Raw genomic sequence first — 114005 nt, forward strand, 5'->3', positions numbered from 1 at the left:
TGATCGCGGCCAGCTCCTCGGGGGCTGCGTTGCCCTTTTCGACGCGCAGCAGGGTGTCGGCGGTCTTGGACATGGGTGGCAGGTCTCCTTCGCTCTACTGCGGCGGGTTGCCGTGCTTGCGGGACGGCAGGTCGGCGTGCTTGCTGCGGAGCATCGCCAGTGCGCTGATCAGGGTTTCGCGGGTCTCCGCCGGGTCGATGACGTCGTCGACGAGACCGCGCTCGGCCGCGTAGTACGGGTGCATCAGCTCGGCCTTGTACTCCTTGACCATGCGCGCGCGCATCGCCTCGGGGTCCTCGGCCTCCGCGATCTGCTTGCGGAAGATGACGTTGGCGGCGCCTTCGGCACCCATGACCGCGATCTCGTTCGTCGGCCAGGCGTACGTGATGTCCGCGCCGATGGACTGCGAGTCCATGACGATGTACGCGCCGCCGTAGGCCTTGCGCAGGATCAGCGAGATCCGCGGGACGGTGGCGTTGCAGTACGCGTACAGCAGTTTGGCGCCGTGGCGGATGATGCCGCCGTGCTCCTGGTCGACGCCCGGCAGGAAGCCGGGCACGTCCAGCAGCGTGATGATCGGGATGTTGAAGGCGTCGCACATCTGGACGAAGCGCGCGGCCTTCTCGGAGGCCTCGATGTCGAGGACGCCGGCGAGGTGGGCGGGCTGGTTGGCGACGATGCCGACGACCTGGCCGTCGAGCCGGGCCAGTGCGCAGATGATGTTGCGGGCCCAGCGCTCGTGGATCTCCAGGAAGTCGCCTTCGTCGACGAGCTCCTCGATCACCTTGTGCATGTCGTACGGGCGGTTGCCGTCCGCGGGGACCAGGTCGAGCAGGACGTCCGAGCGCCGGTCGGCGGCGTCGGAGGTCTCGTGGACCGGCGGGTTCTCGCGGTTGTTGGAGGGCAGCATCGAGATGAGGTAGCGCACCTCGGAGATGCAGGTCTCCTCGTCGTCGTACGCGAAGTGCGCGACGCCGGAGGTCTCGGCGTGCACGTCGGCGCCGCCGAGGCCGTTCTGGGAGATCTCCTCACCGGTGACGGCGCGGACGACGTCGGGGCCGGTGATGAACATCTGCGAGGTCTCGCGGACCATGAACACGAAGTCCGTCAGCGCCGGGGAGTACGCGGCGCCGCCGGCGCACGGGCCCAGCATCACCGAGATCTGCGGGATGACACCCGAGGCCCTGGTGTTGCGCTGGAAGATGCCGCCGTAGCCGGCGAGCGCGGAGACGCCCTCCTGGATACGGGCGCCGGCGCCGTCGTTCAGCGAGACCAGCGGGGCACCGGCCGCGATGGCCATGTCCATGATCTTGTGGATCTTCGTGGCGTGGGCCTCGCCCAGGGCGCCGCCGAAGATGCGGAAGTCGTGTGCGTAGACGAAGACCGTGCGGCCCTCGACCGTGCCCCAGCCGGTGATGACACCGTCGGTGTAGGGCTTCTTGCTTTCGAGGCCGAAGCCGCTCGCACGGTGGCGGCGCAGCTGTTCGACCTCCTTGAAGGAACCCTCGTCGAGCAGCAGCGCGATGCGCTCGCGCGCGGTCAGCTTGCCCTTGGCGTGCTGCGCCTCGGTCGCCCGGTCACTGGGTCCACGCCGCGCCTGCTCGCGCAGGGAGTGCAGCTCGGCCACGCGCCCGCGGGCGTCCGTCGGCTCGCTCGGAGTCTGGTCCACAACGGTCATGTATCGACCTTACGAAGCGGTCGAAGAAAAACCTCCGTTGATTTCACACAGTCTCGGAAGTGTTCCGCTGTCCGGCCCGGACAGAACCGCCCCGCGATGCGCGGACACCACCAGGCCGGACCCCTCTCCTTTGTGGAAGTTCGACAAAACGGCGACACACCGCCCTGGGATGTTGAAATTTGAACGGAATAGGTCTAGCGTCGTTCTCGTTGAAAGTTCAACCAACACGGGGCGCAGCAGCCCCGCCACCACCAGGGAGCACATCATGGGTCTCTTCAACCGCCGCAGCCAGGACGCCACCGCCGCCGTCGCCACCCTCGACGTGGACCCGGCCCTCGCGGCCCTCACCGGCGAGTACGTCATCGACGCCGCCCACAGCAGCATCGGCTTCACCGTCCGCCACGCGATGGTGACCAACGTCCGCGGCGCCTTCACCGACTACTCGGGCGCCCTGCAGCTCGACGGCGGCGACCCGGCCCGCTCCGCCGCCACCATCGAGGTGAAGATCGCCTCCGTGGACACCGGCATCGCCGACCGCGACGGCCACCTGCGCAGCGGTGACTTCTTCGACGCAGAGGCCTTCCCGCTGATGACGTTCCGCTCCACCGAGGCGGCGCGGCTCGGCGGCGACGCGTACCGCATCACCGGCGAGCTGACCATCAAGGACGTCACCCGCCCGCTCTCCATCGACCTGGAGTTCAACGGCTCGGCCACCGACGTCTACGGCAACGAGCGCGTCGGCTTCGAGGGCTCCGCCGAGATCCTGCGCTCCGACTGGGGCCTGACCTGGAACGCGGCGCTGGAGGCCGGCGGTGTCATGGTCAGCGACAAGGTCAAGCTGACCTTCGACATCTCGGCCATCAAGCAGGCCTGAACCGCCTGACGCCGCCGGGTCCCGGGGGCGGTACCGAGGGGCACGGCCCCTAGAAGCCGCCCCCGCCGTCGAACCCGCCGCCGCCGTCGAACCCGCCCCCGCCGCCGAAGTCCCCTCCCCCGAAGTCGGAGGAGTTGAAGTCGGCGCCGGAGAAGTCCCCGCCGACGTAACCGCCACCCATGTCGGAGGCGTAGGCGGGACTCGACATCATCGAACCGAGCATCGTGCCCACGAGCAGCCCGGGCAGGATGCCGCCGCCGAAATATCCACCGGCCCACGGGCCGTACGCCGGGCCCGCGTCGTAGTACGGACGCGGGCCGTACTCCGTGTCGACCGTACGGACCGCCGGGTCCTCGCCGTCACGCAGCCGGACGGCGTCCGCCGCGCACACGGGGACGGTACGCGCCACCCCGCCGGCCGGCGACCACGCGGCGTCCTGCGTGCTCGGCCCGTGCCGCGGGTCGAAGAAGCAGGGCGAGCGGCGCTCGGGCAGCGGCTTCCCCTGACGGCGCGCGTCGAGGCGGGCCAGCGCGAACCGGCCGTCCTCCAGGGCCTGGGTGACCCCCTTGACCTCTTCCGGGTACTGGACCGAGGCCATGATGTCCTTGGCCTTCTCGTACGAGTCGAGGCCCTTTTCGTAGTCCCCGCGCATCGCGTCGTCCGCGCCGGGCTCACCCGGGTGGAAGTCCAGCCGGTCCAGCTCCTCGCCGAAGGCCGTGATGTCCTCGTCCACGACCACGCGCAGCTTCTCGATCGCCTCGCGCCGCGCCTCTTCCTTCTTCTTCCGGTTCCGGCGCACCAGCGCGTACGCACCGCCGCCGCCGATCACGGCCACCGCGCCGAGCGCGACCAGACCGCCGACCGGGACCCCGGCGTCGGCGCCCGTGTCGCCCCAGGAGGCCGGTGCCCGGCCCTTGACCTGCGTCAGCGCCTGGTCGACGAAGTTGTTGATCTCCGTGGTCGCATCCACGGGCCCGCCGGCCTTCACCGCGTCCGTCAGGTTGCGGACCGCGTTGGGGGGCATGACCGAACGGTCGGCGCCCGCGTTGAAGCCGTCGCCGAGCCGGATCGCGTACAGCCCGGTGATGCCGGTCTCGGCCCGGACCGTGCGCAGCACGCTGTCGGCGGGGAACTCGGAGCCGGCCGGCAGCACGGCGACGAACACCGGCTTCCCCGCGTCCTTGATCTTCTTCGCGAGGGCGTCCGCCCGGTCCTTCGGCAGCTGCGCCTCGGCCCGGGGGTCCACGTACACCGGGCCCTCCTTGAGGGCCTCGGCCACGGCGGCGGGTCCGGTGGCCGCCACCGCCTGCGGGGCGGCCACCAGCGCGGTCGCGGACAGGGCCAGCAGCAGGCCGCCGAGCAGTCGACCGGAACGTACGGGTATCAGCCTGGTCCTCATGCTCCAGACGCTACCGGAACCGCCCCTTTTCTGTGTGAGATGGACATAAAGCCCAGCGGCCCCCGCGGCACGTTCCCGGCGGCGGCCCGGCGGACTACTCGGCGGGTTCGACGCCCGCATGGAGGAGGCCGTACGTGAAGGCGTCCTCCAGGGCCTGCCAGGAAGCGGCGATCACGTTCTGGGCGACGCCCACCGTCGACCACTCGCGCGTGCCGTCCGTCGTGGCGATCAGGACGCGCGTCGTGGACTCCGTGCCGTGCTTGCCCTCCAGGATGCGGACCTTGTAGTCCACCAGCTCGAACTTGGCCAGCTGGGGGTAGAAGCGCTCCAGGGCCACCCGCAGCGCCCGGTCCAGGGCGTTGACGGGGCCGTTGCCCTCCGCCGTGGCGACGATCCGCTCGCCCTTGGCCCACAGCTTGACCGTGGCCTCGTTGGCGTGGGTGCCGTCGGGGCGGTCCTCGACGATGGCCCGCCAGGACTCCGTACGGAAGTACTTGCGGGCGCGGCCCTCGACCTCGGCGCGCAGCAGCAGCTCGAAGGAGGCGTCGGCGGCCTCGTACGTGTAGCCCGACAGCTCCCGTTCCTTGACCCGCTCCACGACCCGGGAGACCAGGGCCCGGTCCCCGCCGAGATCGACGCCGAGTTCCTTGCCCTTGAGCTCGATGGAGGCGCGGCCGGCCATGTCGGAGACCAGCATCCGCATGGTGTTGCCGACCCGCTCGGGATCGATGTGCTGGTAGAGGTCCGGGTCGACCTTGATGGCCGAGGCGTGCAGGCCCGCCTTGTGCGCGAAGGCCGAGACGCCGACGTACGGCTGGTGCGTGGAGGGCGTGAGGTTGACGACCTCGGCGATGGCGTGCGAGATGCGGGTCATCTCGGCGAGCGCGCCCTCGGGGAGGACCCTGCGGCCGTACTTGATCTCCAGCGCGGCGACAACCGGGAAGAGGTTGGCGTTGCCGACGCGCTCGCCGTAGCCGTTCGCGGTGCACTGGACGTGCGTGGCGCCCGCGTCGACGGCGGCCAGCGTGTTGGCGACGGCGCAGCCGGTGTCGTCCTGGGCGTGGATGCCCAGCCGGGCTCCGGTGTCGGCGAGCACGGTCGCGACGACCGCGGTCACCTGGGCGGGGAGCATGCCGCCGTTGGTGTCGCAGAGGATGACGACGTCGGCGCCGGCCTCGTGGGCGGTGCGTACGACCGACTTCGCGTACTCGGCGTTGGCCCGGTACCCGTCGAAGAAGTGCTCGCAGTCGACGAAGACGCGGCGGCCCTGGGCGACGAGGTGGGAGACGGTGTCGCGGACCATCTCCAGGTTCTCTTCGAGCGTGGTGCGCAGGGCGAGCTCGACGTGCCGGTCGTGGGACTTGGCGACCAGGGTGATCACCGGGGCGCCCGATTGGAGCAGGGCCCGTACCTGCGGGTCCTCGGCGGCCGAGCCGCCCGCCCGCCGGGTCGCGCCGAAGGCGACCAGCTTGGCGTGCTTGAAGTCGATCTCGGCGCGGGCGCGGGCGAAGAACTCCGTGTCCCGGGGGTTGGCGCCGGGCCAGCCGCCCTCGATGAAGCCCACTCCGAAGTCGTCCAGGTGCCGGGCGATCGCCAGCTTGTCGGCGACGGTGAGGTTGATGCCCTCACGCTGGGCGCCGTCGCGCAGGGTGGTGTCGAAGACGTGGAAGCTGTCCGCGTCGTCGGCGGGGTGCTGAGCCGCCGGCCCTGTCGCCTCTGTCGTCGTCATGCTGAGTGACTCCCTGTCGGATGAGTGGTTCCGGACTGCCCGCCCGAGAGCGGGCTGCCGCCACTGCCCCCAATCATCGCGCGCGGTCCGCTTCCGGCAGGAGTGGAGCCGGGAAACGAAAAGACCCCTCGCGGGTGCGAGAGGTCTGCGCGCGGGTCTGGGGCACTGTGGCCGCTTCCGCGAAGTTCTTCCGCGGTTCAGCGGCCACTGCGGACCGGCGCGCTGCTGTCCATAATCATGAGCTGAGCAGGCACGTCCGCAGTGTGTCACACCGTCTCACCGCGAGAGCACCGCGTCTCACGATACGAGAGCCTCGTCGAGGAATTCCGAGACGTGGGCCAGGATGTCCGCCCGCCCTATCCCGGGCAGGCCGACGGCGACCTGGATGCTGAACCCGTCGAGCAGGGCCCGCAGCCGCGCGCCGAAGCGGTCGGGGTCCACGGCCCGGAACTCCCCGCGCGAGATGCCCTCGGCCAGCAGGGCCACCAGGTCGCGGTGCCACGCTCCCTCGATGGCGGCCTGGCGCTCGCGTTCCTGCGGACCGGCGTTCTGCGAGCGGTTCCAGACCTCCAGCCACAGGGTCCAGTGCGGATCCCGGGCCTCCTCGGGCACATAGAGGTCCACGTACGCCTGGAGCCGCTCGCGCGCCGAGCCGCTGCGGCCCAGCAGTGCCCGGCGACGGGCGCCCAGGGCCGCCTCGCTCCACTCCAGCGTCTGCAGCAGGAGCTCGTCCTTGCTGCCGAAGTAGTAGAGGAGGTGGCCGCTGCTCATGCCGACCTGGCGGCCCAGCCCGGCCATGGTCAGGCCCTCCAGGCCGCGCTCGGCGATCGTGGCCATGGCGGCGACGAGTACGTCCTCGCGCGGCGGCGCGTTCTTCCGCACCGCACGTACTCCACCCGCCGCCATGGGCCACTCCTTCGTCGATCCGCCGCAGGTCAGACCTTCGGCTGCTGCTGGGTGATGCAGTGGATACCGCCACCCCCGGCGAAAATCGTACGTGCGTCAACCAGTGTCACGGTCCGCTCGGGGAACAGGCCGCGGAAGATCTCGGCGGCCTCCTCGTCGCGCGGGTCGTCGAAGGAGCACAGCACCACGCCGCCGTTGCACAGGTAGTGGTTGATGTAGGAGTAGTCCACCCACTCCCCGTCCTCCTCCAGCACGGTCGGCGCCGGGATCTCCACGACCTCCAGCCGCCGGCCCCGCGCATCGGTGGAGGCGCGCAGGATGGCGGCGATGGTCTTGCAGCGCTCGTGGTCGGGGTGGGCGGGGTCGGGCTGGGAGTGGACCATGACCACGCCGGGGCGGGCGAAGGCGGCCACGATGTCCACGTGGCCTTGCGTGCCGTAGGTGCCGTAGTCGCCGGCCAGGCCGTACGGAAGCCAGATCGCCTTGGTGGTGCCGAGGTGGGCGTGGACCTCCTCCTCGACCTGCCGGCGGGTCCAGCCGGGGTTGCGCCCCTCGCCCAGCTGCACGGTGTCGGTCAGGAGCACGGTGCCCTCGCCGTCCACGTGGATCGCACCGCCCTCGTTGACGAGGGGCGTGCTGTACGTACGGGTGCCGGCGAGGTCCGAGACGTGCCGGGCGACCTTGGAGTCGTGCTCCCAGCGGGCCCACTGCTGGGCGCCCCAGCCGTTGAAGGTCCAGTCCACGGCGGCCAGCTCGCCGGCCTCGTTGGTGACGAAGGTCGGGCCGATGTCGCGCATCCAGGCGTCGTCGAGCTCGCGCTCCACCAGCCGCACGTCCTCGCCGACGACGGCGCGGGCGCTCTCGGCGTCACCGGGCGAGACGACGAGGGTCACCGGCTCGTACGAGCGCACCGCGCGGGCGACGGCGCCCCAGGCTTCGCGGGCCTCGGCGAGCTCCCGCTCGTTGGTGAAGGTCGGGTTGGGGCTGGGCCAGGCCATCCAGGTGCGCTCGTGGGGCGTCCACTCGGCGGGCATCCGGAAGCCGTGGTCCGTGGGCTTTGCAGTCATGGCAGGGTCCTTAAGGGCTGTGCCGCCTACGAGCTGTGGCGGTTACAAGAAGTACAGGCGGTTGAGGGAGACCGAGTCGGCCGCTTCGGAGCGCAGCGGGTCGCCGTCGAGGGTGACGAGCCCGCTGCGCGCGTCCACGTCGACCGCGCCCACCCGGGAGTTGAGGAGGAGGTTCCCGGGGCCGATGCCGCGGGTGCCGCGGACGGCGACGCGGCGGCGTCGGGTGGGCATCTCGTCGCTGCCCAGCGCCGCCGCGGCTGCGGAGACGAAGGCGACGGAGATGTCGGCGGGGGTGGCTCCGTACGAGCCGAACTGCGGTCCGAGGACCAGCGGTTCGCAGGTGTCGGTGGCTGCGTTGGGGTCGCCGGTGACCCCGTACGCGGGGAAGCCGGACTTGAGGACCAGCTGCGGTTTGGCGCCGAAGAACGGGGGGCGCCACAGGACGATGTCGGCCAGCTTGCCGACCTCGATGGAGCCGATCTCGTGGGCCAGGCCGTGGGCGATGGCCGGGTTGATGGTCAGCTTGGCCATGTAGCGCAGGACGCGGGCGTTGTCGTCGCCCTCGCCGTCGCCTTCGAGGGGGCCGAGCTCGCCCTTCATCTTGGCGGCCATGGCGAAGGTGCGGCGGATGGTCTCGCCGGCGCGGCCCATGCCCTGGGCATCGGAGGAGGTGATGCCGATCGCGCCCAGGTCGTGCAGGACGTCCTCGGCGCCCATGGTGCCCGCACGGATGCGGTCGCGGGCCATGGCGGCGTCGCCGGGGAGGTCCGGCTTGAGGTCGTGGACGGAGACGATCATGCCGTAGTGCTCGGCGACCGCGTCCCGGCCGAAGGGCAGGGTGGGGTTGGTGGAGGAGCCGATGACGTTCGGCACGCCCGCCATCTTCAGCACGTTGGGGACGTGTCCGCCGCCGCAGCCCTCGATGTGGAAGGCGTGGATGGTGCGGCCGTCCAGGACGCGCAGGGTGTCCTCGACGGACAGGCACTCGTTGAGACCGTCGCTGTGCAGGGCGACCTGTACGTCGTGCTCCTCGGCCACCCGCAGCGCGGTGTCCAGGGCGCGGGTGTGGGCGCCCATGTCCTCGTGGACCTTGAAGCCGCTGGCGCCCCCTTCGGCCAGGGCCTCGACCAGGGGCGCGGCGTCCGAGGAGGAGCCGCGGGCGAGGAAGCCGATGTTGACGGGCCAGGCGTCGAAGGCGTTGAAAGCGTGGCGCAGCGCCCACGGGGAGTTGACGCCGACGCCCCAGACCGGGCCGAACTCCTGGCCGATGATCGTGGTGACGCCAGCGGCGAGCGAGGCCTCCATCACCCTCGGGGAGAGCAGGTGGACGTGGGTGTCGACGGCGCCGGCGGTGGCGATCAGGCCCTCGCCGGACACGATGCTCGTGCCGGTGCCGACCACGACGTCCACCCCGTCGAGGGTGTCCGGGTTGCCGGCCCGGCCGATGGCGTGGATGCGGCCCTCGCGGATGCCGATCGAGACCTTGCGGATGCCGAGGACGGCGTCGATGACCAGCACGTTGCTGATCACGACGTCGCAGGTCTCCCGGACGGCCGCGGCCTTCAGGTGCAGTCCGTCGCGGGCGGTCTTGCCGAAGCCGGCCAGGAACTCGTCGCCCGGCTTCTGGGCGTCGTGCTCGACCCGGACGGTGAGCCCGGAGTCGCCGAGCCGGACCCGGTCGCCGACGCGGGGGCCGAAGACGGAGGCGTACTCGTGGGGGTCGATGTGCCGGCTGCCCGGCGCACAGTGGTCGCTGTGCCTGGTCTGCTTGCTCACGCCTGCTCTCCGTCTGCCGATTCGTCGCTTCCCGTGCCCAGGTAGCCGCAGGCCGCGGCGCGGCGCAGGGCCTCGTCCTTGGCCCCGGGGGCGTCCAGGGGCCCGTCGACCAGTCCGGCGAAGCCGATCGCGATGCGGTCGCCGCCGATGGGGACGAGGCCGACCTCGGCCTCACCGTGCGGGTCGAACCGTACGGACGAGCCCGCGGGCACGCACAGCCGCATGCCGTAGGCCGCGGCGCGGTCGAAGTCGAGGCGGGGGTTCGCCTCGAAGAAGTGGAAGTGGGAGGTCACGCTCACCGGCACGGGGGCCGTGTTGCGCACGTGCAGGTGCAGCGCCGGCTCCGGCTGCGGGGCGCCGGGGCCCGGTACGACGGCGCCCGGGGCGTTATCGCCGAGCGGCACCGCGCCCCGGATCGGGGCCGGGACCACCGCGAGGCGGGAGCCGTCGTCGAAGACGGCCTCCACGTGCACCTCGGTGACCACGTCGGCCACGCCGGGCAGCACATCGGCCGGGCCGAGCACGCTGCGGGCCTCCTCGATGGCCTCCGCGAGCCGCTTGCCGTCACGCGCGGCCTCGCAGACCGTGTCCGCGACGAGCGCGGTGGCCTCCGGGACGTTGAGCCTCAGTCCGCGGGCCCTCCGGGCCCTGGCCAGTTCCGCCGCGCTGCGCAGCAGCAGCCGGTCGCGCTCCGTAGGGGTCAGCCGCACGCCGATCCACCACCTTTTGAGTCGATGGGTTAGAGCATCACTCTAACTCTTCATTTCTCGGCAATGAAGCATTGACCTGGGACCAGCGGTTAGGTCACATTGAGTGTCGTTCAAACACATGCGAACCACCCCCCGCCCTGCCAAGGGAGTCCCCCCATGCCCATCGAACAGCGCGGAGTCGACACCATCCCCGAGGAGGAGCGGACGAGCGGTCCCCGTGACCTGATCTCGATCCTGCTCGGCTCCAATCTCTGCCTCGGCGTGATCGTGTTCGGCTGGCTGCCCCCGTCCTTCGGACTGGGTCTGTGGCCCTCGGTCACCGCCATCGTGACCGGCACGCTCGTCGGCATCGCCTTCACCGCGCCGCTGGCGCTGGTGTCCCTGCGCACGGCGACCAACCTCTCCACCTCCAGCGGCGCCCAGTTCGGCGTGCGCGGCCGGCTCGTCGGCTCGGTGGTCGGCCTGCTGCTCGCACTCGGCTACACCGCGCTCACCCTGTGGATCGGCGGCGACGTCATGGTCGGCGTCCTGTCCCGGCTGACGGGTCTGCCGGACACCGGCGTGACGCGGGCCGTGATGTACGGGGTACTGGCCGCCTGTACCGTCGTCGGGGCCGTCTTCGGCTACCGGCTGCTGCTGCGCATGAGCAAGGTTCTCTCCATCGGCATGGTGGTGCTGCTCGCCGTCGGCCTGTTCGCGTACGCCCCCGACTTCACCACCGCCGCCCCGCCGCAGACCTCGTACCTGCTCGGCTCCTTCTGGCCGACCTGGCTGCTCGCCGCCGTCGCCGCCGGGCTCAGCGGACCCGTCGCCTTCATCACCCTGCTCGGCGACTACACCCGCTACATCTCCCCCCGCAGGCACGGCTCCCGCAAGGTGTTCTGGTCCACGGCCCTCGGCCTGCTGATCGGCCTGCTGATCCCGCAGCTGTTCGGCACCTACACCGCGCTCGCCGCCAGGGCCGGCGCCGACTACGCCGGGCCCCTCGTCGAGGCCGCGCCGTTCTGGTACCTGCTCCCGCTGCTCGCCGCCGCCGCGGCCGGCTCGGTGGGCAACGCCGGGCTGATGCTCTACTCCATGGGCCTCGACCTCGACGCCATCGTGCCCAGGGCCACCCGCGCCAAGGCCACGCTGGTCGCGGCCGCCGTGGCCACCGCGTTCGTCTTCATCGGCTCCTTCGAGTGGGACGTGCAGTCAGCGATGACCTCGTTCGTGCTGCTGCTGACGGCGATCGGCACCCCCTGGGCCGTGATCACGCTGATCGGCTACGTCCGCTGCCGCGGGCAGTACGACCCCGACGCGCTCCAGGTCTTCAACCGCCGCTCGGTGGGCGGGATCTACTGGTACCGCGCCGGCTGGAACGTGGCCGCCACCGTCTCCTGGGCCGTGGGCGCCGGAGTCGGCCTGCTCGCGGTGACCACCCCCTTCTACGAGGGCCCGCTGCTCGCCCTGACCGGCGGCGTGGACTGCTCCTTCGTCCTCTCCGGCCTGGCCGGCGGCCTCGTCTACACGGCCCTGACGTTGCGGACCGCGGGTGCGGCCGGCACCGCGGCCGCGGGCAAGGTGGCGGTCGCCGTCGACTGACGGCGGACGCCGGGACCGGTGCACGGCGCGGGCCCCGGGGGGACGTCCCCCGGGGCCCGCGCGACCGTCGCCGCCGTGCGCTAGCGGCAGTTGTTCGCGGTCGTCGCCTGGGTGGCCGCGGTGTCCAGCGCCTGCACCTGCGGCTGGAGCTGAGTGATCGCGTCCTTGCCCGTGGTGTCGCCCGGCAGGTCCTCGTAGGCCTTCTTGAGGTTCTCCGCGGCCGTCGTCACGGCGTCCTTCTCCGCCGACTTCAGGGCCGAGGTGTTCTCCTTGACCTTGTTCCAGTCGTTCTGGACGGCGTCGTACGCCGACTTCAGCTGGTCCTTGGTGGCCGTGGCCGGGCTCAGCGCCTTGAGCGCGGCATTGTCCGACTTCAGCTGGACCAGGCTGGTGCACAGCGCCGCACTGGCCGACGAGGCTGCCTCCGCCGGCGTCGTGTCGTCATCGCTGGAGCATGCCGAGGCGCCGAGTACCACGGCCGCGCACAGCAGGCTGGAGGCAACGAACCGCTTCATGGGAATCCGCCTTCCCGCCGGCCGTGGCGGCCGGCGCACGAGAGATTCACGCCGCTGGGGGGCGCAGCGTGCCGCCCGGAGCCGTTGTCCGGCGCCGCAAGGGCGGGCGCGATCAACGTCGCACGCCCGTACGCCCACCGCATCTCCGAACGGGCCGGACCCGCGCGCCGCGACGGAGCGCCGGGCGGGCCGAAAGGGGCCGCGGACACGGGCGCGGGCGGGCGCCGCGCCCCGGGCGGGCGATGGTGCGAAGCACCTTCGGCGGACCCGCGTACGGGTGGCCCGTACGGGTGAGGCGACCCGCCCGCACCGGCCGGCGAGCCGGGCCCCGGACCACACGAAGAGGCCCCGGCCTCCCGGCCGGGACCTCTCCTTCGCGGCGCTCTTCGTGACGCTCTTCGCGGCGGGCGCGCCGCCGACTAGCCGAGCGGGTGCATCCAGCCGTGGGTGTCGGCGGTGCGGCCGGTCTGGAGCTCCAGCAGCGCCTTGCGGAGCTTCATGGTGACCTCGCCGGGCTCGCCGGTGCCCTGGGTCCAGTTGGCGCGCTCGGACTTGACCGAGCCGACCGGGGTGATGACGGCGGCGGTGCCGCAGGCGAACACCTCGGTCAGGGTGCCGTTCTCGTTGTCGCGCTTCCAGTCCTCGGTGGAGATGCGTCCCTCCTCGGCGGTGTAGCCGAGGTCGCGGGCGATGGTGAGGAGGGAGTCGCGGGTGATGCCCGGCAGGAGCGAGCCGGTCAGCTCCGGGGTGACGATGCGGTCGCCGTAGACGAAGTACAGGTTCATGCCCCCCATCTCCTCGATCCAGCGGTGCTCGACGGCGTCGAGCCAGACCACCTGGTCGCAGCCGTGCTCGGCGGCCTGGGCCTGGGCGACGAGCGAGGCCGCGTAGTTGCCGCCGGTCTTGGCCGCGCCCGTACCGCCCTTGACGGCGCGGACGTACTCCTCGGAGAGCCAGACGGAGACCGGCTTGACGCCGCCGGGGAAGTACGCGCCGGCGGGCGAGGCGATGACCATGAAGAGGAACTCGTTGGCCGGACGGACGCCGAGGCCGACCTCGGACGCGAACATGAACGGCCGCAGGTACAGGGAGGCCTCGCCGGACTCCGGCACCCAGGCCCGGTCCTGCTTGATGAGCGCGTCGCAGGCTTCGATGAAGAGGTCGGCGGGCAGTTCGGGCATCGCCATGCGGCGGGCGGAGGCCTGGAAGCGCTCGGCGTTGGCCCGCGGGCGGAACGTGGCGACGGTGCCGTCGGGCTGCTTGTAGGCCTTGAGACCCTCGAAGATCGTCTGCGCGTAGTGCAGGGTCATGTTCGCCGGGTCGATCGACAGCGGCGCGTACGGGACCAGCTCTGCATCGTGCCAGCCGCGGCCCTCGGTCCACTTGATCGTCACCATGTGGTCGGTGAAGTGGCGGCCGAAGCCGGGGCTGGCCAGGATCGCCTCGCGCTCCGCATCGGACAGCGGGTTCGAGGAGGGCTTGAGCTCGATCGTGGGCGTCGTCATGAGTGCTTGTCCTTCACCGGTTTTGTAGGGCGGACCGCGCTCACGGCGTACCAGGACGTCCGAGCTTCTCCGCATTCCGCGGTCTCGCGTTCGATTATCGCTCGCGAGGTGCCTGCGGAGAAGCGGGGTGAAGCGGAGTGAATGCGGCCCAGGGGAGATGGTGGCACCCGGGGCCGCACAGGAAAAGCCGCCGGGTGCGTCGTACGCGCGACCCGGCGGCTTCCTGAGGTGGAGCTGCCGGGTCAGCCGGCTACTCGGGCGGCGAGCGCGTCGCCGATCTGCTCGGTGGAGCGGAAGGTGCCGTCGCGCTCCGCGAGGTCGGCCGAGACCGCGTCCTCGATGCGGACGGCCCGGTCCTCGTGGCCGAGGTGGCGCAGCAGGAGGGCGACCGAGAGGATCGTCGCGGTCGGGTCGGCCTTGCCGGTGCCGGCGATGTCCGGGGCCGAGCCGTGGACGGGCTCGAACATGGACGGGAAGGCGCCGGTCGGGTTGATGTTCCCGGAGGCGGCGAGGCCGATTCCGCCGGTCACGGCCGCGGCCAGGTCGGTGAGGATGTCGCCGAAGAGGTTGTCCGTGACGATGACGTCGAAGCGCTCGGGCTGCGTGACGAAGAAGATCGTCGCGGCGTCGACGTGCAGGTAGTCGGTGGTGACCTCGGGGTACTCCTGGCCGACCTTGTCGAAGATGTTCTTCCACATGTGGCCCGCGTACACGAGGACGTTGTTCTTGTGGACCAGCGTCAGCTTCTTGCGGGGGCGGGAGTTGGCCCGCTCGTACGCGTCGCGGACGACGCGCTCCACGCCGTACGCCGTATTGATGCTGACCTCGGTGGCCACCTCGGCGGGCGTACCGGTGCGCAGGCTGCCGCCGTTGCCGGTGTACGGGCCCTCGGTGCCCTCGCGGACCACCACGAAGTCGATCTCCGGACGGCCGGCCAGCGGGGTGGCCGTGTTCGGGAAGAGCTTCGACGGGCGCAGGTTGATGAAGTGGTCGAAGGCGAAGCGGAGCTTCAGCAGCAGGCCGCGCTCCAGCACGCCGGACGGGACCGACGGGTCGCCGATGGCGCCCAGCAGGATCGCGTCGTGGTGCTTGAGGGCCTCCAGCTCCGCGTCCGGGAGGGTCTCACCGGTGCGGTGCCAGCGCTGCGCGCCGAGGTCGTACTCCTTGGTCTCCAGCTTCACGTCCTGGGGCAGGACCGCGGTAAGGACCTTGAGGCCCTGAGCCACGACTTCCTGGCCGATGCCATCACCGGGGATCACTGCGAGATTGATGCTGGTCGACATGTCGGAACCGTACTCCCGGTCCCAGCCCTCGGTCATATTGCGTCCACCATGTGGACCCATACGGCCGAGGGCCGGCGTGCTCGGCGGGGGGGGGTGCTCAGTGGCCGGTCGAGCCGCCGTTGTCCCGGCGGTCCAGGGCGCGCTGGAGGGCGGCCGCGGCGTTCTTGCGGTCGGCGTCGGCCGTGGAGGAGTGGCGGACGCGGCGGGCTGCGGTGGATGCGGTCATGGTGATCGACTCCTTGAGATCACGGCGTGGCGGGGCCACGGATGAGGGGTTCCTTCAAGGCGCCGGAAGAGGCGGGGAGCGGTGCGCGGCAGGGGTTGCCTGCCCAAGGGCGCGCGCTCTCGACCGCCATTCGCCGGATCGGCGAGACGTTCGGCTCCTACAAAGCTAGGGCAGCTCCCGTTGTATGTCTCCGCAATTAGTCGGGCTTCCTACTATCTGAGACGGGCAACCCCCCGAAAGGGCCCTCCGCGAAGCTCCGATTCAGGCCTTCTCAGAGCGAAGTTCCCTGATCAGAGCCCGTACGGCCAGAGTCGAGGCGGATTCCGGCGTGGTGACGTATCCCACGCGTCTCACGGGCCCCGAAGGGCCCAGACCGGTGATGTCCACGGCGTCCGTGGCCTCGCGCAGCGACAGCTCGGGCAGGATCGCCATGCCGAGCCCGCGCCCGACCATGGTCAGCACCATCGCGTCGTCCTCCGCCTTGACGGTGGCGCGCGGGATCCAGTCCTGGGCCCGCCACCAGTCGCGGGTGTACGAGCCGCAGTTCTCGTCCCAGTCCAGCAGGGGCAGCGCCCTCGGGTCCGGATGTCCGGCCGGGTGGACCAGGGCGTACGCCTCCTCCCGGAGCACCCCGGTCAGCAGTCCCTGCGCGCCCGCCTCCGCGGGTGCGGGTCCGGTCCCGTTCAGCGTCGCGATGCCGAGGTCGGCGCGGCCCGCCGCCACCTCCCCCGCCGGGGTGGGCGAGGCCCCGCCGCGCCCGCGCTCGAAGAGGACCGCGCCGACCTTCGCCTCGCTGCCGCGCACCGAGTGCGAGACGGCCGACTGGGTGAGGCCCAGCCGGACGGCCGCGGCGGAGAAGCCGCCGGTCTCGGCGACGGCGACCAGGACCCGGAGTTCGTGCGGAGCGAGCTCGGCCACTGCGGCTCTCACCTCGTTCTATGAGCGGTGTTCATGGATGTGCTGCTTCCATGAGCGCAACCCCCTGCCCGGGCCGGTGATTCCTTCCTAGCGTCCTCACCATGACCACGAACCACACCGCCCGCGCCGTCCACCAGATCGCCCGCCCCTCCGGTTTCCCCGTCGCGGCCGACTTCGCTTACGTCGAGACCCCCGTCCCCTCCCCCGCTCCGGGCACCGCCCTGGTGCAGAACCTGCTGCTCTCGGTGGATCCGTACCACCGCGGGATGATGGACGGCGACGAGGGCGGCTTCGCGCTGAACACCCCGCTGGAGGGCCGCTCGGTGGGCCGGGTGCTCGCCTCCCGGGATCCGGGGCTGCGCGAGGGCGACCTGGTCTTCCACCGCCGGGGCTGGCGCACCCACGCCCTCGTCACCCTCGGCGTGGACGGCACCCGCAAGCTGCGCGGCCACGCGGGCGTCCCGCTGGAGGCGTACCTGAGCATCCTCGGCGGCACCGGCCTGACCGCGTACGCCGCCCTCACCCGGACCGCCGCGCTGCGCGAGGGCGAGGACCTCTTCGTCTCGGCCGCCGCGGGCGGGGTGGGCACCGCCACCGGGCACATCGCGCGGCTGCTGGGCGCCGGCCGGATCGTCGGCAGCGCGGGCTCGGCGGCGAAGGTCCGTCACCTCACCCACGCGCTCGGCTTCGACGCGGCCTTCGACTACCACGACGGGCCGGTCGGCGAGCAGCTCGCGCAGGCGGCGCCCGACGGCATCGACGTGTACGTGGACAACGTGGGCGGGGACCATCTGGCGGGCGCGATCGACGTGCTGCGCGAGTACGGGCGGATCGCCTGGGTCGGCGGGATCTCGATGTACAACGGGGACCGCTCGCCCGCCGCCCCGCGCAACCTCTTCGAGGTCGTCCACAAGTCGCTCCGCCTGGAAGGGGTATTGGTTCGCAATCACACCAATTTGCAGAACGAGATGGAGGACTTCCTGGTCCCCCACCTGCAGAGCGGCCGGATCGGTACGGACACCACGGTTGTCCAGGGAATTGATCACACGGTGGAGGCCTTCCTGGGCATGCTGCGGGGCGACAATCTGGGCAAAATGCTGGTCCGTCTCGAAGACTGAATCAAGCCAACCGGATGTTCACCGACTTCTTACCGCACGGATGTAGACCTTTGGCCCGGCGCCCGCCACTCTTTCCGTCAATGTGCCAGCGGGGCACTTGAGTTGGAGGCGAGTAGCCAGTGACACCGATCAGCCGCAGAGGTTTCGTGGGAATCGGCGCCGGGCTGATGGCCGGGGCCGCCCTGCCGGCGATCGCGCCGACGTCGGCGGCCGCTGCCGCCGCGACCGGCACGATCACCGACGTCAAGCACGTGGTGATCCTCATGCAGGAGAACCGCAGCTTCGACCACTACTTCGGCAAGCTGAAGGGTGTCCGCGGCTTCGGCGACCGCGCCGCCGGCAACATCCCGGGCGGCTGGGGCACGTTCAACCAGTCCAACTGGGGCGGCCGGCAGTACCCGTGGAAGCTCAGCTCCACCCCCGCGGCGGGCGGTGTCGACGGCGAGACCCTCGCCCAGTGCAACGGCGACCTCCCGCACAGCTGGACCTCGCAGCACGCCGCCTGGAACAAGGGCCGGATGGACAACTGGGTGCTCGGCGTCGGCAACACGCGCACCCTCGGCTACCTCGACCGCGGGGACATACCGTTCCACTACGGGCTCGCCGACAACTACACGATCTGCGACGCCTACTTCTGCTCGACGCTGAGCGCGACCGGCCCGAACCGCACCTTCCTGTGGAGCGGCAAGGTCGACGCGGGCAGCAAGGACGGCGGCGACGAGTCCGGGCTGACCTGGGAGACGTACGCGGAGGCCCTCCAGCGGGCCGGCATGAGCTGGAAGGTCTACCAGAACGCCCAGGACAACTACGGGGACAACGGGCTGGCCTACTTCAAGAAGTTCACGGACGCGGCGCCCGGCAACCCGCTGTGGGACCGCGGCATGGGCTCCGTCCCGAAGGTCACCGGCTCCACCCCCGACGACATCGCGGCCGCCATCCGCGCGGACGTCGTCGCCGGCACCCTGCCGCAGGTCTCCTGGGTCGTCGCGAACGAGGCCTTCTCGGAGCACCCGTACGCCCCGCCCGGAGACGGCGCGCACTTCGTGGACCTGGTCTACCGGGCGCTGTCCGCGAACCCGGAGGTCTTCGACTCCACCGTCCTGTTCCTCAACTACGACGAGAACGACGGCTTCTTCGACCACGTCCCGCCGCCGGTCGCCCCGCCCGGCACCCCGGGCGAGTACCTCGACGGAACGCCGATCGGCCTCGGCTTCCGCGTCCCGATGATCGTCATGTCCCCGTGGACGCGCGGCGGCTGGGTGAGCTCGGAGGTCTTCGACCACACCTCGGTGCTCCGGTTCATGGAGACGTGGACGGCGGCCCTCGGCACCCCGGCGGCCTGCCCCAACATCAGCGCCTGGCGCCGCAAGGTGACCGGCGACCTGACCGGCGTCTTCGACTTCGCGCGCCCGGTGTACGGGGTGCCGGCCGGACTGCCCTCGACCGCGAAGGTCATCGGCCAGGCGACCTGCGGCCCGCTGCCCAACCCGGCGCCCCAGGACAACGCGCTCCCGGTGCAGGAGGCCGGCACCCGTCCGGCGCGGGCCCTTCCGTACCAGGTGAACGGCAACCTGGACCGCTTCGAGTTCGGCGCGGCCGGCAAGATCCTGGCCTGGTTCTCGATGACCAACCAGGGCCCGCAGGCGAAGCAGGCGGCGCACTTCTCGATCCACCCGCACCAGTACCGGGACACGGCGGCCTGGCAGTACACGGTGGATCCGGCCGGCACGGCGACGGACTACTTCAACATCGGGCTCGGCAGCGGTTCCGGCAAGTACGACATCTCGATGTACGGACCGAACCGCTTCCTGCGCCGGTTCATCGGCGACACGTCGAAGGCGGGCAAGGCGATCGAGGTGGCGGCCCGCTTCGCGGTGGAGCCGGGCACGGGCAAGACGGCGCTCTACTTCAAGATGACGAACGGCTCGGCCGCGCCGGTCACCTTCACGATCCGCTCGAACGCCTACCGCTCGGACGGCCCGTGGACGTACACCGTCCCGGCGAACTCCTCGCGCGAGGACTACTTCAACGCGGTCGCCTACAACAACGGCTGGTACGACTTCACGATCCTCGCGGACAACGACGGCACCTGGTCGCGCCGGTACACGGGCCACATCGAGACGGGCGCGCCCAGCATCTCGGGCTGACGCGCTACAACACGTCGCCGTCGCGCCAGTCGAAGTCGAGCCGCCCGGCGGGGTCCTCCAGCGCCCCGCCGGGCGGGAACCACACGTACGTCGACCCCTCCTCGTCGGGGAGCCGCACCGGTCCGGCGGGTGACAGCGCTCCGATCCGCCCGCCCCACACGACCCACCCCCGCCGCTCGTACAGCCGGGCGCCGTCGGCGGAGGCCGACAGCGCCCCGAGTACGTAGGCCCGCTCGATGACGCCCTCCAGCGCGTCCATGACCCGCCCGCCGAGGCCGTGCCCGCGCCGGTCCGCCCGTACGGCGACGGCCTCGACGTATCCGGTCCGCAGGGCCCGGCCCCGGTACAGGACCCGCCGCTGCACGACGCTCCCGTGCGCGACGAGCTCCCCGCCCTCGCGGACGAGGGCGTGCATGCCGCCGAGCGCGTGCTCGAAGTCCTCGTCGGCGAAGTCCCCGCCGAAGGCCCGGTCGAGCAGCTCCCGCAGCTCGTGGAGCTCGCCGTCCCCCAGCCGGGAGGTGTGCTTCAGCAGGACGTCCATACGGCGACGCTATCAACGGCCGCAGGAAAGGCCGGAAATCCGCGAGGGCGACCGGAACGGGCCGTGCCCCCGCGCGTCCGCACGCCCGAGGATCGGTGCATGCCTCCCGAGACCCGGCAGTGGACCCCCACCCACGGTGCGCCCTACCAGCCCGTCGCCTACCGGCCCGCGCGGCTGCCGAGCGCGGAATCGCTCGCGCGGGCCGCGGAGTTGCGCAAGCGCATGGACGAGCGGCGGACCGTCCGCCACTTCTCCCCCGACCCCGTCCCCGAACAGGTCGTACGCGACGCGATCGCCTGCGCGGCGACCGCCCCCTCCGGGGCCCACCAGCAGCCGTGGACCTTCGTCCTGGTCAAGGACCCGCAGGTGCGCCGGCGGATCCGCGAGGCCGCCGAGCGGGAGGAGCTGCTCTCGTACGACGGGCGCCTCGGCGAGGAGTGGCTGGCGGCCCTGCGCCCCCTGGGCACGGACGCCGTCAAGACCCACCTGACCGACGCCCCGGCCCTGCTCGTCGTCTTCCGGCAGCGCTACTGGCTCGGCCCGGACGGCGCCAAGCGCAAGCACTACTACGCGGACGAATCGGTCGGCATCGCGGTCGGCATGCTCCTGACCGCCCTCCACCTCAGCGGCCTCGCCGCCCTGATCCACACCCCGAGCCCGATGCGCTTCCTCTCCCAGGTCCTGCACCGCCCGGAGAACGAGAAGGCGTTCGCGGTCATCCCGGTCGGCTACCCGGCGGACGACTGCGAGGTCCCGGACCTGCTCCGGAAGTCCCTGGACCAGGTCATGACCGAGGTCTGAGGCCTACGGGGCCTCGTGCAGGCGGGTCAGGAGGGCCGTCAGCCGCTCGCGCTCCGCCGGGGTGAGGGGGGCGAGGAACTCCGCGTTCGCCGTTTCGGCCAGGGCGGCGCAGCGGGTGAGGGCATCCCCGCCCGCCGGGGTGAGGGTGACGGCGTTCTTGCGGCGGTCCGCCGGATCCGGGGCCCGCAGGAGGAGGCCGGCGCCTTCCAGGTGATTGAGGAGCCCGACCAGGTCCTTGGGGTCGATCCCGAGCAGGCGGCCGAGATCGGCCTGGGCCACCGGGCCGTGCTCCGCGGTCGCCGCCAGCACGGCGTGGTGCGCGAGCTTCAGTCCTTCCCCGGCGAGCGCCTCGGCGACCAGGCCGCGGCCGCGTGCCGCGACCCGTCCGACGAGCCAGCTCGGGAGGGACTGGATGTGTGCGAGGGCCGAGGTCATGGACCCAGCCTAACAATTCATTGGCATTCCCCACGATCTCGTATACCGTTGGGATCCCCAATGAATCCGACTCCGTCCGGGAGGTCCTGTGCTGCGCATCCGCCACGAGGTCAACGGCGGCCCCGAGGTGTTGTTCGCCGAGGACGTGGCCGTGCCCGTCCCCGGCCCCGGGGAGCTGCTCGTCGCGGTCGAGGCCGTCGGGGTCACGCTGCCCGTCGTGCGCAAGGTGCGGGAGGGCGCCGGGCCGGTGCCGCTGGGCGGCGAGGTCGCCGGGACCGTGACCGCGCTCGGCGCGGGGGTGCACGGCTTCGCCCTCGGCGCGCGCGTCACCGGGCTGTGCTTCGGCCACGCTTACGCCGAATACGCGCTGCTCGCGGCCCCCTTCGCCGCCGCAGTCCCCGACGGGGCGAGCTCCGTGGACGCCGTCGCACTCGTGCGCAGCGGGCTCGTCGCCCGGGGTGCCTGGGAGGCCGGGCGGATCCGCCCCGGGGAGTCCGTGCTGGTGACGGCCGCCGCGAGCGGGGTCGGCAGCCTCGCGCTCCAAGTGGCCCGGGCGGGCGGGGCGGGGCGGCTGGTCGCCGCCGTCTCCAGCCCGGACAAGGCCGGGTTCGTACGGAGCCTCGGCGCCGACGAGGTGGTGCTGTACGGGGACCCGGCCGCCTGGGGCGAACCGTACGACGTGGTCCTCGACGGGGTCGGCGGCGAACTGCTCGGCCCCGCCGTGCGGGCCCTGGCCACGGGCGGCCGGCTGGTGGCGTACGGCTCCGGCGGCGGCTCGGTGGAGGCGTACGAACTGCTGGTGCGCGGCGCCTCGATGATCGGGTTCCAGATCCGGGCCGTCGCCCAGGGCCGGCCCGAGGAGTACGAGCGCTGGCGGCGCGAGCTGTGGAAGGCGTACGCGCAGGGCTCCCTGCGCCCCGCGGTGCACGGGGAGATCCCGCTGGCCGAGGCGGCCCGCGCGCACGCCCTGATCGAGGAGCGGCGCAACCTCGGCAAGGTGGTCATGATCCCCTGACCGACGGGTCGGGAACTGGGACCGCCCCCGATCCGGACTTGGGGGTACCGGAACGGGGGCGGGGTTCAGCAGGGGGCCCGGGTCAGCCCATGTGCGGGTACGCGTAGTCCGTCGGCGCGACCAGCGTCTCCTTGATGGAGCGCGTCGAGGTCCAGCGCATCAGGTTCGAGGCGGCGCCCGCCTTGTCGTTCGTACCCGAGGCGCGGCCGCCGCCGAAGGGCTGCTGGCCGACCACGGCGCCGGTCGACTTGTCGTTGATGTAGAAGTTGCCCGCCGCGAAGCGGAGCTTCTCCATCGCGTCGGCGGCCGCGTAGCGGTCACCCGCGATGATCGAGCCGGTCAGCGCGTACGCCGACACCGACTCCATCTGGGCCAGCATCGCGTCGAACTCGGCGTCCTCGTACACGTGGATCGCCAGGATCGGGCCGAAGTACTCGGTCGTGAAGACCTCGTTCTCCGGGTCGGTGCACGCGATGACGGTCGGGCGGACGAAGTAGCCCTCCGAGTCGTCGTAGGTGCCGCCGGCGACGATCTCGCAGGTCGGGTCGGCCTTGGCGCGGTCGATCGCGGCCTTGTTCTTCGCGAAGGAGCGCTCGTCGATGACGGCGCCGATGAAGTTGGTCAGGTCGGTGACCGGGCCCATGGTGATGCCGTCGACCTCGGCCGCGAAGGCCTCCTTGAAGCCGTCGTTCCAGATCGAGGCCGGGACGTAGGCGCGCGAGGACGCCGAGCACTTCTGGCCCTGGAACTCGAAGGAGCCGCGGGTCAGCGCGGTCTTCAGGACGGCGCGGTCCGCGGACGGGTGCGCGACGACGAAGTCCTTGCCGCCGGTCTCGCCGACCAGGCGCGGGTAGGACTTGTACTTCTCGATGTTGTTGCCGACCGTCTTCCACAGGTACTGGAAGGTCTTGGTCGAGCCGGTGAAGTGGATGCCGGCCAGTTCGGGGTGGTTCAGGGCCACCTCGGAGACGGCGATGCCGTCGCCCGTCACCAGGTTGATGACGCCCTTCGGCAGACCGGCCTCCTCCAGGAGCTCCATCAGGAGGACCGCGGAGTGGGTCTGCGTCGGGGACGGCTTCCACACGACCACGTTGCCCATCAGGGCGGGGGCGGTCGGCAGGTTGCCCGCGATGGCCGTGAAGTTGAACGGCGTGATCGCGTAGACGAAGCCTTCGAGCGGGCGGTGGTCGCTGCGGTTCCACACGCCGGCGGAGTTCGCGACCGGCTGCTCGGCCAGGATCTGGCGGGCGAAGTGGACGTTGAAGCGCCAGAAGTCGACGAGCTCGCACGGGGTGTCGATCTCGGCCTGCTGCGCCGTCTTCGACTGGCCCAGCATGGTGGAGGCGGCCAGCTTCTCGCGCCACGGGCCGGACAGCAGCTCGGCGGCGCGCAGGATGATCGCGGCGCGGTCGTCGAAGGACATCGAGCGCCAGGCCGGGGCGGCGGCCAGGGCGGCGTCGACGGCCTCCTGGGCGTCGGCCTCGGTGGCGTTCGCGTACGTGCCGATGACCGACTTGTGGTCGTGCGGCTGCACGACGTCGAAGCGCTCGCCGCCGCCCATCCGCTTGACGCCGTTGATCGTCATCGGCAGGTCGATCGGGTTCTCGGACAGCTGCTTCAGCTGCGTTTCGAGGCGCGCGCGCTCCGGGGTGCCGGGGGCGTACGAGTGGACCGGCTCGTTGACCGGCACGGGGACCTGGGTCACAGCATCCATGGGGCTGGTAACTCCTTGACCTGGTTCTGGGCTAGTTCTTGGTGATCATCGAGCGGAGGAAGAACAGGAGGTTGGCGGGCTTCTCGGCGAGGCGCCGCATGAAGTAGCCGTACCAGTCCGTCCCGTACGCGGTGTAGACGCGCATGCGGTGGCCCTCGGCGGCGAGCCGCAGGTGCTCCTCGCCGCGGATGCCGTACAGCATCTGGAACTCGTACTCGTCCAGCTTGCGCCCGGCCTTGCGGGCGAGCTCCTGCGCGATGGCGATCAGGCGCGGGTCGTGCGACCCGATCATCGGGTAGCCCTCGCCGTCCATCAGCGTCTTCAGGATGCGGACGTACGCCTTGTCGATCTCGGCCTTGTCCTGGTACGCGACCTCGGCCGGCTCCTTGTACGCGCCCTTCACGATCCGGACGCGGCTGCCGGCGGCGGCCAGGCGGCGGGCGTCGCCCTCGGTGCGGAAGAGGTACGCCTGGATCACACAGCCGGTCTGCGGGAAGTCGCGGCGCAGCTCCTCGTGGATGGCGAACATCGAGTCGAGGGTGGTGTGGTCCTCGGCGTCCAGCGTGACGGTGGTGCCGATGGCCGCGGCGGCCTCGACCACCGGGCGGACGTTGGCGAGCGCGAGCTCGTGGCCGCCCTCCAGCGCCTGGCCGAACATCGACAGCTTGACCGACATCTCGGCCTTCTCGCCGAGGCCCAGGCCCGCCAGGTGCTCGATGAGGTCGAGGTAGGCGTCACGCGCGGCGTGGGACTGCTCCACCGTGGTGATGTCCTCGCCCACCACGTCGAGCGTGAGCTCCAGGCCCTTCTCCGTGAGGTCCACGACGATCGGGATGACCTGGTCGACCGTCTCACCGGGGATGAACCGGTTCACCACGGGCTTGGTCACCGGGGCGGCAGAGACGATTCGGCGCATCTTGTCGCTGCGCGAAGCGGCGAGGATCGCGGGACCCAGCACGGGGCACCTCCAACAGGTGGCAGAAGCAGTCGTACGGTCCGCGAGGGGGTGGGCGGGGCCGTAAAGAAAACGCATGTAAAACCACCGTGAAACCTAAGGATCGCTTTGATCCTCTGCCATCGACAGCTGTCACGCATCCGTGTCCCCGATCTCATACATCTGTCTGAAGACCGGGTTTCCGAGTGGGAGAATGTCCGGGTGAAAGGCGATTACCAGGACCTGGTGGATGAGATCTCGGCGCTCCTCGGCGCCCCGGCGACGCTGGAGAACCGGGATTTCCGCCTCATCGCCTTCGGCGCGCACGACAGCGAGGACGACCTCGCGATGGACCCCGTCCGCACCCGTTCGATCCTGACCCGGCAGTCGACGGCGGCCGTGCGGTCCTGGTTCGAGGCCTTCGGCATCGCGCGGGCGACCGGGCCGGTGCGCATCCCGGCGGCGCCCGACGCGGGGGTCTTCCGGGGGCGGATCTGCCTGCCGGTGCGGTACCGCGGGATCGTGCAGGGGTACGTGTGGCTCCTCGACCAGGAGCCCGGCCCGGGTCCGGACGCCCTGGCGGCGGCCATGGAGGTGGCCGAGCGGATCGGGATCCTGCTCGCCGAGGAGGCGAAGGCGGGGGCCGACCTGTCCCGGGAGTTCCGGGCGGTGCTCGTGGCCGGGCGGGGGTGGCAGCAGGACATGGCGGTGGCCGCACTGCGGCTGGCGCTGGGCCCGGGCGCCGACGGGCTGCACGCGGTGGTGTGCGTGACGCCGTGGCCCGGCGAGGCGCCCGCGTCGGTACCGGGCACGGCGGCGGTGTGCACGGTCCCGTGGCCGGGGGCCGGCGATGACGACGGCCGGGTCGGCGGGGCCGGCGGGGCCGGGGCGGAGGGTGGCTCCGGGGCCGGGCCCGGCTCGGGCTCGGGCGCCGCTTCCGGGGACCGGCCGGGCCGACGGGCCGGGCAGGCGCTCGCCGTGCTGGTCAGGCTCCGCTCGGCCGAGGTGCTCGTTCCCGCCGAGGGCGTCGCGACCCGGCTGCTGGCGGGCGGCGGCGCGAGCGCCGGGATCGCGGAGCCCCGGCGGGGGCTGGCGGCGCTGGCCGACGCCTGGTCGCAGGCCTCGGCGGCGGCGCAGGCGGCCGCGGCCCAGCCCCGGTTCGGGCCGGTGGCCCGGTGGTCGATGATCGGCCCGTACCGGATGCTGGCGGCACTGGCGGCCGCGGGTCCGGCGGGCGACCCGGCGACGCGGGTCCTGCTGGAGCCCGCGCACCGGGAACTGGCCCGCACCGCCGAGCTGTTCCTGGACTGCGCGGGCCAGGCGGGGCGTGCGGCGGCGGCCCTGGGCATCCACCGCCAGACCCTGTACTACCGGCTCGCCCGGGTGGAACAGCTGACCGGCCTGGACCTGGACGAGGGCGAGGACCGGCTGTTGCTCCACATGGCCCTCAAGGCGGCCCGCCTGTACGGCTGAACCACCGGCCGGTCGAACGGCCGAACGGCTCAGGCGGGGGCGTCGGCTCCGGCGTCCTCGCCGTTCACCATCTTCTGCGCGGCGCGGCGCATGCCCTCGGTCAACTCGTCGGCGGTGACCGCGTTCTCGGGGTTGTACAGCCACTGCACCATCATCCCGGCGACCAGCACCTGGTACAGCCCTCCCAGGGTCCGGACGTCCCGCTCTTCGAGCTGCCCCTCCGGGATGCCCGTGAACATCTCGGTCAGCCCCTTGCGCCCCTCGCCCTCCGAGGCCACGACCATCTCCCGCAGCTCCGGCAGCCGGTCGCGGTTCATCGCGATCTCCAGGCTGGCCGCCCACATCGGGGCCGCCTGATCGCGCTGTCCGATCATTGCGTCCCAGACCGAGTGGAAGCGCTCCAGCGAGCCGCCCTCCCCCGTGACGTCCGGCTTGAAGGAGTCGCCCCACTCCTCGGCCATGGCGATGAACGCCTGCGTGAGCAGGGCGTTCTTCGAGCCGTAGTGGTAGCCGATCGACGCCAGGTTCGCGCCCGAGGCGTTGACGATGTCCCGCGCGGTCGTCCGCGCGAAACCCTTCTCGGCCAGGCACTTCTTGGCCCCTTCGAGCAGATCTTCGCGGTGTCCCATGCCCTCACCGTATCAAGACAGCCGTCCCATACAACCGTTCCATACAGCCGTACTAGACAAGTGTTTATGACACTTGTACATTGCTGCTCATGACGCACTCCGCCGCACGTCCCGCGGGCCGCCGGGAATGGATCGCCTTCACCGTCCTCCTGCTGCCGCTGCTCCTGGTCTCGATGGACGTCTCCGTCCTCTACTTCGCCATCCCGGCGATCACCCGCGAGCTCGACCCGAGCGCCACCCAGCAGCTCTGGATCTTCGACAGCTACGCCTTCGCGCTGGCCGGCCTGCTCATCACGATGGGTTCGCTCGGAGACCGGATCGGCCGCCGCAAGCTGCTGCTGACGGGCGCGACCGCCTTCGGGCTCGCCTCCGTCTGCGCCGCCTACGCCACCAGCGCCGAGATGCTGATCGCGGCCCGCGTGCTGCTCGGGATCGGCGGCGCGACCCTGATGCCCTCCACCCTGGCCCTCGTGCGCAACCTCTTCGAGGACGACGGGCAGCGCGGCCGGGCCATCGCCATCTGGTCCGGGGCCATGACCGGCGGCATCGCCCTCGGCTCGGTGATGAGCGGCGTGATGCTGAACCACTTCTGGTGGGGCTCGGTCTTCCTGATCAACGTGCCTGCGATGCTGCTCCTGCTGGCCCTCGTCCCGGTGCTGGTCCCGGAGTTCAAGGACCCGGCGCCCGGCCGCTTCGACCTGCTGAGCGTCCCGCTGTCGACGGCCGCCGTGCTCCCGGTCGTGTACGGCCTCAAGGAGATCGCCGCCGAGGGCCCGGAGCCGCTCTACACCGCCTCCGTCGCCGTGGGCCTGGCCTTCGGGTACGCCTTCGTCCGCCGCCAGCGCACCCGTGGCGACGCCATGGTCAGCCGGGCCCTCTTCCGGGGCCGCGGATTCGGCGCCGGGATCGTCCTCAACACCATCGCCGCCTTCGCGATGATGGGCTCGGCCTACTTCACCACCCAGTACCTGCAGTCGGTGCTCGGGATGGGCACGCTGGAAGCCGCCCTGTGGAGCCTCGCGCCCTCGCTCCTCATCGGCGCCGCCGCCCCCCTCAGCGCGGCCCTGGCCCAGAGGACCGACCGGGCCCACGTCATCGCCGGCGGCTTCGCCCTCGCCGCCGCCGGGTTCGCCCTGATCGCGCTGGTCGGCAGCGATTGCCTGTGGCTGCTGCTGACCGGCGCCGGAGTGCTGGCCTGCGGCATCGTCACCGTGATGTCCCTGGTCTCCGACATGGCCCTGGGCGCGGCCCCCGCCGAGAAGGCCGGCTCGGCCGCGTCCCTGCTGGAGACGGGCCAGGAGTTCGGCGGCGCGCTCGGCATGGCGGTCCTGGGCAGCCTCGGCACCGCCGTCTACCGCTCCGACCTGTCGGGCGCGGAGCCCGCCGTGCGGGAGACCCTGGGCGGGGCCGTGGCCACCGCCGGGCAGCTCGGCGGGCCTGCCGGGGAGCAGCTGCTGGCCCTGGCCCGCGAGGCCTTCGTCCACGGCATGCAGTACGCCGCCTGGGGCGGTACGGCCCTGCTGCTGGCGGCGGCCCTGCTCGCCGCCACCCTGCTGCGGGGGCCCGGGGCCGCGGGGCGGCCCGCCGAGGAGCCCGCCGGGCAGGGTCCGGCCCTCGCGGCCTGGTCCCCGTACACCTGATCCCCGTAGCGAAGGGGCGAGCGGCGGCGGAACACAGGGAAGGGCCCGGGGAGTTCCCCGGGCCCTTCCCTGTGCCGTGCGGGTCAGCCGAGGCTGACCGTACGCGCCGAGACGGCGCCGATCTCGGCGGAGATCTCCGCGAGGACGTTCACCGGGACCTCCGCGTCGACGGTGAGGACGCCGAGCGCCTCGCCGCCCTCCTCGGCGCGGGCGACCTGCATGCCCGCGATGTTGAGGCCGGCTTCGCCGAGGATGCGGCCGACGGTGCCGACCACGCCCGGGCGGTCGGTGTAGCGCAGTACGAGCATCTGGTCGGCGAGCGTCAGGTCCACGTCGTACTCGCCGATGCCGACGATCTTCTGCAGGTGCTTCGGGCCGGCGAGCGTGCCGGAGACCGACACCTCCTGACCGTCCGACAGGGTGCCGCGCACGGTCACCACGTTGCGGTGGTCCGGGGACTCCGAGCTGGTGGTCAGACGTACCTCGACACCGCGCTCCTGCGCGAACAGCGGGGCGTTGACGTAGGAGACCGTCTCGTCGACGACGTCCTCGAAGACACCCTTGAGGGCGGACAGTTCCAGCACCTTGACGTCGTGCTGGGTGATCTCGCCGCAGACCTCGACGTCGAGCCGGACCGCGACCTCGCCCGCGAGAGCGGTGAAGATGCGGCCGAGCTTCTCGGCGAGCGGCAGGCCCGGACGGACGTCCTCGGCGATGACACCGCCCTGGACGTTGACGGCGTCCGGTACGAGCTCGCCCGCGAGCGCGAGGCGCACCGACTTGGCGACCGCGATGCCGGCCTTCTCCTGGGCCTCGTCCGTGGACGCGCCGAGGTGCGGGGTGCAGACGACCTGGTCGAGCTCGAAGAGCGGGGAGTCCGTGCAGGGCTCCTTCGCGTATACGTCGAGGCCGGCCCCGGCGACGCGGCCCTCCTTGATGGCCGAGTACAGCGCGGCCTCGTCCACGATCCCGCCGCGCGCGGCGTTGACGATGCGGACGGACGGCTTGACCTTGTGCAGGGCCTCGTCCCCGATGAGACCGAGGGTCTCGGGGGTCTTGGGCAGGTGCACGGTGATGAAGTCGGCGACCTCAAGCAGCTCGTCCAGCGTCAGCATCTTGACGCCCATCTGGGCGGCGCGCGCGGGCTGTACGTAGGGGTCGTACGCGACGATCTTCATGCCGAAGGCCGACATGCGCTGGGCGACCAGGACGCCGATGCGGCCGAGGCCGACGACACCGAGGGTCTTCTCGCTGAGCTCGACGCCCGTGTACTTGTTCCGCTTCCACTCGCCGTTCTTCAGGGCGGTGTTGGCCTGCGGGATGTTGCGGGCCGAGGCGACGAGCAGGCCGCAGGCGAGCTCGGCGGCGGTGACGATGTTGGAGGTCGGGGCGTTCACGACCATCACGCCGGCCTTGGTGGCGGCGGAGACGTCGACGTTGTCGAGGCCGACACCGGCGCGCGCGACGACCCTCAGCTTCTTGGCGGCGGCGATGGCCTCCGCGTCGACCTTGGTCGCGGAGCGCACCAGGATGGCGTCGACGTCCACGATCGCGGGGAGCAGCTCCGCGCGGTCGGCTCCGTTGACGTGCCGGATCTCGAAGTCCGGACCGAGCGCGTCGACGGTGGCGGGCGACAGCTCTTCGGCGATGAGTACGACAGGTTTCGAGCTCACGTGGGTCATCCTCACAAGTCCAGTGCGGACGGCCGTCCCGACGGCCGCAGGCGGTGGAGGGGGTAGCCGCGTGGAAGACGCACGACACTGTGGGCCTGACGCGTTGTGTTGAGCAGTGTAGTGGCGGATCCCGCAGGGATTTCCGCCTGTCCGGAAGGATCACCCGTCCGGGGTTGGCCAGGGTGGACAAGCACCGCGTACGGAGCTGTCCGATCCGGCCCGGTCATGCGCTGCGGGGCCGGGACTCGTCATCCCGGCCCCGCCGCGTACGGATCAGCTCTCGTCGCTGTCGACCCAGCTCATGAGCTTGCGCAGCTTCTTGCCGGTGGTCTCCAGCAGGTGCGCCTCGTCGGCCTTCTTGTACTCGTTGTACTTCGGCAGACCGGCCTTGTACTCGGCCATCCAGGTGTTGGCGAACTCGCCGCTCTGGATCTCCGCGAGGACCTGCTTCATCTCGGCCTTGGTGGCGTCGGTGATGATGCGGGGACCGGTGATGTAGTCGCCCCACTCGGCGGTCTCGGAGACCGACCAGCGCATCTTCTCCAGGCCGCCCTCGTACATGAGGTCGACGATGAGCTTCAGCTCGTGCAGGCACTCGAAGTACGCGATCTCCGGCTGGTAGCCGGCCTCGGTCAGGGTCTCGAAACCGGCCTTGACCAGCGCGGAGGCGCCACCGCAGAGGACGGCCTGCTCACCGAACAGGTCGGTCTCGGTCTCCTCGGTGAAGGTGGTCTTGATGACGCCGGCGCGGGTTCCGCCGATGCCGGCCGCGTACGAGAGCGCGAGGGCGAAGGCGCTGCCGGAGAAGTCCTGCTCGACGGCGGCGATGCAGGGCACGCCGCGGCCTTCCTCGTACTGGCGGCGCACGAGGTGGCCGGGGCCCTTCGGGGCGACCAGGGCGACGTCCACGTTGGCCGGGGGCTTGATGAAGCCGTAGCGGACGTTGAAGCCGTGGCCGAAGAAGAGCGCGTCGCCCTCCTCCAGGTGCTCCTTGATCGACTCTTCGTAGATCTCGGCCTGGAGCGGGTCCGGGGTCAGGATCATGATGACGTTGGCCCAGGCGGCGGCCTCGGCGACCGGGACGACCTTCAGGCCCTGCTCCTCGGCCTTGGCCTTGGACTTCGAGCCTTCCTTGAGGCCGACGACGACGTCGACGCCGGAGTCACGCAGCGACAGCGCGTGGGCGTGGCCCTGGCTGCCGTAGCCGATGACCGCGACCTTGCGGCCCTGGATGATGGACAGGTCGGCGTCGTTCTCGTAGAACAGCTCGGCCACTGGGATATCTCCTTGGTGCGCTGGTGTTGCTCCCACCGTACGGCGGGGAACGATAGGGAAGTTTCCTGGTCTCGCGATGCGAGAGGCAACGCGACGTCAGGGGGTGGTTCAGGCGCTGCGGTCGAGCGCGCGCAGGCTGCGGTCCGTGATGGACCGGCCGCCGCGCCCTATGGCGATCGTGCCGGACTGGACGAGCTCCTTGATGCCGAACGGCTCCAGCATCTTGAGCATCGCGCCGAGCTTGTCGGCGCCGCCGGTGGCCTCGATGGTGACGGCCTCCGGGGAGACGTCGACCGTCTTGGCGCGGAACAGCTGGACGATCTCGACGATCTGCGAGCGGGTCTCGTTGTCGGCGCGGACCTTCACCAGAACGAGTTCGCGCTCGATGGCGTGGTGCGGCTCCAGCTCGACGATCTTGAGCACGTTGACCAGCTTGTTCAGCTGCTTGGTGACCTGCTCCAGCGGGAGGTCCTCGACGTTCACGACGATCGTGATGCGCGAGATGTCGGGGTGCTCGGTGACGCCGACCGCGAGGGAGTCGATGTTGAACCCGCGGCGGGAGAACAGCGCGGCGATCCGGGCGAGGATGCCGGGCGTGTTCTCGACCAGGACGGAGAGCGTGTGCTTGGACATGTGAGTCGTTCTCTCTCTCAGGCTCTCTCGGCTCAGTCGTCTTCGTTGTCGCCGAAGTCGGGACGGACGCCCCGGGCTGCCATGACCTCGTCGTTGGAGGTGCCGGCGGCGACCATCGGCCACACCATGGCGTCTTCGTGGACGATGAAGTCGATCACGACGGTACGGTCGTTGATCGCGTTGGCTTCGGCGATGACCTTGTCCAGGTCGGCCGGGTCCTCGCAGCGCAGGGCCACGCAGCCCATGGCCTCGGACAGCTTGACGAAGTCCGGGACGCGGGTGCCCTTGCGGGGGGCGGTGGACTCGCCGAGCTGGGATCCGACGGTGCCGTGGCCCGTCTCGTCCGCGTGCAGGACGGTGTTGGAGTACCGCTGGTTGTAGAACAGGGTCTGCCACTGGCGGACCATGCCCAGCGCACCGTTGTTGATGATCGCGACCTTGATCGGGATGTTGTTCAGCGCGCAGGTGACCAGTTCCTGATTGGTCATCTGGAAGCAGCCGTCGCCGTCGATCGCCCAGACCGTGCGGTCCGGCATGCCGACCTTGGCGCCCATCGCGGCGGGGACCGCGTAGCCCATGGTTCCGGCGCCGCCGGAGTTCAGCCAGGTGCGGGGCTCCTCGTAGTTGACGAAGTGCGAGGCCCACATCTGGTGCTGGCCGACGCCGGCCGCGTAGATGGTGTGCTCGGGGGCGAGCTCGCCGATGCGCTGGATGACCTGCTGCGGGGAGAGCATGCCGTCCCCGGGGGTCTCGTAGCCCAGCGGGTACGTCTCGCGCCAGCGGGTGAGGTCCTTCCACCAGGCGGTGTAGTCGCCGGTGTTGCCCTCGGTGTGCTCGGCCTGGACGGCCTGGATCAGGTCGGCGATGACCTCGCGGGCGTCGCCGACGATCGGGACGTCGACCTCGCGGTTCTTGCCGATCTCCGCCGGGTCGATGTCCGCGTGGATGACCTTGGCGAACGGGGCGAAGCTGTCCAGCTTGCCGGTGACCCGGTCGTCGAAGCGGGTGCCGAGCGCGATCAGCAGGTCCGACTTCTGCAGGGCGGTGACGGCGGTGACCGCGCCGTGCATGCCCGGCATGCCGACGTGCAGCGGGTGGCTGTCGGGGAACGAGCCGAGCGCCATCAGCGTGGTGGTGACCGGGACGCCGGTGAGCTCGGCCAGGACCTTCAGCTCGGCGGTCGCGCCGGACTTCATGACGCCGCCGCCGACGTACAGGACGGGGCGCTTGGCCTGGCAGATGAGCTTGGCGGCCTCGCGGATCTGCTTGGCGTGCGGCTTGGTGACCGGCCGGTAGCCCGGGAGGTCCTGCGCCGGCGGCCACGAGAAGGTGGTCTTCGACTGCAGGGCGTCCTTGGCGATGTCGACCAGGACCGGGCCGGGGCGGCCGGTGGAGGCGATGTGGAAGGCCTCGGCGATGGTCTTCGGGATGTCCGCGGCCTTGGTGACCAGGAAGTTGTGCTTGGTGATCGGCATCGTGATGCCGACGATGTCCGCCTCCTGGAAGGCGTCGGTGCCGATCGCCTTGGAGGAGACCTGGCCGGTGATCGCGACGAGCGGCACGGAGTCCATGTGCGCGTCGGCGATGGGGGTGACCAGGTTGGTGGCGCCCGGGCCGGAGGTGGCCATGCAGACGCCCACCTTGCCGGTGGCCTGCGCGTAGCCGGTCGCGGCGTGGCCGGCGCCCTGCTCGTGGCGGACCAGGATGTGGCGGACCTTGGTGCTGTCCATCATCGGGTCGTACGCCGGGAGGATGGCCCCGCCCGGGATACCGAAGACGGTGTCGCACCCCACCTCTTCGAGAGAGCGGATGAGGGACTGCGCACCCGTGACGTGCTCAACTGCGGCGGGCTGGTGTCCGCCGGAACGGGGCCGCGGCTGCGGATGGTGGGCCCCGGTGGCCTGCTCGGTCATCGACATTCTCTTCTCGAAGCTGAGGGTTTTACGAGGATTCGAAGGTGTGCCAGTGCAACAAAAAACCCCTCGTGCCGGGAGGCAAGCGAGGGGAGCGCGTCGGGCGTGTGGAGCAGGGACATGTTGGTCCCAGCTTCAGCCGACGCGCTTTCCAAGTACGAGAATTCGGGTGCGCATGGCACTGACCCTCCCTCCGGCGGGAGGGGGATGTCAAGCGGGTGGGACGGGCGTCTCATTATGTGAGCCTCTGCGGATGGCCATCGAGCCCCCGGGCGAACCACCGGCCAAGGCGGGCTGGGCCGCTGCGCCCGGTACTGGGAACGTACCGCGCACGAGCGCGCGGCGCAGCCTGTACTCGTCGAGTGGGCCGGAAAAGGCCACTCCCTGGCCGTGTGTGCACCCCATTGCGCGCAAGGCCATGACCTGCTCGGGAAGGTCGACCCCGTCGGCCACCGACTGCATGCCCAAATCATTTGCAATGCGCAACAAACCGGCGGTGATCTTGTGGAGGCGGGCGGACTCGACCACGCCCTCGACCAGACCCCGGTCCACCTTGAGGATGTCCACGGGGAGTCTGCGCAGGGCGCTGATGGCCGCGTAGCCGCTGCCGAAGCCGTCGAGGGAGATCAGGACCCCGAGCCTGCGCAGGGCCGCCAGACGCCGCTCCAGCTCGTCGAAGGGGACTCTGGGGTCCGACACGGTCATTTCGATCACCAGGGCCCCCGATGGCAGCCCGTGCCGGGTCAGCAGGGCCTCCACCGAGCCGAGCGGCGCGCCGCGGTCCAGCAGTCGCTGGGCGCTCATCCGCACGGCCACCGGTACGTCGTGCCCGATCCGGTGCCGCTCTGCGGCCTGCGCCACGGCCTCCTCCAGCAGCCAGTGCCCCAGCTCGGCGGCCCGGGTGGGCATGCCGGCGGGGAGGCCGGAGCGGCCGGAGCGGCCGGCGGAGCCCGTCGCCGTGCCCTCGCTGTACTCGGCCACCCGGAGGAATTCCGCCGGGGTGAACAGGATCCCCTGGGCCGAGCGCCAGCGGGCCTGCGCCGCCACGGCCGTGACCTCGCCGGTCGCCAGCGAGACCACGGGCTGGTGCAGCAGCGCGAACTCCCCGTCGTGGAGCGCGGTGCGCAGCCGCCCCGCGAGCTCGGCCTTCCGTACGACCTCGGCCTGCATCTGGGGCGCGTAGAGCTCGACCCGGTCCTTACCGCCCGCCTTGGCGCGGTACATCGCCAGGTCCGCGTTGCGCATGAGGTCCGAAGGGGTGATGCCCGGGTCGGCGAAGGCCACGCCGATGCTGGCGGCGACCCGTACGTCGCTCCCGGCGATCCGGTAGGGCTGGGAGAGGGTGGTGCGCAGCCGGTCCGCGATCTCGTGCACCTGGTATTCGCGGGCGCTGCGGTCTCGGCTGCCGTCGCCCAGGATCAGTGCCGCGAACTCGTCCCCGCCGAGCCGGGCCGCGGTGTCCCCGGCGCGCACCGAGTCCTGGAGCCGGCGCGCCGCCTCGATCAGCAGTTCGTCACCGGCCTGGTGGCCGATGGTGTCGTTGACCGCCTTGAACCCGTCGAGGTCGATGAAGAGCACGGCCGTGCTGTGGTCCCCGGCGCGGCGCCCGGTCAGGGCCTGGCGGACCCGGCGGGTGAACAGCGCCCGGTTGGGCAGGTCGGTCAGCGGATCGTGCTCGGCGCTGTGCTGGAGCTGCGCCTGGAGGCGGACCCGCTCGGTGACGTCGCGGCTGTTGAGGATGAGACCGCCCTGGTGGCGGTTGACGGTCGACTCCACGTTGAGCCATTCGCCGCCGCCGGACTTGAAGCGGCACTCGATGCGGGTGGTCGGTTCCTCGGCGGGCGGCGCGGCCAGGAAGCGGCGCACCTCGTGGACCACGCGTCCCAGGTCGTGCGGGTGGATCAGGGTGGCCAGCTCCGTGCCGACGAGCTCTTCGGCCTCGCGCCCGTAGACCCCGGCCGCCGCGGGGCTGACGTACCGCAGGGTCCCGGTGGGGGCGGCGATCATGATGACGTCGCTGGAGCCCTGGACCAGGGAGCGGAAGTGGTTCTCCTTCTGGGCGAGTTCCTGCGTCAGCGCGATGTTGTCGATGAGCATGATGCCCTGCCGGATGACGAGGGCGAGGACCACCGTGCAGCCGGTGAAGACCACCACGCGGTCCACCTTCCGGCCGTCCACCACGTTGTACAGGATGCCCAGGGTGCAGACCGCGGCCGCGAGGTACGGCGTGAGGGCGGGCAGCGAGCCGGTGATGGGGCGGCTGACCGGCCGCTCGCCGCGGGCGAGCCCCGGCGCCCCCGGGGCCGGGTGGGCCCGCCGGGCCCCCCAGGGCGCGTACGCGAGCAGCAGCGACCCGGCGAACCAGCCGGCGTCGAGCAGCTGACCGGACTGGTATTCGGCGCTCAGCAGCGGCGAAGTGAAGAGGGCGTCGCTGAGCACGGTCAGGGCCAGGGCCGCGATGGCGGTGTTGACGGCCGAGCGGTTGGCCTCGGAGCGCCGGAAGTGCAGGACGAGCACCATGGAGACGAGCGCGATGTCCAGCAGCGGGTAGGCGAGCGAGAGCGCGGCGCGCGGGACGCTGCCGGGGGCCCCGGACTGCGCGGTCCGCGCCGCGTGCGCGAGGGCCAGGCTCCAGGACAGGGTGAGCAGGGAGCCGCCGATGAGCCAGGAGTCGAGCCCGAGGCAGACCCAGCCGGCGCGGGTGACCGGGCGCTTGGCCAGGACGAGCAGGCCCACGATGGCGGGCGGCGCGAAGCAGAGGAAGGCGAAGTCGGCGAGCGAGGGCTTCGGCACGGTCTCGCCGAGGACCACCTCGTACCAGCCCCAGACGCCGTTGCCGCAGGCGCCCATGAGGGAGGAGAACGCGAAGAGCAGCCAGGCCGGGCGCTCGCGGCTGTCGATCGTCCGTGCGTACGTGTAGCAGGAGACGGCGGCGAGTAACGCGGCGGCGCTGAGCCCGAAGTCGCCCATGATCTCGGCGAGTTCCCCGGAGCCCCAGCCGAGGGCGGCGCCGACGGCGTATCCGCCGCTGACCACGGCCAGGAGCAGCTGCATCGCCAGGCTCCTGCCGCCGCCGCCCGAGACGGGCGGCCTGGCCAGCAGCGCCGCCCCCGGGGCACTCACCGGTCCCCCTCGCCGGCCGTTTCCGGCGCAGCCCATTCCCGGCAGCGCCGCCTCCGGCGGCCGTGCCGCATCGGATCCTTCGTCCATTGGCCGTACATCGCCCGTCGCCCCCCAAAGTGTCCGATCACTCCCCAGCGCCAGACGAACGCGCTGCAGCCCCTTGTTCCGGACGATACACCACTTTCGTCACTCAGGGACATAGATGGTCTACTCTGCGTTACCACGCGGAGAGTTGTTGCCACTGTGCGCGTCCGGACGGATGCGGAGCGTGCGCACCGGGCGTCAGTCGGTGACCAGGACCGTGTTCTCCACGGGCTCCCCGGCGGCGAACCGGTGGAGCTGGCGGGCCACCAGGCGCCGCGCCCGCGGCGCGAACGCCGTGCTGCTGCCGCCCACGTGAGGCGTGATCAGGACGTTCGGAGCATGCCAGAGCGGATGGCCGGCGGGCAGCGGTTCCGGGTCGGTGACGTCGAGCGCCGCGCGCAGCCGGCCCGAGCCCAGCTCGGCCAGCAGGGCTGCGGTGTCGGCGACGGGACCGCGCGCCACGTTCACCAGCAGGGCGCCGTCCTTCATCCGGGCCAGGAACGCGGCGTCGGCCAGGCCCCGCGTCGCGTCCGTCAGCGGAGTGGAGAGGATCACCACGTCGGCCCCGGGGAGCAGCCGGGGCAGTTCGGCGTGAGCGTGCACGGGCCCGCGCGTGGTGGTGCGCGCCGAGCGTGCGACCCGCACGACCCGCGCGCACTCGAAGGGTGCGAGCCGGTCCTCGATGGCCTCGCCGATGGACCCGTACCCGACGATCAGCACGGACTTGTCGGCGAGGGCGTCGTAGAAACCGGAGCGCCACTCCTCGCGGTCCTGTCCGCGCACCATCTTGGGGATCCCGCGCAGCGAGGCGAGCGTGAGGGTGAGCGCCAGCTCGGCGGTGCTCGCCTCGTGGACCCCGCGCGCGTTGCAGAGCCGTACGCCGGGACGCAGCAGGCCGAGGCCGCCCAGGACGTGGTCGATGCCAGCGGTCAGCGTCTGCACGACCTCCAGGTGCGGCATGCCGGGCAGCGGGCGCAGGGTCACCTCGGGGGACTTCATGTACGGCGTGACGTAGAAGACGCAGGCGGCCGGGTCGGCCGGGAAGGCGTCCTCGCCGTCCCACTGCCGGTAGGTGAAGGCGTCGGGGAGGCCCTCGATCTCCTCGGCGGGGAACGGCAGCCAGACGTCCGCGGTCTTTGCATCCATGACCAGGAGGCTATGCCAAGGCCAAAGGATCCTGATCAAGCCGTTAGTTTGTTTGCCGGACCGGGAGGGGGACGCACGGGTGGAGCGCAGGTCGATCGGGGCGGGTGCGCTGGCGGTGGGCGCCGTCGGGCTCGGGTGCATGCCGATGAGCTGGGCGTACGCGCCCTCGCGGCGCCACCGCGACGAGTCGCTGGCCACGGTGCACGCGGCCCTGGACCTGGGGGCGAACCTGCTGGACACCGCCGACCTGTACGGGCCCTTCACCAACGAGCTGCTGCTGGGGCGGGTGCTGCGGGAGCGGCGGGCCGAGGCGTTCGTGTCCGCCAAGGTGGGGCTGCGGGCCGGCGAGCAGCACGTGGTGGCGGACGGGCGGCCCGGATACGTGCGGCGGGCCTGCGACGCCTCGCTGCGGCGGCTCCGGACGGACGTCATAGACGTCTACCAGCTGCATCGGGTGGATCCGGACGTCCCGGTGGAGGAGACCTGGGGGGCGATGGCGGAGCTGGTGGGTGCGGGGAAGGTGCGGGCGCTGGGGCTCTGCGCGCTGGGGGCGGGCGCCGGTCCGGGGGCGGGCCGGCGCGGGGACCGGGCGTACGAGGTGACCCTGGGGCACCTGGAGCGGGTCCAGCAGGTGTTCCCGGTGAGCGCGGTGCAGGCGGAGCTGTCGGTGTGGTCCCGGGAGGCGGTGCGGCGGCTGCTGCCCTGGTGCGCGGCGCGCGGGGTGGGGTTCCTGGCGGCGATGCCGCTCGGCAGCGGGTTCCTGACCGGGACGCTCCGGCCCGGCGAGGGCTTCGAGTGGGAGGACGTGCGGGCCCGGCACCCGCGGTTCACGGCGGAGTCGATGGCGGCGAACCAGGTGGTGGTGGCGGGGCTGCGGCGGGTGGCGCGGCGGCACGGGCCTCAGGTGACGGCGGCGCAGGTGGCGCTGGCGTGGGTGCTGGCGCAGGGGCCGCAGGTGGTGCCGGTGCCGGGGGCCGACCGGGCCCACTGGGCGGCGGAGAACGCCGGGGCGGCGCGGCTGCGGCTGACGGCCGCGGACCTGGCCGAGATCGCGTCCCTGCCGGCGGCGGTGGGAGCCTGGGACTGAGCCCTGGCGCGCGCCGGTTCCGGGCCGGTTCGGAGCCGGTTCGGAGCCGGTTCGGAGCCGGTTCCGGGCTCGGGACAACCACTCGATCGGGTGTACGAGCGCCGGAACTTCGGGAAGTGCCGCAGCTGTTGAGACAGGTGAAAGGCGCGATCGCCGACCGGAGGGGAGCAGGACGATGCGATACGGACAGGCACGGGCGTCCGAGGGGTACGAGGGCCGGCGCACCCGGACCCGGGCGGTGCTGGCGGCGTTCGCCCTGATGGGCTGTGGGGCGCTGCTCTCGGCGGGCTGCGCACCGGCGGGCGGCCCGGCCGCCGAGCCGGGCGCGTCACCACCGGGCCCGGCGCCCACCTCATCGGGGTCCGGCCCCGCCGGCTCCCCGTCCGGCTCCTCGCAGACCGCGCCGCCGGCCAGGGGCTCCGTGACGGTGACGGGCGAGGTCGCCAAGGGCCTGGAGTCCCCCTGGGGCGTGGCCCCGCTGCCCGGCGGGGACCTGCTGGTCGCCTCGCGGGACAAGGGGACGATCAGCAGGGTCGCGGCGGCGACCGGCGCGGTGACGCAGATCGGCGAGGTGCCGGGGGTGGCCCCGGGCGGCGAGGGCGGGCTGCTGGGGCTCGCGCTGTCGCCCTCGTACGCCACGGACCGGATGGTGTACGCGTATTTCACGACGGAGTCCGACAACCGCATCGCCCGGATGCGGTACGACGAGCAGCGGGACGCGGGCCAGCAACTGGGCGCGCCGGACACGGTGCTGCGGGGAATCCCCAAGGGTCTGATCCACAACGGGGGCCGGATCGCCTTCGGCCCCGACAAGATGCTCTACGCGGGAACGGGTGAGACCGGCGAGACCGGGCTCGCGCAGGACAAGAAGTCGCTGGGCGGCAAGATCCTGCGGATGACCCCGGACGGGCAGCCGGTGCACGGGAATCCCGAGGCCGACTCGGTCGTCTACTCCTATGGGCACCGCAATGTGCAGGGCCTGGCGTGGGACGAGGACAAACGGCTGTGGGCGGCCGAGTTCGGCCAGAACACCTGGGACGAGCTGAACCTGATCGAGCCCGGTGCGAACTACGGCTGGCCGGAGGCCGAGGGGAAGGCGGGCAAGCCGGGCCTGCGTGATCCGGTGGCCGTCTGGAAGACCGACGAGGCCTCGCCGAGCGGGATCGCGTGGGCGCAGGGCTCGGTGTGGATGGCCGGGCTGAAGGGCGAGCGGCTGTGGCGGATCCCGCTGGCCGGGGCGCATCCGGTGGCCGGGCCGGAGGCCTTCCTGACGGGTGAGTACGGCCGGCTGCGCACGGTGATCGCCCTCGGCGGGGACAGATTGCTGCTGGTCACGAGCGAGACGGATGGGCGCGGGTCGCCGGAGGCGGGCGACGACCGGATCCTGACACTGACAGTGCGATGACCGACGGGGCCCCGGCGGGGGGCGAAAGGCACGGTGGACGCGGTGTTCAACATGATCGAGGAGCTCTTCAACCCGGGGCGCAAGCACACGGACGAGGAGAAGAAGCGGCTGGAGCTGTCCCGGACCGATGTGAACGACGGCGATCCGGGACGCGGTCCCATAGACCTGGACTCCGGCACGGTGCTCATACGCCCGGCGGAGCCGTCCCCGCGGGAGTGAGCGGCTCGAACAGCCGGAGCCGGTGGGCCAGGGCGGCCGCCTCGCCGCGGCCGGCGACGCCCAGCTTGGCCAGGATGTTCGAGACGTGGACGCTGGCCGTCTTCGGGGAGATGAACAGCTCCTCGGCGATCTGGCGGTTGCTCCTGCCTGCCGCGACCAGACCCAGGACGTCCCGTTCGCGGCTGGTCAGGCCCAGGGCTTCGACGGGGTCCGGGGCCGTTGCGGGCAGGGCGGCGGGCTCTTCGGCCTCCGTCAGCGGGAGCCGGGCGCGCTGGGCCAGCAGGGCCAGGTCCTCGCGGAGCCTGCGGGAGCCGAGCCGGTCGGCGGTGGCGTAGGCCGCGCGGAGCAGGAGCGCGGCGGCCTCGCGGTCGCCGCCGGAGGCCAGCAGGGCCTCGGCGAGCCGGTGGCGGGCGCGGGCCAGCAGGTACGGGCGCTCCAGCGGGCGGATGGCCCCCTCGACGCCGGCCCAGTCGGCGGCGGTGTCGCGGTCCTCGGCCCGCAGCAGCTCGGCTCGGAGGAACTCGGCGTGCGCGGCCCACACGGGCACGGGGGTGGCCAGGGCGCGGGCGGCGGCGCGGAGCACACTCAGGGCGGCTTCGCGGCCGGCGTCGGCGACCGGGAGTCCCCGGGCGTCGGCCTCGGCGGAGGCGGCGGCGAGCAGCAGCGGCCAGGCGTAGCGGTGGTGGCCGAGCGGGAAGCCGTAGGCGACCGCGTCGGTGATCTCCGCGCGGACGTCGGCGATCCGGCCCTCCCCGGCGGCTATGCCGACGGCGAGGCGGTAGAGCGGTATGCGGTGCTGGGGCTGGCTGTCGTGGGTGCCGAAGTGTGCGTGGGCGGCGGTGAGCCGGGCCCTCGCCTCGGTCAGTTCGCCGCGCGCCAGGGCCAGGTAGGACAGCCGTGCGGAGGCGGAGCCGCGCGGGGCCGCGCTCTGGCCGACGCGCAGACCGCGCTGGGCGGCTTCGGCCGCCTCGTCCCAGCGGCCGAGGCTGTACAGGCTCTCCGCCATGTTCCCGCTGAGCCAGGCCTCGGTGTCCAGCAGCCGTGACTTCTTGACGAGTTCGACCCCTTGTTCGGCCAGTTCCACGGCTTCGCGGGACCGGCCCATGCTTTCCAGCTGAGAGGTGAGGTTGATATGTACACGTCCCGCCAACATGACGAGCCCGAGTTCGGCGGCCCGCTCCCGGACCACGAGCATCTCGGCGAGTCCGCGCTCGGGTTCGCCGGCATCGGTGAGCAGGCAGGCGACCGTGACCCGGGCGTTGAGCTCGATCTCTTCGGCCCCCAGCATGCGTGCGTAGGCCGCGGCGCGTTCCGCGGCTTCGAGGTTGCCGGGCCCCGGGCTGTGGAGCATGCCCCAGCCCGCGGCCCGGACCAGGACCTCGGCGTGCACCTGGGACGGGGGCAGCCCCTTGACGAGCTCCTGGGCCTTGGCGAGTTCCTCCCAGCCGTCGCCGCGGGCGAGGCTGGAGATGAGCCGGGAGCGTTCGGTCCAGAACCAGGCCGCGCGCAGCGGGTCCTGGTCCTCCTCCAGCAGCCGCAGTGCCGTTTTGGTGAGCTTGAGGGCGCGTTCGCGCTCGCCGCCGAAGCGGGCGGCGACGGTCGCCTCGGCCAGCAGGTCGAGCCGCTTCAGCGGGGTGGTGGCCGGGTCGCAGCCGCACGGAGGGTACACATCGGTGTAGTCGACCGGGCGCAGCGCCTCTCGGACCTCCTCCGGGGCGCTCTCCCACAGGTCCAGCGCCCTCTCCAGCAGGTTCAGCTGCTCGGAGTAGGCGTGCCGGCGGCGGGCGGCGACCGAGGCGGCGAGCACGGCGGGCAGCGACTTGGCCGCGTCGTTGGCGCAGTACCAGTAGCTGGCCAGCCGGATGACCCGCTCCTCGGCACGGATCAGCCAGTCGTCGGCTTCCATCGCCTCGGCGTAGCGGCGGTTGACGCGGGCGCGCTCGCCGGGCAGCAGGTCGTCGCTGACGGCCTCGCGGACCAGCGAGTGCCGGAAGCGGTAGCCGTCCCCGTCGGGGGTGGCGAGGAGGATGTTGGCGCCTACGGCGGCCCGCAGTGCCTCGATCAGCTCGTCCTCGCTCAGCCCGGCGACGGCGCGCAGGAGGGGGTACTCCACGGTGGATCCGCCCTCGGCGACGATCCGCACCACGCGCTGGGCGGCCTCGGGCAGCACCTCGACGCGGACGAGCAGCAGGTCGCGCAGGGACTCGGTGAGCCCCGCCTGGCAGCCGCTCCTCTTGCAGGCGGCGAGTTCCTCGACGAAGAAGGCGTTGCCGTCGGAGCGGTCGAAGACGGAGTCCACGAACGCCTCGTCGGGCTGCGAGGCGAGGATGCCGGCGAGCTGGCGGCGCACCTCGGCCCGGTTGAAGCGGGGCAGTTCGATGCGCTGGACGGTGCGGAGCCGGTCGAGTTCGGCGAGCAGCGGGCGCAGCGGGTGGCGGCGGTGCACGTCGTCGGCCCGGTAGGTGGCGACGACGACGAGCCGGCCGCTCGCGAGGGTGCGGAACAGGTAGGAGAGCAGGTGCCGGGTGGAGGTGTCCGCCCAGTGCAGGTCTTCCAGGACCAGGACGAGGGTGCGGTCGGCGGCGAGCCGCTCCAGCATCCGGGCCGTCAGCTCGAAGAGCCGGGCGGTGCTCTCCTCGTCGTGCGGTCCTCGGGGGGTGTCGCCGAGCTCGGGGAGGATCCGGGCGAGTTCGTCCTCCTGGCCCGCGGCCGCGGCGGCCAGCTCCCCCGGGAGCAGGCGGTGCAGGGTGCGCAGGGCCGTCGAGAACGGGGCGAAGGGAAGGCCCTCCGCCCCGATCTCCACACAGCCTCCGACGGCCACCAGCGCGCCGCGCCGGTCCGCCTCGCAGAGGAACTCCTCGGTGAGGCGGGTCTTTCCGACCCCGGCCTCGCCTCCGACGAGCATCGCCTGCGGCTCCCCGCCCGCCGCGCGGGTCAATGCGTCGGTGAGTACGGCCAGTTCGTCGGCTCGGCCGACGAACACCGGGCTGACAGATCTGGTCTCCACGTCGCCGAGCATCGCACAGGAGCCCTGGCTCGCGGCACTGGTCGGGGGTGCGCTTCTCATCACGTGTCAGTCCACGCGGTTCGCGGCGCGGATCACGCGGCGCGCGTGAAGCGGCTCCGCTGTCCCGTCACCCGCCGTTCGGGCTCCTGGCTGCGCGAGGAGGCGCGGCGCGCCTTCTTGGCCTCCTGGACCAGGCGGTACCGGGCGGCCTCGCGGATGCGGTCGGCGCGGCGGGCGGTGGCGATCTCGTACTCGAACATCTCGTACTCCCGGGTTCGTGTTTCTCGGCACCTCGTTCGGTGTGATCCAAGATTCGCGTCCCAGGGGGTGCCGGCACATCGGGCGCATGCCGCATCCGTACGAGACGGGGGTCCTTAGGCCGCGGCCGAAGGACCCCGGGTCGGACCGGGAGTGCCTAGGAGGGGGTCCTAGGCAGGCGGGTGGGAGGCCTAGGCGGCCTTCGGGAGGGGAGCCAGGATGTCGAAGTACATGAGGCCGAAGAGCAGTACGCCCAGCGCGCCGAGGGCGACGGCGGCCCAGGAGACGGCGCGGACCCAGGTGGGGAGGGTGCGGCCGGGGGCGCCGAACGCGGGGCGGGCCAGCACGAAGACGGCGAGCAGCAGGGCGAGGGTGGACAGGACGCCGTTGACGAGGGCGGTCAGGTGCCAGGCGTCGCCGTACAGGGCCTCGATCTTCGCCTCGGTGGTGGCGGCGTTGACGGACTCGATCTGGCCCACGAGGGTCTGGCGCTCGGCGATGACGCGCGAGACCCAGCTTCCGCTGAGGGCGACGAGCCCGAGTCCGGCCGCGACGACGGCGGAGGCCGCGGCGCCGACGCCTTCGGGCCTCTTCTCGGTCTCGTCGAGCTCGTCGTGGAGCTCGTCGTCGAGGTCCTCGTCGGTGAGGTCGGCCTCGGGGGCCCCTGCGGCCTCGGCGCTCTCCGCGGCGGGGGCGTCCTTGAGGTCTGCCTTGGCCTCGGTGGCCTTGGGCTCGGCGGTGTCCGCCTCGGGGGCGGCCGGGTCGGCGGTCTTCGTGGTGTCCATGCGGGGCACCGTAGGCGGCTTGTCTGAGAGGTTTCTGAGAAGGCCGCGGCGCCCCCTGACCGGGTCGGCCGCGGGTCTCGGACCGGGGCCGCGGCGGGTGGTGTCAGGCGGTCGGGGCGGGTGGCCACTCGTGGGCGAGGACGGCCCAGACCTCGGTGTCCTGGCGGACGCCGCGGTGGAGGTGGTTCTCGCGCAGGAGGCCCTCGCGGGTCATGCCCAGGCGCTCCGCGACGGCGAGGCTCTTGCGGTTGGCGGCGGACGCGCGCCACTCGGCGCGGTGCATGCCGCGCTCCCGGAAGGCCCAGTCGATCAGGACGCGGCAGGCCCCGGTCACCAGTCCGCGGCCGGCCGCCGCCGGCTCCAGCCAGCAGCCGACCTCGCAGTTGCCCGCATCGGCCTCGAAGATCCGGAAGAGGACCCCGCCGACGAGGGTGGCGCCGACGCGGATGCCGTAGAGCCGCCCGCCGTCGGCGGCGGTCTTCTGCGCGTAGGAGGAGAGGAACGCGCGCGCCGAGTCCAGGTCGGTGACGAGGTCGGCCAGGAGGATGTGTTCGCCGATGAACGCGCGGCCGCGGTCCATGTGTGCGAGGAACTCCTCGGCGTGCCATACCTCCAGCGGAAACAGCCGGGCGTCGTCGGCGAGGTCGATCGAGAACATGCGGCTTCTTCCTTGGGTCTCGTGCGGCGGGTCGCCGGATCACCGGGATGCGGGGGCCGGCTCGGCGCCGTCCTCCCTCGTGGCGGCGACCGCGGCGGGCCGCTGCGCGGGCAGTGTCGCACGCGCCCGGCATTCCGGGGGCTCGATGCTGATCTTGGGCAGCCGGCGGTCCAGCCAGGCGGGCAGCCACCAGTTGGCGCCGCCGAGCATGTGCATCAGCGCCGGGACGAGGAGGGTGCGCAGCACGAAGGCGTCGAGGGCGACGGCCGCGGCGAGCGCGATGCCGAACATCGCGATGATCCGGTCGCCGCTGAGCACGAAGGCCAGGAAGACGGAGATCATGATGACCGCCGCCGAGTTGATCACCCGGCTGGTCTCGGTGAGCCCCACGCGGACGGCCCGGCGGTTGTCGCCGGTCTCCAGCCACTCCTCGTACATCCGGCTGACCAGGAACACCTGATAGTCCATGGACAGCCCGAAGAGCACCGACACCATGATCACCGGCAGGAAGGGCTCGATCGGACCGGCACTGCCCAGGCCCAGCAACTCGCTGCCCCAGCCCCACTGGAAGATCGCGACGACGACGCCGAAGGAGGAGGCCACGGCCGCGACGTTTATGGCGGCCGCCTTGAGCGGGATGCCGAGGGAGCGGAAGGCCAGCAGCAGCAGGACGCAGCCGAGGGCGATGACCACCCCGACGAACAGCGGCAGTTTCCCGACGATGACGTCGGCGAAGTCGTCGTAGCCCGCGGTCACGCCGCCGACGTGCACGGTCATGGAATTGCCCTGCCCGGCGGCCGGGATGACGCTCTCGCGCAGCGTCGTGACCAGCTCGCTGGTGGCCCGGGACTGCGGGGCGGAGTCCGGGATGACGGTCAGGACGGCGGTGTCCCCGCTCCGGTTGAAGACGGCCGGGCCGGTGGCGGCGACGCCCTCGGTCGTGCGGAGCGCCTCGGCCAGCCGCTCGACGGCGAGCCGGTCCCCGGCTCCGTCGAGGCGGGAGACGACGGTGAGCGGGCCGTTCACTCCGGGGCCGAACCCGTCGGCGAGTAGGTCGTAGGCCTGGCGCGTGGTGGAGCCCGCCGGGTTGTTGCCCTGGTCGGAGGTGCCCAGGTGGAGCGAGAAGGTGGGCAGCGCCAGGACCGCCATGACCAGCGTGGCGACGATGCCGAGCAGCTGGGGGCGGCGCTCCACGAAGGCCGACCAGCGGGCGGCGAACCCGGCGGGCGTCTCGGGCCGCGGCCCCCTGGTGGCGAGCCTGCGGCGCTCGCGGCGCGAGAGGGCGCGCATGCCGATGTACGAGAGGAGGGCGGGGAGCAGGGTGACCGAGGCGGCGACGGTCAGCACCACCGTGAGGGAGGCGGCGATCGCGACGCCGTTCAGGAAGTTCAGCCGCAGCACCAGCATGCCGAGCAGCGCGATGCAGACGGTGGCCCCGGCGAAGACCACGGCCCGGCCCGTGGTGGCGACGGCCCGTGCGGCGGCCTCCTCGACCGGCAGGCCACTCATCAGGCCCTTGCGGTGCCGGGTCACGATGAACAGGGCGTAGTCGATGCCGACGCCGAGCCCGACGAGGGTGCCGAGCATCGGGGCGAAGTCGGCGACGGGCATGGCGTGCCCGAGCAGGGTGATGCCGAAATACGCCGTGCCCACGCTGACGAGTGCGGTCGCGATGGGCAGCAGGCTCGCGGCGAGCGAGCCGAAGGCGAGGAAGAGGACCAGGGCCGCGACGGCCACGCCGATGACCTCGGCGAGGTGGGTGGTGGGGGCCTCGGTCAGGGCGACCGCCTGGCCGCCGAGCTCGACCTGGAGGCCGTCGGCCTCGGTGGCGGGGTTCTTCGCGGCGTCGACGACGGCCTTGGCCTGCGCCTTGGGGACGGAGTCGGCCTGCCGGTCGAACGTCACCACGGCGTAGGCGGTCCGGCCGTCGGCGCTGATCTGCGCGGCGCTCTCGGGGCCGGGGCCGTAGGGGCCGGCGACCGAACCGACTCCGGGGAGCGAGGCGATGGTGTCGAGGGCTCCGGCCATGCGCTGTTCGACGGCGGGAGTGCGGACGCTCTGGTGCTCCGGGGCCCGCCACACGATGGTGTCGGTGTCTCCGCCCTGACCGTGGAATCCCGCGCGCAGCAGGGCGTGGGCGCGGCTGGACTCGGTGCCGGGGACCTCGTAGTCGTTGGAGAACGCCGATCCGGCGGTCCCCGCGGCCAGGGCCGTGCCGCCGAGGGCGAGCAGCCACAGGAGGACGGCCGGCAGGCGGTGCCGCAGGCACCAGCGCGCGATCACTGCCAACGGACGTGCTCCCTGGTGGTTCGGATCTTTACCGGGGCTGCCCGACGCAAAGACACTGGAACTCGTGAAGGCCCGGCCGACGGCCCGGGGATCGCCCAGGGACCGGCCGGAGTTTGGCCGGAGATCGGCCGAGATGGTCTGCACCGCCACGATCCCAGCGTTTGGTGATCGTTGGCCCCTTTCGTGTGCATCGTCACAGGGGCCGGGGGCGGTACGGGACCAAGGTCATCCGTCCGAAGGGCCGTTCGGCGGGCCGTCCGGTCCATCGGCCCGGTAGCCGGGGACGGAGGGCCACCTGACGGTGAGCACCACCGCGTCCTCCTCGGCGTACCAGGAGTGGTCGACGCCCCGGCCCCAGACGACGTAGTCGCCCTGCTCCGCGAGGACGACGGTCCGGCCGGGGAACTCCAGCCGGAAGCGGCCGCTGATCAGCACCTGGAGGGCGGTGCGCTCCTCGCCCCGCACCCACTGGGCCCGCTCTTCGCCCTTCGGGTGGACTCCCCACTTGATCTCCACGTCCTTGCTGTGGCGCGGATCGGCGGGGTCCTTGAAGTGACCGAGGAGCCAGCCGCGGTCGGTGGCGGCGTCCGGGGCGGCCTTGCCGGTGTAGACGGAGTCCGCGGCGGCGCGGGCCGGGGTGGAGGTGGAGGTGGGGTCGTCGTTCACGGGCTGAGGCTAATGCAGTTGTGCGGCCGGGCGGAGGGCTGGTGAGCTGGGCCTATGACGATGAGCACTGGAGAACTGACGCACGTACGGGCCGCGTACGACCGGGAGATGCGCCGGGACGCGTCGGCGGACACCGCGGACGCCCGGGTGGAGCGGGCGGGGGCGGTCGTACGGCACATCGCCACCGGTGGTGGCGGGGCCGGGTGGAACGCGGTGCTCTGGTCGGACCTCGACGAGGAGACGGCGGACGCGGAGATCGCGGCGCAGGTGGCGTACTTCGCGGGTCGCGGGGTCGGCGAGGTCGAGTGGAAGCTGTACGGCCACGACCGGCCGGCCGACCTCGGGGACCGGCTGCGCGCGGCGGGCTTCGTACCGGAACCGGCCGAGACCCTCATGGTGGGGCGGGCCGACGAGCTCGCCGCGCTGCCGGTGGAGCCGCCGGCGGGGATCACCCTGCGGGTGGTGACGGACGAGGCAGGCGTCGACCTGATGATGGACGTCCACGCGAAGGCCTTCGGTACCGAGCGGCCCGCGATCCGGCACATGCTGCTCACCTTGCTGAGGGACGAGCCGGAAACCCTCGCGGCGGTGGTGGCGATGGCCGGGGACACCCCGGTGAGCGCGGCCCGCATGGAGATGCGCCCCGGTGCCTCGTTCGCCGGTCTCTGGGGCGGCGGCACCCTGCCGCAGTGGCGGGGCCGCGGCATCTACCGCCTCCTGGTCGCCCACCGCGCCCGCGTCGCGGCGGCCCGCGGCATCCGGTACCTCCAGGTCGACGCCTCCGCCGACAGCCGCCCGATCCTCGACCGCCTGGGCTTCGCGACCCTGGGCACGACGGTCCCGTACGTCTGGACCGCAAAGCCGTAGCGCGGGCGGGCGGCTCCGGGGGAAGATCGCGGGATGGAACGTATGGGGCCGCCCCTGACCGGGGACGAGCGGGAGACACTGCGCGCATTCCTCGACTACCACCGGGCCACCCTCGCCTGGAAGTGCGAGGGGCTCACCGACGAGGAGCTGCGGCGGCCTTCGATGCCGCCGTCCACCCTGTCCCTGCTGGGCCTGGTCCGGCACATGGGCGAGGTCGAGCGGCACTGGTTTCGCCGCACCCTGAACGGGGAGGAGCTTCCTCACCTCTGGTCCGACACCCACGACTTCCAGGCCGCCTACGACGCCTCCGGCGCCACGCGCGAGGAGGCGTTCACGGCCTGGGAGGCGGAGGTCGCGCACGCGCGGCGCATCGAGGCGGCCGCCGAGTCCCTCGACGTGACGGCGTACGTGGCCAGTTGGAAGGAGGAGGCCTCGATGAGACTCGTCATGCTCCACCTGATCCACGAGTACGCGCGCCACAACGGCCACGCCGACTTCCTCCGCCAGGCCATCGACGGCACCACCGGAGCCTGACGACCCCGGCCCGGCCCGCCCCGCCCCGGCCCGCCCCGCCCCGGCAGAGGCGTCCGGCCGCTCGGACCGCTGCCGCCTCGGACCGCCGCATCGGACCGTTCGGGGTCGCTGCGGCCGGTCGGGCCGCTCGTCAGGCCGCCCGCCAGTAGCCCAGTCCGTTCACCCGCTGCTTCGGCAGGGCCAGGTCCTTGCGGAGGTACGCCGTCAGCGTGCGCGTCGTGGCGGTGTCGCAGGCCAGCCATACGTACGCCGACTCCGGGTCCGCGACGAGATCCGGGAGCTCCGCCTTGACCTGCTCCACCAGGGCCGAGCCCGCGCGCTCGACCCGCCGGACGTCGTGCCGGTCCGGGTCCAGCCGGACCGGGAGGTCGGCGTCCGAGGCGTGCTGGGTCTCCAGCCAGATCGTGGCCGGGGTCTGCGGGTAGGCGTCCAGCAGGGAGTTGATCGCCGGCACCGAGGCCGGGTCTCCGATCACCAGCAGCCGCTCCGGCGCCGGAGCCGGGGCGGTGAAGCCCGTCCCCTGAACGGTGGCCTCGATGGTGTCGCCCGCCTTCGCGGTCCGCGCCCACGCGCTCGCGGGGCCGTCGTGCAGGGCGAACTCCAGGGCGAACGTTCCGGCCTGGGGATCCGGGTCGACGAGGGTGTACGCCCGCGTGTGCGGCTTGCCCGCGTTGTCGAACCACAAGCGCACCCACATCGTCGGGTGAATCGATTCTCCCGCCGCTGCCAGCAGCCCGCCGTCCGTCACGTACACGCGCCGGTAGTGCTCCGTGACCTCTTCCGCGCCCGTGACCGTGAACGTGAAGTCCTTGCCGCGCAGAAGCCGCAGGACCACGCCTTCCCATCCCTTGCCGACGCCTGCCATGTGCGACCACCCCTCCCTGACGAACCCCTATAGTTAGGGCAGCCTAACCTAATGCACTGGGGGAAGAGTGTGAGCCTTCTGAACAACGCCGGCGCCGGAGAAGCCTTCGAGCTCTACCGGGACGACTGGGGCGTCCCCCATCTCCGCGCCGACGACCCCGACCGCCTCGCCTACGCCCAGGGCTACGCCACCGCCCTCGACCGTGCCTGGCAGCTGGAGGTCGAGCGCCACCGCGCCCAGGGCTCCAGCGCCGCCTTCCTCGGCCAGGACTGCGTCGCCTGGGACCGGTTCGTGCGCCAGGCCCGGCTCGCCGACACGGCCCGCCGCTGCCACGAGGCCCTCGATCCCGAGACCGCAGCGTGGGTCGGAGCCTACGTGAACGGCGTCAACGACGGGCTCGCCCGCGGCGCCGCCCGCGACGAGCGGTTCGCCCGCACCGGCCACACCCCCACCCCGTGGGAGCCGTGGGTCCCGCTCGGCATCTGGATCGCCACCCACATCCTCTTCGCCGGGTTCGCCACCAAGCTGTGGCGCGAGCGCGTGGGCCGCGCCCTCGGCGACGAGGCCGTCACCCTCTTCGCCACCGACGGCCCCGGCACCGCCGGCAGCAACGGCTGGCTGGTCCCGGGCGAGCGGACCGCCACCGGCTCGGCGCTCATCGCGGGCGACCCGCACCGGTTCATCGAGGACCCGGGCGTCTACCAGCAGATACGGCTCTCCTGCCCCGAGTACGACGTCATCGGCCTGGCCGTCCCCGGCATCCCCGGCCTCGGCCACTTCGGGCACACCGGCGGCGCCGCCTGGGCGATCACCAACGCCATGGCCGACTACCAGGACCTGTACGTCGAGCGGCTGCGCCCCGCCGCCGGAGGCGACGGCATCGAGGCCCTCGGCCCCGACGGCGCCTGGGAGCCCGTCCACCGGCACACCGAGACGATCACCGTGGCCGGCGCCGATGCCGTGGAGATCGAGGTCCTGGAGACCGCCCGCGGCCCGGTGATCGTCAACGAGGACCCGGCGGACCAGACCCTCTCGCTCCGCTACCCGCCCCGGGTCCGCCGCGACCTCGGCTTCGCCGCCCTCCCCGCCCTGCTGCGCGCCCGCACCGTCGCCGACATCGACCGCGCCCTCGACGGCTGGGCCGAGCCCGTCAACGTCGTCCACGCCGCCGACACCGAGGGCGGCCTGCTGCACCGCGTCGCCGGCGCCGTCCCGCTGCGCGACCCGGCCAACCGGCTGCGCCCGGTGCCCGCCTGGGATCCCCGGTACGTCTGGCGGGGCTGGGCCGAGACCCCCGCCGAGCCCGTGCAGGGCTTCGCCGTCATGGCCAACGCGCGCGGCATCGCCTCGCCGCTCGGCGTGGAGTTCGCGCCCCCGCACCGCGCCAACCGCATCCGCGAGCTGCTCTCCGGCTCGGCGGACTGGTCCCCGAAGGCGATGGCCGACGTGCACGGGGACACCCACCTGGCCTCGGCCGCGCCGCTGCTGGCCCTGCTGCCCGGGCTCGAAGGCCTCTCCCCGGCCGCGCAGGCGCTGCGCGCCCGACTGCTCGCCTGGGACCGGCACATGGCGGCCGAGAGCACCGACGCCACCGTCTTCTCGGCGCTGCGGACCGCGACCGTACGCCGCTTCGCCGCCGATCCCGCCCTGGCGGGGCTGGCCGGGGCGCCGACCGGCCCCGAGGTGTTCCACCCCTGGCTGTACCTGGTCCCGCGCGTCGGCTACGCCCTGGAGGGGCTGCTGACGACCCCCTTGCTGCCCTCCCTCGACCGGGCGGCCCACGTACGCGCCGCCCTGGAGGAAACCGCCGCGGCGGACACCCCCGACACCCCGTGGTCGCGGGTGCACCGCCTGGCGCCCTGGTCGGCGCTGCCCGACCCCGCCGCCGAGTGGCCCGGGCTCGGCGGCGACCATGACTGCGTGAACGCCACTTCCTCCGTGCCCGGTTTCACCGATCTCACCGCCCGCGCGTCGGCGGCGCGCTACGTGTGGGACCTGGCCCGCCGCGAGGACAGCCTCTGGGCGGTCCCGCTCGGCGTGGACGGCGTCACCGGATCACCCCACCACCGCGACCAGCTCCCGTTCTGGGCTCAGTGCGAACTCGTCCCCGTCGTCACCGACTGGACCCGTCTCACCAAGGAATCCCTATGACCAGCAGCAGCGCGTCCGCCTCGGCCGCCTCCGCCGCCTCAGGCGGCTCCCGGCAGCCGGTGTACTCCCAGCGCGTCGAAGGCCTCGGAACGGTCACCCTCACCCCCGTCGACCCCGTCGCCGACGCCCCGCTGATCCACTCCTGGGTCACCGAGGAGCGGGCCCGCTTCTGGGGCATGGGCGAGGCCAGCCGCGAGCTCGTCCAGGAGATCTACGAGGACGTCGACCGGCGCACCACCCACCACGCGTTCCTCGCGCGCCGCGACGGAGAGCCCGCCGGGCTGTTCCAGACGTACGACTGCGCCGAGGACCGGATCAGCGAGTGCTACGAGGTCCTGCCCGGCGACACGGGCGTGCACCTGCTGATCGGCCCGGCGCGCGGCGCCTCCGAACGCGGCTTCAGCGCCGGCCTGATCGGCGCCTTCCTCTCGTACGTCCTCTCGCAGGGGTCCACCCGGCGGATCGTGGCGGAGCCCGACGCCCGCAACGAGAAGGCCATGACCCGCCTGGTGCGGTCCGGCTTCGAGCTGGGTCCGCAGATCGAACTCCCGGAGATCGACCTGCCCGAGGTGTACCTGCCGGCGAAGCGGGCCCGCCTCGCCTTCCTCAGCGGCCCGCAGGGCGGCTGACCGGCACACGCCGGCGCGCGGCCCCTGCACACCACCGCTGCGGGCAGCGACCTTCCCGTCACTCCCCGCGGCGGTGGAATGCGCCGTTCCCATTGACCGGGCGCACCCGGCGGCTGGAAGCTGAGGCCCACTCAAAGCACTTGCAGTGGGGGACAATTGACCAGCCAGAATCTGCACATCGGACCGGACGCGGCAGCGGACCGGTACCGATTGCTCCGGTCGATCGGGCGCGGCGGCGAGGCCGTGCTCTATCTCGCGGAGATCGAGCTGGCCGGCGGCGCCGAGCCGGTGGTCGTGAAGGTGCTCGACTCGAAGACGACGATCACGCCCGACGTCTTCGACCGGATCAGCCAGAAGTGGAACGAGCAGGCGGAGTTGCTCCGGTTCGTGCACCGGCCGGGCGTGGTGGGGGTACGGGAGCACTTCGAGGGGCCGCCGATCCACCGGGCCGGGGACTCCTCGACGCTCACCGGCCGGGCCCTCGTTCTCGTGATGAACCACGTCGACGGGCTGGACCTGCGGGACTGGCGGGCCGAGCGGACGCTGGCCAGTGCCGCCGAGCGGCGCGAGGTGATGCGGACGCTGGAGCAGCTCGCCGACGTACTGGACTGGCTGCACTCGGGGAAGGCCACCCCGTCCGGACGCCAGGTGATCCACGGTGACCTCTCGCCCGGCAACGTGATGGTCGACGCCCATGGCCAGGCCACGCTGGTGGACTTCGGCCTGAGCAAGCTGACCGCCGACCACCAGACGGCGGAGGTGTGGTTCACGCCCGGGTACGCGGCTCCCGAGGTCTTCGACGGCAAGCGCACTCCGGGTACGGACCGGTACGCCTTCGGGGCCATCGCGTACTTCCTGCTGAGCGGGGAATCCCCGCCGCCCACCCCGGAGCAGCTGGCCCAGGCCATGGCCGGGCTCCCGCAGATCGCCGTGCTGGACGCCGAGCAGCGGGCCCGTATCACGGCGATCTGTTCGGCGGATCCGATGCGGCGGCCGGTGAACCTGGCCGGCTGGATGAAGGACATCCGCCACGCGGTGGTGTCGACGACGACCTCCACCTCGCAGCGCGCGGTTCCGGCCGCGCCCCCGGTCCCGGCCGTGCCGCCGGTCCCGGCCACGCCCCCCGCCGCCGCCGCACCGCCCAGGCCGGTGGCCCTGCCCCTGCAGAAGCCGGCGGCTCCGGTTGTGCCGACGTCACCTCCGCCGCAGCCGCAGCCGGCGCCGGTGTACTCGCCGCCCCCCGCGCCCGCCGAGCCGGTGTACGCACCCCCGCCGGTGCAGCCGAGCGTCCCCGAGGGGTACGGTCCCGCACCCGCGGCCGCCACCCGTACGGAACCGCTTCCCGGTCCGCCCCCGCGCAAGCGGCGGCGGACCGGGGTGGTGTTCGGGTCGGCGCTGGCGGTGCTGGTGGTGGCCGCCGGCGCGGTGATCGGCGTAAAGCTGTTCGGAGGCACGGAGGAGGCGCACGGCTCGAACACGGCGAGCGGCGGGGACAAGGCGGCCGCGTCCTCGCCGGCCGCCGAGAGCCCGGCCCCCACCCCGACGCCGAGCTCGTCCCCGTCCGCGTCCGACGACCCGGCGGTCCAGCCCACCGCGACCGGCTCCCAGCCCCCGTCGGGCGTGGCTCCGGGCGTGAAGGCGGCCGACCTGACCGTCATGGCTCCGGTGAAGGACCTGGGCGGCTTCGAGGTGGGCCCCGCCAAGATCAACACCAAGCAGTACGGGGCCGCGTTCATCCAGGAACGCAACTGCGACTTCGACGCCTACACGGAGTTCGACCTCAACCGCGAGTGGAAGACGCTGGAGTTCACCGCGGGGATCGACGACGGCTCGCAGAACGAGAAGGGCCGGGTCAGCATCTCGCTCGACGGCCAGCCCGCCGCCTTCTCGGAGCTCGTGGAACTGGGCAAGCCGATCACCCACAGCGTGGACGTGAGCGGCGCCCTGCGGCTGCGCATCAAGGTGGACAAGGGCTGCGACAACGGCACGGTCGTCATCGCCGCGCCCCAGCTCAAGCGCTGAGACACGTGAAGGCCCCGCACCGGAATCGGTGCGGGGCCTTCACGTGACGGGAACTACTCGCTGACGCCCAGGCGTTCCAGGATGAGCTCCTTCACGCGGGCCGCGTCGGCCTGGCCGCGCGTGGTCTTCATGACCGCGCCGACCAGGGCGCCCACGGCCGCGATCTTGCCGCCGCGGATCTTGTCCGCGATGGCCGCGTTGCCCGCGATGGCCTCGTCCACGGCCGCGCCGAGCGCGCCCTCGTCCGAGACGACCTTCAGGCCGCGCTTCTCGACGACCTCGTCCGGGGTGCCCTCGCCGGCGAGGACGCCCTCCAGGACCTGACGGGCCAGCTTGTCGTTGAGCTCACCGGCGGCGACCAGGGCAGCGACGCGCGCGACCTGGGCCGGGGTGATGGGCAGCTCGTCGACGACGACGCCCTGCTCGTTGGCGTTGCGGGCCAGCTCGCCCATCCACCACTTGCGCGCGGCCGTCGAGTCGGCGCCCGCCTCGATCGTGGCGACGATGGAGTCCACCGCGCCCGCGTTGAGGATCGACTGCATGTCGTGCTCGTTGACGCCCCACTCCTCGCGGAGCCGGTTGCGGCGCACGCGCGGCATCTCGGGCAGGCCTGCGCGCAGCTCCTCGACCCAGTTGCGGGCCGGGGCGACGGGGACCAGGTCGGGCTCCGGGAAGTACCGGTAGTCCTCGGCGTTGTCCTTGATGCGGCCGGCGGTGGTGGAGCCGTCCTCCTCGTGGAAGTGACGGGTCTCCTGCACGATCGTGCCGCCGGACGTCAGCACGGCCGCGTGGCGCTGGATCTCGAAGCGCGCCGCGCGCTCGACGGAGCGCAGCGAGTTGACGTTCTTCGTCTCGGAGCGGGTGCCGAACTCGGACTCGGGGGTGGGGCGCAGCGACAGGTTCACGTCGCAGCGCATCTGGCCCTTGTCCATGCGGGCCTCGGAGACGCCGAGCGCCTTGATGACCTCGCGCAGCTCGGCGACGTACGCCTTGGCGACCTCGGGGGCCCGCTCGCCCGCGCCCTCGATCGGCTTGGTGACGATCTCGATGAGCGGGATGCCGGCGCGGTTGTAGTCCAGCAGGGAGTGGGACGCGCCGTGGATACGGCCGGTGGCGCCGCCGACGTGCAGCGACTTGCCGGTGTCCTCCTCCATGTGGGCGCGCTCGATCTCCACGCGGAAGATCTCGCCGTCCTCCAGCTGCACGTCGAGGAAGCCGTTGAAGGCGATCGGCTCGTCGTACTGGGAGGTCTGGAAGTTCTTCGGCATGTCCGGATAGAAGTAGTTCTTCCGGGCGAAGCGGCACCACTCGGCGATCTCGCAGTTCAGCGCGAGGCCGATCTTGACGGCGGACTCGATGCCGATCGCGTTGACGACGGGCAGGGCGCCGGGCAGCCCGAGGCAGACCGGGCAGGTCTGCGAGTTGGGCTCGGCGCCCAGCTCGGTCGAGCAGCCGCAGAACATCTTGGTCCTGGTGCCGAGCTCGACATGGACCTCAAGGCCCATGACGGGGTCGAACGAGGCGAGAGCGTCCTCGTACGACAGCAGTTCGGTGAAGGTGGTCACGGTGAAACTTTCCCTCTCAGCCCAGCAGGACGTCGTCGTCGCCCAGGCGCTTCAGCTCGCGGTACAGGATCGCGAGACCGGTGACGATGGCGGCGGCGGACACGACGGCGTCGACGAGCTTCAGCGTGTCGTGCTCGGTGCGGGCCTTCTTGACCTGCTTGATCACGCCGAGGGCGCCGAAGGCGGTGGTGCCCATCGACAGGTACGTACCGGTCTTGGACTTCTTGAAGCCCTTGGCCTTGGTCAGTGCACTGGTGCTCACAGGGACGGTGCCTCCTCAAGCAGCGGGTGACCCCAGCGTGCGACGAAGGCCGCCTCCACGGCGGCGCCGACCTTGTACAGCCGGTCGTCCTTCATCGCCGGGGCGATGATCTGCAGCCCGACCGGCAGGCCGTCCTCCGGTGCCAGGCCGCACGGGAGCGACATGGCGGAGTTGCCGGCCAGGTTGGTCGGGATGGTGCACAGGTCCGCGAGGTACATCGCCAGCGGGTCGTCGGTGCGCTCACCGATGGCGAAGGCGGTGGTCGGGGTCGTCGGGGAGACGATCACGTCGACCTGCTCGAAGGACTTCTCGAAGTCCCGCGTGATGAGCGTGCGGACCTTCTGGGCGGAGCCGTAGTACGCGTCGTAGTAGCCGGAGCTCAGCGCGTACGTACCCAGGATGATGCGGCGCTTGACCTCGTCGCCGAAGCCGGCTTCGCGGGTGAGCGCGGTGACGTCCTCGGCGGACTTGGTGCCGTCGTCGCCGACGCGCAGGCCGTAGCGCATGGCGTCGAAGCGGGCCAGGTTCGAGGAGCACTCGGACGGCGCGATCAGGTAGTACGCGGCCATCGCGAGGTCGAAGGAGGGGCAGTCCAGCTCGACGATCTCGGCGCCCAGCTCCTTGAGGAGCTCGACGGACTCGTTGAAGCGCTGGACGACGCCGGCCTGGTAGCCCTCGCCGGCGAACTGCTTGACGACGCCGACGCGCATGCCGGCGACGGAGCCGTTGCGGGCGGCCTCGACGACCGGCGGGACCGGGGCGTCGATGGAGGTGGAGTCCATCGGGTCGTGGCCGGCGATGACCTCGTGCAGGAGCGCCGCGTCCAGGACCGTGCGGGCGCAGGGCCCGCCCTGGTCGAGGGAGGAGGAGAAGGCGACCATGCCGTAGCGGGAGACGCCGCCGTAGGTGGGCTTCACGCCGACCGTGCCGGTCACGGAGGCGGGCTGGCGGATGGAGCCGCCGGTGTCCGTGCCGATCGCGAGGGGGGCCTGGAAGGCGGCCAGCGCGGCCGCGGAGCCGCCGCCGGAGCCGCCGGGGATCCGGGTGAGGTCCCAGGGGTTGCCGGTGGGCCCGTAGGCGCTGTTCTCGGTGGAGGACCCCATGGCGAACTCGTCCATGTTGGTCTTGCCGAGGATGACGACGTCGGCTTCCTTGAGCTTGCGCGTCAAGGTGGCGTCGTACGGCGGGATCCAGCCTTCGAGGATCTTCGAACCGACGGTGGTCGGGACCCCGACGGTGGTGAAGATGTCCTTGAGGGCGAGCGGGACGCCGGCCAGCGGGCCCAGCTTCTCGCCGCGCTCGCGCTTGGCGTCGACGGCGCGCGCCTGGGCGAGGGCACCCTCGCGGTCGACGTGCAGGAAGGCGTGGACCTTCTCGTCGGTCGCGTCGATGCGGGCCAGGTGGGCCTCGGTGACCTCGACGGCCGTGAGCTCGCCGGAGGCGATCTTCTCGGCGGTCTGGGCGGCCGTGAGCTTGATGATCTGGTCAGTCATGGTTGTTAGTCCTCCCCCAGGATCTGCGGCACCTTGAAACGCTGCTGCTCCTGGGCGGGAGCGCCGGAAAGCGCCTGCTCGGGGGTGAGCGACGGACGGACCTCGTCCGCGCGCATGACGTTCGTCAGCGGCAGCGGGTGGGAGGTCGGCGGGACGTCTTGGTCGGCGACCTCGGAAACGCGGGCGACCGCGCCGATGATGTCGTCGAGCTGTCCGGCGAAGTGGTCGAGCTCTTCGCTCTTCAGTTCCAGACGTGCCAGCCGAGCGAGGTGGGCGACCTCCTCGCGCGTGATGCCAGGCATGCAGCGATCCTCTGGGGGTGGTGAGTGTGTAGTTTCGCGCCCAATCCTATGGGGCGGGGCCCCGGACCCACGAAACCGTTTGCCGCCGGGGGGCCGCCGCGGCCCCCCGGACCCTTCGGTGAGCGCCGCTCCCGGCTACGGGGCCGGGGTTTCCGCCGGTGCCGCCGCCTGGGCGGCCGACAGTTCCGCCGTGATGTCGGCCGGCCGGCGCCAGCCGCGTTCACCGCGGGCCAGCAGCCAGGCCGTGGCCTCCTGCGGGGGCATCGCGGCCGCGACGAGCCAGCCCTGGACCGCGTCGCAGCCCAGGTCGCGCAGGCGCTCCCAGGTCTCGTCGTCCTCGACGCCCTCGGCGACGACGAGCAGCCCCAGCGAGTGCGCCAGGTCGACGGTGCAGCGGACGATCTCCGCGTCCTGCGCGTCGACCGCGAGCCGCGCCACGAACGAGCGGTCGATCTTCAGCTCGCTGACCGGCAGCCGCCGCAGGTGCACGAGGGAGGAGTAGCCGGTGCCGAAGTCGTCGAGCGACATCTTGACGCCGTGGCCGGTCAGGCCCGCCATGGTGTCGGCGGCCCGCTGCGGGTCCTCCAGCAGGACGTGTTCCGTTATCTCCAGCTGCAGACCGCTGGCCGGGACCCCGTGCCGGGCCAGCCGGGCCGCGACGGCGCCCGCGAAGCCGGGGGTGTGGACGTCGCGCGGGGAGACGTTGACGGCGACCGGGACCTTCAGGCCCTGCGCCCGCCAGCGCGCCACCTGGGCGAGGGCCGTCTCCAGCACGTACTCGGTGAGGTGGGGCATCAGCCCCGAGGTCTCGGCGATCGCGATGAACTCGTCGGGCGAGACCCGGCCGCGCTCCGGATGCACCCAGCGCACCAGGGCTTCGAGCCCGGCCACCTGGCCGTCGAAGCGGACCTTGGGCTGGTAGTGGAGTTCCACTTCGCCGGCGTCCAGGGCGCGGCGCAGGTCTCCGAGGAGGCCGAGGCGGTCGGGCGTGTTGCTGTCGCGCTTGGACTCGTACACCTCCACGCCGGTGCGGTCCCGCTTCGCCTGGTACATCGCGACGTCGGCACGGCGCAGCAGCCCCTCCGCGTCGAGCGCGTGGTCGGGGAAGACGGCGAGGCCGGCGCTGGCCTCCAGGACGAGGGTCAGGCCGTCCAGGTCCAGGGGTGAGCTGAGCTCGGCGACGAGGTGGCGGGCGACGCGCTGGGCGCTGGTGGTGGAGTCGGCGACGGGCAACAGCACGGCGAACTCGTCGCCGCCGAGGCGGGCGGCCTCGGCGTCCTCGGGCAGGGCCTGGCGGAGCCGGTCGGCGATCTGGAGCAGCAGCCGGTCGCCGGCGAGGTGGCCCAGCGTGTCGTTGACGGCGCGGAAGCGGTCCAGGTCGATCAGCACGAGAGCCGACCGGGTGCCCAAACGTTCAGCCTCGTCCAGAGCGGACCAGGCCCGTTCCAGCAGCCACTGCCGGTTCGGCAGCCCGGTCAGCGGGTCGCGCAGCTGCTCCTCGGCCCGCGCCCGGGCGATCCACAGGGTGGAGTCCAGGGCGATCAGGGGTACGGCGAACAGCGGCAGCAGCACCGGCTGCGTCACGGCGACCACGCAGATCAGCGGCGCGATGCCGAGCAGGGCGACCGCGACTAAGGCCTGGCGGAGCAGGGCCGTGCGGGCGACGGTGGGCAGGGCGCCGCCGCGGGGGGTCTGCGCGAGCCACAGCAGGGCCTTGGTGACCAGCAGGTAGGCGAGGGCCACCAGGACGATCTCGGGGACCGCCTCCAGCCCCCAGGTGGTGGGCCGCCAGGGGGACTCGACGGTCGGCGCCTCGCCGAACGCGGCGAGTACGAGGGCCCCGGCACCGATGCCGAGGATGTCGGTGGCGCCGTGCAGCAGACCCTGCCGCCAGCGGTGCCGGCGCGCGGCCCCGACCAGCGAGACCACCGCCAGTGAGACGAGCCCCGCGGGCACCCAGCCGTAGAGGACGAGCACACCGAGGGTGAGCGCCGCGCCGGACCCGGTGCCGCCCCACCAGCGGTCGCGGCCGAGCGCGACGAGGTGGCCGACGATGATGCCGGTCAGCAGGGCCAGCGCCCAGCCGACCGGGCCGCCGGGGAACAGGGCGTGACGCTCGCTCAGCGCGGAGACGATGCCGATCGCGAGGACGACGGCGGACAGGCCCACGACGATGAACGGCAGCACGGTGCGCTGCGCCGCCGCTCTGCCCTGTCCCGTGCCGGAGTCGAGCGGGTGGGTGTCCGGTGTCCTGGCGCCCAGGACACCGAGCCGGCCCGTCCGCATGGACGGGATCTCCCCGCCGACATCAGGTGACGGGTCGGCGCTTTCGGTGGGTTTCATGCCCGTCCCTCTCACAGCCGGCAATGCCGATGCCACGCGATGGCCCCGATGTCATGGCATCACGGCCGGAAGCGCATCACGCAGCCGTGCACGACAGGCGCCCCCCTCAACAGTAGGACGCGGGAGGCCCCCAGGGGCAGCGGTCGGCGGCGGTTGCCCGAATGCGGCCCAGCCATCCTCATCAGTACGGTATCCGCCGAACGGGTGAGTTCGGACCAGGACTCCCGGGTCACCCATCCGATGATCCGACAGGTCACCGCCCCGCGAACAGCCCTGTACCGGCCTTTTACCACCGGGAGTTGCGCCTGGCGTGCGCCCGCCCGTACGGCCGCACGCCACGCATCCGTTCGCCTTCGCTACTCCCCCGGTACGGGAGCCGCGTGTCGGCCGGGGGCCGTTACTCCGCCGCGGCGCCGCCGTCCACCGGGAGCGCCGCCTCGCGCGCCGCGTCCGGGCCCTGTTCGAGGAGGACCGCGAAGCCCGCGTCGTCGAGGACGGCCAGCTTCAGCTGCATCGCCTTGTCGTACTTGGAGCCCGGGTTCTCGCCGACCACGACGAACGAGGTCTTCTTCGAGACGGATCCGGTCACCTTGGCGCCGCGGCTCTGCAGGGCCTCCTTGGCGCCGTCGCGCGTGTGGCTCTGCAAAGTGCCGGTGACGACCACCGTGAGGCCCTCCAGCGGGCGCGGCCCCTGCTCCTCGCCGGAACCCTCCTCCTCCATCCGCACCCCGGCCTCGCGCCACTTGCGCAGGATCTCCTGGTGCCAGTCGACGGCGAACCACTCCTTGACCGCCGCCGCGATGATCGGCCCGACCCCCTCGGTGGCGGCGAGCTCCTCCTCGGTGGCCTGCTCGATCCGCTCGATGGAGCGGAACTCGCGGGCCAGGGTGGCCGCGGCGACGGGACCGACGTGGCGGATCGAGAGGCCGTTGATGATCCGGGCCAGCGGCCGGCTCTTGGCCGCCTCGATGTTCGCGAGCATGGCCACCGTGTTGGTCTTGGCTTCGCCCTCCTTGTTGGCGAAGAAGGTGACGACCTTGGGCTCGCCCGTCTTCGGGTCGATCTTGGGCTGGCCCGAATCCTGGTCGCGCACGTAGGAGGTGATGGGGAGCAGCTGCTCCAGGGTGAGGCCGAAGAGGTCGCCCTCGTTCGCCATGGGCGGGAGCGAGGGCTCCAGCGGCTGGGTGAGCGCGGCCGAGGCCACGTACCCGAAGTTCTTGATGTCCAGGCAGGCGCGGCCGACGAGGTAGAAGAGCCGCTCGCGCAACTGGGCCGGGCACGTGCGCCCGTTGGGGCAGCGGAGGTCGATGTCGCCCTCCTTCATCGGCCGCAGCGCCGCCCCGCACTCGGGGCACTCGGCCGGCATGACGAACTCCCGCTCGGTGCCGTCGCGCAGGTCCGCCACGGGGCCGAGGATCTCGGGGATGACGTCGCCGGCCTTGCGCAGCACCACCGTGTCCCCGATGAGGACGCCCTTGGCCTTGACGACGTCCTGGTTGTGCAGGGTCGCGAACTCGACCTCCGAGCCCGCCACCGTCACCGGCTCCACCTGTGCGTACGGGGTCACCCGGCCGGTGCGGCCGACGCCGACCTTGATGTCGACCAGCTTGGTGTTGACCTCTTCGGGGGCGTACTTCCAGGCGATCGCCCAGCGCGGGGCGCGGGCCGTGGAGCCCAGGCGGCCCTGGAGCGGGATCTCGTCGAGCTTGACGACGACGCCGTCGATCTCGTGCTCCACGGAGTGCCGGTGCTCGCCGAAGTAGGCGATGAACTCGCGGACTTCGGCGAGCGAGGACACCGCCTTGTTGTGCCGGGCTGTGGGCAGGCCCCACTCGCCGAGCAGCTCGTACGCGTGGCTGAGCTTGTCGATCTCGAAGCCTTCGCGCGCGCCGATGCCGTGCACCACCATGTGCAGCGGGCGGGTGGCGGTGACCTTCGGGTCCTTCTGGCGCAGCGAACCGGCCGCCGCGTTGCGCGGGTTGGCGAAGGGCTTGTCGCCGGTCTCGACGAGCCGGGCGTTGAGCTCCTCGAACTTCTCCATCGGGAAGAAGACCTCGCCGCGGATCTCGACGAGCTCGGGGATCCGGTCGCCCTTGAGGCGGTCCGGGATGTCCGCGATGGTGCGCACGTTGGGCGTGATGTCCTCGCCGGTGCGGCCGTCGCCGCGGGTGGCGGCTCGGGTCAGGCGGCCCTTCTCGTACGTGAGGTTGACGGCGAGGCCGTCCACCTTGAGCTCGCACAGGTAGTGGAAATCGGGGGTGTTGACGTCCCGGGCCACCCGCTCGGCCCAGGCCGCCAACTCCTCGTCGTCGAAGGCGTTGTCGAGGGAGAGCATGCGCTCCCGGTGCTCGACGGACGCGAAGTCCGTCTCGTACGCCCCGGCCACCTTCTGGGTGGGCGAATCGGGCGTGCGCAGCTCCGGGTACTGGTCCTCCAGCGCCTCCAGCGAGCGCAGCAGCTTGTCGAACTCGGCGTCGCTGACGACCGGCTGGTCGTTCACGTAGTACCGGAAGCGGTGCTCCTCGACCTGCTCGGCCAGCAGCGCGTGCTGCTCTCGCACCGCCGCCGGTGCGGCCGTGCCGTCGCCGGCCTGCTTCTGTTCGGCTGCCATGCCGTGTCCTCCCGTGGCCCGTCCGTTTTCGTCACTCAGGGTTGTCGGCGAGCGACCTCGCCGCCCTGACGCAGTGCGCCTGCGCGGCGCGCGCGTAGGCGGGCGAGGCGCCCGCCAGACCGCACGCCGGGGTGACCACGACGGACTCCGCCAGAGTCCCGGGGGCCAGTCCCAGCCTGCGCCAGAGCTTCCTGACACCCATGACGCTACCGCCCGGGTCCGACAACGGGGCGTCGGTGCCCGGCACCACTCCGGCGAAGAGTTTCGTACCGCCTTCGACGGCCTCGCCGATGGCGTCGTCCTCGCGCTCGGTGAGCAAGGAGAAATCGAACGAAACCCCCGTGGCGCCGGCCCGCCGGAGCAGTCCGAAGGGCACTTCGGGCGCGCACGAGTGGACGACGACCTCCCCGTCGTGGACGGCGAACAGCTCGCGCAGGGCGCCCTCGACGACCTGCCGGTCCACGGCCCGGTACGTGCGGTACTTGCTCGCGGACCGCACGCGGCCGAGCAGCACCGCGGTCAGGGACGGCTCGTCGAGCTGGAGCACGATCTCGGCGCCGGGGACGCGCTTCTTGACGTCCGCCAGGTGCTCGCGCAGCCCCTCCGCGAGGGATCCGGCCAGGTCGCGGCAGGCGCCGGCGTCCTGGAGCACGGCCTCGCCGCCGTGCAGCTCCAGGGCGGTGGCCAGCGTCCACGGGCCGACGGCCTGGACCTTGAGCTTCCCCTCGTACCCCTGGGTGAACTCCTCCAGGGCGTCGAGGTCCTCGCCGAGCCAGGACCGGGCGCGCTTGGAGTCCCGGCCCGGGCGGTCGCTGATCCGCCAGCCGCTGGGCTCCACGTGGGCGTACATGTCGACGAGCAGCCCGAGGGAGCGGCCGATCATGTCCGCGCCGGGGCCGCGGGCGGGCAGTTCGGGGAGGTACGGGAAGTCCTCGAAGGAGCCGGTGGCGGTCTTGGCGGCCTCGCGGGCGTCGCCGCCGGGGAGGGAACCGACGCCGGTGGCGCCCGCGGTCATCGGCCGGGCCTGACGCTCAGGTCGGTGACCTCGGCGTCGCGCGGCAGGTCGACGGCCATGACGATCGTGGTGGCCACGGACTCGGGGTCGATCCAGTCGGCGGGGTCGTACTCCTTGCCCTCCTGCGAGCGCACCTTGGCCTGCATGGCGGTGGCGGTCCGGCCCGGGTAGACGGAGGTGACGCGGATGCCGTTCGGCTTCTCCTCCTCGCGCAGCGAGTCGGCGAGCGCCTTGAGCCCGTGCTTGGAGGCGGCGTACGCGCTCCAGTCGGCGTGGGCGTTCAGGCCGGCGCCGGAGTTCACGAAGACCACGGTGGCGCGGGAGGCGCGCAGGGTGGGCAGCAGCAGGCGGGTGACCTCGGCGGGGGCGATCAGGTTCACGTTGAGCTGCTGGTGCCAGGTCTTGGGACGCAGCTCGCCGACGGGGCCGAGGTCGACGATCCCGGCGATGTGCAGGAGCGAGTCGATCCGCTCGGGCAGGGGCTGCTTGGAGAAGGCCCACGACAGCCGGTCGGGGTCGGAGAGGTCGCCGACGAGCGCCCGGGAGCCGGGGTAGCGCTCGACGAGCTGCTTGCCGCGGGCGGCGTCGCGGGCGAGCAGGACGAGGTCGTCGCCGCGGGCGTGCAGGCGGGCGGCGACGGCGGCGCCGATGCCCGCGCCGGCACCAGTGATCAGGTGAGTAGCCATAGCGCCCATGCTCGCACCCCCGGCGTGCTGCTCCGGCCGGCGGCCGGCGGCCGGCGGCCTGGTCAGCGGCCCCGGGCCGCGCGGTGGGCCGCGTCGATCACGACGCGGGCGGCGGCCGCCTGCTCGGCGGTGACCGGCGGCAGGTACACGTTCCCGACCAGGACCCCCGGGGCCGCCGCCACGACCGCCGCCCGCAGGTCCCGGGGTCCGGCCCAGAGCTCCAGTGCGTTCTCCCGTACATCGTCCAGCGCGGCGGCGTGGTCCGGCGCGGGCGGGGCGAAACGGCCGTCCGAGGCCCGGACGTGCTCGTCCCAGCGGTCCTCCCAGAACTCCACGGTCCAGCCGGTCCAGAGGGCGGCCGCCCGCTCCGCCCGGGGCTGGGTTCCGAGCAGCCACCAGCCGACGCTGCGGCGCGCGGGGTCGATGTGCAGTCCCGCCCCGGCGGGCGCCGCGTACGCGGTGTGGCGAGGAGCGTCTTCGAGCCGGCGGAGGAGGCCGGGGCCCTCGGCGAGGGGGTGGTCCACGCCGAGGGCGAGGACGTGACAGCGGTCGGCGCCGATGGTGACCACCGCCGCCATCGGCTCGACTTCGGCCAGTTCCTCGTCGTCGGGGCCGAGCGGGGACAGGGGGTAGGAGGTTCCGGTGGTGCTGTGGTCGTCGGCCGGGTCCAGACCGAGCCGGGTCCGCAGGCCGGTCTGGCCCTCGTACACCCAGCGCACCTGCCAGTGCGGCCAGGCACGGCGCAGCAGGGCGAGGGCGGCGCTCCTCGTGCGCATCGTGGCCGCGGCTCCCTCCTGGGCGAAGAGGAGCAGCTCGCGGCGGACGGGGTCGGCCAGGACTCCGGCCTCGACCGAGTCGTCGGAGCGGTGGAACGCCTCGTCGCGGGCGGTGTGCGTGTCCAGCAGCGGCAGCAGGACGTCCGGGCCGGCCAGGAGATGGAGGTCCAGGGCGAGGGAACCCCAGGAGTCGTAGGCGCCCCGGTGGCCGTGGGCACCCGCGAGGACGTGGACGGCGGGGTGGCTCATCACAGACCCGCTTCGGCGCGCAGGCGGGACGCCGTCTTCGTCGCGTCGTAGCCGGGCCGGACGCCGTCGACGAGGATGACCTCGCCCGCGATGTGGCGGGTGCGCAGCGGGATCAGGGCCTGGTAGGCCGGGGAGGCGTACCAGGCGCGGGCGCGCTCCACGTCGGGGAAGCCGATGACCACCACGGTCCCCGGGAAGGGGCCCTCCATGACCTCGACCTGGGCCCCGTGGACGAGGAAGCGTCCCTCGAAGGGGTCCATCGTCGACTGGATCTCCTCGATGTAGCGCAGGACGTCCTCGTTCACGGCCTCGGGGCGTATGTGGGCGATGGCGTACGCGGTCATGGTCATGGCCTCCGCAGTCTCAAGTGTTGCGCCGGATCGGTCTGTTGGTCCGATCCTGCCAAGGCGGGGAGGTGAAGGCCATGACCTGCGGGGTCATGCCCCCACGGGCACCGGGCTGCCGGGCCGGAAGGTCCGGCGGTAGGCGATCGGCGAGATGCCGAGGGCGGCCCGCATGTGCTGGCGCAGCGAGTTGGCGGATCCGAAGCCCGACCGGTGGGCGACCAGGTCCACCGGCAGGTCGCTGGACTCCAGCAGCTGGCGGGCGACTTCGAGGCGCTGGACCGTGAGCCACTGCACCGGGGTCATGCCCACCTCGTCGCGGAAGCGGCGGGTGAAGGTGCGCAGGCTCATCCGGGCGTGGGCGGCCAGCTCGGCCAGGGTGAGCGGATCCGCGAGCCGCTCCAGGGCCCAGGCGCGGGTGGCGGTGGTGGTGGCGACGGTGGGCTCGGGGACGGGCCGGTCGATGTACTGCGCCTGCCCGCCGTCCCGCCACGGCGGTACGACGCACAGCCGCGCGGCGCGGTTGGCGACGGCGGTGCCGTGGTCGGCGCGGATCAGGTAGAGGCACAGGTCGATGCCGGCGGCCACGCCGGCCGAGGTGAGGACGTCCCCGTCGTCGACGAAGAGCACGTCCTCGTCGAGCTTGACGCGCGGGAAGGCGCGCTGGAACTCCGGCGCGTGCTCCCAGTGGGTGGTGGCCGCCCGCCCGTCGAGCATCCCGGCGGCGGCGAGGACCTCGGAGCCGGTGCAGATCGACACGATCCGGGTGCCGGGCCGGATGACGGCGAGGGCCTCGGCGAGGGTCCGCGGCAGGGGCTCGCCGCGCAGCAGGCCCGGCATGGCGTGGGTGGGCGGGACGATCACGGTGTCGGCCGCGGCGAGGGCCTCCGGGCCCGCCGTGACGCCGACGGAGAAGCCTGCGTCGCTGTTCACGGGCCGGCCGTCGGCGGTGCAGACGGTGACCTCGTAGAGGGCGCCGCCGTCCTCGCTGCGGGCGTTGCCGAAGACCCGCGAGGGCATGCCGAGCTCGAACGGGGCGACGCCTTCCAGGGCGAGTACGGCGATCCGGTGCACAACGGTCATGGCCAGATCCTGTCACATGGTGGCCGTTCGGCCAACACCATGCGGCCGGGACGGCGGCCAAGCTGGATGCACGGCCGGGAAAACCGGTGCGGAAAGCAATGAAGGAGACAGTTATGCGTGCCGTCGTCGTGAGCCAGTGGGGCGGGCCGGAGGTTCTCACCGAGGTCGAGGCGGAGCGCCCCGAGCCGGGCCTGAACGAGATCCTCGTACGGGTCCACGCGGCCGGCGTGAACCCGGTGGACTGGAAGACCCGGGCCAGCGGCGGCCTCATCGGCTGGGGCGAGGTCCCGATGGTCGGCTGGGACGTCTCGGGCACCGTCGAGGCGGTCGGGCCGGGCGTGACGCTGTACCGCGCGGGCGACGAGGTGTACGGGATGCCGAACTTCCCGCGCCAGGCGGGCGGCTACGCCGAGTACGTGGCCGCCCCGGCCCGGCACTTCGCCCGCAAGCCCGCCTCCCTGGACCACGTACAGGCCGCCGCCCTGCCGCTGGCCGCGCTGACCGCCTGGCAGGCCCTGGTGGACACGGCCGGGGTCACGGCCGGGCAGCGGGTGCTGGTGCACGCCGCGGCCGGCGGGGTCGGCCACCTGGCGGTGCAGATCGCCAAGGCCCGCGGCGCGTACGTGATCGGCACGGCCAGCGCGGCCAAGCACGAGCTGCTGCGCGAGCTGGGCGCCGACGAGGTGCTCGACTACCGCACCACGGACTTCGAGGACGCCGTCTGCGACGTGGACGTCGTGATCGACGCGGTCGGCGGGGACTACGGGCAGCGCTCGCTGAAGGTGCTGAAGCCGGGCGGGCACCTGGTGACGCTGCCGGGCCCGGACGGCCTCCCGGCCGACCCGCAGGGCGTGCACGCCTCCTGGGTCCTGGTGGAGCCGGACCTTGGGGGTCTGCAGGAGATCGCCGCCCTCGCCGACCAGGGCCTGCTCAAGCCCCTGATCGACACGGTCCTGCCGCTGGAGCAGGCCGCGAAGGCCCACGAGATCGGCGAGCAGGGCCGCACCACCGGCAAGATCGTCCTGACCGTCGCCTGAGGGCCGGGCAGACCCCGATCCCGCTCCCGCGTGCGGGGGCGGGGGCGGGTCGGGGCCCGGGGCTCACACGGAGGCGGCCGCGGACCGGGTGGTCGTCGCGATGGTGGCGGAGCCGACCACGCGCGTGCCGTCGTAGAGGACGATCGCCTGGCCGGGGGCCACGCCGCGGACCGGCTCCGTGAAGCGCACCCGCAGCTCGCCGTCCACGACCTCGGCGAAGACCTCGGTCTCGCCGCCGTGGGCGCGCAGCTGCGCGGTGTACGTGCCCGGGGCGGCGGCCGTGGAGCCGCACCAGCGGGGGCGGATCGCGGTCAGGCCGCTGACGTCGAGGGCCTCGACGGGGCCGACGGTGACGGTGTTGTTCACCGGGGAGATGTCGAGGACGTAGCGCGGCTTGCCGTCGGCGGCCGGGTGGCCGATCCGCAGGCCCTTGCGCTGGCCGATGGTGAAGCCGAAGGCGCCCTCGTGGGTGCCGACCTTCTCGCCGGTCGCCCCGTCGACGATGTCGCCCTCGGCCTTGCCCAGGCGGCTCGCGAGGAAGCCCTGGGTGTCGCCGTCGGCGATGAAGCAGATGTCGTGGCTGTCGGGCTTCTTCGCGACGGCCAGGCCGCGCTGCTCCGCTTCGGCGCGGATCTCTTCCTTGGTGGTGAGGGTGTCGCCGAGCGGGAACAGCGCGTGGGCGAGCTGCTTCTCGTCGAGGACGCCGAGCACGTACGACTGGTCCTTGGCCATGTCGGAGGCGCGGTGCAGCTCGCGCGAGCCGTCCTCGTTCAGGACGACGGTCGCGTAGTGGCCGGTGCAGACGGCGTCGAAGCCCAGGGCGAGGGCCTTGTCGAGCAGGGCCGCGAACTTGATCTTCTCGTTGCAGCGCAGGCAGGGGTTCGGGGTGCGCCCGGCCTCGTACTCGGAGATGAAGTCCTCCACGACGTCCTCGCGGAAGCGCTCGGCGAGGTCCCACACGTAGAACGGGATGCCGATGACGTCGGCGGCGCGGCGGGCGTCGCGGGAGTCCTCGATGGTGCAGCAGCCGCGGGCGCCGGTCCGGAAGGACTGCGGGTTCGCGGACAGCGCGAGGTGGACGCCGGTCACGTCGTGCCCGGCTTCGACGGCACGGGCGGCGGCGACGGCGGAGTCCACGCCGCCGGACATGGCGGCCAGGACGCGAAGTGGGGGGCCTCCCAGCGCAGCGAGGGGGAGGCGTGAGGTGCGCGGCAGGTTCTCAGTCATAGCACCGTCCAGAGTACGGGGGAACCGGCCGGGGTCACAGCGCGTTATCACGTGCAGGGGGTGGATCACATGGGGAGCAAGGTCGGGGCCGCGCCGAAGGCGGGGCCGCGCAGGACCCGTCGTGCAGTGCTGTTCGGGGGCCTGGGGGTCTTCACGGTGGCGGCGATCGCGGGGCAGGACGAGCTGCGGCGTGCCTGGTGGCTGCTGCCGGGCGTGGGCAAGCCCCGCAAGGAGGGAGAGGTGGACCACGCGGGCGTGGAGTGGACTTCGGCCTCGCCCGCGAACTGGCGGATGGCGGACCGGCCCGGGGACTACCAGGTCGACCGGATCGTGGTGCATGTCACGCAGGGCAGCTTCGCGTCCTCGGTGGACGCCTTCAAGAATCCGTTCCACCAGGCGTCGGCGCACTACATCGTCGGCCAGGACGGGCGCATAGAGCAGATGGTGCGCGAGATGGACGTCGCCTTCCACTCGGGGAACCGCTCGATGAACGAGCGCAGCGTGGGCATCGAGCACGAGGGGTTCGTGGACCGGCCGCAGGACTTCACGGAGGCGCTGTACGCGGCTTCGGCCCGCCTCGCCGCCGACGTCTGCCGCCGCTACGGCATACCCGTGGACCGTTCGCACATACTGGCCCACTCCGAGGTCCGGGGCACCGACCACACGGACCCCGGCCCCCACTGGGACTGGGACCGGTACCTGGGCCTGGTCCGCTCGGAGCTGGCGGCCGCCCCGGCCTGATCCCCGGCCTGATCGCAGGGCCCACCCGGCTCGGGCCCGCCCAGCCCTAGCTGAGGCCTGCCGTCCGGGCGCGTTCGACCGCCGGGCCGATCGCCGCGGCCACGGCCTCGACGTCCTCCTTGGTGGAGGTGTGGCCGAGGGAGAAGCGCAGGGTGCCGCGGGCCAGTTGCGGATCGGTGCCGGTGGCCAGCAGGACGTGGCTGGGCTGGGCCACGCCGGCGGTGCAGGCGGAGCCGGTGGAGCACTCGATGCCCTGGGCGTCCAGCAGGAGCAGCAGGGAGTCGCCCTCGCAGCCGGGGAAGCTGAAGTGCGCGTTGGCCGGGAGCCGGTCGTCGGGGTCCCCGCCGAGGACGGCGTCGGGCACCTGGCGCAGCACGGCGGCGACCAGTTCGTCGCGCAGCGCGCCGATCTCGGCGGCGAACCGCTCGCGCCGCTGCGCGGCGATCACGGCGGCCACCGCGAAGGCGGCGATGGCGGGCACGTCGAGGGTCCCGGAGCGCACGTGCCGCTCCTGGCCGCCGCCGTGCAGGACGGGTACGGGGCTCTGGTCTCGGCCGAGCAGCAGCGCGCCGATGCCGTACGGGCCGCCGATCTTGTGGCCGCTGACGGTCATGGCGGCGAGGCCGCTGTCGCCGAAGTGGACGTCGAGCTGTCCGAAGGCCTGGACGGCGTCGGAGTGCAGGGGGATCGCGAACTCACGGGCGACGGCGGCCAGTTCACGGACCGGCATGACGGTGCCGATCTCGTTGTTGGCCCACATGACGGTGGCCAGGGCCACGTCGTCGGGGTTGCGGGCGATGGCCTCGCGCAGGTCGTCGGGGCGTACGCGGCCGTAGCGGTCGACGGGGAGGTACTCGATCCGGGCGCCCTCGTGCTCGCCGAGCCAGTGGACGGCGTCGAGGACGGCGTGGTGCTCGACGGGGCTGGTGAGCACCCGGGTCCGGGCGGGGTCGGCGTCGCGGCGGGCCCAGTAGAGGCCCTTGACGGCGAGGTTGTCCGCCTCCGTGCCGCCCGCGGTGAAGACCACCTCGCTCGGGCGGGCGCCGAGTGCCTCGGCGAGGGCCTCGCGGGCCTCCTCGACGGTACGGCGGGCACGGCGGCCGGCGGCGTGGAGGGAGGACGCGTTGCCCGTGGCGGCGAACTGCGCGGTCATCGCCGCAGCGGCCTCCGGGAGCATCGGGGTGGTGGCGGCGTGGTCGAGGTAGGCCATGATCCCCTGATTCTACGAGTCCCCCCCGGGGCCCCGGACCCCCCGGTGCGGCGGGGGGTCCGGGGCGGCCCGGACCGGGGCCCGAAGGCGGGGGCTCGAAGCGGCCGGGTCCCCGGGTCAGCGCGGGGCGCGGGCCAGTTGGCGGGACTGGGCCACCAGATGGTCCGCGGAGTCCCAGACCTCGGCGTCCTCCTCCAGGAAGCCGCCGGCCAGGTTCCGGGTGGTGATGGAGATCCGCAGCGGACCGGGCGCCGGGCGCCTGCGGACGTGCGCGGTGAGCTCGATGGTGGGGCTCCAGCCCATCAGGCCCAGGTCGAAGCAGGTCGGCGGCAGCGCGTCCACCGCGAGCAGCATCGACAGCGGATCGGCGTCGCGGCCGTCGGCCAGCTCGAACCAGGCCCGCATCTCCCCCTTGCCGGAGGGCGCGCCGACCGCCCAGCCCGCGGTGGCCGGATCCAGCCGCAGCCGGAGCCGGTCCACGATCGCGTTGCTGCCGGGGATCGGGGCCGGGCCGGCCTCCGGGCCGAGGCAGTCCTCGTACGCCGGGAACACCGGCGGGACGGCGGTGGTGCGGACGTCGTCCGGGAGGGAGGCGAGGTCGCCGTACGAGGCGACGACCCGGATCCGCTCGATCTCGGCGCCGTTCTCGTCGTACTGGAAGAGGGAGGCCTGGCCGGTGGAGAGGGTGCGCCCGATCCGGACCACCTCGGTGCGGATCACGGCGGGACCGGGCACCGACGAGGTCAGGTAGTGGGCGGAGACGGTGAAGGGGTCCGGGTGCGGCAGGGCGGCCGACAGGGCCCGGCCGACCAGGGCCAGCAGGTAGCCGCCGTTCACGGCGGTGATGATCGTCCATCCGGCGGAGAGCTCCGCGTCGTACACGCCGGAATCGTCCGCGCGCGCGGTGACGGTGGTGTCCCGGTCGAATTCGCTGTCGCCGATGGAGGCCTGGGCCGCTGCGTATGCCATGGATTCAGCCTACCGCCGGTAGCTACTAAGCGGTAGCTTTCCATTGCTACATGCAGGTTACGGCTCCTCGGCCACCGAGGAGCGGCGGTTCCAGGCCAGCGGCGCCCGCCAGTGGTAGCGCATGGCGAGGAGCCGGAGCACGAACGTCGTGACGATCGCCGCGGCGGTCGTTGCGGCGTTGAGGGCGTCGAAGGCGATGGACAGGGCCACCATCGCGGCGCCGACGATCGCGGGGACGGCGTACATCTCGCGGTCGCGCAGCAGCGAGGGGACCTCGTTGGCCAGTACGTCGCGCAGGACGCCCCCGCCGACGGCCGTGGCCACGCCGAGCGCCGCGGACGCGGTCAGCCCGAGGCCGAACTCGTAGGCCTTGGTCGTGCCGGTGACGCAGAACAGGCCGAGGCCGGCGGCGTCGAAGACGTTGATGGCGCGGTTGATCCGCTGCACCTCGGGGTGGAGGAAGTAGACGATGACCGCCGCGACCAGCGGGGTCACGAAGAAGCTGAGCTCGCCGAAGGCGGCCGGCGGGACGGCGCCGATCACGAGGTCGCGGAAGAGGCCGCCGCCGAGGGCGGTGACGAGCGCGAGCACGCAGATGCCGAAGACGTCGAAGTTCTTGCGCACGGCGAGCAGCGCACCCGCGGTGGCGAAGACGAAGATGCCGGCGAGGTCCAGGGCATGCTGGATCCCGGGCGGGAAGAGATCGTGGAGCACCGCCCCATTGTGCAGCGCGCCCGGGCGGCGGTTCGACGGGGACGGCCCGGGCAGCCGCACGCCGCCGTCCCGGGGCTCCGGCCTGAGGCCCGGGACGGCGGCGCGGCGGCGGCGCGGCGGCGGCGGCGGACTACTCCGAGACCACGGCCAGGGCTTCGGCCGCGCCCGGCAGGGCCGGGTCGCCCGGGGCCTGGTCGGCGGCGTTCTCCGGGTGGTGGCAGGCCACCTGGTGGCCGGTGGCCGGCGTCAGCATCGGCGGCTCCTGGGTGGTGCAGATCTGCGTGGCCTTCCAGCACCGCGTGTGGAAGCGGCAGCCGGAGGGCGGCGAGATCGGCGACGGGACGTCGCCCTTGAGCAGGATGCGGCCGCTCTTCGCACCCCGGCGGCGCGGGTCCGGCACCGGCACGGCCGACAGCAGCGCCTTGGTGTACGGGTGCATCGGGTTCTCGTAGAGCGACTTGCGGTCGGTCAGCTCCACGATCTTGCCGAGGTACATCACCGCGATGCGGTCCGACACGTGCCGGATGACCGACAGGTCGTGCGCGATGATCACGTACGTGAGGCCGAGCTCCTCCTGGAGGTCGTCCAGCAGGTTCACCACCTGCGCCTGGATCGACACGTCCAGCGCCGAGACCGGCTCGTCGGCCACGACCAGCTTCGGGTTGAGGGCCAGCGCGCGGGCGATGCCGATGCGCTGGCGCTGGCCGCCCGAGAACTCGTGCGGGTACCGGTTGTAGTGCTCCGGGTTGAGGCCCACCAGGGACAGCAGGCGCTGCACCTCCGCCTTCAGGCCGCCCTCGGGCTGGACGCCCTGGAGCTTGAAGGGGGCGCCGACGATCGTGCCGACCGTGTGGCGCGGGTTCAGCGAGCCGTACGGGTCCTGGAAGATCATCTGCACGTCGCGGCGCAGCGGGCGCATCCCGGAGACCGACAGGTGCGTGATGTCGCGCCCCTCGAACTCGACCGTGCCGTCCGTCGGCTCCAGCAGGCGCGTGATCAGCCGGCCCATCGTCGACTTGCCGCAGCCGGACTCGCCGACGACGCCGAGCGTCTCACCGCGCCGGACGTCGAAGTCGATGCCGTCCACGGCCTTGACGGCCCCGACCTGCCGGCGCAGCAGCCCCTTGTTGATGGGGAAGTGCTTGACCAGGCCGGTCACCTTCAGCAGCGGCTGGGCCTCCGAGGCCTGCGGCGCGTCCGTCTTCTTCATGTCGGTCACAGCTTCGGCGCAATCTCTTCGGTCCAGATCCGGGTCCGCTCCTCGTGCGACATGTGGCACGCGGACCAGTGCCGGCCGCCGTCCTCGGTCAGCTCGGGCCGCTGGGTGCGGGTGATGCCGCCCTTGGGGACGTCGGCGTACGGGCAGCGCGGGTTGAAGGCGCAGCCGCTCGGGATGTTGATGAGGCTGGGCGGCGAGCCCTTGACCGGGATCAGGCGCTCGGTCTGCTCGCGGTCGATGCGCGGCATGGAGCCGAGCAGGCCCCAGGTGTAGGGGTGGCGGGGTTCGTAGAAGACCTTCTCGGCGCTGCCGCGCTCGATGCACCGGCCGCCGTACATCACGAGGATGTCGTCGGCCATCTCGGCGACCACGCCGAGGTCGTGCGTGATCATGATGACCGCGGACCCGAACTCCTTCTGGAGGTCGCGGATCAGGTCGAGGATCTGCGCCTGGACGGTGACGTCGAGGGCGGTGGTCGGCTCGTCCGCGATGAGCAGTTCGGGGTTGTTGACCAGCGCCATCGCGATCATCGCGCGCTGGCGCATACCACCGGAGAACTCGTGCGGGTACGCGTCGACGCGCCGGTGCGGCTCCGGGATCCCGACGCGGTCGAGCATCTCGACCGCCCGGGTGCGGGCGGTCTTCTTGTCGACGTCGTGGTGGGTCCGGTACGCCTCGATGATCTGCTTGCCGACCGAGTAGTACGGGTGCATCGCGGAGAGCGGGTCCTGGAAGACCATCGCCATCTTGTGGCCGCGCAGCTTGCGCACGTGGTCGGCGTCGGCCCGTACGAGGTCCTCGCCGTCGAGCACGACCTGGCCCGAGATGTGCGGGCGGCTGCGGGCGTTGCCGGTGCGGTGCAGGCCCATGATGGCCAGCGAGGTCACCGACTTGCCGGAGCCGGACTCGCCGACGATGCCGAGCGTCTTGCCGCGTTCCAGGTCGAAGGAGAGCCCGTCGACGGACTTGACCAGACCGTCGTCGGTCGGGAAGTGCACCTTGAGGTCGCGTACGGACAGGAAGGCCGCGCCCTGAGCCGGCGGCCCGGCCTGCTCGGGCACGAACGCGGGCCCGCTGCCGGTGGTGGGGTTCTCGGTCACGTCAGCCTCACGCGCGGGTCGATGACGGCGTACAGCAGGTCCACGATCAGGTTGGCCATCACCACGAACAGCGCGGCGAGCAGGGTGACGCCCATGATCACGGGAAGGTCGCCCTGACCGATGGCGGCGACGGCCGCCGTCCCCAGACCCTGGAAGTTGAAGGTCGTCTCGGTGAGCACCGCGCCGCCGAGGAGTCCGCCGAGGTCGAGGCCGAACATCGTGACGATCGGGGTGAGGGTGGAGCGCAGGGCGTGCTTGCGGATGACCACGCCCTCCTTGAGTCCCTTGGCGCGGGCGGTGCGGATGTAGTCCTCGCCGAGCACGTCCAGCATCGTGGCGCGGGTGATGCGGGCGTAGGTGGCGGCGAAGAGGAAGGCCAGGGTCACCCAGGGCAGGATCATGGAGTTGAGCCAGGCCAGCGGATCCTCGGTGAGTGGTCTGTAGTTGGACACGTCCAGCCAGCCGAGGCCGTAGACGAAGATCGCGGGGGCCACCATGCCGGTGAAGAAGATCGGCAGGGAGACGCCGGCGAGCGCGCCGACCATCACCGTGCGGTCGACGGCGGTCCGGCGTTTGAGCGCCGAGACCACACCGGTCGCCACACCGGCGATCACCCAGATGACCGCCGCGCCGAGGGCGAGCGAAAGGGTGACCGGCATGCGGTCGACCATGGTCTCCCAGACGGGCGCCTCGGTCTTGAAGGAGTATCCGAAGCAGGGGGCCGCACAGTGGGTGACATCCGTGCCGCCGTCGTAGTCACGGCCGACGAAGATGCCCTTGACGAAGGTCAGGTACTGCTCGGAGATGGGCTTGTCGAAGCCCATCTTCACGCGGATGCCCGCCAGGGCGGTCTCGTTGGTCTCGCGACCGGCGTACATCAGGGCCGGATCGCTGCCTGTGATCTTGGGGACCGCGAAGAAGATGCCGAAGGTGACCACGGAGACCACCAACAGCGTGGCGACGACGTTGAACAGCCGCCGTATGAGGTAGACGAGCACTGCAGTCGGCCGCCCGGGGCGGGCGGCTGCCGTCCCTCGTGGGGACGGCAGCCGCCGCCTGCGGCCTTCACCTGCCCTTCGGACTAGCGCATGTGCGGTGAAGGCACTTGCCTGCTGTTACTTGGCGGCGATGCCGACCGTGGCCAGGTCGATCTTGCCCATGGAGTCGTTGAAGTAGACGTTCGTCAGACGCGGGTTGTGGTAGACGAAGGCCTTGTCGAAGTTGATGGGAAGGTAGAGGGCCTTCTCCATGACCTTCTTGTTGATGTCCGTGTAGAACGGGGCGGCGGCTTCCGGAGTCGCGGCGGCGGCAGCCGTCTTGAACAGCTGGTTGATCTCCGGGTCGTTGATCATCGTGTAGTTGTTGTTGCCGTTGGGCTGGATGAACGATCCGTCAACGAGCGGCTGGAGGAAGCCCGAGCCGGAGTTGTAGTCGGCGCCCCAGCCCATCACGATGATGCCGTAGTTCTTCTTCTTCACGTTCTCGGGCGAACCGATCACGGAGGAGGAGAGCTTGCCGTCGTACTGGTCGATGGTGACCTTGATGCCGACCTTGGCGAGCGAGGCCTGGAGCGACTCGGCCGTCTTCACCTCGGGGGCGCGGTTGTTGCGGACCGCGATGGTGGTCTCGAACCCGTCCGGCTTGCCACAGGCCTTGAGGGCCTCCTTGGCCTTGGCCTCCTGCGGCTCGCCCTTGGTCAGGTTGAACGGGTCGTAGCCCTTGTCGGCACCGGGGATGCCGGGCGGCAGCATGTTCGCGCCGAGGTCACCGCTGGTCGGGCCGCCGCGGGCGGTCTGCAGGGACTTCGGGTCGGCCGCGTAGATGACGGCCTTGCGGCACTCGATGTTGTCGAACGGCGCGACCGTGGTCGGGAAGGCGAAGTAGCGGATGTAGCCCGTGAACGGGTTGTCCGCGTTGGCCTTCAGCTTCTCGTCCTTGAGGACCTTGTTCTTGCCGGCCTGCTGCATGCCCGTGCCGTCGATGGCGAGGTCGATGTCGCCCGACAGCAGACGCGCGTCCATGTCGTCCGGGTTGGTGGTCACCGTGAAGGAGACCTTGTCCGGCAGACCCTTGCGGATCGTGTCGGTCTTCGGGTCCCAGTTCTCGTTGCGGACGAAGGTCGCGCCCTTGCTCGCGGTGAAGCTCTCGACCTTGTACGGGCCGGTGGAGACGGGCTTGTTGGTGTAGGTGGCGCCCGTGTCCTTGGCCTGCGGGACCGGCGAGGAGGACGGCATCGCCAGCAGGTAGCTGAAGTCGGAGTTGGCGCTCGCCAGGTTGAAGACGATCGTCTTGTCGTCCGGCGTCTCGACGGACTTCAGGCCCATCTTGTTGGCGTCGGTGTCCTTGTACGGGCCGGGGTACTTCTGGCCCTGGTCCAGGATGTCGATCAGGTAGGTGGGACCGCCGGACAGCACGTCCTGCGCGAAGACGCGCTCGATGCCGTACTTGAAGTCCTTCGAGGTGATCGGCGTGCCGTCCTCGAACTTGACGCCGTCCTTGATCTTGAGGGTGTACGTCTTGCCCTCGTTGCTCAGGACCGGCAGGCCCTCGGCGAGGTCCGGGACGAGCTTGCTGCCGTCCTTGCCCGGCTTGCTGTCGTACGCGAGCAGCTGACGCACGTAGAGGCGCTGGATGTCCCACACGAAGCCGTAGTAGGCACGCGCCGGGTCGAGGTAGTCGACGTCCTGCGGCGACCAGAGCTTGAGCTCGCCGCCCTTGGCGTCCGAGGGGTTCACCATGCCGGTGGTGGCGGCGTTGAAGGCGGCGCCGCCCTTGCCCTCGGTCTTCGTGTCGCCGTCACTGCCACCGCAAGCGGCGGTCAGGGACAGGGCGGCGATCACGGCGGTGATCGCGAATGCCTGCTTTCTGCGGATCACGTTGGTCCAACCTCCATTGGTGGGTGAATCGTTGAAGCTGTTCAGCTGCCCTTGGGGTCGAGTGCGTCGCGCAGCCCGTCCCCGAAGAGGTTGAACGCCAGGACGGTGATGAAGATCGTGATACCGGGGACCACCATGTAGGCGGGGTCGTCCTGGTAGATGGGGATGGCGTCGGAGAGCATCTTTCCCCAGGAGGCGGTGGGCGGCTTGACGCCGGCGCCCAGGAAGCTGAGGGCCGCCTCCGTCAGGATGTTGGTCGGGATGAGCAGCGTCGAGTAGACGAGGATCGGCGCGACCAGGTTGGGCAGCAGCTCCTTGATGAGGATGTAGCCGCGCCCGGCGCCGAGGCTGCGCGCGGCCTCGACGTACTCGCGCTCCCGCAGGGAGATCGTCTGGCCGCGGACGATGCGCCCGATGTACGGCCAGCCGAAGAAGCCGATCACGACGATCAGCACGCCCATCCGGACGCCCGAACCCGAGAACCCCCAGAGGGAGTTGGGGACGACGGAGACCAGGGCGATGGTGAACAGCAGCTGCGGGAAGGCGAGCAGCAGGTCCATGATGCGGCTGATGACGCCGTCGACCCAGCCGCCTATGAACCCGGCGAGTGCGCCGAGGAGGCTGCCTATCGTGACCGACACGAAGGCCGACAGGAAGGCGACGACCAGCGAGATGCGGGCGCCGTAGACGATCCGGCTGAACACGTCGCGCCCGTTGGTGGGTTCGACGCCGAGCAGGAAGTCGGAGCTCATGCCGCCGAAGGAGCCGATCGGTGTGCCGAGGTCCGGGTCGATCAGGTCCTCGTGGAACTCGTTGGGCGGGTGGCCCAGCAGGCTCACGATCTGCGGCGCGAAGACCGCCACCAGGATCAGGAAGATCACGACCACGCCGCCGGTCAGCGCGACCTTGTCGCGCTTGAGCCGCATCCAGGCGATGCGGCCGGGCGAGCGGCCTTCGATGGCCTTGGCTGGGACGTCGGCTACGGACACGGGAGCGGGTGATTCCGCGCTCGTGTCATGCAGTGGTGCCGTCATCGTGGTGGGGACCCCTCTCGGCCGACGGGTTGCCGGCCCATGCCCGCCGCTGTGGCGGCGTTGGTGCGGAGTGGCGCTCGGAGTGCGTGGTGATACGCAGGACGCGTGTGAGGTGCAGGAATTGCGGGAAGTGCCGTGCAAAGCCACAAGCAAAAAATCATTTGCCGAACCGGGCCTGGAAGGACTGACCGGCTCTTGGGTGGGGAGTCTTCATCGGCGCTGCGATCAGCCGCCAGACCCGCAGATGAATGGATGCGCAACCGTGATGTGAGGGTCGGGTTCCCGTTATCCGGACTTCGCTCTCGCCTGAGCGGATCAAGCCCGTCCGTTCGGTACGCAATCGGACATGGCGCCCAACTCGCGGTAGGACCATGCGTTTTGGGCCCACAAGGGCGGCGAAATCCGGACAAGTCGAAGGCCGCGGGGAACGATCGTTCCCCGCGGCCTTCGGTTGGGTCGATACGGTCGTCCCGGTCCGTGGACCGGGGCCGGCTCAGTACGCCGGAGCCTGGCCCTCGCGGTCGTAGAAGGGGCGGGTCTGGGCGCGCAGCCACATCGCGACGGGGTCGTGCTCGTCCGCCAGCGCCACCGTGCACACCGGCACGCCCTCGGGCACCGCGCCGACCGACTGGCGCATCATCTCCCGTACGGATTCCAGCGCGGGCGCGGAGGCGTCGTACAGGTCGAGCCCGACCGCGAGGTACGGGGAGCCCAGCGAGGGCTGCACCCAGGCGCGGCGCAGCGAGCGCACGGCGGGGGTGCGGTGCGCGTGCTGGGTCAGCAGCCCGTAGAACTGCGGGAGCTCCAGGGCGGGCTCGGAGAGCCGCAGCGGGCCGGCCGGCATCCGGTCGAGGCCGGTGGCGATGCGGCGCAGGTCGGCCCAGGGGATGCCGAGGCCGCCGCCCTGGGCGTGCGGGTTGAGCCACAGGCCCCAGCGGTCCGGGTAGAGGGCGCGGGCGATGTCCCGGCCGGTGACCACCTCGTAGCCCCGGCTCCAGCCGCTGGCGGCCAGCTCCTGGGGGGAGGTCACGCAGGGCGCGTACCCGAGGCCCTCGACCTCCATGCCGCCGTACTGGGCGTCCGGGGAGCCCGGCTGCCCCTGCCAGAGCAGCATCCACAGCCGGCCCTCGGCGAGGGCGTGCAGAAGCGACTCGTAGCTCTCGAAGCGCCCGGGCGTCACCTGGCGCATCATGTGCTCGACCTGCCCGGCCGCGGCCGTGCCTGACGCACTCACCCGGTACCCCTCTTCGTCCGCCCGTCCACCCGTATCGGCACCCAGCTTAAGCGGCGCTACGCGAGGTAGAAGGGGCGTACGCGCTCGGCGATGAAGTCGACCACCGGGTCCTGCGCGGCGTCGAGGAGGATCAACTGCACGGGCCAGGGCGGCGCGACGCGGGCCAGGGCCCGGCCGAGGGCGTCCATCGGGGCGTTCCGCATCCCGGGCTCCCATCCCAGCAGCCGGACACCGATGTAGAGCTCCGGCGCCCCGCCCTCGACGCTGGCCAGGCAGCGGTGGGCGGCCGCGACCACGCCGCAGGCGCGGAACTCCTCGGCCGCGGCGGTCAGGAAGTCCACCGGGTCCTCCTGCCAGTCGGGCTCGTAGAGCCGGACGCGGCCGCCGGTGGCGGGGCCGTCGAGCGGGGTCCGGCCGGTGCGGCAGAGTTCCGCCACGGCGGGCGGGGGCAGCGGCACGCCGACGGCGCCCTCGGGGTTCACGGCGATGCCCAGCTGCGGGGGCAGGCCGCGGGCGAACTCGACGGCGGGGGCCACGGCGAAGTCCATGGCGGGGCCGGCGCAGGCCCGGAACTGGGCCTCGGAGCTGTACACGGGCACGTACGGGGCCCCGTTGATCTCCATGGTGGGCAGCGTGAGACCGCCGGCCGCGTCCGGGGCGGCGCCGCCGGGCAGCGGCACCCAGAGCCGGCTGCGCCCGAGCACCTCGACGATCCGGGCCCCGGCGTCCGCCTGCCCGAGCGCCGCTCCGAGCACCTGCTCCAGCTCGTTGTCCGGCCAGCCGCCGCCCTGCATCTACGCCTCCGCTGTGGTTGTCGCCCGTACCGTCGCCCGAGGTTAACGGCTCGGGTGGCACCGGACGGCGGGGGGCCGGGGAGGGGGCGTGGAGGGGGCGTGCCGATCAGGCAGGGTCCCGGCGGAAGGCTATGCGGGTCACCGACGCGGCCGAGCCGCGGTCCAGCAGGACCGCCGAGGTGCAGCCGGCCGGGAGGCGGCCCGATTCCGCGTCGCGCAGCAGCCGGGCCACCGCGCCCCGGTGGCGGGCGAAGGCGTACGCCGACACCCCGCGCCCGCGCGCCTCCTGCCCGGCCAGCGCCTCCTCCGGGCTGGTGTCCAGCAGGAGCAGGTGCAGCGCCCGGCCCCGCCGCCGCGCGGCCGCCGCCAGCAGGCCGCGCACCCAGCTCTGCGTTCCGCAGTCGTGGACCACCGCCGAGGCACCGGAGCGCAGGGTCCGCCAGAGCCCCCAGTAGTGGGCGAAGCGGACCAGCGGCCGGTACACCCCGTACGGCAGCGCCCTCGGCATCCGCCGCTCCCAGCGCTCGCGCACGTCCTGGGAGTCGATGCCGCCGCCCTCGGCGGCCCGCTTGATCAGCGTGCTCTTGCCGCCGCCCGGAAGGCCGGACACGACGACGATGTCCCCTTCCGCGAAGCCGAGCCACTGCGGTCCGTGCGCGCCCCGGCCGCGCAGGTCGCGTACGGGAGCGCCCTCGGCGCGCGCCCGCCGCGCCGCCGGCACCCCGCCCACGGACCCCGTCCCGGTCAACGCCAGCACTCCGAATCTCCGCACAGTGATCGCCTCCCCCATCCGGGCCCCGCGGGGGCCCCATGCCCACTGAGTGTAAAGAGACGGTAATACGGGGCCCCCGGTTCCGGTCGTGTATCCCGGCCGCGTCCCGGATGCGTCACCGGTCCGTCACCACCGGTCCGCCACCACCGGCGCACCCCTTCCGCACGTTCTTTCGGGCCCGCACGCCCGATCGCCCGGACGGCGTGCAATGATGTGCGCCATCTGGACCAACTGCATACCGGCCGCTTGAATCCGCGCGGGAGAGTCCCGGCACGCCGTGAGGCGGTGCCCGGGCGCCGAAGGAGCAAGTACCTCCCTTGAATCTCTCAGGCCCCGTACCGCGTGGATGAGGCAGATCTGAAAAGCGAGCCGCGCCGCCGTCCCCCGCGACGGCACCCGCGTGCGCTCCACCCAAGGTGCAAGTCGACGTTCCCCGGGTCCGACCGGGAACTCTCGGCGAACCTCTCAGGTTCCGATGACAGATGGGGAGGATCGTCCTCGTCATGTCATGCCCTGGGACCCGGGAGCCACACCCATGAGCACTGCCCCCCGCCTGACCGCCCTCGATGCGCTGCACCGCTCGCTCGGTGCGACCATGACCGACTTCGCGGGCTGGGACATGCCCCTGCGGTACGCCAGTGAGCGCGACGAGCACAACGCCGTCCGCACCAAGGCCGGCCTCTTCGACCTCTCCCACATGGGCGAGATCACGCTGACCGGCCCGGAGGCCGTCAAGGCCCTGGACTACGCGCTGGTGGGCAACATCTCCACCGTCGGCGTCGGCCGCGCCCGCTACACGCACATCTGCCAGGAGGACGGCGGGATCCTCGACGACCTGATCGTCTACCGCCTGGGCGAGAGCGAGTACATGGTCGTCGCGAACGCCTCCAACGCCCAGGTCGTCCTGGACGCCCTGACCGAGCGCGCCGCCGGGTTCGACACCGAGGTCCGCGACGACCGCGACGCGTACGCGCTGATCGCCGTCCAGGGCCCGGAATCCCCCGGCATCCTCGCCTCCCTCACCGACGCCGACCTCGACGGGCTGAAGTACTACGCCGGTCTGCCGGGCACGGTCGCGGGTGTACCCGCGCTGATCGCACGTACGGGCTACACCGGCGAGGACGGCTTCGAGCTGTTCGTCGCCCCCGAGCACGCCGTCCGGCTGTGGGAGGCCCTGACCAAGGCCGGCGAGGGCGTCGGCCTGGTCCCGGCCGGCCTGTCCTGCCGGGACACGCTGCGCCTGGAGGCGGGCATGCCGCTGTACGGGCACGAGCTGACCACCTCCCTCACCCCGTTCGACGCGGGGCTGGGCCGGGTCGTGAAGTTCGAGAAGGAGGGCGACTTCGTCGGCCGCGCCGCGCTGGAGGCCGCCGCCGAGCGCTCCGCCACGAAGGCGCCGCGCAAGCTGGTCGGCCTGATCGCCGAGGGCCGCCGCGTCCCGCGCGCCGGCTTCCCCGTCGTGGCCGACGGCCAGGTCATCGGCGAGGTCACCTCCGGCGCCCCGTCCCCGACGGTGGGCAAGCCGATCGCGATGGCCTACGTGGACGCGACGCACGCCGCGCCCGGCACCTCCGGCGTCGGCGTGGACATTCGCGGTACGCATGAGCCGTACGAGGTCGTGGCCCTGCCGTTCTACAAGCGGCAGAAGTAGCGCCCGTACGCCGTACCGGCCGTCTCACTCCGCAAGACCACCGTTCGTATCCACTCCCCCGCATCCAGGAGAATCAGGTCATGAGCAACCCCCAGCAGCTGCGTTACACCAAGGAGCACGAGTGGCTGTCGGACGCCGTGGACGGCGTCGCGACGGTCGGCATCACGGAGTTCGCGGCCAACGCGCTCGGTGACGTCGTCTACGCCCAGCTCCCCGCGGTCGGCGACACCGTGACCGAGGGCGAGACCTGTGGCGAGCTGGAGTCGACCAAGTCGGTCAGCGACCTGTACTCCCCCGTCTCCGGTGAGATCGTCGAGTTCAACCAGGACGTCGTGGACGACCCGGCCCTGGTGAACTCCGCCCCGTTCGCGGGTGGCTGGCTGTTCAAGGTGCGTCTCTCGGAGGAGCCGAAGGACGTGCTGACGGCCGACGAGTACGCCGCGCTCACCCACTCCGACAACTGAGTCCCAGGGGAACCTGATGTCCGTTCTGAACACCCCCCTCCACGAGCTCGACCCCGACGTCGCCGCCGCCGTCGACGCCGAGCTCGCCCGCCAGCAGTCCACCCTGGAAATGATCGCGTCGGAGAACTTCGCTCCGGTCGCGGTCATGGAGGCCCAGGGCTCGGTCCTGACCAACAAGTACGCCGAGGGTTACCCGGGCCGCCGTTACTACGGCGGCTGCGAGCACGTCGACGTGGTCGAGCAGATCGCGATCGACCGCATCAAGGAGCTCTTCGGCGCCGAGGCCGCGAACGTCCAGCCGCACTCCGGTGCGCAGGCGAACGCCGCCGCGATGTTCGCGCTGCTGAAGCCGGGCGACACGATCATGGGCCTGAACCTGGCCCACGGCGGTCACCTGACCCACGGCATGAAGATCAACTTCTCCGGCAAGCTCTACAACGTGGTCCCGTACCACGTCGGTGAGGACGGCCAGGTCGACATGGCCGAGGTCGAGCGCCTCGCCAAGGAGTCCAAGCCGCAGCTGATCGTCGCCGGCTGGTCCGCCTACCCGCGCCAGCTGGACTTCGCCGCCTTCCGCCGCATCGCGGACGAGGTCGGCGCGTACCTGATGGTCGACATGGCGCACTTCGCCGGCCTGGTGGCCGCGGGTCTGCACCCGAACCCGGTGCCGCACGCCCACGTCGTCACCACCACCACGCACAAGACCCTCGGCGGTCCGCGCGGCGGTGTCATCCTGTCGACGCAGGAGCTGGCCAAGAAGATCAACTCCGCGGTCTTCCCGGGTCAGCAGGGCGGTCCGCTGGAGCACGTGATCGCGGCCAAGGCGGTCTCCTTCAAGGTGGCGGCCTCGCCCGAGTTCAAGGAGCGCCAGGAGCGCACCCTGGAGGGCGCGAAGATCCTCGCCGCCCGCCTGGTCCAGGACGACGTCAAGGCCGTGGGTGTGGACGTCCTCACCGGCGGCACCGACGTGCACCTGGTCCTGGTCGACCTGCGCAACTCCGAGCTGGACGGCCAGCAGGCCGAGGACCGCCTCCACGAGGTCGGCATCACGGTCAACCGCAACGCGATCCCGAACGACCCGCGGCCGCCGATGGTCACCTCGGGTCTGCGGATCGGCACGCCGGCGCTGGCCACCCGCGGTTTCGACGCCGAGGCCTTCACCGAGGTCGCCGAGATCATCGCGCAGGCCCTGAAGCCCGCGTACGACGCGGAGGACCTGAAGGCGCGCGTCTCGGCGCTCGCCGCGAAGTTCCCGCTGTACCCGACGCTCTAGGCTCCACGGGTTCCAGGCGACGACGTGGAGGGGCCCGGCCCTGGTGGTGCACGGGGCCGGGCCCTTCTCATGACCGAAGGCCCCGGGCGGATGCGGTCCATCGCCCGGGCCCCGGTCGTCCCGGCCGCGGTGGTGATCCCGGACCCGACCGGGCCGGTCGCGGTGGGCGCCTTCCGCCGCACCGACCCGGACCCGCGCCGTCCCTTCCGGCTGCCGCACGCCTCGGTCCCGTCCCCGCCGACGCTCGCGTCCGCCGACTGCGCGGTCATCGCCCCGGCCCGGTGGATCGTCTTCCCTCCTCGGCGTCCAGGCCCGCTCCGCCGGGCTGCCAGGGTCCGCCCCGATCCTGGAGACGGCCCTCACGGCGGAGCCCGCCGCCGCCCCGGACGACCTCGCGGAGCGGGATCGTGACCTGATCCGCGCCTGACCGCAACCTTGCGCACCCGGTCCGGCAGACGAGCCGTTCACTTCACCGCGTTAAGCTCGTCTGTCGGACAAAATCCGAACAATCACCCCTCCCGAAGCTCCCGAACCACCCGAACCGCCGCACCGCCCCTCCTGCACCCTCCCACCCCACGAGCAGACAAGGGAGTCCGCCACCGTGGCCATCTCCGTCTTCGACCTCTTCTCCATCGGCATCGGCCCCTCCTCCTCCCACACGGTCGGCCCGATGCGCGCCGCCCGCATGTTCGTGAACCGGCTGAAGAAGGACGGCGTGCTCGCCCAGACCGCTGCGGTCCGGGCGGAGCTGTACGGGTCCCTCGGTGCGACCGGCCACGGCCACGGCACGCCCAAGGCGGTGCTGCTCGGCCTGGAGGGCCACTCCCCCCGCTCGGTGAACGTGGAGAGCGCCGACGACGAGGTGGAGCGCATCCGCAGGACGGGCCGCCTGCGCCTGCTCGGCACCGAGATAGGGAGCGCCCACGAGATCGTCTTCGACGAGCCGAGCCAGCTGATCCTGCACCGCCGCCGGTCCCTGCCGTACCACGCGAACGGCATGACGCTCTTCGCGTACGACGCAGCCGGCGCCCCGCTGCTGGAGAAGACGTACTACTCGGTCGGCGGCGGCTTCGTCGTGGACGAGGACGCGGTCGGCGAGGACCGGATCAAGCTCGACGACACGGTGCTGAAGTACCCCTTCCGCAGCGGCGACGAGATGCTGCGCATGGCCCGCGAGAGCGGTCTTTCGATCTCCGCGATGATGCTGGAGAACGAGAAGGCCTGGCGCACGGAGGAGGAGATCCGCGAGGGCCTGCTGGAGATCTGGCGGGTCATGCAGGCGTGCGTCGCGCGCGGCATGTCGCGCGAGGGCATCCTGCCGGGCGGCCTGAAGGTCCGCCGCCGGGCCGCGAACACCGCTCGCAAGCTCCGCTCCGAGGGCGACCCGCAGGCGCTGTCGATGGAGTGGATCACCCTCTACGCGATGGCCGTGAACGAGGAGAACGCGGCCGGCGGGCGGGTGGTCACCGCCCCGACGAACGGCGCCGCGGGCATCATCCCGGCGGTCCTGCACTACTACATGAACTTCGTGCCCGGCGCCGACGAGGAGGGCGTGGTCCGCTTCCTGCTGGCGGCCGGCGCGATCGGCCTGCTCTTCAAGGAGAACGCCTCGATCTCCGGCGCCGAGGTCGGCTGCCAGGGCGAGGTCGGCTCGGCCTGCTCGATGGCGGCGGGCGCCCTCGCCGAGGTCCTGGGCTGCACCCCGGAGCAGGTGGAGAACGCGGCCGAGATCGGCATGGAGCACAACCTGGGCCTCACCTGCGACCCGGTCGGCGGCCTCGTCCAGATCCCGTGCATCGAGCGCAACGGCATGGCGGCGGTCAAGGCCGTCACCGCGGCCAAGATGGCCATGCGCGGCGACGGCTCCCACAAGGTGTCCCTCGACAAGGTCATCAAGACCATGAAGGAGACCGGCGCCGACATGAAGGTCAAGTACAAGGAAACCGCCCGCGGCGGCCTGGCGGTCAACGTCATCGAGTGCTGATCCGCCGCACTTGACGCGGGAGGGGCCCGGCGCGGTGCGCCGGGCCCCTCCCGCGTTCCACAACTTGGTGAAGTCGCAGGCCAATTGAGGTTTGCACGGAGTTGATCACGCTTGAGGGCGAACCCTCCGCCGCGGGCTGGTCTCTCGAAGATCGCATGCGCCATGGTGATCACGTGACGTCGCGGCCACACCCCCGGCGGTCGGCCAACCGCCTTGGACCGCAGCCTTTTTGTGCACTGGAGGACTTCATCATGGCAAGCAACCGCAGCATCCGCGTCCTGGCGGCTGTCGCAGCGCTCCCCTGCGCCGCCCTGCTCTTCACGGGCACGGCCCAGGCCGACAACGGAGCCGGTGCGGGCGTCTCGTCCAACGCCGCCGTCGGCGAGATCCTCGGCAGCGGGGTCGCCGGCGCCAACCTCGGCAACTCCTCCACCACCCAGCAGGTCGCCACGGGCTCCGGGGCGTCCAACCAGAACAACGGCGCCCAGGCCAACGGCGCCGGCTTCACCGCCCTCGGGCAGTCCAACGGCTCCCTCGTCTTCCACCCCGTCCCGTAACGGTCCGGTGACGCGGCGGCCCGCCCTCCCCCCGGAGGGCGGGCCCCTTCGCGTTCCCGCCCCCCTTTCCGCGCCCTTCCCGGCCCCGAGCCCGCCCCTTTCCTGTGACAAATGAGGTCCAGCGGCCCCCGGGATGAGGACTTTCGGCCCGCGGGGGTAGCCGGGAGGTGGGTTAGCTTGCCCGAGAGGGCCGCCGGGCCCCCGGCCGGACACCACAGAGAGGCGCTGCGCATGGACGGAATCGAATACCGCGTCCTCCCGCTCCGGCTGGAGGCCTCCCCCGAGCCCCTGCCGGTGGACGGGGCCTTCACGTACCGCCGCGACCGGCCCTACGAGCTGGCGCTCGACTTCCGGGGCGCCGGGACGCACCTGGCGCGCTGGGTGTTCTCCCGGGACCTGCTGCTCGACGGGGAGACCTGTGTGACGGGCGAGGGGGACATCCAGGTGTGGCCGCGCTGGCAGGGCGCGGAACCGCGGGTCTTCCTCGCCTTCAGCAACGGCGCTCAGAGCTGCGTGGTGTCCGCACGGGCGAAGGACGTGCGGGCGCTGTGCCGGCAGCTGGTCGCCCTGGTGCCCCGGGGCGAGGAGCAGCGGCACTACGACCTCGACGCCGAGCTGAGCACCCTGCTGCCCCGGTAAGTTACCCGTTGGTGGGTTTTCTTCTGTTTTGAGCGGTTTTAGGTGCAACCATGAGCCTGCCGGGGAGTGTCTTCAGCAGTGACACCGGTCCCCGCCTCTGAAGAATCAGGGGGACGTCATGAACCACCTCCGCCGCCGGCAGCTCGTGGCCCTCGCCACGGGTGTGCTGCTCACCGCCGGGATCACCCTCGCCGCTCCGGCCTCGGCCGTGGTGCGGCCCACGCCGCTCGTCGTGAACGCCCGCTGGGGCGGGCACTGCACGTACGACCGCATCGTCATCGACCTGCGGGGATACGTTCCCGGGGCCACCGTCACCCGCGTCCCCCGGCTGGTCCACGACGGGTCCGGCGCGCCCGTCCCGCTGGCCGGGAAGTACTTCCTCCAGATCCGGCTGCATCCCGCCGCGGCCCACGACCGCGCGGGCGCCGGCACCTACCGCGGACCACGGTTGGTCGAGATCCACCTGCCGCAGCTGAAGGGCCTGGCCCTGACCGGCGATTTCGAGGGGTACGTGACCTTCGGCGCCGCGTTCGGCGCCAAGCCCTCCGTCAGCTCGTTCACGCTGCACGCGCCGGAACGCCTCGTGCTGGACGTCGCCCACCGCAACGTCTGCCGGTGACGGTCACGGTCACGGTCCTACCGGTGCTCGGGGTTCGGGAAGTCGAAGCGGCAGCCGGCGTCCCACTCCGAGCGCTGGTTGCCGTGCGCCGGAACGCCGCCCGCGCGCTTGAGCAGGGCGGCCAGGTGCATGAGGTTCCATGACATGAAGGTCGTGTTGCGGTTGGTGAAGTCGTTCTCGGGGCCGCCCGAGCCGGGGTCGAGGTACGAGGGCCCGGGCCCGGCCTCACCGATCCAGCCCGCGTCGGCCTGGGGCGGGATCGCGTAGCCGAGGTGCTGGAGGCTGTAGAGGATGTTCATGGCGCAGTGCTTGACGCCGTCCTCGTTGCCGGTGACGAGCGCGCCGCCGACGCGGCCGTAGAAGGCGTACTGACCGTGCTCGTTCAGGATCGAGGAGCAGGCGTAGAGCCGCTCGATGACCTGCTTCATGACGGAGCTGTTGTCACCGAGCCAGATCGGGCCGCACAGCACGAGGATGTCGGCGTCCATGATCTGGCTGTACAGGACGGGCCACTGGTCGGCTTCCCAGCCGTGCTCGGTCATGTCCGGCCAGACACCGGTGGCGATGTCGTGGTCGACGGCCCGGATGAGCGAGGTCCGCGCACCGGCCGCCTCCATGACGGCGCGGCTGCGGGCGATCAGCCCCTCGGTGTTGCTGGTTTCCGGCGAGCGCTTGAGGGTGCAGTTGACGTAGACGGCGGTCAGGTCTGAGTAGTCGTAGTCGTCGGCCACCCCGCCAGCCTGCGGGCCGCCTGCGGGGGCCGCCAGCGGGCCGCACCCGTTCGGGCACGGGGCGTGCGGACACGGGACGTTCGGACCGGATTGGTGCAGGTCCGTCCGTCCGACTAGGGTCAACGGGCCTTGGTGTACGGGAAACCGGTGGAAGACCGGTGCGGCCCTCGCCACTGTGAACGGGAAGTCCGGCTCCACTCTTTCGGGAAGCCACTGGGCGGCGCGGGAAGTTCCGCACCGCCCGGGAAGGCGGGGCCAGGGCATCAGCACCCGTGAGCCAGGAGACCGGCCGGGGCGCGTTGTCCATCCACGAGGTGCTGGAGAGGTCTCCCCACTCATGCATATAGCCGAGGGCTTCCTGCCCCCTTTGCACGCGGTCGCCTGGGGCGCCGCGTCCGCTCCGTTCGTCGTCCACGGTGTCCGCGCCCTCACCCGTGAGGTGAAGGCGAACCCGGAGAGCACGCTGCTGCTCGGGGCGTCGGGAGCATTCACTTTCGTCCTGTCCGCCCTGAAGATCCCGTCGGTGACGGGCAGCTGTTCGCACCCCACCGGGACCGGGCTCGGGGCGATCCTGTTCCGGCCGCCGATCATGGCGGTGCTCGGCACGATCACCCTGCTCTTCCAGGCGCTGCTGCTGGCACACGGCGGGCTGACCACCCTCGGCGCGAACGTGTTCTCGATGGCGATCGCCGGGCCGTGGGCGGGGTACGGGGTGTACCTGCTGCTGAAGCGCTTCGACGTGCCGCTGATGGTGACCGTCTTCTTCGGCGCGTTCTTCGCCGACCTGGTCACGTACTGCGTGACGTCCGTGCAGCTGGCGCTGGCCTTCCCGGACCCGGGCACCGGGTTCGCGGGCGCGCTCGTGAAGTTCGGCGGCATCTTCGCGGTGACCCAGATCCCGCTCGCGGTGAGCGAGGGGCTGCTGACCGTGCTCGTGATGCGGCTGCTGATGCAGTCGAGCAAGTCGGACCTGGTCCGGCTGGGCGTCGCGAAGCTCACCGGCCGCAGCGAGCAGAAGGCGGCCGCGTGATGGGCATGAGCCGGAATTCCAAGATCAACGGCCTGCTGCTGCTCCTGGTGGCGGCGCTGGCCGTACTGCCGATCGCGCTGGGCATGGGAGAGGGCAAGGAGGAGCCGTTCGCGGGCGCCGACGCGCAGGCGGAAACGGCGATCACCGAGCTCAAGCCGGACTACGAGCCGTGGTTCTCGCCGCTGTACGAACCCCCCTCCGGGGAGGTGGAGTCGGCCCTGTTCGCCCTCCAGGCGGCCCTGGGCGCGGGCGTGCTCGCCTACTACTTCGGCGTCCGCAAGGGCCGCCGTCAGGCCGCCGCGGCCGGTGCTGCCGCGGCCGCGCCGGACACCACCGCCTCGGAGTCGTAGACGGTGCTGCCGATCGACGTGGCGGCGCACGGCAGCCGGTGGCGGCGCCGGCATCCGCTGGAGAAGGCCCTGCTGGGGCTCGGGCTGACGGTCACCGCCGTGTGCCTGCCGCCCTGGCCCGGCGGCCCGCTGGTCGCCGCCGCCACGCTCGCCGTGCTGCTCGGCCCGGCCGGTGTGGCCGGGCGGCAGCTGTGGCGGGCCTTCCGGATACCGCTGGGCTTCTGCTTCACCGGCGCGCTGCCGCTGCTGGTCGCCGTCGGCGGCCCGGCCGGGTTCGTCTCGCTCGCGCCCGACGGCCCCCGGCACGCCGCCGAGCTGCTGCTGCGGACCTCGGCGGCCTCCCTGGGCGTGCTGCTGTTCGCCTTCACCACGCCCGTCTCGGACGTCCTGCCCCGGCTGGTCCGGGCCGGGGTCCCGGCGCCGGTGGTGGACGTGGCCCTCGTCATGTACCGCATCGGCTTCCTGCTGCTGGACTCGCTGACCCAGGTCCGGCGCGCCCAGGCGGCCAGGCTGGGCCAGTCCGGGCGGGCGGCGGTGTGGCGTTCGCTGGCCGGGCTCGCCGCGACCTCCTTCGTACGGGCCTTCGACCGCGCGGCGCGGCTCCAGGACGGCCTGGCCGGGCGCGGCTACGACGGCGCGCTGCGGGTCCTCGTACCCGAGGCGGCCCTGTCCTGGCGGTTCCTGGCGGCTTCGGGGTCCCTGCTGGCTGCCCTGATCACCCTGACCCTCACCCTGAAGGGGCTCTACCTGTGAACCCGTTGGTGGAACTGGCCGGCGCCGGCTACGCGTACGAGGACGGCCCGGCGGTCCTTTCCGGCGTGGACTTCGCCATCGCCGAGGGCCGGGCGCTGGTCCTGCTGGGCCGCAACGGCAGCGGCAAGACCACGCTGATGCGGCTGCTGAGCGGGGGCCTGCGGCCCGGACCGGGCTCGCTGCGCCTCGACGGGACGGCTGTCTCGTACGACCGGGCGGGGCTGACCCGCCTGCGCACGGCGGTGCAGCTGGTGGTCCAGGACCCGGACGACCAGCTGTTCGCGGCCTCGGTGGAGCAGGACGTGTCGTTCGGCCCGATGAACCTGGGTCTGGCTGCGGAGGAGGTGCGTGCCCGGGTGGACTCGGCGCTCGCCGCGCTGGACATCACGGCGCTGCGGGACCGCCCGACGCACCTGCTCTCGTACGGGCAGCGCAAGCGCGCCGCCATCGCGGGGGCGGTGGCGATGGCTCCGCGGGTGCTGATCCTGGACGAGCCGACGGCGGGCCTGGACCCGGACGGGCAGGAGCGCCTGCTCGACGTCCTGGCGGGCCTGCGCGCGGCCGGCACCACGGTGGTGATGGCCACGCACGACGTGGACCTGGCGGTCCGCTGGGCCGACGACGCGGCGGTCCTGACCCCCTCGGGCATCCGCACCGGCCCGGCGCAGACCCTGCTGTCGGACCCGGCTCTCCTGGCCGCGGCGGGTCTGCGCCAGGCCTGGTCCCCGGCGGTGACGTCCCTGCTGCGCGCCCACGCCCTCCTGGGCCCGCGGGCCCCGGGCCCGAAAACCCCTGAAGCCCTGGCCGCCTGGCAGTAGGGTCCGTCCCCCTGCGGATGTCCGAGGCGACGAGCGAACCCATGTCCCCGCGGTGGGACGGCGACGACCGCGCCTTCTCGCTGACCGGGCATCCCCGGCTGATCGACGTCACCACGGGGGGTGTCCTGGCGGAGCGGACCGGGGTCCTCGACCTCCCGCGTCCCTAGGATGGCCGCATGTCGCTGCCTCACGCCATCCTCACCGCCCTGATGGAGAAGCCCTCGTCGGGGCTGGAGCTGACTCGGCGGTTCGACAAGTCGATCGGGTACTTCTGGTCCGCGACGCACCAGCAGATCTACCGCGAGCTCGGCCGGCTGGAGGAGGCCGGGCTGATCCGGGAACTGCCCAGCGAGGTGCCGGTGCGCGGGCAGAAGAAGCAGTACGAGGTGCTGGCCGCCGGCAGCGCGGAGCTCGCGCGGTGGGTCGGCGAGAGCCAGGACCCGAAGGCCATCCGGGATCCGCTGCTGCTGAGGATCCGGGCGGCGGCCGTCGTCGGCCCGAACGGGCTGGCCGCGGAGCTGCGGCGCCATCTGGATCTGCACCGCCGGCAGCTGGCGGTCTACGAGGCCATCGAGGAGAAGGACTTCCCGCCGGGGCGGGACTCCGACGAGGACCGGCTGCGCCGGCTCGTCCTGCACGGCGGCGTCGGCCTGGAGACGTTCTGGCTGCGCTGGCTGGAGGAGGCCCTGGCCGAGGTCGAGGACATGGCCTGACCCGGGAACGCGGCGAAGCCCCCGACCGCCCGGCAGGGGCGGTCGGGGGCTTCGCGAAGCCTGCTTACTTGTTCAGGGCGTCCCAGAACTCGTCGAAGCTCATACGGCCGTCGCCGTTCGCGTCCTTGGCGGCGATCACGGCGTCCGCGACGGCGCCGGTGACGAACGCGTCACCCATCGCCTTCATGGCCGCGCTGTACTCGTCCGCCGTGACGAAGCCGTCACCGTCCGCGTCGAACTTGCCGAACGTCGCCCGCGCGCTCTCGATGTCAGCCACTGGGATCCACCCCTTCTCGGTGCTTGTTGACCGGCCAAGGGTAGCGGCAGTCCCGCCCTGCTCCGTCCGGGGGGCGTCCGGCCCGTACCGGGCCGCTCCCGCGGAGCGGGTCTAGCGGAAGATCCCCGTGTGGCCGAGCGAGTAGCGGCCCGGCTGGGGGTAGACGGCCAGGCCGTGCGGGCCGCCGCCCACCCGGATCTTGGCGAGCTGCTCGCCGGTCGTGGTGTCGATCGCGTACACCTCCGAGTTGTAGCGGCCCGACAGCCACAGCACCTTGCCGTCGGCGGAGACGCCGCCCATGTCGGGGCTGCCGCCGTCCGGCAGCTCCCACTTCTTCGTGAGCTTGTTCTGCTTGAAGTCGAAGACGGAGATGCTGCCCTCGCCCCGGTTGGAGACGTACATCTCGCGTGAGTCGCGGCTCACGTAGAGGCCGTGGGTGCCCTTCCCGGTGGGCAGCAGTTTGGGGACGTCGAACTTGTCCCCGCTGAGCACCCACATCCCGTCCGCCATCATGTCGGCGACGTAGAAGGTCTTCCCGTCCGGGGAGATCTTCACGTCCTGCGGCATCGCGCCCTCGAACGGCAGCTTCTGCTGGCCCACGACCTCCATCTTCTCGGTGTCGACCTTGAGGAGCTCGCCGGAGAACTCGCAGCTCACGATGAAGTAGCGGCCGTCCGCGGAGAAGTCGGCGTGGTTGACCCCGAAGCAGGTCACCGGGACCGTCTTCACCCGGTTCATCGTGTGCGGGTCGCGGAAGACCAGCTCGCGGTCCATGGAGGCCATCACGACCGCGTACTTGCCGTTCGGCGTGAAGTACAGGTTGTACGGGTCGTGCACCTCCACGGGCTCTCCCGCCTCGCCGGTGGCCGGGTTGATCGGGGTGAGCGTGTGTCCGCGGTTGTTGTTGACCCACAGGGTCTTCATGTCCCAGGACGGCACGACGTGCTGGGGCTGGATCCCGACCGGGATGGTGTCGATGACCTTGTAGGTCTTCGGGTCGATGACGGACACCGTGTTGGAGGTGGTGTTCGGCACGTAGACGCGCGAGGGGAAGTCCTTGACCAGCGGGGAGAGGTTGTTCGGCCGGTCGGCCGCGTAGACGTCGTTCGGGTCGAGGAGCGGCGGCATGCCGGCCAGGCCGGGCGGTACGGCGGGGACGGCCTTGACGGGCTGCCGGGCGGGTGCCGCGGAGCCGAGCGCCTCGGCGGGCTTCTTGTCGGCCGCTCCGCAGCCGGCCAGGGCGGCGAGGACCAGACCGGCCAGCAGCACGGTGGCCTTCCGGGGAAGGCGGGTGGTCGTCATGAGGTCAGCAGCTCCGTGGTGGTCACCGCGCGCAGCTTGCGGCGCGCGAGTTCTTCGAGGAGGGGCGGCATCGCGTCGACCGTGTCCGCGTAGCCGAAGTGCAGGCTCACCACCGATCCTTCGTGGATCGTCCCGGTGACGGTGCGGATGACGGCCGCGGCACCGGGCGAGGTGAAGTCGAGGGAGTCCACGTCGTACGAGAGGACGTGCGGGTAGCCCGCCCGCCGGGCCAGCTCCTTGACGAGGGGGGTGGCGTACTGGGTCTGGGAGGGCCGGAACCAGGTGCCGATGGAGCCGGTGAGCCGCTTGAGCCGCTGGGCGCAGCCGGTGATCTCCGCGTAGGCCTCCGCCTCGGGCATGTCGTTGATCGCGAGGTGGCGCTGGGTGTGGTTGCCGAGTTCGTGGCCGCCGTCGAGGATCCGGCGGGCCATGTCCGGGTGGGCGTCGAGCCAGCTGCCGATCGCCAGTACGGTGACCCGCGCTCCCGCCCGTTCGGCCTCGGCCAGCACGGCCCGGGCGATGGCGGGGTCCCCGTTGCCGTGGAAGGTGAGGGCGACGCGGGGGCGGTCGCGCGGACCGTGCGCGATCTCGTCGGGCTGGCCGGGGAACCGGCGCGGGGCGGCCGCGGCCCGGACCGGGGCGGGTTTCGCCGAGGCGGCTTCGGCGGGCGGGCCGGCGGGCGTACGGGCGCCCGTGCCGCAGGCGGCGGTGAGGGCGCCGACGGCGGCCGCGGCCCCGGCGCGGAGGGCGGATCGGCGGTCCGGGTAGCAGAGCACCTGCCCATTTAAGGGGCGGATGGCACAGAAGATAACGATTGACCCATTTCGGGACCTTCGTTGAGGTACGCCCGGATGAGGGAGTGCCCGGCATTCGATCAACGAATCACACGGAGCGGTGGATAGTTATTCATAGATTGCGAGGTGAGTGGCTCACCTCACCTAGGATTTAGCCCGAAACTCTGAGTATTTGCACACTTATGTCCAGGTTGGGACTTTTGGCGTTTGGTCGCCCGTCTGCCATAGTCGGAATCACGGCTTCCCCATTGACCCGAGCGAAGTCGCCACGCCGAGGATCACACCCCCTTCGATCCTCGGCGCACCCATGAAGCCCCCACGACGCCACACCACGGCGACCGGGGGCTTCAGGCTTTTGCGGGAGGGGCGGCCCCGCGGGTGCGGCCGGCGGTCAGCGGTCGGCCACTCTCATCTCGAACCAGGTGATCTTGCCGCGGGGCAGCAGGTCGGCGCCCCAGCGGTCGGAGAGCTTGTCGACGAGGAAGAGCCCCCGCCCGGTGGTGTCCAGCTCGTGAACGGGCATCAGGCAGGGCAGCCCGCGCGAGGGGTCGCGCACCTCCACCCGGATCCAGCCGCGCCGCCGGTGCATCCGCAAGCCGAACGACCGGGCGCCGGTATGGCGCACCGCGTTGCCGACGAGCTCGGAGACCAGCAGGACGGTGTGCTCGGACACCTGCGGGGAGAAGCCCCACAAACGGATCACCACGTAGCGGGCGAGACGGCGTGCGCTGCTCGCCGACTCCGGCATGGACGGCAGGTTCACTTCCGCCTCGGCCGGATTACCGTACAACTCCAGCGCCTTGAGGCCCTGTTCGTCCTCAAGAGCCGCCGTCAGCCGCACGGCGGAAGCGCCGCTGCGCTGCCGCGGCTGTTCCACACCCTCCAGGCCCGCCATGAACCCATCATGGACGGCCGATACGCCCGCCCGGGCCGTTCCTTGGGAAAACACCCCCCGGAATCATTGATTCCGAAAGGGTGTTCCGTCATATGCGCCGGGCAAGCGGATGGGCGTGGGACGACCCTGATCTGCGGTGACCCACCGCTCGCGGAAGATCACCCGGAGTGGATCTCCACCGGTCCTTAAGGCTGCCTTAAGGCCTGGCTAATCCACCCCCAGGGAGGACCGACCGCACTGCGGTTAGACGAACTTCGCCTTGCCCGGACCCTCTTCGACGAAGCTGCGCATGCCGCGCTCGCGGTCCTCGGTGGCGAACAGGCCGGCGAACCAATTGCGTTCGATGGTCAGGCCGGTGTCGATGTCCGCCTCCAGGCCCGCGTCCACACACTCCTTCGCGGCGCGCAGCGCGATCGCCGGGCCCTGGGCCAGCTTGGCGGCCCAGGCGTGCGCCTGCTCGTACACCTCGGCGGCGGGCACGACACGGTCCACGAGGCCGAGGGCGAGCGCCTCGTCGGCCTTGACCATGCGGCCGGTGAAGATGAGGTCCTTGGCCTTGGACGGGCCGATCAGCCGGGACAGCCGCTGGGTGCCGCCGGCCCCCGGGATCAGGCCCAGCAGGATCTCGGGCTGGCCCAGCTTCGCGTTGTCGGCGGCGATCCGGTAGTCGGCGCACAGCGCGAGCTCGCAGCCGCCGCCGAGGGCGTAACCGGTGACGGCGGCGACGACCGGCTTGGGGATCCGCGCCACGGCGGTGAACGCGTCCTGGAGCGCGCGGGACCGGGCGACCATCGCCGCGTGGTCCATCGTCTGCATCTCCTTGATGTCCGCGCCCGCCGCGAACACCTTCTCGCCGCCGTAGATGATCACCGCGCGCACGTCGGCCCGGTCGGTGGCCTCCACCGCGAGCTCGCGCAGCCGGTCCTGGGTGGCGATGTCCAGGGCGTTCATGGGCGGACGGTCCAGGCGGAGGGTGCCGACGCCTTCGGAGACTTCGAGAGAGAGGGTCATACGCGAAAGGTTAGCGGCGGTTAACGGGAAGTGGCCCGGTGCTGTGGGTCACAGCACCGGGCCACTCGACTACGTACGGCGGAGGACTACTTGATCCACTCCGCCCAGTCCATGTTCCAGCCGTTGAGGCCGTTGTCCGGGGCGATCACCTTGTCCTTGGAGTTCTTCACGACGACGACGTCGCCGATCAGCGACTCGTTGAAGAACCATGCGGCGGGCTGGTTGCCGTCACCCGCGCCGCGGACGTCCTTGAGGCCCACGCAGCCGTGGCTGACGTTCTCGGAGCCGAACGTGCCGGAGGAGGCCCAGTAGTTGCCGTGGACGAAGGTGCCCGACTGCGACAGGCGCATGGCGTGCGGGACGTCCGAGATGTCGTACTCGCCGCCGAAGCCGACGGTCGCGCCGTTCATCCGGGTCACCTTGTACTTCTCGCTGATGACCATCTGTCCGTTGTACGTGGTCGTCGACGGGCCGCCCGCGGTGATCGGGAGGTTCTTGAGCACCTGGCCGTCGCGGACGACCTGCATCGTGTGCTCGCCGGCGTCGACCGTGGAGACCTGCGAGCGGCCGATGGTGAAGGTGACCGTACGGGTCTGCTTGCCGTAGACGCCGGGGCGGCCTTCGACTCCGTCGAGGGCGATCTTCACGGTGACCTTGGTGCCCGCGGCCCAGTACTTCTCGGGGCGGAAGTCGAGGCGGTCGTTGCCGAACCAGTGGCCCTCGACCGGCACGGACGGCTCGGCCGTCACGCTGATGGCCTTCTCGACGGCCTCGGTGTTGGTGATGCCACGGGTGAAGTTGATCGACACCGGCATCCCCACGCCGACGGTCTCGCCGTCCTCGGGCGTGTAGTGGCCGACGAAGGTGTTGGTCGGGGTCAGGGTCGTGAACGTGGTGTCCTTGGCGGACTCCCGGCCGGCCTCGTCCTTGGCGACGGCGTGCACCTTGTACTCGGTGGCGGCGGCCAGGTTGCGGGCCGGCTCCCAGCTCGCGGCGTCCGCGGCGAGCTTGCCCTCGACGGCGTTGCCCTTGGTGTCGGCGACGGTCACCGTGGTGAGCTTGCCGCCGGTGCTGGTTATCTTCAGGATGCCGCTGGTGGCGACCTCCTTGGCGCCGTCGTCCGGCTTGACGCTGACGATGGCCTTGGACGCCTCGGTACCGGTCTTGCCACCGCCGCCGCCCTTGTCGCCGCCTCCCCCACCCGTGTTGCCGCCTCCGCTGCACGCGCTGGTGAGCAGCAGCGCCGCTCCGAGCAGGAGGGCCGGCAGGCCGGTGCGGCGGGCGCGGCCGCGTATCGGCTGCAGGTTCACTCTTCTTCTCCCCATGTCCCCCGCGCGCGGACAGTCGCGCGCATGTCGACAGGAAATCACACGGGGGGATCACGAAGAGAAACGGTCTTGTCACCGTTCCGTCCCAAGAGGGGGGAACGCCGGGCGGCCGGGCGGGCTCAGTCCTCCGTGCCCGGTTTGGTACCCCAGACGTAGACGGCGTCGCCCTCGTCCAGCAGGTTCCACAGGCGTTCGGCGTCCGGTACGGAGAGGTTGACGCAGCCGGCCGAGCCGCCGTGCGCGTAGAGGTCGCCGGGACGGCCGTGCAGGGCCTGGCCCCCGTCGAAGAACTGGGCGTACGGCATGGGGGCGTTGTCGTACAGGGTGGACTCGTGGTCCTTGCTGCGCCAGTAGATCTCGTGCCGGCCGGGGCGGGTCTCCTGGTCGTCGCGGCCGGTGCGGATGGGCACGGGCGGGAAGACGACGTCGCCGCCGCGCTGCACCCACAGGAGCTGGCGGTCGAGGTCCACGCAGGTCACCCGGCCGGTGCGGACGGGGCAGTCGCCGGCGGCGTTGGGCTCGGCGCGGGCGGCCACCGCCACCATCGTGCGGTAGGTGGCGAGGCCGGGGTAACCGTCGGCGGGGGTGATGCCGTTGGCGCGCTGGAAGGTGCGGACGGCCGCGCAGTCGGCCGCCGACTGCGTCCCGTCGACGGTGCGCCCGAGGTGGGCCTCCAGCTCGCGTTGGTAGGGCCCGGTCCCGGCGGTGCAGGCGGGTTCGGGGGCGGCCGCGGCCGCGTGGGCCGGGGCGGCGATGACGAGTACGGCGGCCAGCACGGCGGCGGCCCGGTGCGCGATGGCTGCGCGCACCGGCGGGACGGGGTCGCCTGCGGTCATACGGGCCTCCTCGGGCCCGCCGGTCGGGCCGCCGGGGCCCAGCTAACCCGGCCCGGCTCCGGGCGGCCTGCGCAGGTGCGCCGGTGGGGTGAGCGGCTCACCTCACCGGCCTACCCGCGGGCGGGGGTCAGCCGCGGCCGCCGCCCTTGCCGCCCTTGCCTTCCTTGCCCTGCTTTCCGCCGTCGCCCTTGCCCTTGCCGTGGTCGTCGCGCCGGTTGTCCACCGTCACGACCAGCTTGTGGCCGGGGGTCTGCCGGTCGATCCGCAGCGGGCCCGTCACCCGGTTCTCCGGCAGCACGTACCCCTCCGGGACGTCGGTCTCCCTCAGGTAGTAGGCCCCGGCCTCCAGGGGCTCGAAGGTGCAGACGCCCGCGCCGTCGGTGGCGCAGCCCGCCTTGACCATGACGTCGGCGTTGATGCCCGCGGTCTGCAGGCCGGCGGTGCCGTTGGTCTCCTTCCAGACCTCGAACACCGCCCCGCGCAGCGGCCGCTTGGTCTTGGCGTCCTTCTTCAGGACCTCCAGCGAGCCGCTGAACTCCTCTTCCTCCCTGGTGTCGGCGAAGGTGACCGTGACCCCGGCCGCGGCGTTCGCCTCCGTGAGGACGACCGTGGCCACCGGCTGCGCGGGCAGCTCGTATCCGGCGGGGGCGGCGATCTCACGCCAGTGGTAGGTGCCCGCCCCCACGACCAGCTCGCACCGGCCGTCGGCCCCGGTGACGCAGCGGGCCTCTTCGAGGGTGTCCGGTTCGTTGCCGTCCGTCTGGAGGCCGGTGACCCCGTTGCTCTCGCGCCACAGCTCGAAGGCGGCCCCGGCGAGGGGGGTCCTTCCGTCGGCGGCGTCGACCTTGTGGACGGCGACCCTGCCGGTGGGCGCCGGGGGCACCTTCACGTTGTCCACCACGTACCGGACCCCGGCCGTGGCGTTCTCGGCGGTCAGCGTCAGCGGGAACACCCGCCGCTCGGGCAGCACGTAGCCGTCGGGCGCGGCCGTCTCGCGCCAGTAGTACGTGCCGAGCTCCGATTCCCGGGCGCAGACTCCGGTGGCGGGGGTGACGCAGTCGGCGACCTTGGTGTCGGCGTCGTCCCCCGTGAACTGCGCGCCGGTCCGGCCGTTCGTCTCGTGCCACAGCTCGAAGCGCGCCCCGGCGAGCGGCCGGCCCGCCTCGTCCCGCTTGAGGACGGAGACGGATCCGGTGACGGGGACGGGGACGGGCGGGGTCGTCGAGCAGTCGGGCAGGTCGCCGACGAAGGGGTAGGAGTGGAACTCCTGCCCGCCGCCGCGGCCTTCGGCGCTGGTGTGGGTGAGCGTGCCCGTGGTGAAGAAGCGGCCGTTCATGCCGGGCAGGGTGACCGTGGTCTGCGAGGCCTGCTCGCCGACGAGCACGGAACCCTGGAACTGGCCGCTGCCCTGGAGGTTCAGGGCCGTGGCGTCCGGGAAGTTCCACAGCAGCCGGGTCCGCAGGGCGTTCCAGGGACTCTGCGCGTCGACGATGGTGCCGCTGTAGGTGCTGATCGTGCGGTCGGTGCCGAGGACGTTGACGAGCACGGTGGCGTCCGCCGGGATCCGGTCGAAGCGGATGCCGACGGCCCCGCCCGCGCCGCCGCCCCCTGCGCCGGACACCATGTCGAAGTCGACGTTGAAGACCTGGAGCCGGGAGACGCCGTCGCCGGTGAAGACGGTGGTCCCGCCGGCGTTGACGGCCGAGCCGGTGGCCGTACGGGGCTGCCCGTCGACCCGCGCGTAGCACTTGCTGGCGGCGGTCAGCCGGTCGCGCAGGCCCGCGTACTTGGCCACGGCGGCCGTGTCGTGCACCAGCGGTCCGGTGACCCGGCCGGGGCCGGGCGCGGTGCCGGCGTACCGGACCACGCCGCCGTCGGAGATCAGCCGCTCGCCGGTGGCGATGTGGACGTTCCTTCCGGTGGCGAGGAAGTCCGAGCCGGGCGGGGGCGGCACGAGGGAGCCGGCGCCGACGATGCCGATGTTGTAGGCCTGGCCGGCCTGGGGATCCTTGTCCTGGTCGAAGCTGCCGAGGACGACGACCTTGCCCTCCGCCTCGGCGGCGCGTTCACGGACCCGGAAGTCCCCGCCGACGAAGATGTTGACCCCGTCGTCGTGGCCCTTGGCCACGGTGGCGACGTCGACCTGCGGGAAGGGGTCGGGGCACCTGCCCGGGACGCAGGGGCCGAGGCCGTCCGGCAGCGGGGCGCGCAGGGCGACCCGTGCCGGCCCGTGTTCCCGGCCGGGCCCCTGCCCGCCGGGGGCCGCCAGGGCGGCCGGGGAGGCCGCCGCGGCCAGTACGGCCCCGACCGCTAGTCCGAGGGTCCAGTTCCTTGCTGACATGACGCTCCGTCCGTCTCCTGGCGCTGCTGCGCTGCCGCGCCGCTCGGCTGGAGCAAGCTGAGCGCAGGGTGCGGTGCGGCGGACGGAGGGACACACTCGGGCTACGGCATTCCGGTGTGACGATCACTCGACTGGTGTGCGTCGTACGGGCGCCCGGGGTGCTTCGTCAGGTGATGGCCGAGCCCGCGACCCAGTCCGCCCAGGACATGTTCCAGCCGCCCAGTCCGTTGTTCGGGGCCACCGTCTTGTCCTGCGAGTTCACGACCTCGACCACGTCCCCGACCAGGGTCCGGTCGAAGAACCAGCCGGCCGGGGTGTCCGAGCCGCCCCCCTTGTCGTCGCGCAGCCCCACGCAGCCGTGGCTGGTGTTGGAGGAGCCGAAGGTGTCGGGGCTGGCCCAGTAGTTCCCGTGCAGGAAGGTCCCGGAGGTGGTGAGCCGCATGGCGTGCGGGACGTCGGGGATGTCGTACTCGCCGCCGAAACCGACCGTCTGGCCGTTCATCCGGGTCACGTCGAACATCTCCAGCACCACCATCTTCCCGTTGTAGGTGGTGTTCTTGGGGGCTCCGGCGCTGATCGGCAGGGTTTGGACCAGCTTCCCGTCGCGGCGGACCTCCATCGTGTGCGCCTCCGCGTCCACGAGGGAGGCCTGGGAGCGGCCGACCGTGAAGGTGACGGACTTGTCCTGGATGCCGTACGAGCCGGGAGCACCCTGCACGTCCCGCAGGTTCATGGTGACGGTGACCTCGGTGCCGGGCTTCCAGTACGTCCGGGGCCGGAAGTCGAGGCGCTCCTTGCCGAACCAGTGGCCGACGACCTGCACCGGGGGCTTGGAGGTGACCGTGATGGCCCGCTCCACGTCGGCGCGGTTGGCGATCGACCGGTTGAAGTTGAAGGAGACGATCATGCCGGTGCCCACGGTGGAACGGTTCTCGGGTTTGAAGTAGCCGATGAACCGCTCCTCGGGCACGTAGGTGGTGAAGGTCGTGTGCCGGGCCTGGCGCCGGTTGTGGCCGTCGAGCGCGACCGCGTCCACGGTGTACTTGGCGGCGAGCGCGAGCCGGCCGCCCTCGGTGTCGGGGCTCCAGCTGAGCCCGTCGGGGGCGATGGAGCCGGCGACGTGCTCCTCCTGGGCGTCCTCGACCTTGGTGACCACGACCCGTTCGAGCCGCCCCTCGGGCACTCTGACGGTCAGCGGGCCCTCGGCCGGAACCCCCTTCGCGTTGTCCTCGGGGGTGATGCGGATGGCCTCGTCGGGCGACCGGGGCTTGCCGGGGAGCTGGATCTCGACGGGGGAACCGCCGCTCGCGGTGCATCCGGCCAGGCCGCCCAGCAAGCCCGCCCATGCCGCCGCGGCGGCCAAGCCAGCCGCCGCCCGCCTCGTCAGAAGTGTCACGATCCCTCCAACGACGGGGGCCCTCCGGGGGAAACGTGAGCGCGGGCCACGTTCCGGGCAGATCTCTCCGGGCAGAACAGTGGGAAGGACCAGACGGGGGCGGGCCCCAGCCGGGACGCCGGGGCCGCACTGCCTTCCCCCGACGGTACCCAGGAGCCGTGGAGGCGGGCAGTGTCGAGCGCAGCCGAGCAAGAGGCGGTGGATACCGCCGCCATGGAGTCAGTGACCTCAGTGGAGTCGCCCGCCCCGCACGTCAACGGGCAGTGGAGCGGGCCGGTGATCCTGGGCCGCGAGTCGGCCTTACGGACCGTCACCCGCCCCGGGCCGCCGGTGTGGCCGGGGTCCTCGCACCCCCTGGGGGCACGGTTTCGCACCGGCCCGGACGGGACGGCGGGTACCAATTTCGCGCTCTGGGCGCAGGGCGCGGAGGCGGTGGAGGTGTGCCTGTTCGACGCGGAGGGCGCCGAGACCCGGTGTGCGCTGACCGAGCTGACGCACGAGATCTGGCACGGGTTCCTGCCCGGGGTGCGCCCCGGGCAGCGGTACGGGTTCCGGGTGCACGGCCGCTGGGACCCCTGGACGGGGGCCCGGTTCAATCCGGCCAAGCTGCTGCTGGACCCGTACGCGCGGGCCGTCGACGGGGACTTCACGCTGCCCCCGGAGGTCTACGGGCACGTCCGCGACTGGCCGCAGCAGTACATCGCGGACACCGTGCGCGACGACCGCGACTCGGCGCCGCACGTGCCGAAGGGGGTCGTCGTCCACGATGACGACGACTGGGCGGACGACGTCCGGCCGAAGACCCCGTGGGCCGATTCGGTGATCTACGAGCTGCACGTGCGCGGGTTCACGATGCGCCATCCGGGTGTTCCCGAGGAGCTGCGCGGCACGTACGCGGGCCTGGCCCATCCGGCCGCGGTGGAGCACCTGGTGAAACTGGGCGTGACGGCGGTCGAGCTGCTGCCGGTGCACCAGTTCGCGCACGAGGACCACCTGTTGCGCCGGGGCCTGCGCAACTACTGGGGGTACAACTCGATCGGCTACTTCGCCCCGCACGCCGGTTACTCGTCGAGCGGCACGGCCGGGCAGCAGGTCGGCGAGTTCAAGCGGATGGTGCGGGCGCTGCACGCCGCCGGGATCGAGGTCATCCTCGACGTGGTCTACAACCACACGGCGGAAGCGGGCGAGCTGGGCCCGACGCTGTCGCTGCGCGGGGTCGACAACCGGGGCTACTACCGGCTCCAGTCCGACCAGCGCCGGTACGCCGACTACACGGGCTGCGGGAACACCCTGCACGCGGGGCGCCCGCACGTGCTGCGGCTGATCACGGACTCGCTGCGCTACTGGGTGACCGAGATGGGGGTGGACGGCTTCCGCTTCGACCTGGCGGCGGCGCTGGCCCGCTCGATGCACGACGTGGACATGCTCTCGCCGTTCCTCGCGGTGATCGCCCAGGATCCGGTCCTGCGGCGGGTCAAACTGATCGCCGAGCCCTGGGACGTGGGCTCGGGCGGCTACCAGGTGGGGGCGTTCCCGCCGCTGTGGACGGAGTGGAACGACCGCTACCGCGATGCCGTGCGGGATTTCTGGCGGGGCGCGCTGCCGGACGTACGGGATCTCGGGTACCGGCTCTCGGGCTCCAGCGACCTGTACGCGTGGGGCGGGCGGCGGCCGTACGCCTCGGTGAACTTCGTGACGGCGCACGACGGGTTCACCCTGCGCGACCTGGTGTCGTACGAGCGCAAGCACAACGAGGCGAACGGGGAGGCGGGCCGCGACGGTACGAACGACAACCGCTCGTGGAACTGCGGGGTGGAGGGGGATCCGCCGGGCGGCACGGACGACCGGGTCGGGGTGCTGAGGCGGCGGCAGCTGCGCAATCTGCTGACCACACTGCTGCTGTCGACCGGGGTGCCGATGCTGGTGGCCGGGGACGAGTTCGGGCGGACGCAGGGCGGCAACAACAACGCGTACTGCCAGGACAACGAGACGGGCTGGGTGGACTGGTCGCTGCTGGAGGATCCGGTCTGGCGGGAGCTGTTCGCACTGGCCGCGCGGCTGGTGGCGCTGCGTCAGGAGCATCCGGTGCTGCGCCGGCGGGCCTTCTTCTCCGGGCGGCCGCGGGGCGTGGACGGGTTGCGGGACCTGGCCTGGTTCACCCCGGCGGGCAAGGAGATGACCGAGCGGGACTGGTACGCCCCGGCGGCCGCGCTCGGCATGTACCTGTCGGGGCGGGACATCCCGGGCCGGGACGAGCGCGGGCGGCAGGTCGACGACGACAGCTTCCTGGCGCTGCTGCACGCCGGGGACCGGCCGGTGGAGTGGGTGCTGCCGGGAGCGCCGTGGGCGGCGGCGTACGAGCTGGTGCTGGACACCGCGCGGGAGGACCAGGAGGCGCCTCCCGGCACCCGGCACCGGGGCGGGGAGGCGCTGACGGTGCCGGCCCGGTCGGTGCTGCTGCTGCGGGTGGCCGGCTGAGGGGCGCGGTCCGCGGGCGGAGGGAGCCCGGGCGGCCGGGGGAAGCCCGGGCGGCCGGGGGGGGAGCCCGGGCGGCCGGGGTAGACCGCCGCTACTTCTCCTGCTTCTCCTCGACGTGACGCAGCATCCGCTTGAGGAGGGCGGAGAGCGCGGCCCGCTCCCCGTCGTCGAGGGGGTCGATCATCTCGGCCTCGGCGATGCCGCGCCAGCGCATGGCCTCGGTCCAGCACCGGTGGCCGGCGTCGGTCAGCTCCACGTCGACCCGGCGCCGGTCCCCGGAGGCGCGCACCCGGCGGACCAGCCCGGACTTCTCCAGGGTGTCGAGACGGCCGGTCATTCCGGCCGGGGAGAGCAGCAGCTCGGCGGCGAGTTCGGCGGAGGGGGCCCGCCAGGGCGTGCCGCGGGAGGCGAGCCGGTGCATGGTCTCGAACTCGAACTCCTGCAGCCCGGTCTCGGCCAGGGCCCGCTCCTTGCCGTACTTCACGTGCTTGGCCAGGAGCTGGATCCGCGTGATGACCGCCTCGGTGGGCACGTCGAAGGGGACCTTGCCGCTCCAGCGGGCGATGTGCCGGTCGACCGAATCCTCGGCGTACTCCGTGTCCATGGTCGCAAGTATCGCACCCCCGATCGAACGCTTCGTTGACGAATGATTCGCTGGCGAAATATTATCTCCTGTCATGACCCCGACGATCTGGCGGCTCCTCGCCGGGCGCACCTTCGCGGCATTCGCCGGCGCCCTCATCCCCACCACCCTCACCCTGGCCGTCGTGCGCTCCGGTTCGGCCGCGGACCTCGGCGTCGTGCTCGCGAGCGAACTGCTCCCGATGCTGCTCCTGATGCCCGTCGCGGGCGTGGTCGCCGACCGCTTCCCCGCCCGCCGGGTCGTCCTGGCCGCCGACCTGGTGCGCGCCGGCGCACAGGTCGCGACCGGGGCGCTGCTGCTGTCCGGTCCGGTACGCATCCCGGGGCTCGCGGCCCTGGCGGCGGTCACCGGCGCCGGAGTCGCCTTCGGGAACCCCTCGGCCCGCACGCTCGTCGCCGCGGTCGTGCCCGCCGCGGGGCGGCTGCGGGCCAACTCCCGGCTCGGGGTGGCGACCGGGACCGCACAGATGGCGGGGCCCGCCGCCGCGGGCGCGATGACGCTGGCCCTCGGGGCCGGCTGGTCCTCCCTGCTGACCGGCACGCTGTTCGTCGCCTCCGCCCTCACCCTCGGCGGACTGCGTACGGCGCCGGCGCCGCTCGCGCGCACCCGCGCCGGGTTCACCGCCGAGCTGCGGGCCGGCTGGTCCGAGACCCGGCGCCACCCCTGGTTCCTGGCCAATGTGCTCGCCCACGGGGTCTGGCACTTCGCGGCCGGCCTGCTGCTCACCCTGGGACCGCTGATCGCCGTGGAGAGCCTGGGCGGGGCGGCGAGCTGGGTCATCATCGCCCAAGTGGGCACGGCCGGCATGCTCGTCGGGGTCTGGGCCGCCGGCCGGCTGCCCGTGCGCAGGCCGCTGTACGCGGTGGCCGCCGGGGCCTCGGCGCAGGCCCTGCCGCTCGCGGCCTTCGCGCTGCGGCTGCCCGCGGGGGTGACGGCGGGCGCCTTCTTCGCCGCGATGCTCGGCGTGGGCGTGCTGAGCCCCCTGTGGGAGACGGAGATGCAGCGCCGGATCCCGCCGGAGACGCTGGGCCGGGTCGGCTCGTTCGACACCCTGATCTCCTTCGCCGCCCGCCCGCTGGGACTGGCGGTGGCGGCGCCGCTGGCGGGGGTCACCGGGACCGCGGCCCCGCTGCTGGCGGCGGCCTTCCTGACCGCCGCCGCGAACCTGTCCGTACTGCTGCTCCCGGACGTCCGCAGGGAACCGGAGCGGGAAGCCTCGGTCGCCCTGCGATGATGTGCCCTCGTACACACGTGCACCCGTACACGTGTGCCGCCGCAGCAGGAATCAGGGGTACGCATGGCGAAGGTCGGGACCGCGCTGCGGGAGCTGCGCGGGGCGCAGAAGTCGGCGAAGGGCGTGTCGCTCTATTCGCGGTTCGTCAACCGGCCCGCGGGGCGGTACCTGGCCGCCGTGTCGTACGCGCTCGGGCTGACCCCGAACCAGGTGACACTGGTCAGCGCCGCCTTCAGCTTCGCCGCCGTCGCGGCCGTGGCGCTGGCCGCGCCCTCGTGGGGGCTGGGCGTCGCGGTGTGGGCCGCGCTCGCCGTCGGCTTCGCCTTCGACTCGGCCGACGGACAGCTGGCCCGACTGCGCGGGGGAGGCAGCGCGGCGGGCGAATGGCTGGACCACGTGGTGGACTGCGCCAAGCTGACCGCCCTGCACTCCTGCGTGCTGATCGCCTTCTACCGCTTCCCCGAGGCGTACGGGACGGGCGGGCACGGCTGGCTGCTCGTGCCGCTGGGCTTCCAGTTCGCCTCGGTCGTGACCTTCTTCGGCGGGCTGCTGACCGAGAAGCTCAAGGCCAAGCCGGCGCCGGGCAGCCCCGCCGCCGCGCCGTCGACCGTACGCGCGGTGGCGCTGCTGCCCGTCGACTACGGCGTGTTCTGCCTGGTCTTCCTCGCGCTCGGGGGCGGGGGACTGTTCCGCTGGGCGTACGCGGGACTCGGCGCGATCGCCGCGCTGTTCCTGGCCGCGTTCCTCGCGAAGTGGTTCCGGGAGCTCAGCGCCGTTCCGCGCTGAACGGCTCGGTCCGCGCGTCCAGGGGCTCGGACAGGGCGTCCAGGGCCCGGCGCAGCTGGGTGCTGGAGGTGTGCACCGTGTAGGGGAAGTAGACGACGTCGACGCCGACGGCGGCGAAGTCCTTCTCCAGCTTGTCGCCCTTGGGCGTGCCCCTCCAGTCGTCTCCCTTGAAGATCACGTCGAAGCGGACCTGCCTCCAGGTCTCCACCTTGTCCGGGACCGTCTCGACGAACGCCGCGTCCACGTATCGGACACTGCGGACGATTTCCAGCCGCTCGACGAGCGGGATCATCGGGCGGCGCCCCTTGGCCAGTTCCGCCATCTCGTCGGAGACCACCCCGGCGACCAGGTAATCGCACTGACTCCGGGCGTGCCGAAGGATGTTCAGATGCCCGATATGGAACAGATCGTACGCACCTGGGGCGTACCCGACTCGGTACGGTCTGTGCGCAGGTGCGCCAAGGTCGGACATGTCGCGCTCCGTCATGAGTTACCCCCCAGCGACCACACCCCCCGGTGTGGCGGATTAGCAGACAATAGCGTGCACGTTCCCCACGCTGTCGGTGAACGAATAGGGTGACGTGCGCATCATCCTGGGGAGAAGGGGACGTTCAGTGTCGAGATCCGGTCACCGGCGCCTACTGCTGGTTTCCACCAACTACGCTCCCGAGCACGCGGGGATTGGGCCGTACGCCACCCAGATCGCGGAGCACTGGGCGGATCTCGGCCACGACGCACACGTGCTCGCCGGCATGCCGCACTACCCGTCGTGGTCGTTGGAGCCGGAGTACAAGGGGGCGCTCCGGCGCACGGAACGGCGCGCGGGGGTCACAGTGCACCGGCGTGCGCACACCGTGCCGCCCCGCCAGACCGCCGTCAAGCGGGCCCTTTTTGAAGGATCGATTCTGCTGCACGGCGCCGTGGCCCCGCCCCGGATGCCGCGCCCCGACGCGGTCATGGCCCAGATGCCCAGCCTGGCCGGCGGGGTGATCGCCGCCCGGCTCGCCGCCCGCTGGAAGGTCCCGTTCGTCCCGGTCGTCCAGGACCTGATGGGCGCCGCCGCCGCGCAGAGCGGCATCAGCGGCGGCGACAAGGCGGCCGCGATCGCGGGGCGCGCCGAGGCGTACGCCCTGAAGCGGGCCACGCTGGTCGGCGTCATCCACGAGACCTTCGTGGACCGGGTCGTGGGCATGGGCGTGGACCCGCGGAAGATCCGCCTGGTGCCCAACTGGTCCCACGTGCCGCAGCCCACCCGGCCGCGCGGCCAGACCCGCCGCCACCTGGGCTGGGCGCCGGGCGAGCCGGTCGTCCTGCACTCCGGGAACATGGGCCTCAAGCAGGGCCTCGAAGTGCTCGTGGGCGCCGCCCGCCTGGACCCGGGCGTCCGTTTCGTCCTCATGGGCGACGGCAGTCAGCGCGCCGCCCTCGCCGACCTCGCGGCAGACGTGCCGAATCTGGACATCATCCCCCCTGCCGCCGACGGAGAGTTCCCGGATATCCTCGCGGCGGCGGACGTACTCGCCGTGACGCAGCACGCGGCCGTGCTCGACATGAGCGTGCCGTCCAAACTGACCTCCTACTTCCAGGCCGGCCGGCCCGTCATCGCGTCCGTCGCGGCGGAGGGCGGCACGGCCCAGGAAGTGGAACGCTCGGGCGCGGGGGTACTCGTACCACCGGAGGACCCGCACGCCCTGCTGAAGGCCGTACGGGCCCTCGCCGAGGACCCCGAGGGCGCGGATGCGCTCGGGGCGGCCGGGCCCCGGCACGTGGCGGCCCACCTGAGCCGTGACGCGGGCCTGGCCCGCATCGACGCACTGATAGACGAAGCACTTGGGGGTCCGCAGCCGTGATCGAGACGAACCGCCCTGCGTCGGTTCCGGCGGAGGACGAACCGGACCTCCTCAGGGACCAGTTCAAACAGCTCCTGCGCTACCGCCGCCTCCTCGGGGCGGGTGTCGGCATCGGCCTGCTGGGCGGCGTCTACCTCGGCATCTCCACGTCCGACACGTACGTCGCGACGGCCGACATCGTGCTGCGCGCGCCCACCGACGACCCGTTCAACCCGAGCCTGGCGCCCGACAAGGCGATCAACATCGGCTCGGAGCGGCAGGTCGCGCTCAGCTCCTCCATAGCCAACGAGGCCGCGAAGAAGCTCGGCGTGACCTCGAAGGACTTCGCCGGCCTGCGCAGCGGCCTCCAGGTGACCAACCCGCCGCAGACGATGGTGCTGCGCTTCACCTACACCGCGTCCTCCCCCAAGGAGGCCGCCACCCGCGCCAACGCGATGACCGAGGCGTACCTGCTCAAGCGGCAGGAGTCACTCGACGTCACGCGCGACAAGATGGTCAAGGGCTACCAGGACCAGCGCGACCCGGTCGCCAAGAACCTGGACGAGCTCGTCAAGCAGATCAACGCCATGCCGGCCGGCACGGGCCGCGACGCCGCGTATGCCTCGAAGACCGACCTGCAGAGCAAGGTCAACACCCTCAACGGAAACATCGCCAAGCTCCAGGCCCTCGACATGAGCCCGGGCCGGGTCACCAGTCCCGCGACCCCGCCGTCCGACACCGACGGTCCGGGCCTCGTGATGTCGCTGGCGCTCGGCGCGGCCGTGGGCCTCGCCCTGGGCCTGCTCGCCGCGTGGGTCCGGCTCGTGTTCGACCCCGCGCCGCGCTCCGAGGGCGATGTCGCGCGGGCCCTGCGCGCCCCCGTGCTCGGCTACCTGCCGCGGCCCAAGACCGACGGCGGGCCGCTGCTCGCGGCCGGCGAGGAGGACCCCCGGCTCGCCGAGGAGTTCCGCTCGGTGGCCTTCCGCCTCGCGTACGACTCCCGTTTCGCCGACCGGCGCCGGCTGCTGGTCGTCGCCCCGCGCGGCAGCAGCGAGACGGCCGCCGCGGCGGCCGTGAACCTGGCCGCCTCCTTCGCGGAGACCGGCAAGGACGTCCTGCTCATCGAGGCCGACCTGCGCACGCCGGTACTGGCCAGCCAGCTGCCGACCGGCGCGGGACGGCCGCGCTGGAGCCAGGCGCCGGGCGGCGCCTCCGGCGGCGGCGCGGCCGCGGCCCACGGGGACACCGACTGGCCCGACGGGCGCCAGCTCGTCGTCGACGCCGGGGAGTCGGGCGACTTCGACCTGATCCCGGGCGAGCCGGTGCGCAACGTGGCCCGCGCGCTGACCTCCCCGCGCGCCACCCGGCTGATCTCCGAGGCCGACTCCCCCAACTCCACGGTCGTCGTGCTCGCGCCGCCCGTGCTCTCGTACGCCGACGCCCTCGCGCTCGTCGACCGCGTCGACGGCGTCCTGGTCGTCTGCGACCCGCGCGCCGTCCACCGCACCGACCTGTCCCGGATCCGCGAGCTGATCAGCGGCGCCGGCGGCACGGTGCTCGGCGCGGTGCTGCACGCACCGCTGCCGGGCGAGAAGCGCGGCCGGGGCGGGCGCGGCGGCAAGACGAAGGGTGCGCCCCCCGCCCCGGCGCAGGCCTCCCGGCCGTCCGCGCCGCAGGCGCAGCCGCTCACGCGGCAGCCGAACCAGGCACA

At 72.1% G+C, this 114005-nt stretch carries 102 protein-coding genes and 2 riboswitches (2 of these 104 running past the window's edge); of the genes, 36 read left to right on the top strand and 66 right to left on the bottom strand.

All coding sequences use genetic code 11. The features are described 5' to 3' along the window. Together AB0M92_RS06365 and AB0M92_RS06370 are read right to left on the bottom strand one after the other, a co-directional pair. On the bottom strand, window positions 1–73 hold the 5' portion of the coding sequence (locus AB0M92_RS06365; RefSeq protein ID WP_366100936.1) for an acyl-CoA carboxylase subunit epsilon. Its footprint begins 131 nt before the window's first position; 73 of the gene's 204 nt are visible here — the first part of the coding sequence; it begins with the start codon at window positions 71–73; its stop codon lies off the left edge, out of view. A gap of 21 nt (window positions 74–94) precedes the next feature. Next, window positions 95–1678 carry an acyl-CoA carboxylase subunit beta gene (locus tag AB0M92_RS06370; protein WP_099889307.1) on the bottom strand — a complete coding sequence of 528 codons (1584 nt, stop codon included), beginning with the start codon at window positions 1676–1678 and terminating at the stop codon, window positions 95–97. Window positions 1679–1943: 265 nt separating this feature from the next. On the opposite strand from AB0M92_RS06370, the gene AB0M92_RS06375 reads away from it, so the two are divergent. Continuing rightward, the gene (locus AB0M92_RS06375; RefSeq protein WP_366100937.1) at window positions 1944–2552 is read left to right on the top strand and encodes a YceI family protein; all 609 of its coding nucleotides are present in this window, start codon (window positions 1944–1946) and stop codon (window positions 2550–2552) included. Window positions 2553–2601: 49 nt separating this feature from the next. Here the strand turns inward: AB0M92_RS06375 and AB0M92_RS06380 are convergent, their stop codons facing one another. From AB0M92_RS06380 to ureA, 6 genes are all read right to left on the bottom strand, one after another. Beyond that, a complete protein-coding gene (locus AB0M92_RS06380) occupies window positions 2602–3951 on the bottom strand; it encodes a hypothetical protein (protein ID WP_366100938.1) in 1350 nt (449 codons plus the stop codon). A 94-nt stretch (window positions 3952–4045) separates the two neighbouring features. Further along, the gene (cimA, locus tag AB0M92_RS06385; RefSeq protein ID WP_366100939.1) at window positions 4046–5680 is read right to left on the bottom strand and encodes a citramalate synthase; all 1635 of its coding nucleotides are present in this window, start codon (window positions 5678–5680) and stop codon (window positions 4046–4048) included. Window positions 5681–5977: 297 nt separating this feature from the next. Next, on the bottom strand, window positions 5978–6586 hold the full coding sequence (locus AB0M92_RS06390) for a TetR/AcrR family transcriptional regulator (protein WP_366100940.1): 609 nt from the start codon (window positions 6584–6586) through the stop codon (window positions 5978–5980). 29 nt (window positions 6587–6615) lie between these two features. Next, window positions 6616–7653 carry an agmatine deiminase family protein gene (locus AB0M92_RS06395; protein WP_366100941.1) on the bottom strand — a complete coding sequence of 346 codons (1038 nt, stop codon included), beginning with the start codon at window positions 7651–7653 and terminating at the stop codon, window positions 6616–6618. A gap of 42 nt (window positions 7654–7695) precedes the next feature. Next, complete coding sequence (locus tag AB0M92_RS06400) at window positions 7696–9429, bottom strand: urease subunit alpha (RefSeq protein ID WP_366100942.1); 1734 nt, start codon at window positions 9427–9429, stop codon at window positions 7696–7698. Then, window positions 9426–10139 (bottom strand): urease subunit gamma, encoded by a 714-nt coding sequence (gene ureA, locus AB0M92_RS06405; RefSeq protein WP_366100943.1) that lies wholly within the window; start codon window positions 10137–10139, stop codon window positions 9426–9428. The genes AB0M92_RS06400 and ureA overlap by 4 nt, the downstream gene beginning before the upstream one ends. A 156-nt stretch (window positions 10140–10295) precedes the next feature. Between ureA and AB0M92_RS06410 the strand changes: the two genes are divergently transcribed. Beyond that, on the top strand, window positions 10296–11723 hold the full coding sequence (locus AB0M92_RS06410; protein WP_366100944.1) for a cytosine permease: 1428 nt from the start codon (window positions 10296–10298) through the stop codon (window positions 11721–11723). Window positions 11724–11803: 80 nt separating this feature from the next. On the opposite strand, the gene AB0M92_RS06415 is transcribed toward AB0M92_RS06410, so the two are convergent. From AB0M92_RS06415 to AB0M92_RS06435, 5 genes are all read right to left on the bottom strand, one after another. Further along, on the bottom strand, window positions 11804–12238 hold the full coding sequence (locus AB0M92_RS06415; protein ID WP_366100945.1) for a hypothetical protein: 435 nt from the start codon (window positions 12236–12238) through the stop codon (window positions 11804–11806). A 419-nt stretch (window positions 12239–12657) separates the two neighbouring features. After that, the gene (locus AB0M92_RS06420; RefSeq protein WP_048475979.1) at window positions 12658–13743 is read right to left on the bottom strand and encodes a branched-chain amino acid aminotransferase; all 1086 of its coding nucleotides are present in this window, start codon (window positions 13741–13743) and stop codon (window positions 12658–12660) included. A 242-nt stretch (window positions 13744–13985) separates the two neighbouring features. Beyond that, window positions 13986–15026, bottom strand: coding sequence for a 3-isopropylmalate dehydrogenase (locus AB0M92_RS06425; protein WP_229336321.1), 1041 nt, complete (start codon window positions 15024–15026; stop codon window positions 13986–13988). Window positions 15027–15123: 97 nt separating this feature from the next. Further along, complete coding sequence (locus tag AB0M92_RS06430; protein WP_266625109.1) at window positions 15124–15252, bottom strand: hypothetical protein; 129 nt, start codon at window positions 15250–15252, stop codon at window positions 15124–15126. A 261-nt stretch (window positions 15253–15513) separates the two neighbouring features. Then, on the bottom strand, window positions 15514–16170 hold the full coding sequence (locus tag AB0M92_RS06435; RefSeq protein WP_366100946.1) for a LysR family transcriptional regulator: 657 nt from the start codon (window positions 16168–16170) through the stop codon (window positions 15514–15516). A 101-nt stretch (window positions 16171–16271) separates the two neighbouring features. Between AB0M92_RS06435 and AB0M92_RS06440 the strand changes: the two genes are divergently transcribed. Both AB0M92_RS06440 and AB0M92_RS06445 read left to right on the top strand, forming a co-directional pair. Further along, a complete protein-coding gene (locus AB0M92_RS06440; protein WP_366100947.1) occupies window positions 16272–17288 on the top strand; it encodes an NADP-dependent oxidoreductase in 1017 nt (338 codons plus the stop codon). A gap of 119 nt (window positions 17289–17407) precedes the next feature. Next, window positions 17408–19435: a phosphocholine-specific phospholipase C gene (locus tag AB0M92_RS06445; RefSeq protein ID WP_366100948.1), complete on the top strand. Its 2028-nt coding sequence runs from the start codon at window positions 17408–17410 to the stop codon at window positions 19433–19435. A gap of 4 nt (window positions 19436–19439) precedes the next feature. On the opposite strand, the gene AB0M92_RS06450 is transcribed toward AB0M92_RS06445, so the two are convergent. Then, window positions 19440–19976 carry a GNAT family N-acetyltransferase gene (locus AB0M92_RS06450; protein WP_366100949.1) on the bottom strand — a complete coding sequence of 179 codons (537 nt, stop codon included), beginning with the start codon at window positions 19974–19976 and terminating at the stop codon, window positions 19440–19442. Between the two features lie 99 nt (window positions 19977–20075). Here AB0M92_RS06450 and AB0M92_RS06455 point away from each other — a divergent pair, with 99 nt between their 5' ends. Further along, on the top strand, window positions 20076–20777 hold the full coding sequence (locus AB0M92_RS06455) for a nitroreductase family protein (protein ID WP_366100950.1): 702 nt from the start codon (window positions 20076–20078) through the stop codon (window positions 20775–20777). A gap of 3 nt (window positions 20778–20780) precedes the next feature. Here AB0M92_RS06455 and AB0M92_RS06460 read toward each other — a convergent pair whose 3' ends face one another. After that, window positions 20781–21212 carry a MarR family transcriptional regulator gene (locus AB0M92_RS06460; RefSeq protein ID WP_366100951.1) on the bottom strand — a complete coding sequence of 144 codons (432 nt, stop codon included), beginning with the start codon at window positions 21210–21212 and terminating at the stop codon, window positions 20781–20783. 88 nt (window positions 21213–21300) lie between these two features. Here AB0M92_RS06460 and AB0M92_RS06465 point away from each other — a divergent pair, with 88 nt between their 5' ends. Further along, window positions 21301–22227: a zinc-binding dehydrogenase gene (locus AB0M92_RS06465; RefSeq protein WP_366100952.1), complete on the top strand. Its 927-nt coding sequence runs from the start codon at window positions 21301–21303 to the stop codon at window positions 22225–22227. An 82-nt stretch (window positions 22228–22309) separates the two neighbouring features. Here the strand turns inward: AB0M92_RS06465 and pruA are convergent, their stop codons facing one another. Continuing rightward, a complete protein-coding gene (gene pruA, locus AB0M92_RS06470) occupies window positions 22310–23941 on the bottom strand; it encodes an L-glutamate gamma-semialdehyde dehydrogenase (protein WP_366100953.1) in 1632 nt (543 codons plus the stop codon). Between the two features lie 31 nt (window positions 23942–23972). After that, the gene (locus AB0M92_RS06475; RefSeq protein WP_366100954.1) at window positions 23973–24899 is read right to left on the bottom strand and encodes a proline dehydrogenase family protein; all 927 of its coding nucleotides are present in this window, start codon (window positions 24897–24899) and stop codon (window positions 23973–23975) included. Window positions 24900–25097: 198 nt separating this feature from the next. Between AB0M92_RS06475 and AB0M92_RS06480 the strand changes: the two genes are divergently transcribed. Beyond that, on the top strand, window positions 25098–26348 hold the full coding sequence (locus tag AB0M92_RS06480; RefSeq protein ID WP_366100955.1) for a helix-turn-helix domain-containing protein: 1251 nt from the start codon (window positions 25098–25100) through the stop codon (window positions 26346–26348). A 29-nt stretch (window positions 26349–26377) separates the two neighbouring features. Here AB0M92_RS06480 and AB0M92_RS06485 read toward each other — a convergent pair whose 3' ends face one another. Continuing rightward, window positions 26378–26977, bottom strand: coding sequence for a TetR/AcrR family transcriptional regulator (locus tag AB0M92_RS06485; RefSeq protein WP_366100956.1), 600 nt, complete (start codon window positions 26975–26977; stop codon window positions 26378–26380). 89 nt (window positions 26978–27066) lie between these two features. On the opposite strand from AB0M92_RS06485, the gene AB0M92_RS06490 reads away from it, so the two are divergent. After that, window positions 27067–28617 (top strand): MFS transporter, encoded by a 1551-nt coding sequence (locus tag AB0M92_RS06490; protein WP_366100957.1) that lies wholly within the window; start codon window positions 27067–27069, stop codon window positions 28615–28617. An 83-nt stretch (window positions 28618–28700) separates the two neighbouring features. Here the strand turns inward: AB0M92_RS06490 and serA are convergent, their stop codons facing one another. The 6 genes from serA to AB0M92_RS06520 form a co-directional block, all read right to left on the bottom strand. Next, complete coding sequence (serA, locus tag AB0M92_RS06495; RefSeq protein WP_366100958.1) at window positions 28701–30290, bottom strand: phosphoglycerate dehydrogenase; 1590 nt, start codon at window positions 30288–30290, stop codon at window positions 28701–28703. A 273-nt stretch (window positions 30291–30563) separates the two neighbouring features. After that, on the bottom strand, window positions 30564–31565 hold the full coding sequence (ilvC, locus tag AB0M92_RS06500; protein ID WP_366100959.1) for a ketol-acid reductoisomerase: 1002 nt from the start codon (window positions 31563–31565) through the stop codon (window positions 30564–30566). 108 nt (window positions 31566–31673) lie between these two features. After that, window positions 31674–32198, bottom strand: coding sequence for an acetolactate synthase small subunit (gene ilvN, locus AB0M92_RS06505; RefSeq protein WP_366100960.1), 525 nt, complete (start codon window positions 32196–32198; stop codon window positions 31674–31676). 32 nt (window positions 32199–32230) lie between these two features. Beyond that, on the bottom strand, window positions 32231–34117 hold the full coding sequence (locus AB0M92_RS06510; protein ID WP_366100961.1) for an acetolactate synthase large subunit: 1887 nt from the start codon (window positions 34115–34117) through the stop codon (window positions 32231–32233). 204 nt (window positions 34118–34321) lie between these two features. After that, entirely contained in the window at window positions 34322–37165 is a 2844-nt protein-coding gene (locus tag AB0M92_RS06515) for an EAL domain-containing protein (protein ID WP_366101154.1), read from the bottom strand. Window positions 37166–37516: 351 nt separating this feature from the next. Beyond that, the gene (locus AB0M92_RS06520; protein WP_366100962.1) at window positions 37517–38464 is read right to left on the bottom strand and encodes a 2-hydroxyacid dehydrogenase; all 948 of its coding nucleotides are present in this window, start codon (window positions 38462–38464) and stop codon (window positions 37517–37519) included. Window positions 38465–38543: 79 nt separating this feature from the next. Here AB0M92_RS06520 and AB0M92_RS06525 point away from each other — a divergent pair, with 79 nt between their 5' ends. The 3 genes from AB0M92_RS06525 (at window position 38544) to AB0M92_RS06535 (ending at window position 41175) form a co-directional block, all read left to right on the top strand. Then, window positions 38544–39551, top strand: coding sequence for an aldo/keto reductase (locus tag AB0M92_RS06525; protein WP_366100963.1), 1008 nt, complete (start codon window positions 38544–38546; stop codon window positions 39549–39551). 259 nt (window positions 39552–39810) lie between these two features. Beyond that, complete coding sequence (locus AB0M92_RS06530) at window positions 39811–40956, top strand: PQQ-dependent sugar dehydrogenase (RefSeq protein WP_366101155.1); 1146 nt, start codon at window positions 39811–39813, stop codon at window positions 40954–40956. Window positions 40957–41007: 51 nt separating this feature from the next. After that, window positions 41008–41175 (top strand): DUF6191 domain-containing protein, encoded by a 168-nt coding sequence (locus AB0M92_RS06535; RefSeq protein WP_324615927.1) that lies wholly within the window; start codon window positions 41008–41010, stop codon window positions 41173–41175. Here the strand turns inward: AB0M92_RS06535 and AB0M92_RS06540 are convergent. The 6 genes from AB0M92_RS06540 to AB0M92_RS06565 all read right to left on the bottom strand — a co-directional run bounded on the left by AB0M92_RS06540 (window position 41141) and on the right by AB0M92_RS06565 (window position 48838). Beyond that, window positions 41141–44194, bottom strand: coding sequence for an AAA family ATPase (locus AB0M92_RS06540; protein WP_366101156.1), 3054 nt, complete (start codon window positions 44192–44194; stop codon window positions 41141–41143). The genes AB0M92_RS06535 and AB0M92_RS06540 overlap by 35 nt on opposite strands. Before the next feature lie 80 nt (window positions 44195–44274). Next, on the bottom strand, window positions 44275–44442 hold the full coding sequence (locus AB0M92_RS06545) for a hypothetical protein (protein WP_366100964.1): 168 nt from the start codon (window positions 44440–44442) through the stop codon (window positions 44275–44277). A 189-nt stretch (window positions 44443–44631) separates the two neighbouring features. Next, window positions 44632–45225 (bottom strand): hypothetical protein, encoded by a 594-nt coding sequence (locus AB0M92_RS06550; protein WP_366100965.1) that lies wholly within the window; start codon window positions 45223–45225, stop codon window positions 44632–44634. A 103-nt stretch (window positions 45226–45328) separates the two neighbouring features. Then, window positions 45329–45883: a GNAT family protein gene (locus AB0M92_RS06555; RefSeq protein WP_366100966.1), complete on the bottom strand. Its 555-nt coding sequence runs from the start codon at window positions 45881–45883 to the stop codon at window positions 45329–45331. 39 nt (window positions 45884–45922) lie between these two features. Then, window positions 45923–48172, bottom strand: a complete 2250-nt coding sequence (locus tag AB0M92_RS06560) for an MMPL family transporter (RefSeq protein ID WP_366100967.1) — start codon at window positions 48170–48172, stop codon at window positions 45923–45925. 225 nt (window positions 48173–48397) lie between these two features. Further along, entirely contained in the window at window positions 48398–48838 is a 441-nt protein-coding gene (locus tag AB0M92_RS06565) for a signal peptidase I (RefSeq protein WP_366100968.1), read from the bottom strand. Between the two features lie 60 nt (window positions 48839–48898). On the opposite strand from AB0M92_RS06565, the gene AB0M92_RS06570 reads away from it, so the two are divergent. Then, on the top strand, window positions 48899–49705 hold the full coding sequence (locus AB0M92_RS06570; protein WP_366100969.1) for a GNAT family N-acetyltransferase: 807 nt from the start codon (window positions 48899–48901) through the stop codon (window positions 49703–49705). A 33-nt stretch (window positions 49706–49738) separates the two neighbouring features. Continuing rightward, a complete protein-coding gene (locus tag AB0M92_RS06575; protein WP_366100970.1) occupies window positions 49739–50239 on the top strand; it encodes a DinB family protein in 501 nt (166 codons plus the stop codon). 130 nt (window positions 50240–50369) lie between these two features. Here AB0M92_RS06575 and AB0M92_RS06580 read toward each other — a convergent pair whose 3' ends face one another. Then, a complete protein-coding gene (locus AB0M92_RS06580; RefSeq protein WP_366100971.1) occupies window positions 50370–51104 on the bottom strand; it encodes a siderophore-interacting protein in 735 nt (244 codons plus the stop codon). A 69-nt stretch (window positions 51105–51173) separates the two neighbouring features. Between AB0M92_RS06580 and AB0M92_RS06585 the strand changes: the two genes are divergently transcribed. The 3 genes from AB0M92_RS06585 (at window position 51174) to AB0M92_RS06595 (ending at window position 55906) form a co-directional block, all read left to right on the top strand. After that, the gene (locus tag AB0M92_RS06585) at window positions 51174–53255 is read left to right on the top strand and encodes a penicillin acylase family protein (RefSeq protein ID WP_366100972.1); all 2082 of its coding nucleotides are present in this window, start codon (window positions 51174–51176) and stop codon (window positions 53253–53255) included. Beyond that, entirely contained in the window at window positions 53252–53884 is a 633-nt protein-coding gene (locus AB0M92_RS06590; protein WP_366100973.1) for a GNAT family N-acetyltransferase, read from the top strand. The genes AB0M92_RS06585 and AB0M92_RS06590 overlap by 4 nt, the downstream gene beginning before the upstream one ends. Before the next feature lie 156 nt (window positions 53885–54040). Next, window positions 54041–55906, top strand: coding sequence for a protein kinase (locus AB0M92_RS06595; protein ID WP_366100974.1), 1866 nt, complete (start codon window positions 54041–54043; stop codon window positions 55904–55906). 53 nt (window positions 55907–55959) lie between these two features. Here AB0M92_RS06595 and gatB read toward each other — a convergent pair whose 3' ends face one another. The 11 genes from gatB to AB0M92_RS06650 all read right to left on the bottom strand — a co-directional run bounded on the left by gatB (window position 55960) and on the right by AB0M92_RS06650 (window position 68635). Next, entirely contained in the window at window positions 55960–57471 is a 1512-nt protein-coding gene (gatB, locus tag AB0M92_RS06600; RefSeq protein WP_366100975.1) for an Asp-tRNA(Asn)/Glu-tRNA(Gln) amidotransferase subunit GatB, read from the bottom strand. A gap of 16 nt (window positions 57472–57487) precedes the next feature. Further along, complete coding sequence (locus AB0M92_RS06605; RefSeq protein WP_229345000.1) at window positions 57488–57667, bottom strand: hypothetical protein; 180 nt, start codon at window positions 57665–57667, stop codon at window positions 57488–57490. Window positions 57668–57729: 62 nt separating this feature from the next. Continuing rightward, window positions 57730–59226: an Asp-tRNA(Asn)/Glu-tRNA(Gln) amidotransferase subunit GatA gene (gene gatA / locus AB0M92_RS06610; RefSeq protein ID WP_030857386.1), complete on the bottom strand. Its 1497-nt coding sequence runs from the start codon at window positions 59224–59226 to the stop codon at window positions 57730–57732. A 5-nt stretch (window positions 59227–59231) separates the two neighbouring features. Next, complete coding sequence (gene gatC / locus AB0M92_RS06615) at window positions 59232–59528, bottom strand: Asp-tRNA(Asn)/Glu-tRNA(Gln) amidotransferase subunit GatC (RefSeq protein WP_007266718.1); 297 nt, start codon at window positions 59526–59528, stop codon at window positions 59232–59234. Between the two features lie 135 nt (window positions 59529–59663). Further along, window positions 59664–61712, bottom strand: a complete 2049-nt coding sequence (locus tag AB0M92_RS06620; RefSeq protein WP_366101157.1) for a bifunctional diguanylate cyclase/phosphodiesterase — start codon at window positions 61710–61712, stop codon at window positions 59664–59666. A gap of 556 nt (window positions 61713–62268) precedes the next feature. Beyond that, complete coding sequence (gene ligA, locus AB0M92_RS06625; RefSeq protein WP_366100976.1) at window positions 62269–64482, bottom strand: NAD-dependent DNA ligase LigA; 2214 nt, start codon at window positions 64480–64482, stop codon at window positions 62269–62271. A gap of 31 nt (window positions 64483–64513) precedes the next feature. Then, window positions 64514–65497 carry a methionine synthase gene (locus AB0M92_RS06630; RefSeq protein WP_366100977.1) on the bottom strand — a complete coding sequence of 328 codons (984 nt, stop codon included), beginning with the start codon at window positions 65495–65497 and terminating at the stop codon, window positions 64514–64516. After that, window positions 65494–66183: an SDR family oxidoreductase gene (locus AB0M92_RS06635; RefSeq protein ID WP_366100978.1), complete on the bottom strand. Its 690-nt coding sequence runs from the start codon at window positions 66181–66183 to the stop codon at window positions 65494–65496. The genes AB0M92_RS06630 and AB0M92_RS06635 overlap by 4 nt, the downstream gene beginning before the upstream one ends. A gap of 62 nt (window positions 66184–66245) precedes the next feature. Further along, the gene (locus AB0M92_RS06640; protein WP_366100979.1) at window positions 66246–67208 is read right to left on the bottom strand and encodes a hypothetical protein; all 963 of its coding nucleotides are present in this window, start codon (window positions 67206–67208) and stop codon (window positions 66246–66248) included. Continuing rightward, the gene (locus AB0M92_RS06645) at window positions 67208–67552 is read right to left on the bottom strand and encodes a DUF1330 domain-containing protein (protein ID WP_366101158.1); all 345 of its coding nucleotides are present in this window, start codon (window positions 67550–67552) and stop codon (window positions 67208–67210) included. Before AB0M92_RS06645 ends, AB0M92_RS06640 begins: the two co-directional genes overlap by 1 nt. A 93-nt stretch (window positions 67553–67645) precedes the next feature. Then, the gene (locus AB0M92_RS06650) at window positions 67646–68635 is read right to left on the bottom strand and encodes a helix-turn-helix domain-containing protein (protein ID WP_366100980.1); all 990 of its coding nucleotides are present in this window, start codon (window positions 68633–68635) and stop codon (window positions 67646–67648) included. 113 nt (window positions 68636–68748) lie between these two features. Here AB0M92_RS06650 and AB0M92_RS06655 point away from each other — a divergent pair, with 113 nt between their 5' ends. Continuing rightward, on the top strand, window positions 68749–69672 hold the full coding sequence (locus AB0M92_RS06655; RefSeq protein ID WP_366100981.1) for an NADP-dependent oxidoreductase: 924 nt from the start codon (window positions 68749–68751) through the stop codon (window positions 69670–69672). Window positions 69673–69735: 63 nt separating this feature from the next. Here AB0M92_RS06655 and mnmA read toward each other — a convergent pair whose 3' ends face one another. Then, window positions 69736–70899: a tRNA 2-thiouridine(34) synthase MnmA gene (mnmA, locus tag AB0M92_RS06660; protein WP_366100982.1), complete on the bottom strand. Its 1164-nt coding sequence runs from the start codon at window positions 70897–70899 to the stop codon at window positions 69736–69738. A 69-nt stretch (window positions 70900–70968) separates the two neighbouring features. On the opposite strand from mnmA, the gene AB0M92_RS06665 reads away from it, so the two are divergent. Further along, window positions 70969–71640, top strand: a complete 672-nt coding sequence (locus tag AB0M92_RS06665) for an N-acetylmuramoyl-L-alanine amidase (RefSeq protein WP_366100983.1) — start codon at window positions 70969–70971, stop codon at window positions 71638–71640. Window positions 71641–71686: 46 nt separating this feature from the next. Here AB0M92_RS06665 and AB0M92_RS06670 read toward each other — a convergent pair whose 3' ends face one another. The 11 genes from AB0M92_RS06670 to AB0M92_RS06720 all read right to left on the bottom strand — a co-directional run bounded on the left by AB0M92_RS06670 (window position 71687) and on the right by AB0M92_RS06720 (window position 83520). Then, a complete protein-coding gene (locus AB0M92_RS06670) occupies window positions 71687–72850 on the bottom strand; it encodes a cysteine desulfurase family protein (protein ID WP_366100984.1) in 1164 nt (387 codons plus the stop codon). A gap of 117 nt (window positions 72851–72967) precedes the next feature. Beyond that, window positions 72968–73819: a thioesterase family protein gene (locus tag AB0M92_RS06675; protein WP_366100985.1), complete on the bottom strand. Its 852-nt coding sequence runs from the start codon at window positions 73817–73819 to the stop codon at window positions 72968–72970. Window positions 73820–73876: 57 nt separating this feature from the next. After that, window positions 73877–74533: a trimeric intracellular cation channel family protein gene (locus tag AB0M92_RS06680; RefSeq protein WP_366100986.1), complete on the bottom strand. Its 657-nt coding sequence runs from the start codon at window positions 74531–74533 to the stop codon at window positions 73877–73879. Between the two features lie 130 nt (window positions 74534–74663). Continuing rightward, window positions 74664–75743: a dipeptide ABC transporter ATP-binding protein gene (locus AB0M92_RS06685; protein ID WP_366100987.1), complete on the bottom strand. Its 1080-nt coding sequence runs from the start codon at window positions 75741–75743 to the stop codon at window positions 74664–74666. 5 nt (window positions 75744–75748) lie between these two features. After that, window positions 75749–76813 (bottom strand): ABC transporter ATP-binding protein, encoded by a 1065-nt coding sequence (locus tag AB0M92_RS06690; protein ID WP_366101159.1) that lies wholly within the window; start codon window positions 76811–76813, stop codon window positions 75749–75751. Between the two features lie 35 nt (window positions 76814–76848). Continuing rightward, entirely contained in the window at window positions 76849–77850 is a 1002-nt protein-coding gene (locus AB0M92_RS06695) for an ABC transporter permease (RefSeq protein ID WP_366100988.1), read from the bottom strand. Window positions 77851–77967: 117 nt separating this feature from the next. Next, window positions 77968–79728 (bottom strand): ABC transporter substrate-binding protein, encoded by a 1761-nt coding sequence (locus AB0M92_RS06700; protein ID WP_366100989.1) that lies wholly within the window; start codon window positions 79726–79728, stop codon window positions 77968–77970. 41 nt (window positions 79729–79769) lie between these two features. Beyond that, window positions 79770–80762 (bottom strand): ABC transporter permease, encoded by a 993-nt coding sequence (locus AB0M92_RS06705; RefSeq protein ID WP_366100990.1) that lies wholly within the window; start codon window positions 80760–80762, stop codon window positions 79770–79772. A gap of 493 nt (window positions 80763–81255) precedes the next feature. Beyond that, a complete protein-coding gene (locus AB0M92_RS06710) occupies window positions 81256–81996 on the bottom strand; it encodes an enhanced serine sensitivity protein SseB C-terminal domain-containing protein (protein ID WP_048474737.1) in 741 nt (246 codons plus the stop codon). A 56-nt stretch (window positions 81997–82052) separates the two neighbouring features. Next, window positions 82053–82790 carry an enhanced serine sensitivity protein SseB gene (locus tag AB0M92_RS06715; RefSeq protein ID WP_366100991.1) on the bottom strand — a complete coding sequence of 246 codons (738 nt, stop codon included), beginning with the start codon at window positions 82788–82790 and terminating at the stop codon, window positions 82053–82055. Between the two features lie 106 nt (window positions 82791–82896). Then, entirely contained in the window at window positions 82897–83520 is a 624-nt protein-coding gene (locus tag AB0M92_RS06720) for an AAA family ATPase (RefSeq protein WP_366101161.1), read from the bottom strand. A gap of 289 nt (window positions 83521–83809) precedes the next feature. After that, window positions 83810–83913, top strand: a riboswitch (glycine riboswitch). Window positions 83914–84097: 184 nt separating this feature from the next. Between AB0M92_RS06720 and gcvT the strand changes: the two genes are divergently transcribed. The 7 genes from gcvT to AB0M92_RS06755 all read left to right on the top strand — a co-directional run bounded on the left by gcvT (window position 84098) and on the right by AB0M92_RS06755 (window position 90749). Next, window positions 84098–85213 (top strand): glycine cleavage system aminomethyltransferase GcvT, encoded by a 1116-nt coding sequence (gene gcvT, locus AB0M92_RS06725; RefSeq protein ID WP_366100992.1) that lies wholly within the window; start codon window positions 84098–84100, stop codon window positions 85211–85213. 80 nt (window positions 85214–85293) lie between these two features. Further along, complete coding sequence (gene gcvH, locus AB0M92_RS06730) at window positions 85294–85677, top strand: glycine cleavage system protein GcvH (protein WP_366100993.1); 384 nt, start codon at window positions 85294–85296, stop codon at window positions 85675–85677. A 16-nt stretch (window positions 85678–85693) separates the two neighbouring features. Then, a complete protein-coding gene (gene glyA / locus AB0M92_RS06735; RefSeq protein ID WP_366100994.1) occupies window positions 85694–86950 on the top strand; it encodes a serine hydroxymethyltransferase in 1257 nt (418 codons plus the stop codon). Between the two features lie 601 nt (window positions 86951–87551). Then, a complete protein-coding gene (locus tag AB0M92_RS06740; RefSeq protein WP_366100995.1) occupies window positions 87552–88934 on the top strand; it encodes an L-serine ammonia-lyase in 1383 nt (460 codons plus the stop codon). Between the two features lie 251 nt (window positions 88935–89185). Then, the gene (locus AB0M92_RS06745) at window positions 89186–89491 is read left to right on the top strand and encodes a hypothetical protein (RefSeq protein ID WP_366100996.1); all 306 of its coding nucleotides are present in this window, start codon (window positions 89186–89188) and stop codon (window positions 89489–89491) included. Window positions 89492–89722: 231 nt separating this feature from the next. Next, entirely contained in the window at window positions 89723–90130 is a 408-nt protein-coding gene (locus tag AB0M92_RS06750) for an SsgA family sporulation/cell division regulator (protein ID WP_366100997.1), read from the top strand. A 118-nt stretch (window positions 90131–90248) separates the two neighbouring features. Then, on the top strand, window positions 90249–90749 hold the full coding sequence (locus tag AB0M92_RS06755; protein ID WP_366100998.1) for a hypothetical protein: 501 nt from the start codon (window positions 90249–90251) through the stop codon (window positions 90747–90749). A 17-nt stretch (window positions 90750–90766) separates the two neighbouring features. Here AB0M92_RS06755 and AB0M92_RS06760 read toward each other — a convergent pair whose 3' ends face one another. Next, window positions 90767–91480, bottom strand: a complete 714-nt coding sequence (locus AB0M92_RS06760) for a flavodoxin family protein (RefSeq protein ID WP_366100999.1) — start codon at window positions 91478–91480, stop codon at window positions 90767–90769. A 113-nt stretch (window positions 91481–91593) separates the two neighbouring features. Next, window positions 91594–91789, top strand: a riboswitch (cobalamin riboswitch). A gap of 28 nt (window positions 91790–91817) precedes the next feature. On the opposite strand from AB0M92_RS06760, the gene AB0M92_RS06765 reads away from it, so the two are divergent. From AB0M92_RS06765 to AB0M92_RS06790, 6 genes are read left to right on the top strand one after another with little or no spacing between them, the layout of a single operon-like run. Next, complete coding sequence (locus AB0M92_RS06765) at window positions 91818–92510, top strand: energy-coupling factor ABC transporter permease (protein ID WP_366101000.1); 693 nt, start codon at window positions 91818–91820, stop codon at window positions 92508–92510. A 5-nt stretch (window positions 92511–92515) separates the two neighbouring features. After that, a complete protein-coding gene (locus tag AB0M92_RS06770) occupies window positions 92516–92860 on the top strand; it encodes an energy-coupling factor ABC transporter substrate-binding protein (protein WP_366101001.1) in 345 nt (114 codons plus the stop codon). Window positions 92861–92863: 3 nt separating this feature from the next. Beyond that, window positions 92864–93613 (top strand): cobalt ECF transporter T component CbiQ, encoded by a 750-nt coding sequence (cbiQ, locus tag AB0M92_RS06775; RefSeq protein ID WP_366101002.1) that lies wholly within the window; start codon window positions 92864–92866, stop codon window positions 93611–93613. Beyond that, on the top strand, window positions 93610–94431 hold the full coding sequence (locus tag AB0M92_RS06780) for an ATP-binding cassette domain-containing protein (protein ID WP_366101003.1): 822 nt from the start codon (window positions 93610–93612) through the stop codon (window positions 94429–94431). The genes cbiQ and AB0M92_RS06780 overlap by 4 nt, the downstream gene beginning before the upstream one ends. Before the next feature lie 17 nt (window positions 94432–94448). Further along, the gene (locus tag AB0M92_RS06785) at window positions 94449–94598 is read left to right on the top strand and encodes a hypothetical protein (RefSeq protein WP_366101004.1); all 150 of its coding nucleotides are present in this window, start codon (window positions 94449–94451) and stop codon (window positions 94596–94598) included. A 9-nt stretch (window positions 94599–94607) separates the two neighbouring features. Beyond that, entirely contained in the window at window positions 94608–95144 is a 537-nt protein-coding gene (locus tag AB0M92_RS06790; protein WP_366101005.1) for a PadR family transcriptional regulator, read from the top strand. Window positions 95145–95208: 64 nt separating this feature from the next. Here the strand turns inward: AB0M92_RS06790 and AB0M92_RS06795 are convergent, their stop codons facing one another. From AB0M92_RS06795 to AB0M92_RS06835, 9 genes are all read right to left on the bottom strand, one after another. Next, a complete protein-coding gene (locus tag AB0M92_RS06795; RefSeq protein ID WP_366101006.1) occupies window positions 95209–95421 on the bottom strand; it encodes an EF-hand domain-containing protein in 213 nt (70 codons plus the stop codon). Between the two features lie 111 nt (window positions 95422–95532). Beyond that, window positions 95533–96723: a hypothetical protein gene (locus AB0M92_RS06800; RefSeq protein WP_366101007.1), complete on the bottom strand. Its 1191-nt coding sequence runs from the start codon at window positions 96721–96723 to the stop codon at window positions 95533–95535. Next, a complete protein-coding gene (locus AB0M92_RS06805; RefSeq protein WP_366101008.1) occupies window positions 96720–97499 on the bottom strand; it encodes a polysaccharide deacetylase family protein in 780 nt (259 codons plus the stop codon). The genes AB0M92_RS06800 and AB0M92_RS06805 overlap by 4 nt, the downstream gene beginning before the upstream one ends. A 409-nt stretch (window positions 97500–97908) precedes the next feature. After that, window positions 97909–98412 (bottom strand): ATP-binding protein, encoded by a 504-nt coding sequence (locus AB0M92_RS06810; protein WP_366101009.1) that lies wholly within the window; start codon window positions 98410–98412, stop codon window positions 97909–97911. A 243-nt stretch (window positions 98413–98655) separates the two neighbouring features. Further along, the gene (locus AB0M92_RS06815; RefSeq protein ID WP_030857311.1) at window positions 98656–99423 is read right to left on the bottom strand and encodes an enoyl-CoA hydratase-related protein; all 768 of its coding nucleotides are present in this window, start codon (window positions 99421–99423) and stop codon (window positions 98656–98658) included. 86 nt (window positions 99424–99509) lie between these two features. Next, window positions 99510–100727 carry an Ig-like domain-containing protein gene (locus AB0M92_RS06820; protein ID WP_366101162.1) on the bottom strand — a complete coding sequence of 406 codons (1218 nt, stop codon included), beginning with the start codon at window positions 100725–100727 and terminating at the stop codon, window positions 99510–99512. Window positions 100728–100870: 143 nt separating this feature from the next. Beyond that, window positions 100871–101587, bottom strand: coding sequence for a L,D-transpeptidase family protein (locus AB0M92_RS06825; RefSeq protein ID WP_366101010.1), 717 nt, complete (start codon window positions 101585–101587; stop codon window positions 100871–100873). A gap of 127 nt (window positions 101588–101714) precedes the next feature. Then, window positions 101715–103928, bottom strand: coding sequence for a choice-of-anchor A family protein (locus tag AB0M92_RS06830; protein ID WP_366101012.1), 2214 nt, complete (start codon window positions 103926–103928; stop codon window positions 101715–101717). A 166-nt stretch (window positions 103929–104094) separates the two neighbouring features. Then, window positions 104095–105315, bottom strand: coding sequence for an Ig-like domain-containing protein (locus AB0M92_RS06835; RefSeq protein ID WP_366101163.1), 1221 nt, complete (start codon window positions 105313–105315; stop codon window positions 104095–104097). Window positions 105316–105537: 222 nt separating this feature from the next. Here AB0M92_RS06835 and glgX point away from each other — a divergent pair, with 222 nt between their 5' ends. Beyond that, window positions 105538–107802, top strand: a complete 2265-nt coding sequence (glgX, locus tag AB0M92_RS06840) for a glycogen debranching protein GlgX (RefSeq protein WP_366101013.1) — start codon at window positions 105538–105540, stop codon at window positions 107800–107802. 91 nt (window positions 107803–107893) lie between these two features. Here glgX and AB0M92_RS06845 read toward each other — a convergent pair whose 3' ends face one another. After that, complete coding sequence (locus AB0M92_RS06845; protein WP_366101014.1) at window positions 107894–108406, bottom strand: MarR family transcriptional regulator; 513 nt, start codon at window positions 108404–108406, stop codon at window positions 107894–107896. A gap of 73 nt (window positions 108407–108479) precedes the next feature. Here AB0M92_RS06845 and AB0M92_RS06850 point away from each other — a divergent pair, with 73 nt between their 5' ends. Then, window positions 108480–109679, top strand: coding sequence for an MFS transporter (locus tag AB0M92_RS06850; protein WP_366101015.1), 1200 nt, complete (start codon window positions 108480–108482; stop codon window positions 109677–109679). A 63-nt stretch (window positions 109680–109742) separates the two neighbouring features. Continuing rightward, the gene (locus AB0M92_RS06855) at window positions 109743–110465 is read left to right on the top strand and encodes a CDP-alcohol phosphatidyltransferase family protein (protein ID WP_366101016.1); all 723 of its coding nucleotides are present in this window, start codon (window positions 109743–109745) and stop codon (window positions 110463–110465) included. Here AB0M92_RS06855 and AB0M92_RS06860 read toward each other — a convergent pair. Continuing rightward, on the bottom strand, window positions 110446–110937 hold the full coding sequence (locus AB0M92_RS06860; protein WP_366101017.1) for an adenylyltransferase/cytidyltransferase family protein: 492 nt from the start codon (window positions 110935–110937) through the stop codon (window positions 110446–110448). The two genes, AB0M92_RS06855 and AB0M92_RS06860, sit on opposite strands and share 20 nt — an antisense overlap. A gap of 172 nt (window positions 110938–111109) precedes the next feature. Between AB0M92_RS06860 and AB0M92_RS06865 the strand changes: the two genes are divergently transcribed. Continuing rightward, window positions 111110–112315: a glycosyltransferase family 4 protein gene (locus AB0M92_RS06865; RefSeq protein ID WP_366101164.1), complete on the top strand. Its 1206-nt coding sequence runs from the start codon at window positions 111110–111112 to the stop codon at window positions 112313–112315. Next, window positions 112312–114005 carry the 5' portion of a lipopolysaccharide biosynthesis protein gene (locus tag AB0M92_RS06870; RefSeq protein ID WP_366101018.1) on the top strand. Its footprint extends 109 nt past the window's final position, so only the first 1694 of its 1803 coding nucleotides appear in the window; it begins with the start codon at window positions 112312–112314; the stop codon falls past the right edge of the window. Before AB0M92_RS06865 ends, AB0M92_RS06870 begins: the two co-directional genes overlap by 4 nt.

The organism is Streptomyces sp. NPDC051582, assembly GCF_040681715.1.
Classification (GTDB): domain Bacteria; phylum Actinomycetota; class Actinomycetes; order Streptomycetales; family Streptomycetaceae; genus Streptomyces.

Excerpts from the sequence above, each read along its gene's own strand:
- AB0M92_RS06745 (WP_366100996.1), top strand. The coding sequence starts at position 89,186 with ATGGCAAGCAACCGCAGCATCCGCGTCCTGGCGGCTGTCGCAGCGCTC.
- AB0M92_RS06765 (WP_366101000.1), top strand. The coding sequence starts at position 91,818 with ATGCATATAGCCGAGGGCTTCCTGCCCCCTTTGCACGCGGTCGCCTGG.
- AB0M92_RS06800 (WP_366101007.1), bottom strand. The coding sequence starts at position 96,723 with ATGACGACCACCCGCCTTCCCCGGAAGGCCACCGTGCTGCTGGCCGGT.
- AB0M92_RS06455 (WP_366100950.1), top strand. The coding sequence starts at position 20,076 with ATGCCTCCCGAGACCCGGCAGTGGACCCCCACCCACGGTGCGCCCTAC.
- AB0M92_RS06810 (WP_366101009.1), bottom strand. The coding sequence starts at position 98,412 with ATGGCGGGCCTGGAGGGTGTGGAACAGCCGCGGCAGCGCAGCGGCGCT.
- AB0M92_RS06540 (WP_366101156.1), bottom strand. The coding sequence starts at position 44,194 with ATGCTCGGCGACGTGGAGACCAGATCTGTCAGCCCGGTGTTCGTCGGC.
- AB0M92_RS06665 (WP_366100983.1), top strand. The coding sequence starts at position 70,969 with ATGGGGAGCAAGGTCGGGGCCGCGCCGAAGGCGGGGCCGCGCAGGACC.
- AB0M92_RS06450 (WP_366100949.1), bottom strand. The coding sequence starts at position 19,976 with ATGGACGTCCTGCTGAAGCACACCTCCCGGCTGGGGGACGGCGAGCTC.
- AB0M92_RS06605 (WP_229345000.1), bottom strand. The coding sequence starts at position 57,667 with ATGGGCACCACCGCCTTCGGCGCCCTCGGCGTGATCAAGCAGGTCAAG.
- ilvN (WP_366100960.1), bottom strand. The coding sequence starts at position 32,198 with ATGTCCAAGCACACGCTCTCCGTCCTGGTCGAGAACACGCCCGGCATC.
- AB0M92_RS06430 (WP_266625109.1), bottom strand. The coding sequence starts at position 15,252 with ATGACCGCATCCACCGCAGCCCGCCGCGTCCGCCACTCCTCCACGGCC.
- AB0M92_RS06410 (WP_366100944.1), top strand. The coding sequence starts at position 10,296 with ATGCCCATCGAACAGCGCGGAGTCGACACCATCCCCGAGGAGGAGCGG.
- AB0M92_RS06440 (WP_366100947.1), top strand. The coding sequence starts at position 16,272 with ATGACCACGAACCACACCGCCCGCGCCGTCCACCAGATCGCCCGCCCC.
- AB0M92_RS06415 (WP_366100945.1), bottom strand. The coding sequence starts at position 12,238 with ATGAAGCGGTTCGTTGCCTCCAGCCTGCTGTGCGCGGCCGTGGTACTC.
- AB0M92_RS06645 (WP_366101158.1), bottom strand. The coding sequence starts at position 67,552 with ATGACCGCGTACGCCATCGCCCACATACGCCCCGAGGCCGTGAACGAG.
- AB0M92_RS06845 (WP_366101014.1), bottom strand. The coding sequence starts at position 108,406 with ATGGACACGGAGTACGCCGAGGATTCGGTCGACCGGCACATCGCCCGC.
- AB0M92_RS06790 (WP_366101005.1), top strand. The coding sequence starts at position 94,608 with ATGTCGCTGCCTCACGCCATCCTCACCGCCCTGATGGAGAAGCCCTCG.
- mnmA (WP_366100982.1), bottom strand. The coding sequence starts at position 70,899 with ATGACTGAGAACCTGCCGCGCACCTCACGCCTCCCCCTCGCTGCGCTG.
- glgX (WP_366101013.1), top strand. The coding sequence starts at position 105,538 with ATGGAGTCAGTGACCTCAGTGGAGTCGCCCGCCCCGCACGTCAACGGG.
- AB0M92_RS06830 (WP_366101012.1), bottom strand. The coding sequence starts at position 103,928 with ATGTCAGCAAGGAACTGGACCCTCGGACTAGCGGTCGGGGCCGTACTG.
- AB0M92_RS06640 (WP_366100979.1), bottom strand. The coding sequence starts at position 67,208 with ATGAGCCACCCCGCCGTCCACGTCCTCGCGGGTGCCCACGGCCACCGG.
- AB0M92_RS06860 (WP_366101017.1), bottom strand. The coding sequence starts at position 110,937 with ATGTCCGACCTTGGCGCACCTGCGCACAGACCGTACCGAGTCGGGTAC.
- AB0M92_RS06850 (WP_366101015.1), top strand. The coding sequence starts at position 108,480 with ATGACCCCGACGATCTGGCGGCTCCTCGCCGGGCGCACCTTCGCGGCA.
- AB0M92_RS06380 (WP_366100938.1), bottom strand. The coding sequence starts at position 3,951 with ATGAGGACCAGGCTGATACCCGTACGTTCCGGTCGACTGCTCGGCGGC.
- glyA (WP_366100994.1), top strand. The coding sequence starts at position 85,694 with ATGTCCGTTCTGAACACCCCCCTCCACGAGCTCGACCCCGACGTCGCC.
- gcvH (WP_366100993.1), top strand. The coding sequence starts at position 85,294 with ATGAGCAACCCCCAGCAGCTGCGTTACACCAAGGAGCACGAGTGGCTG.
- AB0M92_RS06550 (WP_366100965.1), bottom strand. The coding sequence starts at position 45,225 with ATGGACACCACGAAGACCGCCGACCCGGCCGCCCCCGAGGCGGACACC.
- AB0M92_RS06685 (WP_366100987.1), bottom strand. The coding sequence starts at position 75,743 with ATGAAGAAGACGGACGCGCCGCAGGCCTCGGAGGCCCAGCCGCTGCTG.
- AB0M92_RS06485 (WP_366100956.1), bottom strand. The coding sequence starts at position 26,977 with ATGGGACACCGCGAAGATCTGCTCGAAGGGGCCAAGAAGTGCCTGGCC.
- AB0M92_RS06460 (WP_366100951.1), bottom strand. The coding sequence starts at position 21,212 with ATGACCTCGGCCCTCGCACACATCCAGTCCCTCCCGAGCTGGCTCGTC.
- AB0M92_RS06515 (WP_366101154.1), bottom strand. The coding sequence starts at position 37,165 with ATGCAGCTGCTCCTGGCCGTGGTCAGCGGCGGATACGCCGTCGGCGCC.
- AB0M92_RS06580 (WP_366100971.1), bottom strand. The coding sequence starts at position 51,104 with ATGGCAGGCGTCGGCAAGGGATGGGAAGGCGTGGTCCTGCGGCTTCTG.
- AB0M92_RS06590 (WP_366100973.1), top strand. The coding sequence starts at position 53,252 with ATGACCAGCAGCAGCGCGTCCGCCTCGGCCGCCTCCGCCGCCTCAGGC.
- AB0M92_RS06545 (WP_366100964.1), bottom strand. The coding sequence starts at position 44,442 with ATGTTCGAGTACGAGATCGCCACCGCCCGCCGCGCCGACCGCATCCGC.
- AB0M92_RS06755 (WP_366100998.1), top strand. The coding sequence starts at position 90,249 with ATGAACCACCTCCGCCGCCGGCAGCTCGTGGCCCTCGCCACGGGTGTG.
- AB0M92_RS06630 (WP_366100977.1), bottom strand. The coding sequence starts at position 65,497 with ATGACCGCGGGCGCCACCGGCGTCGGTTCCCTCCCCGGCGGCGACGCC.
- AB0M92_RS06855 (WP_366101016.1), top strand. The coding sequence starts at position 109,743 with ATGGCGAAGGTCGGGACCGCGCTGCGGGAGCTGCGCGGGGCGCAGAAG.
- AB0M92_RS06535 (WP_324615927.1), top strand. The coding sequence starts at position 41,008 with ATGATCGAGGAGCTCTTCAACCCGGGGCGCAAGCACACGGACGAGGAG.
- AB0M92_RS06520 (WP_366100962.1), bottom strand. The coding sequence starts at position 38,464 with ATGGATGCAAAGACCGCGGACGTCTGGCTGCCGTTCCCCGCCGAGGAG.
- AB0M92_RS06570 (WP_366100969.1), top strand. The coding sequence starts at position 48,899 with ATGAGCACTGGAGAACTGACGCACGTACGGGCCGCGTACGACCGGGAG.
- gatA (WP_030857386.1), bottom strand. The coding sequence starts at position 59,226 with ATGACTGACCAGATCATCAAGCTCACGGCCGCCCAGACCGCCGAGAAG.
- AB0M92_RS06785 (WP_366101004.1), top strand. The coding sequence starts at position 94,449 with ATGTCCGAGGCGACGAGCGAACCCATGTCCCCGCGGTGGGACGGCGAC.
- AB0M92_RS06650 (WP_366100980.1), bottom strand. The coding sequence starts at position 68,635 with ATGACCGTTGTGCACCGGATCGCCGTACTCGCCCTGGAAGGCGTCGCC.
- AB0M92_RS06510 (WP_366100961.1), bottom strand. The coding sequence starts at position 34,117 with ATGTCGATGACCGAGCAGGCCACCGGGGCCCACCATCCGCAGCCGCGG.
- AB0M92_RS06825 (WP_366101010.1), bottom strand. The coding sequence starts at position 101,587 with ATGACCGCAGGCGACCCCGTCCCGCCGGTGCGCGCAGCCATCGCGCAC.
- AB0M92_RS06370 (WP_099889307.1), bottom strand. The coding sequence starts at position 1,678 with ATGACCGTTGTGGACCAGACTCCGAGCGAGCCGACGGACGCCCGCGGG.
- cimA (WP_366100939.1), bottom strand. The coding sequence starts at position 5,680 with ATGACGACGACAGAGGCGACAGGGCCGGCGGCTCAGCACCCCGCCGAC.
- ligA (WP_366100976.1), bottom strand. The coding sequence starts at position 64,482 with ATGGCAGCCGAACAGAAGCAGGCCGGCGACGGCACGGCCGCACCGGCG.
- AB0M92_RS06425 (WP_229336321.1), bottom strand. The coding sequence starts at position 15,026 with ATGTCGACCAGCATCAATCTCGCAGTGATCCCCGGTGATGGCATCGGC.
- AB0M92_RS06490 (WP_366100957.1), top strand. The coding sequence starts at position 27,067 with ATGACGCACTCCGCCGCACGTCCCGCGGGCCGCCGGGAATGGATCGCC.
- AB0M92_RS06555 (WP_366100966.1), bottom strand. The coding sequence starts at position 45,883 with ATGTTCTCGATCGACCTCGCCGACGACGCCCGGCTGTTTCCGCTGGAG.
- AB0M92_RS06770 (WP_366101001.1), top strand. The coding sequence starts at position 92,516 with ATGAGCCGGAATTCCAAGATCAACGGCCTGCTGCTGCTCCTGGTGGCG.
- AB0M92_RS06375 (WP_366100937.1), top strand. The coding sequence starts at position 1,944 with ATGGGTCTCTTCAACCGCCGCAGCCAGGACGCCACCGCCGCCGTCGCC.
- AB0M92_RS06815 (WP_030857311.1), bottom strand. The coding sequence starts at position 99,423 with ATGACCCTCTCTCTCGAAGTCTCCGAAGGCGTCGGCACCCTCCGCCTG.
- gatC (WP_007266718.1), bottom strand. The coding sequence starts at position 59,528 with ATGCCTGGCATCACGCGCGAGGAGGTCGCCCACCTCGCTCGGCTGGCA.
- AB0M92_RS06420 (WP_048475979.1), bottom strand. The coding sequence starts at position 13,743 with ATGACGACGCCCACGATCGAGCTCAAGCCCTCCTCGAACCCGCTGTCC.
- AB0M92_RS06575 (WP_366100970.1), top strand. The coding sequence starts at position 49,739 with ATGGAACGTATGGGGCCGCCCCTGACCGGGGACGAGCGGGAGACACTG.
- AB0M92_RS06635 (WP_366100978.1), bottom strand. The coding sequence starts at position 66,183 with ATGGCTACTCACCTGATCACTGGTGCCGGCGCGGGCATCGGCGCCGCC.
- AB0M92_RS06655 (WP_366100981.1), top strand. The coding sequence starts at position 68,749 with ATGCGTGCCGTCGTCGTGAGCCAGTGGGGCGGGCCGGAGGTTCTCACC.
- AB0M92_RS06670 (WP_366100984.1), bottom strand. The coding sequence starts at position 72,850 with ATGGCCTACCTCGACCACGCCGCCACCACCCCGATGCTCCCGGAGGCC.
- AB0M92_RS06750 (WP_366100997.1), top strand. The coding sequence starts at position 89,723 with ATGGACGGAATCGAATACCGCGTCCTCCCGCTCCGGCTGGAGGCCTCC.
- AB0M92_RS06395 (WP_366100941.1), bottom strand. The coding sequence starts at position 7,653 with ATGACTGCAAAGCCCACGGACCACGGCTTCCGGATGCCCGCCGAGTGG.
- AB0M92_RS06530 (WP_366101155.1), top strand. The coding sequence starts at position 39,811 with ATGGGCTGTGGGGCGCTGCTCTCGGCGGGCTGCGCACCGGCGGGCGGC.
- gcvT (WP_366100992.1), top strand. The coding sequence starts at position 84,098 with ATGAGCACTGCCCCCCGCCTGACCGCCCTCGATGCGCTGCACCGCTCG.
- AB0M92_RS06715 (WP_366100991.1), bottom strand. The coding sequence starts at position 82,790 with ATGCAGGGCGGCGGCTGGCCGGACAACGAGCTGGAGCAGGTGCTCGGA.
- AB0M92_RS06390 (WP_366100940.1), bottom strand. The coding sequence starts at position 6,586 with ATGGCGGCGGGTGGAGTACGTGCGGTGCGGAAGAACGCGCCGCCGCGC.
- AB0M92_RS06705 (WP_366100990.1), bottom strand. The coding sequence starts at position 80,762 with ATGACGGCACCACTGCATGACACGAGCGCGGAATCACCCGCTCCCGTG.
- pruA (WP_366100953.1), bottom strand. The coding sequence starts at position 23,941 with ATGGATGCTGTGACCCAGGTCCCCGTGCCGGTCAACGAGCCGGTCCAC.
- AB0M92_RS06675 (WP_366100985.1), bottom strand. The coding sequence starts at position 73,819 with ATGGCATACGCAGCGGCCCAGGCCTCCATCGGCGACAGCGAATTCGAC.